Source organism: Methylomonas albis (assembly GCF_014850955.1).
GTDB classification, from domain to species: Bacteria; Pseudomonadota; Gammaproteobacteria; order Methylococcales; family Methylomonadaceae; genus Methylomonas; species Methylomonas albis.
Genome location: NZ_JACXSS010000001.1, coordinates 1,382,998 through 1,498,340, shown reverse-complemented (window position 1 = coordinate 1,498,340; position 115,343 = coordinate 1,382,998). Strand labels below are relative to the sequence as shown.

The window sequence follows — 115,343 nt, the reverse complement described above, 5'->3', positions numbered from 1 at the left end:
TTCTGCGTAGCGCTGTGACCGTACCGCAACTACCCAGCCACTGACCAATATCTTCGGCCAACGATCTTATGTAAGTACCCTTGGAGCAAAATACATCCAGCGTCAATTGCCCCACTTCGGCATCGACATTTAACAGCCGCAATTCATAGATAGTAATCGCCCTGGGTTGCCTGTCTACGGTCTTACCTTCCCTGGCCAACTCATACAATTTCTTGCCTTGATGCTTCAAGGCCGAATACATCGGCGGCACTTGCTCGATAGAACCGGTAAAATGTTGCAAGCAAGCCTCTAACCGCTCGCTATCCAAGGCCGGCACCGGCATTTCGGCGACGATTTTACCCTCACTATCGCCGGTATCGGTCATTACACCCAGCTGTATTGTCACCTGATAACGCTTATCGTCATCCAACATCAATGCCGAAACTTTAGTCGCCTCGCCAAAACATAAGGGCAATAAGCCGGTCGCCAACGGATCTAACGCCCCGGTATGGCCTGCCTTGTTGGCGTTGAACAAGCGCCTAACTTCCTGCAAAGCCTGATTGGACGATGCGCCTAAACGTTTGTCGAGTAGCACGATGCCATGCACATCGCGCCCGGACTTACGTTTTGCCATCAATCGTCCTGTTGCGGTTTATCCGCGACTGTCCCCGACGCGGCGCTAGCGTCCTCCCCTTCATTGTGATGTACATCACCAAGTAACTCGGCGACACGCATCCCGGTATCGAAGGAATGGTCGTAGTAAAAATGCAGCTCGGAGATATGCCGCAAACGCATGCGTCTGGCCAGCTCATGCCGAATAAACGGCGAGATCTCGTTCAACACCTTCACATTTGCACGCTTAGCGGCATCATCCCGAGCATCCAACACCGTCACGAATATCTTGGCGACCGCCAAATCTTTGGACAATTCGACGTCGTTGATCGTCACAAAACCCAAGCGACTGTCGTCGACATCACGCTGTAGTATCGACGCCAATTCTTTCTGCATTTCCGACGCCACCCGCTGGCTGCGGCCGAACTCTCTTGCCATGATTTAGATTTCCCGTCTGACTTCGATACGTTCAAAGACTTCGATATGATCGCCATTTTGCACATCGTTGTAATTCTTCACGCCGATACCGCACTCCATGCCCATCTTCACTTCATTGACATCGTCTTTGAAGCGACGCAAGGATTCCAGCTGTCCTTCGTAAATCACCACATTGTTCCGCAATACCCGAATCGGCAGATTGCGCTTGACGAAACCATCGATAACCATACAACCGGCAACCGCACCGAATTTCGGCGAACGGAACACATCCCGCACTTCGGCCAGACCGACGATTTTTTCCTGGATCTCCGGCGCCAGCATACCGCTGATCGCCCGTTTCACTTCGTCGATGGCTTCGTAAATAATGCTGTAGTAATGCAGATCGATGTCTTTTTCTTCGATCAATTTCCGGGCTACCGCATCGGCACGCACATTGAAACCGATCAGAATCGCACTGGAAGCCAAAGCCAAGTTGGCATCGCCTTCGTTAATGCCGCCGACACCGCCGAAAATGCATTTAACTTGCACTTCTTCGTTAGACAAGCCGACTAAGGATTCGCGCAACGCTTCCAAACTGCCTTGTACATCGGTTTTGATAACGACATTAAGCGTGGAGGTTTCGCCGGCTGCCATCCGCGAGAACACGTCGTCCAATTTGGACGCATGTTGCGCGGCGTGACGGTTGGAGCGTTTACGATCTTCCCGATGAGCCGCCAGTTCGCGAGCAACGCGTTCGTTTTGCACCACCAGAAATTCGTCGCCGGCGTCCGGTGTACCGGACAAACCAAGAATTTCCACCGGCATACTGGGTCCTGCCGATTTGATAGCGTGCGCATTCTCGTCGAACATAGCCCGAATCCGGCCATATTCGTGTCCGCAAAGCACAAATTCGCCTTTGCTCAACGTACCTTTTTGAATCAGTATGGTCGCCACTGCACCGCGGCCTCTATCGAGACGCGATTCGATACAAATACCGGAAGCGATACCGTCAATCGGCGCTTTCAACTCCAGAACTTCCGACTGTACGATCAGCGCTTCGATCAATTCATCAATACCCGTACCGACCTTAGCCGATACTTTGAGGAATTGCACATCACCGCCCCACTCTTCGGGCACCACATTCAGCGTGGCCAGTTCTTGCATCACTCTGTCAGGATTAGCTTCCGGTTTATCGATTTTGTTCAATGCCACGATGATAGGCACATTAGCCGCACGCGCGTGATCGATCGCTTCTCTGGTTTGCGGCATCACGCCGTCGTCGGCAGCGACCACTACGATAACGATATCAGTCACTTCCGCACCGCGAGCCCGCATCGCGGTAAACGCGGCATGGCCCGGTGTATCCAGAAAGGTTACCGCACCATGATCGGTTTTTACCTGATAAGCACCAATATGCTGGGTAATACCGCCCGCTTCGCCGGCAGCCACCCGCGTTTTGCGGATGTAATCCAACAAAGAGGTTTTACCATGATCGACGTGACCCATGATGGTGACGATAGGTGCTCTAAATTGCACTTTACGTTCGTCCGTTTCACCTTGTACTTCGGCCAGCATTTCCTGCTCAAAGTCATCTTCACTCTGCATGATGGCTTTGTGACCCATTTCCTCGACCAAAATCACCGCCGTTTCTTGGTCGATGGTTTGATTGATCGTAGACATAATGCCCAGCTTCATCAAATGCTTGATGACTTCCGCTGCCTTAATGTTCATTTTTGCAGCCAAATCCGAAACCACGATGGTTTCAGGAATGGTCACATCGTAGACAGTCGGTGCGAGCGGTTTTTCGAATTTATGCCGACCTTGATTAAGATCCGGTTCGAACTCCGGTTTATCCCGACGCGAAGGCCCTTTGCCTTTTTTGCCTTTGGCGCCACGACGCGCCGCATCGCCACCACCACCGATATCGCCATCGGTCGTTGGGCCACGCGTAGGTTTGAATTCGGCTTTTTTCTTATGCAGCGTAGTTTGCTGCTGTTTGGCTTCGGCTTTTTGTTTGACTTTTTCGGCGGTTCTTTGCACCGCAGCTTCCAGCCTTTCTTTCTTTTCTTTTTCCAAACGCTGCTCTTCGGTCATCTCCGGAACAGCGCTCGGCACATGAGCATCGACCTTGGCGACCACTTCAGACTGCGCTTCCGCAACCACTGGCAATTCATTAGCCTCCTGAAGCTCCGCAACTACCGGTTCCGCAGCGACCGATGCAGCCGACGCTGACACTTCAGCAGACTGGACCACATCCTGACTGACCACTTGCTCATCTTCAACAGTGGGCGCGGACTTTTGTTCGTGCAGATGTTTGCGTTTTTCTTCTTCGATGGTTTGTTGCCGCTTCTGTACTTCCAAGGCTTGCTTGGCTAATTCGGCCTGTCTCAGATCATCGTTACCCGAAGCATCGCTGCGCTTGATGTACGTTTTTTGCTTACGCACCTCAACACTGACGGTTTTAACGGCTGTACCCGGCGGGGTGGATTGTTTTAATTCGGTTTTGGTACTGCGTTTCAAGGTAATGCGCTTGGGGGCAGCAGCTTCCTGATCAGCATCCGACTTGCCATGGCGCTTACGCAAATGCGCAAGTAGTTTGACTTTCTCTTCGTCATTTATCAAATCGTCGGGCTCGCTGGCTGTCAAACCGGCTTCCTTCAATTGTTCTAAAAAACGCTCCAAAGGGATGCCAACAACCTCTGCCAATTCCTGTACTGTTTTATCGCTCATAGTATCCTCCTGCCTCAGCCCTTATCCTCTGCGAACCAAGATTCGCGGGCTTTCATGATTAGTTTACCAGCACGCTCCTCGGTCATGCCGGTAAATTCGATAATGTCGTCTATCGCCTGTTCCGCCAAGTCGTCTATGGTGACGATGCCTTTGGCTGCCATTTGATGCGCCAGTTCTTCGTCCATATCTTCCATTCCCAGCAATTCCTCGCTAGGCACGGCGGTTTCAATTTTTTCTTCGGATGCGATCGCGCTGATCAGTAAAGCGTCTTTAGCGCGGCTACGCAAAGCTTCCACCAACTCCTCGTCGAAGCCTTCGATTTCCAGCATTTCGTCAACTGGGATATAGGCAATTTCTTCGATGTTATTCAAACCCACGTCTACCAAAATACCGGCAATTTCTTCATCGACATCCAGCAACTCAATGAACTGCTGTTTGGATTTAGCCGCTGCTTCATCATGATTTTTATCGACTTGCGCGGCATCCTGAATATTCAATTCCCAACCGGTCAACTCTGTAGCCAGACGCACGTTTTGACCGCCACGACCGATGGCTTGCGACAAGCTGTCGGTAGCAACCGCCACATCCATGCTGTGCTTATCCTCATCCACCACTATCGACTGAATCTCCGCCGGCGACATGGCATTGATCACGAATTGCGCGTCATTGCCGTTCCATAAAATGATGTCGACCCGTTCGCCGGCCAATTCATTGGAGATAGCTTGCACTCTGGAACCGCGCATACCGACGCAAGCACCGATGGGATCAAGGCGCGGATCGTTGGCTCTTACCGCGATTTTAGCGCGGGAACCAGGATCACGGGCCGCAGCCAGAATATCGATCAAACCTTCGCCAACCTCCGGCACTTCCAAACGAAATAAAGCTATCAATAATTCGGGAGCAGTGCGACTGACGAACAACTGCGGACCGCGCGGCTCTGAGCGCACCGCTTTCAAATACCCGCGCACTCTATCACCCATTCTAACCGGCTCTTTCGGGATCATATCTTCACGGGCAATGTATGCCTCAACATGACCGCCCAAATCCAGATAAACACTGCCTTTTTCCAAACGCTTCACGACGCCGGTGACCAATTCGCCAACCCGATCTTGATAAGCTTCGACAATTTTCTTACGCTCGGCTTCGCGAACCTTTTGGATAATGACTTGTTTGGCGGTTTGCGCGGCGATTCGGCAAAAGTCAACCGATTCGATCTCTTCTTCCACATAATCGCCGATTTGAATATCAGCATTATCGAATTGAGCCACTTCCAACAATACCTGCCAGCCGGGATGTTCGACATCGCCGTTGACTTCCGGATTGACATCGACCACCAACCAACGCCGGTATGTCGAATAATCGCCGGTATGACGATCAATAGCCACCCGAGCTTTAATTGGATTTTCGTAACGTTTGATAGTCGCCGCTTCCAAAGCGGACTCAATGGCCTGAAAGATAATTTCCTTGTCTATTTCTTTTTCGTTAGCAAAAACGTCTGCTACTAATAAAATTTCTTTATTTGCCACTGCGACCTCCTTTATTGAGTAAGTAATCCGGCACCAAGCGTGCCTTGCTCATTGCCTGAAACGGGATGCTTAATAACAGCTCGCCATCCTGCAACAGCACAGTCTCGCCTTCGACGGCCTTAATCTGCCCGGTAATTTTGCGGCGTTTATCGATGGGCTTGAATAAACTCACCAGTACAGTGCTCCCCAAAAAGCGTTGAAATTGGCTGAGCTTGAAAAATGGCCGATCCGCGCCAGGCGAAGAAACTTCCAAATGATATTCGCCTTGAATCGGATCTTCGACATCCAGCGCTCCACTGAGCTGATGACTAACCTTGGTGCAATCTTCCAGCAAAATACCGTTTTCGCTATCAATATAGATGCGCAACATACCGTGCGTCGGATGCGGGCTGTACTCGATCCCCACGCACTCATAGCCAAGACCTTCGACAATTGGCTCGATCAAATCCACCAAATGTTCAGGAGCCTGTTTCATTAACGCCTCACCTTTTCAAACCCAAAAAAAAAGAGCCTCAGGCTCTTCCATAAACAAGCAAAACCCGTGGGCTTCGCGTTTTCGAAAGCCCACAAAAGAAAAAACCCCTTATAGGGGCTTTCTTAGCAAAACCACGCTTGAGACAGCATCGAGGAATAATCCCTCAGTTATTGAGACTTTAGATCTCGCAAACCACGCTTCCCAGGAAACAATTTTCCGCCCGGAGACTGCAGCGAAAAATTAAAAGCCGGATTATAACCAGATCTTTCAAGGATGTAAATCAACATTAGCATGTCGCTGACCAGGGTTGACTGCCGGCACCGACTCCCTTCCCTGTGAACCGTCCGCATGCAACAGTATCCGCACCGCGTAGACATTGTCAGTCAGCCAAAAAGATATTAGCCATCAAGCACGACAACATCGCTCTGAGCACAAAAAACATCTTGAGTCGGGGATCAGAAATTAACTCTTAAGCGTTCTACAACCGTAGCCGCCCGCCAAATTGGCTTGAATTGACCCATGAAAATCCGCCTGTCGCCCTTTAATGCAACACAAAAACTGTGATTTTGGATAATTTAGCCGAACAGCTAGTATTTGAAGGGAGTGCTTGCATGCAGGATGGTGCCCAGGGACAGAATCGAACTGTCGACACGAGGATTTTCAGTCCTCTGCTCTACCGACTGAGCTACCTGGGCAGCGACCTAACCTAAAACCAGAATGGTGCCCAGGGACAGAATCGAACTGTCGACACGAGGATTTTCAGTCCTCTGCTCTACCGACTGAGCTACCTGGGCGTCAAGAGCCGCGCATTAAACTAGGTTATAAACGATTAGTCAAGAAAAATACCTTTAAGCCCACCTAACTGGACAGCAAGCGGGGATTTATGCAATTCTTGCCCACCACAAATTCCTGGCATTTCTCCTATGAAATATCAGGCTTTGACCGCACATTAGCCAATTCCAAACAGCCTCAAGCAAGCGAGACAGATATGCAAGCTTTTTCCGACATCCGCGCCCTGATCATAGACATGGATGGCGTCCTTTGGCACGGCGACCAAGCTCAAGCCGGTATCGTTGAGTTTTTTCAGACCCTGCGCGATTTAAAACTGCCTTTCATCCTGGCCACCAATAACGCCAGCCTGACCGCAGAGCAGTATGTGGTCAAGCTGGCGAAAATGGGCGTAACGGTAACGTTGAACGAAATTCTGACATCGGGCATGGCCACCGCACTTTATCTGTCCGAACGCTACGACCCGCTAACTACCCGCATATTTGTAATCGGCGGGATAGGCGCCCGACAACCTCTAATGGATTTAGGCTTTACACTGACAGGGCTGAACGACACCAACCCTGATCAGCGCGCGCACCTCGTAGTGTGCGGCATGGACCGAGAGTTGAGCTGGGACAAGCTGGCCACCGCAACCCTGAATCTAAGGGCCGGCGCTCACTTCATCGGCACCAACGGCGACCTGTCCCTGCCGACCGAACGCGGCGAGACGCACGGCAACGGCGCTATTTTGGCAGCACTGACCGCATCAACCGGCGTCAAGCCGATGATTATCGGCAAACCCGAACCGATCATCTACCGGCAGGCTTTAAGCCTGCTAAACGTCGATACGGCCTACACTATTGCTATCGGCGACCGACTAGACACCGATATTTTGGGCGCAGTACGCACCGGCATCCGCAGCCTGATGGTACTTAGCGGCATATCCACCAAACAAGACGTCGCAGCAGCCGATTTCGGCCCGAACTGGATCGTACCGGACATCCGCGACGTCACTACACTATTGCGGAACAACCCACTTTAAGCTCATCCCACACCAAGACAGCGGAGGCGAATCATGAAAAAATTTATCGACAGCCCGGACACCTTATTGCAAACCAGCCTACAGGGCTTTGCCAAAGCTCATGCCGACATCGTGCAATTCAATCCAGATCCGCGTTTTGTGTATCGAAACGTCCGCAAAACCGGCAAGGTAGCGCTGATTTCCGGGGGCGGTTCCGGTCACGAACCTTTGCATAGCGGCTTTGTCGGCGTCGGCATGCTGGATGCGACCTGCCCCGGCCAGGTATTCACCTCACCGACGCCGGACCAGATGCTGGCCGCCGCGCAAGCCGTGGACGGCGGCGCTGGCGTGCTATTTATTGTTAAAAATTACGCCGGCGACGTGATGAATTTTGAAATGGCCGCCGAGATGCTGGACCTACCGAACGCCAGCATTTTGATCGACGACGATATTTCCTTACCAAAAACCCACAGCATAGGCCGTCGAGGGGTAGCCGGCACGACTATCGTCGAGAAAATCGTCGGCGCCGCCGCCGAAAATGGCGCCGACTTAGCCACTTGCAAGGCGTTGGGCGAACGCGTCAATCGAGCGACCGCTTCCATCGGGGTAGCCTTGAGCAGCTGTACAGTACCGGCCTTAGGTCATCCGACCTTCGCCATCGCCGATGACGAAATCGAATTGGGGGTTGGTATACACGGTGAACGCGGCCGAGAAACCGTGAAAATGATGAGTGCCAGCGAAATTGTCGAACAATTAGCCGGGCACATTGTCGACGAACTGAAACCGGCTGCGGGACAAGCCGTTTTGCTGCACGTGAACGGCTTCGGCGCCACACCGCTAATCGAACTACATTTGATTTACGAACTGGCCTGGCAATATTTCAGCAAACGCGGCCTGATCATCCAGCGCTCCTTAGTCGGCAATTTCACCACCTCGCTGGATATGGCCGGCTGCTCGCTAACTCTAACGCTGCTGGATGAAGACATGCAGGGTTTATGGGATGCACCAGTGAATACTGCTGCACTGCGTTGGGGCTGTTAATAGGACCCAAAGCGCAAAAGCCATTGGACCGAACAGCAAAACGGGAGCGACGACCACTCCCGCCCCCTAATCGCAGGATTTTTTCAACACCGCGGCTATAGCCGTAATCATTAACTGCGCAGTCTTGGCGCCGGCATCGATATGGCCTTTACTGCGCTCACCCAGAAACGAAGCGCGACCCTTGGTGGCCAGCATATCCCGAGTAGCTTCCACGCCATCTGCCGCCACTTGGCAAAGCCGATCCAGAATCTCCGCTAGCGATTTACCGGCAGCAGCCTCATCTCGTAAGGCCAAAGCCACCGGCACCAACACGTCCAGCATGGTCTTTTCGCCAACCTCGGCCTTGCCGCGTAGCTTCACAGCCTCGACAGCCTGTAGAAATGCGTCAGAAAATCCGGAAATATCGATGACTTTATCTCGACCGCTCTTGGCCAACGCGATAAACAAAGTCGCATACAAGGAGCCGGAAGCACCTCCCACAGCAGCCATCACCGTCATGCCGATTTTCTGCCACGCGGCAACCCAGTCGAGCGGCGCGATCTCACTCGCATGCTCATGCAAGGCCTGCAAACCACGCTGTAAATTAAATACGTGGTCGCCGTCGCCTATTGCCTGATCCAGCTCGGTTACTTCCTCGGCATGCGCCGCAATATCGTCGATAAGCGCTTGAATCAATTCCGGAAACAATGATGGGGTCAATGACATGCAGCCTCCGCGCAACAAAACAATCTAGCTGATCAGCATAGCTAAAACCCACTACTACTGCAATGATGTGGCGGGCGCCAGTGAGCCCGAAACGCTCAGGGGATGAGTGAAATAGCCTCAGATTTATCTATTTTCCAGAGCCAGCGCATCCAACAACGGCAACTCAGCATCCGCGTCATACACGCTGAAATGGTATTTTTCCTTCAAGTATTCCAATAACCAGGCATTGGTATCGGCTCGGCGTTGCCCGGCAGCTTCGTTCATTTGCTGCAAACGCTGCCGTACGGCGTGCTGCGGCAGCAACAATAGCTCTATATCCGCCATCGACACGAATTTTTCCGGATCAGGGTTCTTACCGTTAAAAATCTTGAAAAGCTGATGTTTTTTTAAGCCCAAATGGGTATTGAGCTCGTCCTTAAACTCGATAAATAAGGGCAACAAATCGCTGCCGACACAGGTGTCTTCATGCAGCTTGTGTAAACGATTTAGCAAATGATAGACCGCAAACCGGTACAATTCGGACTCGCGCACAAACAGCCGAGCAGCCATGGAACGCACGGCAATCCGGTCGGAGTTGTTCAACCGGATCGAAACGATGTGCTTTTTATCGTCTAAAAGATGTTCGTTTTCGTTCAACGCAAGTCCTTTGTGAGTATATCGCCGGCAAACTCAAACCGATCGAAACAGCTTAATTTGCACAAATCTAAAGCATTAATGTTACAGATTTATAACAAACTCCCCGACGCTCGAAAATTTCCTCCCAGCCTCGCCGATAATGCTTTACACAGATACGAAACTACCGGCTTTCCAGGAAAAACTATTTATTGCTTATGTCGGATTAAAAAAATATAATCGCGCGCTTTTTTCGAGCGAATAGCGTTTTTTCAAAACACTTTCAGAGTCTTAGCAAAATGACCAGTCACATCATGCCTACTTATGCCCGCCAGTCGGTCACTTTTGCACGCGGCGAAGGCGCGTGGCTGTGGGATACCGATGGACGTCGCTATCTCGACTCAGTCGCCGGCATTGCAGTGTGCAACCTGGGCCACGCCCATCCGGCCGTGTATGAAGCGCTCTGCCGGCAAAGCAAAACCTTGCTGCATACCTCTAATCTTTACGGCGTGGCGCTACAGTCGCAACTCGCGGATAAATTAATCGAGCTGAGCGGCATGGATAATGTGTTTTTCAGCAACTCCGGCGCGGAAGCCAACGAAGCGGCGATCAAAATCGCCCGCAAATACGGTCATCAACAAGGCATCGACAATCCCGTGGTTTTGACCATGGAAAAAAGCTTCCACGGCCGGACCATGGGCACCCTGAGTGCCACGGGCAACACCAAGATCAAACAAGGTTTCGAGCCCTTGCTGGCCGGGTTTATTCATGTACCTTACAACGACATTGCGGCTATCGAAACCGCCATCGCCGCCGATAAAAACATCGTCGCAATCCTGGTCGAACCAGTGCAAGGCGAAGGTGGCGTGAATATTCCGGCAGCGGATTATTTGAATCAAATTCGCGATCTATGCGACCGGCATAATTTGCTGATGATGCTGGACGAAATTCAAACCGGTGCCGGCCGTACCGGACTTTTTCTGGCGTATCAACATAACAGCATCCTGCCGGATGTTTGCACGATGGCCAAAGCCTTGGGCAACGGTGTGCCGATTGGCGCCTGCCTGGCCAGAGGCAAAGCTGCAGACGTATTACAGGCCGGCAATCACGGCTCGACCTTTGGCGGCAATCCGCTCGCCTGTAGTGCGGCTTTGGCTGTGCTGGAAACGTTAACATCCGGCACACTGATCGCCGATGTGCAAACCAAGGGCAAGCGAATTTGCCAACTCTTCACAGACGCACTGGCTGACAACCCGCATATCGTCGATATTCGCCATAAAGGCTTGATGATAGGCATTGAACTAGACCGGCCTTGCGGCGAACTGGTTGGCAAAGCCTTGGCACAAGGTTTGTTGATCAACGTCACCGCCGATTGCACTATCCGTTTATTGCCGCCGTTGATTATCGACGACGCGCAAATACTAACGCTGACCGAAACCCTGTTAGCGCTCATTCAGGAATTTAGCAGACAATAACCATGCAACCCAGACACTTCATCAGTCTGCTGGATTTGTCCAGCGCCGAATTACACACCCTGATCCAGCGGGCGATTCAACTCAAAACGCATCGCGACCCGAACTATCAGCCTTTTAAAGGCAAAGTACTGGCGATGATTTTCGAAAAATCCTCGACCCGTACCCGCATCTCCTTCGAATCCGGCATGGCCCAATTCGGCGGCAGCGCTCTGTTCTTGTCGCCGCGAGACACGCAACTCGGTCGCGGCGAACCTTTGGAAGATAGTGCCAAAGTAATCTCCAGCATGGTGGATTGCATCATGCTGCGTACCAACGATCACGAGACAGTAACCACGTTTGCCAAGCACTCGAGAGTGCCGGTTATCAATGGCCTGACCGATTTATTGCATCCGTGTCAATTGCTGGCAGACATGCAGACCTATTTTGAACTACGTGGTGACATCGTCGGCAAAACCGTGACCTGGGTCGGCGATGGTAACAATATGTGCCATTCCTATATCAATGCAGCGCGCCAGTTCGATTTTAAATTGAACATCGCCTGCCCTGTCGATTACCGGCCTCTACAAAATATTGTCGATGCCGCCGGGCACAGAGTGGCGTTTTTCAATACGCCGGAACAAGCCGCGCAGCAAGCCGATTTAGTGGTGACCGATGTGTGGGCCAGCATGGGCCAGGAAGACGAACAGAAAAAACGCGAATTCGTATTTAAGGATTTTCAGGTCAACGCCAAAACCATGGCTGCCGCCAAATCCGATGCGCTGTTCATGCATTGCCTGCCGGCACATCGCGGCGAAGAAGTGACCGCCGAGGTTATCGACGGCCCACAAAGCGTGATATTCCCGGAAGCCGAGAATCGCCTGCACGCTCAGAAAGCGCTACTGGAATTTCTCATCTGCCGATAATTTCGCTAGAATCGCCGCTTTATTTAAGCCGAACGAAGAGTGATACTGTGAAAAAAACTTTTGCCTACATTTTTGCCTGTCTGCTGATTAGCCCGCTTGCCATGGCAAGAACCGCGTACGTTACCGACAAAGTCGAGGTACCACTACGCAGCGGCGAAAGCGAACGCACCAAGATTGTGAAAATGTTGGAAAACGGCATTCCGGTCAGCGTGTTGCAGGAAAGTACCGAAAACGGCTACACCTACATCCAAACCAATAACGGCGCGGAAGGCTTCATTCTAAGTCGCTACTTGACCGGCGAGCCCAGCGCCCGCACCCAACTTGACGCGATCACAAAAAAACTGGAAACACTACAAGAAGAAAACAAACTGTTGAAAACCGCGCAAGCCACCGGCCAGGAAGCCGGCAAAGAGCGTGACCGCCTCAACACCGAACTCAGCGAATTACAGCAAACCGCTGCCAATGCGATACAACTTAAACAACAGCGCGACCAATTGCAGGAGCGCGTGATTGCCGTCGAACGCGAATCGCAACAACTCAAGCGCGAAAATCAGGCGCTGACCGACAGCAGTAACCAGGATTGGTTTTTATACGGTGGCGGCTTGGCTTTATTCGGCGTTTTGCTGGGCTTTATTCTGCCCAAACTCAGCTGGCGCCGTCGCTCCAGCGGCTGGGACAGTTTTTAATTTTTAACTGATTTAACCGCGGGTTTGCGCCGAGGTTAATCAAACCCTTTCCACTGCGGCAGTTTACGTGCCGCTCTTTGCTTTCAGTAGGAATCATCATGCCTGCATATCGTTCTCACACCACCACTCAAGGCCGTAACATGGCGGGCGCACGCGCGTTGTGGCGCGCCACCGGCATGAAAGACGGCGACTTCAATAAGCCGATTATTGCGGTCGCAAACTCGTTTACTCAATTCGTGCCCGGCCATGTGCATTTAAAAGACCTGGGACAACTGGTGGCGCGCGAGATCGAAAAAGCCGGCGGCGTGGCTAAAGAATTCAACACCATTGCTGTCGACGACGGTATTGCCATGGGCCACGACGGCATGCTGTACAGCTTGCCCAGTCGCGATCTGATCGCCGACAGCGTCGAGTATATGGTCAATGCCCACTGTGCCGATGCGCTGGTGTGTATTTCCAACTGCGATAAAATCACCCCCGGCATGTTGATGGCGGCTATGCGCATCAATATTCCGGTGATCTTTGTCTCCGGCGGCCCCATGGAAGCCGGTAAAGTACGGTTGGCCGAAAGCGCTGACATCAAGAGGCTGGACTTGGTCGACGCGATGGTCATGGCGGCAGACAGCAAAGTGTCGGACACCGATCTAGCAGCTGTCGAACGCTCGGCCTGCCCCACCTGCGGCTCCTGCTCAGGCATGTTCACCGCCAATTCGATGAACTGTCTGACCGAAGCCCTCGGCCTGTCGCTGCCTGGCAACGGCACCGTGTTAGCCACCCATGCCGACCGTGAACAATTGTTCAAACAGGCCGGTCGTCGTATCGTCGAACTAGCCAAACAATATTACGAGCAAAATGACGCATCGGTACTGCCCCGCGCGGTTGGCTTCAAAGCCTTCGAAAACGCCATCGCACTGGACATTGCGATGGGCGGTTCGACCAACACCATTCTGCATTTGCTGGCCGTGGCCCAAGAAGGCGGTATCGATTTCACACTGGCGGATATTGATCGCATGTCAAAAGTGGTGCCGCAGTTGTGCAAGGTGGCACCCAACACCAACAAATACCACATCGAAGACGTGCACCGCGCCGGCGGCATCATGGCGATTCTGGCGGAGCTGAACCGGGCTGGCCGCTTGCATACCGATGTACCGACCGTACACGCCAAAACTCTGGGCGATGCCCTGACGGAATGGGACATTGCCGCTAACCCGAGCGAAGCGGTAAAAAACTTTTATATGGCCGGGCCTGCCGGCATTCCGTCTCAGGTGGCTTTTAGTCAGAACACGCGCTGGCCCAGCCTGGACACTGATCGTGCCGAAGGCTGTATCCGCTCCATTGACCATGCCTTCAGCCAAGAAGGCGGGTTAGCGGTATTGCATGGCAATATCGCCGTGGATGGCTGCGTGATCAAAACAGCCGGCGTCGATGACAGCCTGCTGGTATTTGAAGGCAACGCCCATGTGGTCGAGTCGCAGGATGAAGCCGTGGAGAATATCCTCAGTGACAAAGTTAAAGCAGGTGATGTGGTAGTCGTGCGCTACGAAGGCCCGAAAGGCGGACCTGGGATGCAGGAAATGCTCTATCCAACCAGCTATATCAAATCCAAAGGTTTAGGCAAAGCTTGCGCGCTATTGACCGACGGACGTTTTTCCGGCGGCACCTCCGGCTTATCAATTGGTCACTGTTCACCGGAAGCGGCAGCAGGCGGCGCCATCGGCTTGGTGAAAAATGGCGACCGTATCCGCATCGACATTCCTAACCGCACCATCAATGTATTGCTCAGCGACGAAGAACTGGACCAACGCCGCACCGAACAGAACCAACTAGGCTGGAAACCCGCCAAGCCACGTGCGCGCAAAGTTTCGGTGGCGCTCAAAGCCTATGCCCATTTTGCCACGTCCGCCGACAAAGGCGCGGTGCGGGATTTGTCACGGCTCGAAGACCACTAAGCCGGCGAAGTGTCGAAAGATGGCTGAGATACAGTGACAGATAATTCGGATTGAGCACAGCGCGAGCGCTCAAAACCGGCTTAACTCTCTGCCCGGCTGAATCAGGCAGTCCAATCGAGCAGTTCCTTGATGTCATTCTACCCTTACCTCGCCTAAATCCACCTTGCCGATGAAACGCTTCCTGCTTCAACTTCTGCACATCTGGAAACAAAAACTAAAAATCTATGTCCTGGCCGGCTGGGTAGGCGCCGGCATGGGGATATTTTTATTAGCGCCCAGTTACGATTACATCAGTTCGCGCGAGCGCAACGCCGACCCAATTTCATCGCTCGAATTCGTGCTAGGCCAATTCACCGAGGTAATGTCCGGCCAGATCAACCAAAACAATTTGATCCTGTTTTATGCCGAAATCGGCGCTATATTGGGCCTGCTATCCTTGGGTTTTTATCAGATATTGCATAGACGGCTGGTTGACCTGGACGCGCTGAAAGCCGAACTGGAAAAGGATTTACCAACCATCATCCGTCAGGGTGAGGGGCCGCTGCTGGAGTTTAAATCATCGCTACGCTGGGACATTCAGGAGCAGCGCGTGAATAAAACACTGGAAGGCGTGATTTTGAAAACCCTGGCCGGATTCTTTAACAGCTCGGTCGGCGGTACCTTGCTGATCGGCGTGGCCGACAACGGCGAAATCCTCGGCCTGGAGTCCGATTTTCAAACCCTAAAAAAACCCGACCAGGACGGCTTCGAGCAAACCCTGATCACAAGTATTTCCACTAATCTCGGCGCAGACCTGTGTTCGCTAGTGCATGTGCTGTTTCATAAAATTGGCGATAAAGATGTGTGTCGCGTGATTGTTTTACCGTCACGTCGCCCCGTGTTTTTGACCCAAAGCAACACACCCAAATTCTTCGTGCGAACCGGCGGCGGCACACGAGACCTTAACATTCAAGAAGCATTGGACTATGTCGGCAGTCGTTGGAAAAATGCCAAGTAATCGGTCGCCGATTGGGTTTTAACGCCGGCAAGGTTAAACTTAATCAGTTAGCGACGCCGCAACCCATTTGTAAATACACCATGGAATATCAATCAACCTTCGTCAACTGGTTCAGAAACTCCTCCCCCTACATTCACGCTCATCGCAATCGCACCTTCGTGATTTTTTTCGGGGGTAATGCGGTCAGCGAGCCGGATTTCGACAATCTGATTCATGATTTTGCATTGCTTAAAAGCCTGGGCGTCAGACTCCTGCTGGTGCACGGCATCCGCGCCCAGATCGACGAGCAGGTGACCGGGCATGGCAACACGCCGCAATTTCACCGGCATTTACGCATCACCGACGCCACCACGCTGCAATACGTCAAACAAGCGGCAGGTCTAGTAAGGGTTGAAATCGAAGCCTTGTTGTCGATGGGCGTGTCCGGCTCGCCTATGGCCGGCGCGAAGATTCGCGTGGCGTCCGGCAATTTCGTCACCGCCAAACCCCTGGGCGTACTGGATGGCATCGACTATTGCCACACCGGCAAGGTCCGGCGTATCGATGCACAAGCCATTCACCAGCAGCTCGACCAAAACAACCTGGTTTTGATTTCACCTATCGGTTATTCGCCCAGCGGCGAAATCTTCAATCTGTCGGCCGAGGAAGTGGCAACCGAAGTAGCCATCGCCTTGCAAGCCGAAAAGTTGATTTTGTTGACCGAACAAAATTGCGTATCGCCTGACGGTAATCAGCCCATCCAACAGCTCACCACGGCTCAAGTTTCAGCACTATTGCAAGAGGCGCCGACAGTCCCGGATGAAGTCGCCCGTTCATTACGCGCCGCGATGCAAAGCTGCGAAAAAGGCGTTCAGCGTGCGCACCTGATCAATAGGCATGTTGATGGCGCTCTGCTACTAGAACTGTTTACTCGCGACGGTATCGGTACGCTGGTCAGCTCTAACGCCTTCGAAACCATACGGGCGGCGACATTAGACGACATCGGCGGCATTATGGAGCTGATCAAACCTTTGGAGCAGCAAGGCATCCTGGTCAAGCGTTCGCGGGAAAAGCTGGAAATGGAAATTGGCGACTATATCGTCATCGAACGTGATGGCTTGATCATCGGTTGCACGGCGTTTCATGTGATGGCCGACGACAACAGCGCGGAAATTGCTTGTCTTGCAGTGCATGCCGATTATCAAAAAGGCGCGCGCGGCAACAGCTTATTGGACTATCTAAGCAACAAAGCCAAATCCGAAACTATTCGCCGCTTGTTCGTACGTTCCACACAGACCGTGCATTGGTTTGTCGAGCGCGGTTTTGCACCGTGCGAAATCGACGATTTGCCCGAACCTATGAAAAGCGCTTACAACTATCAGCGCAATGCCAAGGTATTGTATAAAGACGTCTAATCCCACCCTCCATATACTCAGCCTTCAGGATTTAGGATGCTAGATAAACAGGATTTTCTTACAGTCGTAAAAAACACCCCCTTAGTCTCTATCGATTTGATTGTGCGTTCCAGCAGAGATGAACTATTGATGGGTTTGCGCGTAAATGAACCGGCCGCCGACTATTGGTTCGTGCCGGGCGGCAGAATTTATAAATCAGAAACGCTGGAAAATGCTTTTCAAAGAATCACCGAAACCGAACTAGGCACGGCCTATAGCATCGACAGCGCTGATTTACTCGGTGCTTTCACCCATCTGTATGAGACTAATTTTGCCAAACAACCGGGTGTAACTACCCATTACGTGGTTTTAGGCTATCAATTGCAGCTGGATCTGGATATTAATCAGCTACCGGCACAACAGCACTCTGATTACCGCTGGATTGGTAAAAACGGAGATTTGAGCGAGGTTCACCCTAACAGCCAAGCCTACTACCCCTATCTGCGCTGAACCATGCCCGCTTTAAAAGTCTTGCAGCTAACCGACCAGCATATATTGCCGCATGCCGGCGACAGTATGCTTGGTATCGATACCGAACAGTATTTCCAGCAAACCTTAGCCCACGCGCATGCCACTCACGGCCCATTCGATCTGATATTGTTGACCGGCGATTTGGGCCAAGACCCCAGCGCTGACAGCTACCGGCGAATTTGCCGGCATCTGCAAACTTATCAAACACCTTGCCTGTGTTTGCCGGGCAATCATGACGACCAGGAACTGATGGCAATCGAGCTGAATGAAGGTCTCGTCAGTTGTCGTAAACATTTGCTGCTGAAGAATTGGCAGATTCTTGCCTTAAACAGCCAAAAACCCGGCAGCCCCGCTGGGTTTTTATCTCCGGCAGAACTGACATTTTTAGAGCAAACGCTAAGCGCACATGACATGCCTGCCCTGCTGGCGGTGCACCATCATTGTGTTGCCAGCGGGAGCAGTTGGATGGATACGATGCAAATTGAGAACGGCGAGGCATTGCTGGCAATAGCGGAACAGTTTCCGCAGGTTAAAGCCATCACTTGCGGGCATTTGCATCAGGAAATGCAAACGAGACATAAACAAATAGCGATATTCGCAACGCCGGCCAGCTGCTTTCAGTTCAAACCCTTAGCGACAGAGTTTGAGTTGGATACCTTACCGCCCGGCTACAGGGTCTTTGAATTATTAGATAAGGGGGCTTTGCAATCCAGTTGCCACTATCTGCCAATCGGTATGCGCGACTTACAAACCAAGTCGCACAGCTATTAGCCGAATGCCAGCCGTCCGGACAAATAACTTTCAGTATTGACACCCACATCGTTGGCAATCAGCAAGGCCCCAAGTTCATCCATTGCTTTACGGTAAACCCGCCGCTTGAAGTAGACCACGTCTTTTAGCGGGTACCAGTACTCTACCCACTTCCAATTGTCGAACTCTTGCTTATGGCCACAATCGAACCTGACATTGGACTCATCGGTCATCAACCGCAAAATAAACCAAATCTGCTTTTGGCCTATGCACAACGGCGTGGAATTTTTGCGGATATAGCGATCCGGCAATTTATAGCGCAACCAATAACGGGTGCGCCCCAGCAACTGCACGTGCTCTGCACACAAGCCGGTTTCCTCCCACAACTCCCGATACATCGCGGTTTCCGGATCCTCATCGCCGTCAATTCCGCCCTGCGGAAACTGCCACGAATTAGCGCCCTTGCGCTTGGCCCAAAACACACGACCCTCGTCATTGCAAAGGATAATGCCGACATTAGGCCGGTATCCTTTCGAGTCTATCATGTAAAAACCTGTATTATTTGCCGCCCTGTTGCTAATGCCTGGATGTTAAAATTAACAACGGCACGGCCATTAAAATGAATGGCGCAATTGTTCCACAAATAACCGGCGGACGCCACAGGCCGCTACTTTTTTCTTTATGACGACGGATTTGCCGTGAGCTTAGCGATTTTTGATCTGGATAACACGCTGATCGCCGATGACAGCGATTTTTTATGGGGGCAATTTCTGGTCGACCGAGGTATCGTCGACAAGGACAAGTACGAACAGGCCAATAAAAAATTCTACGAGGATTACAAACAAGGCTCGCTGGATATCGTCGAATTTTTGCATTTCTCGCTAGCGCCGCTGGCGCAACACGACGCCGAACAACTGTATCGCTGGCGCGCGGAATTCGTCGAAACACTGATTAAGCCCATCATGCTGGATGCCGCGCAGGCTTTAGTGGAAAAGCATCGTTCGGCCGGCGATACCTTGCTGGTGATTACCGCCACGAATCGCTTCGTCACCGAACCCATTGTGAAACTTTACGGCATTGAAAACCTGTTGGCGACCACACCGGAATTTGTCGATGGTCGCTACACCGGCAAATTCAACGGCACGCCCTGCTTTCAGCAAGGAAAAGTAGAATTGCTGCAAGATTGGTTAGCCAATTCCACGGAAACTCTGGCAGGCAGCTGGTTCTACAGCGATTCCCATAACGATTTGCCGCTATTAAGCTTGGTCGATCAACCTGTCGCGGTCGATCCCGATGAAAAACTACTGGCAGCCGCCAAACAGGCGAATTGGCCGATTATCAGTTTGAGGCAATAGGCTCAGGGATTACGATTCAAGAGAGCGCACTATTTTGAACCTTGAACCCTGACAATATTGAATCGCTTCTATTTTTTCTGTATAAAGAAAACTTGCTTGTCGGCTTCCTTGAATATTCTCAGCGGAATATGCCCCGCCTGATCTATATAGACACCAAAATCCAGATGAGCGGCTGGATCGGTGGCAATCACTTTGACTACTCTGCCACTTTCAACTTCCATAATCGCCTTCTTCAAACGCAGTAACGGTAACGGACATTGCAATCCGCTGGCATCGACTTCCAAATCAAACTCGATCATTTTAATGCTCACTCAACTGTTCCTTAGACAACGCTTATAATAACACCAACCCCAGACCACGAAAATCAAGCACCATGGATTACTTCCCGCTTTTCTTAAAACTAAAAGACCAGCCATGCCTAGTAGTAGGGGCCGGCGAAATCGCCTCGCGTAAAATCGAGCTCTTAGCAAAGGCCGGGGCGAGGATTACGGTGGTGGCTCTGGATATTGGCACCAGCGTCGCAGAGATGGGCCGAGATAATCGCTTAGTTATCCAAGAAAAAGCCTTTGCAGCAGACGATGTGAACGGCATGCGCGTAGTCATATCTGCCACCGACCGGCGCACGATCAACGAAGCAGTTGCTCAGGCCGCCACATCTCAGAATATTCCGGTGAATGTCGTCGACAATCCCGATTTGTGCAGTTTTATCTTTCCAGCGATTGTTGATCGCTCACCACTAATCGTCGCCGTGTCGTCTGGCGGCGTGTCGCCGGTGCTGGCGCGCTTGCTACGCTCCAAGGTAGAAAGCGCCATTCCTGCCGCGTTCGGGCTGCTAGCGCAGTTTGCCGAGGATTTTCGAGCATTGGTCAAGGATAGACTAAAAGAGCCCAACCGCCGCCGGGTCTTTTGGGAGGACGCATTGCAGGGACATATCGCCGAATTAGTGTTCTCCGGCCATCGCGAACAAGCTGCAACAGAATTGCAAGCCAAACTCGATGCCGCGGAGCAGACACAGCATCGCGGCGAGGTGTATCTGATCGGCGCCGGTCCCGGAGATCCTGATTTGCTGACATTCCGAGCCCTGAGATTAATGCAGCAAGCGGATGTGATTGTCTACGATAGGCTGGTGTCCCAGGAGATATTGGAAATGGCTCGCCGTGACGCCGAAAAAATCTACGTGGGCAAACAACGCAGCAATCACAGCTTACCGCAAGAATCGATTAACGAGCTGCTGGCGAATCTGGCCCTGTCGGGCAAACGCGTCGCACGTTTGAAAGGCGGCGATCCGTTTATTTTCGGCCGTGGCGGCGAGGAAATCGAAACACTAATGCAACAAGGCATTCAATTTCAGGTCGTGCCCGGCATTACCGCCGCAGCCGGTTGCGCCAGTTACGCCGGAATTCCGTTAACCCACCGCGATCATGCCCAGTCTTGTACCTTCGTGACCGGACATTTGAAAGACGGCAATATCAATCTAAATTGGAGCCAGTTAGCTGCGCCGAATCAGACCATTGTGATTTATATGGGTCTAGTCGGCCTGGAGACTATCTGCCAATCGTTGATCGAGCACGGCTGCCCGGCCGAACAGCCGATTGCGCTGATTCAGCAAGGCACTACCCGTCATCAACGGGTAATTACCGGCACTTTGGGCGATATGCCCAAACGCGTTGAAAACGCCGACATCAAACCGCCAACCTTGATTATCGTCGGCACGGTAGTGCGTCTGCGCAAACAGTTAGAATGGTTTCAACCCAATCCCAACTAGACCTACATGAATTTTTCCCTAATTCAGGCAATATTAAGTTTTACCTGGAAAAATCAGTCCGCAAGCCCGGTAAAGACTGAAGCAAAAGAGAAAATCGATTGAATTTTTCGCTAAAGTTCCCTATCCTTTACCCGCTTAATTTCCCAATCAACTGCTTATTCAAATAACAATATGCAGTTCTTTTTTTTTAACACAACGAGAGAATCATATGAAAAAGTCATTCGGTTTATTAGTAGGCGCGACCTTAATCGCTATCAGCGGTCAAGTTGCAGCTAACGAAGCGGAAGAAATCGGCGCAAAAATTTATGAGCGTGCTTTCGGTCGTGGTTGCGGCGCTTGCCATGACATCGCTTCCAACCCACAATTATCGGCTTTGATCGGCGCCGGCAAACTGCCTAAAGACCAATTCGCCAAAGTTTTAAAAGAAGGCAAAAATGGTATGCCTAAAGCTGTTGCAGCCATCATGGAAATCGGTCCTGTGAAAAAATCAGGTTACACCGAAGACCAAGCGATCGATGCAGTTTACGAATATCTGAAAAAATAATCGTAGCCTTCCAGGCAAACAAAAAGCCGCTGCCCCTCACGGGACAGCGGCTTTTTTATGGTAACTGTAAAAGCCGGCTAGTCTTGACGACCGAGATAAGCCTGCGGGCTACGTTGCTGGGTTAAGCGATAGCGGCTGCGCAACCAAACCCCGGCAAACGCCGCGATCATCAGCCCGCAAGAGACAAAAGTCAGATATACCAAATCCTTAATGTCATTCAATTCTTTGATCAGAGCCTGATTGACAGTCGCGCCTTCAACCTTAGCCGGCGGATCGACAGAATAAGTGGTCAGTATTTTCACATCGCCTTTCAAATCCTGAATGGTATCCAAGGAATCGGCGACGCTACCTTTTTTGATATTTTCTTCCAGAGATCTTAATTTGCTGTCAATAGAACCGCTTAACAAACCGAACAACTGGCCTTTCAACGCGCTGATTTCGGCGGATAGCGCCGGATTCTGGGTAGCATAAGCCGTCGAGATAGCCTGATTTTTTTGCATTTCGGTCAACAGGTTTTGCTTAGGTAATAAGACAAAACCCAACAAAAAAACCGCTGCCATCAAGGCCAACACCAGCATCAACAAAAAGCGATTAGCCTTCATCAGCGCCTGATGCTGATGGGCGCGCAGATAGACTATCTCATGCTTATCGGTATTGACATCATCCAGATTAATCTCAGGCATATCGCTCATTATTCTTTTAGTGTTGCTAATCGGGAAGCTCTATTGATATTAACCAGAGCATGTGGCGCCTAAATGGAACCACATGCACAACGGAAATACATCGGCGCATTATACAAGCTAAATCAAAAATGTCCTGTTTTATACAAACCGCAATCAGCGACCTTTTTTAGCAGCAATCCGCATTCTCAAAGCGTTCAGTTTGATAAAGCCTTCGGCATCTTTTTGGTTGTAAGCGCCGCCATCTTCTTCAAAAGTGGCGATATTTTCATCGAACAAACTATTGGTTTCCGAAGCCCGACCAACCACAATCACATTGCCTTTATACAATTTCACCCGGACCTTACCGTTAACGTTGACCTGCGAAGCGTCGATCATGGTTTGCAGCATTGCCCGTTCCGGACTCCACCAGTAACCGTTATAAATCAAGGAGGCATAGCGCGGCATCAACTCGTCTTTCAAATGTGCCACTTCGCGGTCCAGCGTCAGCGATTCGATTGCTCGATGCGCTCTCAACATCACGGTGCCGGCCGGCGTTTCGTAGCAGCCTCTGGACTTCATGCCGACATAACGGTTCTCGACGATGTCCAAACGACCCACGCCGTTGGCACCGGCGATTTTGTTCAGTTTCTCCATTACTTGATGCGGCGTATGCGGCACATCGTCAATGGCAACGATGTCACCGTTTTGGTACGTCAGCTCGATATAAGTGGCTTTGTCAGGCGCATTTTCCGGGGATACGGTCCAGCGCCACATATCTTCTTCGGGCTCCGTCCAGGGATTTTCCAGAATCCGGCCTTCGTAAGAAATATGCAGCGAGTTGGCATCCATGGAATAAGGCGAGGTTTTACCCTTTTTCATTTCTACGGAAATGCCATGCTGTTCGGCATAGTCCAGCAGTTTCTGCCGGGAGTTCAAATCCCATTCGCGCCATGGTGCAATGATTTTAATATCCGGACGCAAGGCATAAGCGCCCAATTCAAAGCGCACTTGGTCGTTACCTTTACCGGTCGCCCCGTGCGAAACCGCCTCGGCACCGGTTTCGTTGGCAATTTCGATCAAACGCTTAGCAATTAGCGGCCGCGCAATCGACGTACCGAGCAGATACTCGCCTTCGTAAACAGTATTGGCGCGGAACATGGGAAACACGAAATCACGGGCAAACTCTTCGCGTAAATCGTCGATATAAATTTCCTTGATGCCTGCGGCGGTCGCCTTGGCTCGGGCCGGCTCCAACTCCTCGCCTTGGCCGATGTCGGCGGTAAATGTCACCACTTCGCATTGATAGACATCTTGCAGCCACTTCAAAATAACCGAGGTATCCAATCCACCGGAATAGGCCAACACCACTTTTTTAATATCGGACATAACGCGCTTCACACCTTTATACAAATTAAAAAACAGGCGAATTATAACGGAAAAAACCACGCAGTTCCCTGCAAACCACCCGCCTCTTTCGGCAAAACTTACAAGTTCTGTTCGAGCAAAGCCGCTACCTTAGCCGTTGCCCCTTGATTATTCTGCACAAACAGCCTGCCATTGCCGGCCAGGCTACTTCTAAACGGCTCATCCCGATACAAATGCATGACCGTAGCCATCAGGGACGAGCTGTCGGTGCACTGTATAGCGCCTTCAGCGGCTAAAATTCGCTCGGCAATTTCCTGAAAATTAAACATCTCAGGGCCAAATAATACCGGCACACCAATCGCTGCCGGCTCCAGCACATTGTGTCCACCCACCGCGACCAAACTGCCGCCCACGAAAGCAAGATCGGCGACGGCATACAACATTTTTAACTCGCCCATACTATCGCCGATATAGACATCGGTTTGATCGTGGCAGGCCCGCTGCTCACTACGCATCAGCACAGCCAACTCGCGCTGTTCACAAAGCTTTTTCACCGATTGAAAACGTTCGGGATGACGCGGCACGATCAACAGTAACAACTCAGGTATGCTAGCCTTCAGAGCTGGGTAGAGATCAAAAAAAACCTCCTCTTCGCCTTGATGGGTGCTGGCGATAATCAAAACCCAACGTTGGGCAAATAACTGTTGCTTCAGTGCCAGCCCTGCATTGATCGTATCGGCATCTATAGTCACGTCAAACTTGATATTCCCCAACACCTGCACTTGCGCGGATTCAGCACCGATTCCGATAAACCGCAAGCGATCTTCCCCGGTTTGCACGGCAATCGTGTTCACGCAAGCCAAAGCGGGTTTTACCAACAGCGGGATTTTTCGATAAGAACGGGCTGATCGCTCGGACAATCGCGCATTGATCACAAACAGTGGAATCGCATGCGCCGCGCAAGCGGCAAACAAATTCGGCCAGATCTCCTTTTCCATGATTACCGCCAGCCTTGGCCGAAAATGCTTAAGAAAGCGCTCGACTATAAATGGTAAATCATAAGGCAGATAGACATGTTCGACTTGGTCGGCCAGCACTGCTTGCACTCGTGCCGAACCGGTGGGCGTGGTGGTGGTAACCAATATCGGCATATCCGGATATTTAGCCTGCAACAGCTTAATCAATGGAAAAGCCGCTTCCGCTTCCCCCACCGAAACAGCGTGCAACCAGATGACATTGCGCTTGGACTTAGTGGAATAGATACCCAAGCGCTCACGCCAGCGCTGCCGATAGGCGGGTGCTTTGCGTCCACGCCGGTAAAGCCGAAGCAATACGACAGGTAAAATCAGACCGAAGACCAGGGTATAGAGCTGACGCATCTGCTTTTAAAACCAGTCGGGCAGCAAGAACACAGAGCGTTTTGCAACCATCATTGCGACATTGAGCACGAACATCCCCCCTCAAAAATAATGAGAGTATAGCAAAAGGGTATGCTTAGAATTTAATGGCTATTACAGCAGTAGCCCGAGACATGGTGGTGTCAAGCCTACTGAATGAAATAGGTCCACCAAGTCCTTGGCAGACCTATCTACAAAGACGCCGTCCGTGGCGAATCTTCCTGATTAATCCTGAACCTACAATCCCTTACACTACAAAACCTCAGATTTGCAGCAACCTTTCCGACTTTAAGCGGTTACCGCCGCTTTACGACGACCGCCAAAGCCGATCAGGCCAGCCATTGCACTACCGAACAACCAAACAGCGCCGGGCACTGGAACCGCTTGAACGTTTAAGACATAGCCGTCACCAGTATTACCCCAGGCGCCATTGCGATAGCCACCCAAAACGATGGTATAAACTTGGCCGGCATCCGCATGGAAGATAATATCGTTGATATTGCTAGGCGTTGCTCCACCCACACTGTAGGCAACGATATCCGCAGTGGTAAACGAAGTCGCAGCAGAAAACAATGAGGTAGACGTTACACCTGCTGAATTGTTACCGTTGTTCCAACTCCCATGATGCCCATAATCGCCCTGCAAGGTATCCAATCCTTTAAAAATGGTAAAACCGAAGTTGGTGCCTGCTTGGGTCAAACCAGCAGCGCTTAATTTCACGTCGGTAGCAACATCCGCCTTGAACAAACCGATATCGATATTATGCCTCCAACCGGAAGCGCCGCTGAGAGAAGCGTCGCTCCATGCACCCTTGGCAGTATCAATATCCGCAAAGATGCCGTACTTGGTCGAATCAGCCTGGGAAATTACGCCGCTATCGGAAGCAGAGCCCAGTTGAATTGCCCAGTTTAGAGGAGCAGACCCAGTGTACCCAAATGGTTGAGCGCCGCCTGTAGTGCCTACCCAAGGCACAACCGTACCCAAATGCCCTTTACTTTCCACACCAGTGGCTACAGTATTAACATCAGCCCCATCATATAAATGTGTCCAACCATCTGTAGTGGGTTGTGTGCCAGTCGAATTAGCATCGGTTGCTTGAGCAGAGCCAAATGCATTGAAAGTGTTATACATCGTGGTTGACGCCAATGCGCTGGTCGAACCCGCTGACAGCGCCACGCCGGCAACAGCTAAAGAAACAGCCTTAGCCAATTTTGTGTTGATCATACGTTTTTACCTTACATCTAAAGTTAGGGGAGAAAGCACCTTAGGCTACATACACGGCAAACAAACCTGTAAGCCATAACCGACAGACGCCTGTCTCGATAAGGCAATCCTTATGCCACTTATAAAACGTATAAATTACAAACAATTAGAGTTTACTTATTCTAGGCACCCAGTAAAAACCGGTGATTTAGCTCAGAAAAAATAAGTGAAATAACATAATTACGATTCCCCTGACCATCTGTCGACCCGTACTCTGCTGGCAGGCTGATGCCCTGCATAGGCCCACACCCTGATTTGAATGCTCCTTCAACTTCACGAAGCCAGCTCAATTGGCGGGGCCCGATATTGACGGTGGTAAGGAATAAACGCATAGGTCAAGCTGCCAAGTGGAAGCCCGGTTAAACCGATACACAAATGCAGCCAAGTAGCGAATGTCGTACTTGACAAAGTCGAAGCTGGTTTTGAGATTATCCGAAGCGGTGTTGATCCAACCGAATTCGGCTAAAGCCTTGGGTGTGCGCCCGCCAACGACGATAGACTGACAGTGACACCCCGCCGCTGTTGGCGCTGATTGCATGCTCTAGCTACGCCTAGTCTTGAGCAGACTTATCAATAAAACGCCATCCGTGGCGAATCTTCCTGACTAATCCTAAAACTATATTCCTTGCGCTACAAACCATCAGTTTTACAACTAACAGCCTTCTTTAGACAGCTACTGCAGCTTTACGACGACCGCCAAAACCGATCAGGCCAGCCATTGCACTGCCGAACAGCCAGACTGCGCCAGGGACTGGCACTTGAGAGACAGTCAAAGAATAGCCGTCAGTCGTTGTTTGCCAAGCTCCGCCCATATAGCCACCCAGGAAGATGGTGTAATATTCGCCGGCGACAGCATTAAACGTAATGGTGTTCATGTTGGTAGTGCCGGTGAAAGGGTCTGTCGTACTCAGAACCCCAACGCTGGCAGCAACAATTTCGGCCGTTGTTAAGCCGGTTCCGGAGTTTGTGCCATTGTTAAGCGGGTTTGTACCGCCGATGTAAGGATTGGAGAGATCAGTTATGCCAGTGGTATTGTTGTTGGCATTCCAGGAAACGTGGTGCATATAGCCGGTGGTGTGATCCATGCCATGAAATACAGTGAAGCCAAATTGGGCATTAGGATTCAGAATGCCTTGCGCAGTAAGAGTCACAGTACCGGAAGTATCGGACTTGAACAATCCGACGTCTAGGTCGTGGCGCCAACCAGCTTGCGCACCGCCCGTATTGGTAGCTGCCCAAGCACCTTTAGCGGTATCGAGATCCGCATAAATGCCGTAGTTTGCAAAGGAATCCGCCGCCGAAATGGTACCGGTACCGCCGTTACCGCCGGTTATGTTGATACCCCAGTTCATGTGCGCACCGTCATAACCAAACGCTGCCGTACTTGGACTACCGGTTCCCACCCAATTTTGAGTAGCATAGTAACCAACCGGTACTCGTGCTCCGGCGGCATAGGTGACGCCTGTGGTCGGATTGGTCCAGCCGGATACCGCTGGCGTCGTAGCGCCCCCTAATGTCTGCTCACCGGCACCGTTGCTCCAACCATCCGTCTGGCCGAGATATGAGGGGTCCCGAATCGTAATCGGATTGTTATTTGCATCAACCGACTGATACGCATTCGGATTCGTCGTGCCGGCAGCGACAGATCCGTCGACACCAGTCGTCGCGTTGTACATGGTTGTGACGGTCGCCGACGCAGTAGCTGATAGAGCCATACCTGCAACCGCCAGCGAAATCGCTTTTGCTAGTTTTGTTTTGATCATACGTTTTACCTTACGTCTTAAATTAGGGGAGAAAGCGCCTTAGACCCAGGACTCAACAACAATCTTGTAAGCAATCACTGACAGGCGCTTGCCTGCAAAATGCAATCCTTATGCCATCTATAAAACGTATTAATTACAAGCAATTAGAGTTTACTTATTCTTGACTCTCAGGAAAAACTCGTGATTCAGCTTAGAAAAAATAAGTGAAATAACATAATTTTGATTCCCCTGACCACCTGTTCACCCGTGCTCAACTGGCAGACTGATGCCCTTCATAAACCTACCTTCCGGTTAGAAAGCTCCTTCAGCTTGACGGGCAGCCGATTTGGCGGGGCGATATTGACTGCGGTAACGTGTAAACGCAAGGCTAAAGCGTCCAGGTGAAAACACGGTCAAAGCGATACACAAATGCCGCGAAGTAGCGAATGCCATACTTGGCACAGTCGAAGGCACGGCAAGCGCCGCCGAAGCGGGTCTCGAGATTACCCAATACGATGTTAATCCAACCGAATTCGGCTAAAGCCTTGGGGGGGGTACGCCCGCCAAGTCCTTAGCAGACCAATCTACAAATACGCCATCCGTGGCGAATCTTCCTGATTAATCCTGATACTACAATTCCTTGCGCTACAAACATTCAGACTTGCAGCGGCATTTCCGACCTTAAGCAGTGACCGCCGCTTTACGACGACCACCGAAGCCGATCAGGCCAGCCATAGCACTACCGAATAGCCAAACCGCACCGGGAACGGGCACCGGCGAAGTACTAAGAGTGGCGACATAGGTTTGACCACCAGTGGTTGAAGTACCTAGGCCTGCACCACCAATCCACAAGCTGTAATTGCCTGCTGCCAGATTGGTAAAAGTATAGGTAGCTGTGCCGCCACCTACAGCAGAGGATGCTTGGCCTAGATAAGTTAAACCGGTTGTGCCTCTAGGATTAACCGGCACTGCGGGTAAGGCTACGTTCCATGAGCCATGCTTATTGCTAGTAGCAGACGTATCCCAGCCGCTAAACAAGGTAAAACCTGGTTTAAAATTTGAGCTAAGGGACGCATCAGCCGCAACCGTAATGGTTAAATTACTTACGGAGCTTAAGGTGATTAGGCCAAAATCCAGCGCATTACCCCAGCTATTGGCAGGATTCCATCGGTTGGACAGAGACTCAACCTTGAGAGTGGTGGAGGGAGCTGCGGCTAGCAGACCAGCAGTGGAAACAGTGTCCGTTTGATTGTTGGTTTGGATATTATCCAGCCAAGTTGCTGGCAAATGGCCGGTATAACCCGTTGGACTGGTGTTTGTGCCATCGGACCATGGACCTACCGCATCGCCGTTGGCGAGACCAGTGTTGAGGTTGTAAACCACTGAAGCTTCCGCTGAAGGCGCGCCCATCATTGCCGCTGAGATAGCGCCTGCGATAGCCAGTTTTTTAAATTGCGTCATTGTTCCTTCCTGATTGAATATAGTGTTACAGATACACAGCATTGGATTGAAGTGCCATATTGCAAGCGCCACCTCATAGCTGCAACCAATGATAAGCAACATTAATGCCGCATTTATAATTCAATATATTCAAATAGTTAAGAAGATAAAGTTTAACTTTACAGATAAAACAGGTTATATGCCTCACCCACCAACGGGGGATCGCCTATTTCTCACAGCTTATTCAAAAGCTTGTTAGCCAAGCTCAAATTATTCAGCCAATGTCTTCGCCGAATACTAACGAATAAATCCGCTCATACATTTTGTCGCAGAACCAAGCAGTCTGATCTCAGCTACTTAGAAGCGAGGTAAAATTGGCGGAGTCCCACCAACTCCTTCTCTAAGTGGGCGTTAACATCCACAAATTCAACGACCTAGTCTTTTTTCCAGCGCCAGTACGAGTTGAGTGGTCTGCAACACGGTATCCGGATTCAAACTCATCGAATCGATGCCGATTTCTACCAGATATTCGGCCATTTCCGGGTAATCGGATGGCGCTTGACCACACAAACCGGAATGCCGACCATTGCGGCGCGCACCTTCCACAGCCCATTTGATCATGGTCTTCACGCCGGCATCGCGCTCGTCAAAGTCGTTGGCGACGATTTCCGAATCCCGGTCTACACCCAGGGTCAATTGGGTCAAGTCGTTGGAGCCAATCGAAAAACCGTCGAACAGCTTGGCGAACTCGTCGATCAGAATGACGTTATTCGGTATCTCGCACATTACGTAAATGTCCAGGCCGTCATCGCCACGTTTTAAACCCAGCTCCGCCATGTAAGCTAATACCCGCTCGGCTTCGTCTATTCGCCGGCAAAAAGGGATCATCAACACCACATTCTTCAGCCCCATTTGCTCGCGCACGCGCTTCATTGCCGCGCATTCCAAGGCAAAACCTTCGGCATAGGCCGGATGTACATAGCGGGAGGCACCGCGAAACCCGATCATCGGATTGGCTTCATCGCGCTCGAACCAACGCCCGCCCAGCAAGGTGGCGTATTCGTTGGTTTTAAAGTCCGACATCCGCACCACCACCGGCTTCGGATAAAACGCCGCGCCGATGGTACCAACACCTTCCGCCAAACGTTGAATAAAGAACTCTTCCGGCAGGGTATAGCCTTCGGTCAACTGCTTTAGTTGCTCCAGTTCGCCGGCGTCTGCGACTTTTTCCGGGTGAATCAAAGCCATCGGATGGGCCTTGATATATTCGGTGATGATGAACTCCATCCGCGCCAGGCCGACGCCGTCATTGGGCAGAAAGCTAAGTTTAAACGCCAACTCCGGATTACCCAGATTGAGCATGATCTTGGTTTTTGGCCGCTGCAGTTGCGACAAATCCGTCTGCGTCACGTCAAAATCCAGCCGGCCGGCATAGACTTTGCCGACATCGCCTTCCGCGCACGACACCGTGACCAGGCTGCCGCTCGCTATCGCGGCCGTCGCGTTCTCGCAACCGATTACGGCCGGCACGCCCAACTCGCGGGCAATGATCGCTGCGTGGCAAGTACGCCCGCCGCGGTTGGTGACGATGGCGGCGGCGGTTTTCATCACCGGCTCCCAATCCGGCGTGGTCATATCGGCCACCAAGACTTCGCCCGGTTTGAAACTACCCAGTTTAGCGACGTTGTCTATCACCCGCGCCTGACCCACCGCGATCTTACTGCCTACGGCATGACCTTTGACGATGGCGTCGCCTGCTTGTTTGAGCTGGTATTGTTCCAACACGTTACCCAACTTTTGGGAAGCCACGGTTTCCGGGCGGGCCTGCACGATATATAGCTTCCCGTCCAAACCGTCCTTGGCCCATTCCATGTCCATAGACCGGCCGTAGTGGCGTTCAATTTTCAGCGCGTAATCGGCCAATTGCAGCACTTCCGCATCGTCGATACAAAACTGCCGACGCTCCTGATTTGAGGTGGCGACGTTGCGAATCGGTTCGCGGGTGCGGCCATCGCTATAGATCATCTTGATTTTTTTGGCACCCAGCGTGCGTCGCAATACCGCCCGATAGCCTTGTGTGAATGTGGGTTTATGCACGTAAAACTCGTCCGGATCGACCGCGCCTTGTACGACGTTTTCACCCAAGCCATAAGCCCCGGTGATAAACACGGCATCGCTGAAGCCCGACTCGGTATCCAGCGAAAACATCACGCCGCTGGCCGCCAAGTCGGAACGCACCATTTTCATCACGCCAATCGACAAACCGATTTTGAAATGATCGAAGCCTTGATCCAGCCGATAATGAATCGCCCGGTCGGTAAACAGACTGGCAAAACAACGCTTGCAGGCATCCAGCAAAGCTTGGCCGCCGCGAATATTCAGATACGTATCTTGCTGACCGGCAAAGCTAGCGGTGGGCAAATCCTCGGCGGTGGCGGAGCTGCGCACCGCGACGGTTAAGTCTTCTGGATACTGCTGCTGTAATTCATGAAAAGCATCCAGAATTTGTTGCTGCAAATCGGCCGGCAACGGCGCCGCATATACCAAATCACGCACCTGTTGCGCACGGCGCGCCAAGTCTGCAACATCGTCGGCATCGACGTCGTCGAGTAAGGCATGCAAACGAGGCCAAGCATTGGCCTGATCCAGCATATAACGATAAGCTTCGGCGGTAATCGCAAAACCATTGGGGACAATCACGCCCTCCGAGGCCAACTCGCGATACATCTCGCCGAGCGAGGCATTTTTACCGCCGACCAGCGGAATATCGTGGATGGTAAGTTCTGCAAACCAGCGGATGTATTGATTGTGCGTGGACATGTTGCGCTCCTTGGCTGTAGTTATGCTTATCCTTATAAGCATACGCCGTTGGCGGTAATCGGCAAGGGTCTGGAACTGTCACCTGGGGCGGGTGTAATCCCGGCACACAAGGCTTTAGCGGAATTTTAAAGCGGGTTAATTGTTAAGGTCGGGGTTAACTCCCTGCCCCGCCAAGAAACGGTGAATTATTTACGCAACAGATAACCGATTATCCCGCCTGTCGCCGCGGATAAGACCGACATCGCCCACTTTTTCTCTTCCGCGCTGGTGGTAGTTGCCACCAAGGTGGCGTAGCACAACCAGACGATTAAAACCACAAAACCGAGTGCAACAATGAAGAGCGCTAAATCCTTGAATAAGCGGACATTCCGTTCGGCGTCGGTTTCCTGCCGGTCAACCGAAACGCTGAATGTATGATTGGGCGGCGGATTATTGAGATCGATATGGCTCATAAGCCGATAATTTCGGTTTCCAGCTTTTGGGTTTCAGGTTCGACCAAACCGATTTTCAGCCCGCGCCGACGTCCATCCTTGGCCGCCAGATACAGGGTGATCGCTTTACGCAAAATTTCGCTTTTATTGGTTTCGCCTTCCTCCGCGGCCTTATCCAGTTCCCGATTCAGGTCATCGGACAACACAACATTGAAACGTACGGACATGAGCAGCTCCTCTTGGTTAAATGATGTGTTTTTTATACAGATATTTTGCACATCAGGCAAGCAGAATGCATGGGCTCCAGTCTGTTGAGTTTAATCAATTCAAAACCTGCTTGGCTGTTGCACACATAGCTACCCCAAGCCGGTTCCGGACAGTATGAGCCAAGCATCAATCTCACTGGCCTAAACCCCGCCCGTAAGGTTTCGGGCGGGGTTTGCAACGGGTTTTAAACCATCAGGCCGGTAGCCAATCCGTTGCGCTTAGGGACTAAAACCAATCGTGCGGGCACGGTAATTTCGTGCCGTAGCGCGGCGGAGTTTAGAATTCCCGCGCAGCGCGTGGGAACGAGTAATGTACGCGATTTAATACTCCAACCGAACCGAACCCAAAAAGGTTCTAGGCGTACCAAAGAAATGTTGGTTAAAACCATTGGCCGACGCGAAATAGGATTTATCCAACAAATTATCGACGTTGAATTGGACGGTAAACTTTGAATTCCCTATTCTCTGTTGATAACTCGTCATTAGATTCAGCGTAACGTAACCTGGCATTTGCACAAGATTTTCGTTATCCGCTTGCCGCTTGCCAACGACTACCGCTCCGGCACCAAACTTTAAGCCTTGCATATCGCCATCCTGGAATTCGTAAACATTCCAAAGACTGCCTGAATTACGTGCCGAGTTGTATAGCCTATTCCCTTGGTTACCGTTTCCGCCGCTGGAGTCAAAATCCTTAGTGATATTGGCCACCGGAATATGCGCATAAGAGCCGATAATATTCCATCCAGGAATAACTTCGCCTTTTGCGTCTATTTCAATACCTTGGCTCTTGGCTTCGCCTATTGATTTCGACAAGGTGAAATTAGTTGGATCGGTCACTCGAATATTTTGTTTAGTTAGTTCAAAATAGGCCAAGGAAGCGGAAAAACGGCCATCCCACCATTCGGTTTTTACACCGGTCTCCCATTGCTGGGCGGTTTCGGGTTTTAGTAATTGCCCGTTTCGGTTCGCTCCGTTATTCGCGCCGAAATTCTCTGTGTAACTGCCATAGAGCGATAACTCCGGAATCGGCCGCCACAATAGTCCGCCTCTCGGGCTAACTCTATCCTCGTCAATAGTGACGGCCCCGGCGTTTAATTCGTCATTACCCTGGGCATTGTCGTAACGCATGCCGCCAAGCGCAAAGAAATTATGCGGTAACTCCAACTGATCCTGCAGGTATAGGCCGAACCAATCCGAACTGGTTTTTACAACCAGTGCCACGTCGAAATTCGGCAAGCCGGTGGGGATCGGATTGAAAACGTTGATAGGTGTGCTGGGACTTGGGCAGCAACCTTCCTTAACATTAAGATCCTCTCGAAAGTAATCGCCGCCCATTAATAATTTGTGTTTTACCACGCCGGTATTGAATTTACCGGTCAAATTGACATTGGTGTAGTATTTTTCCCAGGGAGATTCGGTTTTAAAAAAGCCTCTGTCAACATTTCCAGACGTAGACGCCTGACCGAAAAAAAAGCTGCCTATTTGGTCGTATTGGGTGAATTCCGCATTAAACCTCTGTGAGATTTCCCAATCGTCATTGAACTGGTGAGACCAGTTTAATCCGACCAGTACCTTATCCGTAGTGATCTTGGCATTGGGTTCGCTCAAAAACGAATTTCGGGGCGCCGGTGCTGGACGATTACCTAATCCCGGAACACCTGGATCGTTGATGCTTTCGTCATGAAGATATTCCAATTCAAATGTTGCTTTGGTTTTGGCATCGATATTCCAAGTTAGAACAGGCGCTACAAACACACGTTCATTACCGACATAGTCTCGAAAACTATTGTTGTCTTGGTAAGCCAAATTGAATCGATAGAGTAGTGAGTTATCCGATGTTATCGGCCCTGTGGCGTCTACGGTGGTGCGGTATAAGTCGTAAGAACCGAATTGCTGCTGCAACAAGTAATAGGCATGGGACAATGGCTGCTTCGTCGTGACGTTGACTATGCCACCCGGTTCGGTGCGCCCATACAACAGTGAAGCCGGCCCTTTTAACACGTCTATGCTCTCAATATTGGCGGTTTCACGGCGGTTGGTTGGTATGCCTGCTGCGATCGGAAAGGGCGATCCGTCCCGATAAACCATCGTCGTATCGAAACCACGGATATTAAAATGGTCGGAACCCGTCGCATCTCCACCTTGTACTACACCACTGATATTTCTCAGCGCGTCTTTCAAACGTATTACTTGCTGATCTTCGATGACCTGTTTGGAAACCACTTGCACCGAAAACGGCGTCTCCATAATAGGGGTATCCGTTTTGGTTGCAGTTTTAGTGTTGGTCAAGTTGTAATCTTGATTATAAGGATCAGTCGAATCATAAACAGCCTTCCCCATCACCGTCACCGCCGGCATCGTTGCCGCCGCGCGCGGCTCGGCATTCGCTGCTGGTTCCACCGTAAACGTACCATCCGCCGTTTTTCGCACAGTCAAGCCGGAATCCTGCAACATCCGCTGCATGGCCTGCTCCGGGGTGTATTGGCCGGACACCGGGCTGGAGTGGAGTTTGCCGACCAGTTCCGCCGGATAGAGCAGGCGCAGGTTGGTCTGGTAGGCGAGTTCGGTGAGGGCGCTGTCCAGGGCTTGCGCCGGGATGTTAAAGGCTTGCGCAGCATCGCCGGCCATCGCGGTCAGGCTGATAGTGCCGAGCGGTAATAATGCGGCAATAGGCTTGGGTTTAAACATACGGGCCCGGCCGGGATGGACGCTGCCGGTATCGAGTGATTTTTTCATCTGTAGTCCTTAACGTGGCGGCGGCACCATTGCCGCGTACCGGTTAAGACGGACGGCTGGAAAAATCTTGTAATGGCGGTGGACTTTTTTTTGCGCTAACCGTGCAACACGGTCAACCACGGCGTGATTTGACTGATTTTTACCGCGAGGATTTGTTGCAGCATCGCCAGTGTGGCAGCGCGGTCCGCCAGGGGGAAGACGCCGCTGACCCTTAGCGCCGCCAGCTTGGCGTCGCTGATAACGATCTTTCCGGGGAAATAGCGGTCCAGTTCCGCAACCACGTCGGCCAGGGCTTGATTTTTAAAGACCAGTTTACCGCGCTGCCAGGCGGCGCTTTGCTGCGGATCGGCGGCCACTGCGGCTTGCAAGCCGTTGGCGGCACTGTAAACCGCTTGTTGGCCTTCTTGAATGCGGGCGTCGGGCGGGTAATCCGGAGCGTGCAGACCTTTTACGCCAACCGCGTGTTCCTGCACCGTGATGCGGGCGGCGTGGTCTTGCTGCAGCACTTCAAAGACCGTCCCCAACGCTTTGACCACTGCGGTATCGGTGGCTACCTCAAACGGCCGGTTGCGGTCGGCGGCGACCTTGAATAAGGCCTGGCCGTGTTTCAATGTCAGTTTGCGGCCGGTATCCGAATAGGCAACCGTCAATGCGGTATCGGTATTCAACAGCACTTGGCTGCCGTCGGCCAAAGTCACGGTTTTTTGTTCGCCGACAGCGGTGTAATAGTCGCTGAACCAGCGGTCGCCAAGGCCGGAAAACGGCAAAACCAGAGCCAAAGCCAGAGCGGCCGCTGCCAAGCCGCGCCAGACCGGCCGGCTAAATCGGCGGCCCATGGCTTGCGTCGGTCTCGGCAGCTCCGTTACCGACCAGACCTCGCCCATGTCCAGCCATAGTTGTTCGGCCTCGGCAAAGGCGCGACGGTGCGAGGGGCTGCGATTTTGCCATTCGGCGGCCGCGCGCCGCTCCTGCGCGCCGGCGTTTCCGGCGCGCAGCCGTATCACCCAATCAATGGCCTGATCGGACAAGGTGGTGATTTCGGAAACGGGTGCGTTACTCATCGGCATAAGGTGTGGACGGTTGAAACTATTATGACGGATGACGCGGCGGTTCTTGCTGATATTTTCCGGGCGGCCGGCATGTGCCTTAATGTTGCTTGAGCCGGTCCCGGCAATGCCGCATGGCCCGCGCCAAATGCTTGGCGACCATGCTGTCCGAAATGCGCAGGCGGGCCGCAACTTCGGTATGGCTAAGACCTTCGACCCGGTTCCAATAAAAAGCCAGACGGCAGTCTTCGGGCAATTCCGCCAAGGCCTGATGAATGGCTTGCAAGCGCTGGTTCTGCTGATAACGCTGCTCGGGACCGGGCGACTGTTCGGGAACGGCGTTGAAGGTGTCGTCGTCGACATCCTGCTTGAGCCGATTGGCACTAAGGCGTTGGTAGTCGATCACCAGATTGCCGACAACCCGAAACACGAAAGCCCGCGGATTATCGATGGTTTCCTGGGTTTGCTGGCGGCTCAGTCGCAAATAAGCATCCTGTAGTATGTCCGCGGACATATCCTCCGAACCCAGTTTACGCACGATAAAACGACTAAGTTCATCACGATGTTTATCGATGAATGCCGCAATTTGTTCTGCGCTTGGTTCGGCTTGCGCGCCGCTGTCGGAAGATTTTGCGGAAAATACTTGGTCGGACATGTGCCATCGCTGCGTTATTGTCCGGATGTTACCAGCACGATACGCGCCCAAGCGCACAAGCAAATAGAAATCAGGCGATTAAGCTTTTTCGCCGGCGCATACCGGGAATGGCGGGTGGAAAAAATACGTGATATGCCGCAGCGCTTTGCGGCATATCCCTGATTGGCAGTTTAGCGGTTAAGCCATTCCATATAAAGTTGCACGCCCTGCTCGACTGTTTTGAAGTGATGGCTGCAGCCGGTGGCGCGTAATTTGTCCAGATTGGCTTCGGTGAAGCTTTGGTAGCAACCTTTAAGCTGCTCGGGGAAAGGGATGTACTTGATCTCGCCACGCTGATGGAACTTGATCACCGCATTGGCTACGTCGTTAAAGGTTTGGCTGCGACCCGTGCCGCAGTTGTAGATGCCGGACACTTGCGGGTTATCCAGAAACCAGAGATTAATATCGACCACATCGCCGACATATACGAAATCGCGGCGTTGCTCACCGTTGCCATAGCCATCACAACCTTCGAACAATTTTAACTCGTCGCCTTGCTTGATCTGGTTGTTGAGATGAAACGCAACGCTGGCCATACTGCCTTTGTGCGCTTCACGCGGACCGTAGACATTGAAATAGCGCAGACCCACTACTTGCGCGGTCAGTTTGCTGTGCCTGCGCAAATATTGGTCGAACTGAAACTTGGAATAACCGTAGACATTCAGCGGGCCTTCATAAGCCAATTCTTCCTTAAAGCTTAAATCGGCACCGTAGGTCGCGGCGCTGGAGGCGTAAATAAACGGGATTTTATGGCTTTGGCAATAATGAAACAGGGTTTTGCTGTATTCATAATTGTTGTCCATCATATAGCGGCCGTCCCACTCGGTAGTGCTGGAGCAGGCGCCCTGATGAAATATGGCTTCTATCGTTTCTGCTTGGAAAGCACCTTGTTGCAGTCGTTCCAAAAAGGTGCTTCTATCCAGATAATCCGCTATCTTGCAGTCGACCAAGTTGCGGTATTTGATACCGTTGCTTAAATGATCGACGACTAAAATATCATCATAACCGCGCGCATTCAGGCCCAAAACCAGATTGCTGCCGATGAAGCCGGCGCCACCGGTTACGATGATCACGGACTTACTCGGCTACTACTTTAACCGGCAGCGAGATAACAATATCGGTATGCAGATTGATAGCAATGTCGTACGAGCCAATGTTACGGATTACGCCATTTGGCAAACGCACTTCGTGTTTCTCGACTTTAATGCCGGCAGCGCTAATTGCATCCGCAATGTTTTGTGTACCGACCGAGCCAAACAAACGACCTTCGTCGCCGGTTTTGTGAGCAATCGACACGTTCAATTTACTGATCGCTTCGCCACGAGCCGTTGCGGCAGCCAGTTTTTCAGCCGCTTGTTTTTCCAGCTCGGCGCGACGCTCTTCAAACTCTCTGATTTTCTTGGGCGTAGCAGGAACTGCTTTGCCTTGCGGGATCAGATAGTTTCTGCCGTAACCTGCTTTGATGGTTACTTTGTCGCCCAGGTTACCCAGGTTCGCCGTTTTTTCCAGAAGAATGACTTCCATCGTTTTCTACCTCTTAAATCGACTTGATTGTCGAAAAATCGGGGGCTTACGCTCCCTTTGGTTTTAGTTTATTTCGTAAGTCCAGCCAGGTATCAGTCAGTCCGCATAACACAATCACCACCATCACATGCGGGATCAACATCAATGTGACGTATAAAAAAGGCACCATGAAACGGCTACCCTTCATGACCGAGAACGCGGAGTGCAATACTGCGGTGCCTATCATCGTATAGGTCACCAACAGCACCAACAATACGTTCCAGCTCAGCTCTGCAGTCTTGCCGGAAGTCAGCATCGCCACCCCGGCCACAAGCAAGGTAATTAATGTCAGATGCACATGCCCTTTCAATCCCAAAAACTCAGCTCTGAAGCCACCTGGGTTGTATAACGCCGCTTGCCACCATCTGGCCAAAAACAAACCGAACAACAGGCCGTAAACACTGCCGGCTGCGGCAACTCCGGTCATAAAATGCGCCAAGAGTTCTGCGGACTGCTTGATTTGATCCAATGGCACGTCGGTTTTGCCTTCAAGCATAGGCTGTAGCATGAAGCTCAACACTTCGCGCCAAAGCTGAACCGGCTGATCTTGAATCATATAAATACCTAGCACAACCGCGACGCCCAACAACACGGCAATTTCAATTGCCAGCGTCAGATAACGCCCCTCGCGCAGCACTATCGAAATCAGCCAAACCGGCAGCCAAAAAGCCAGACCATAAAGCAATGCGTACTGGTAATTACCTATCAATAAGGTACTTAACGCGGCAGCCGCCAGGCATGAGCAAATCAGCACATACAAGCCTTCACCAGCCCCTCGCCTCAATGTTACCAACGAGACCGCAGCTGAACTTACAATACTGACAGGAGGAAAAAGCAGCGACAGCAAGGCCAAAGTGGATGCGACCGTCATGGCCTGCATCCGTCCTTTCATAATGAAAGTGGCCAAAAATTGCACGCGCTACGCCCTCCCGCTAAATCACTTGTGTGCGTCGCAGAACGGCAACAAAGCCAGGAACCGCGCTTGTTTAATCGCTGACGTCAACTGTCTTTGATATTTCGCACTGGTACCGGTAATACGGCTAGGAATGATTTTGCCGGTTTCGGAGACGTACTCGCCCAATAAATCCAGATCTTTATAATCGATTACGATTGCGTCGTCACCGCTAAAACGGCAACCCTTTTTGCGTCTAATGTTATTACGTGCCATCACAATTCTCTTGGTTCAATGTTGATTATTCGGAATCCGCTACGACTACTGCAGCCTCTTCGACGACTTCTACTTCAGCTTCTTCGACTTCTTCTTCGACTTCTTCCTTAACGCGGTTACCGGCTTTTTGGCCGTCGTTACCGCTGACAGCAATCGCGGAAGGCTCGGTTACGGCCGCTTTTTGCGCCAAGGTCTGGCTGCGCAAGATAGCGTCATTGAATCGAAAACCGCTTTCCAGTTCTTCAAGAGTGGCTTGGTCGCATTCAATGTTCATCAACACGTAATGTGCTTTATGAATTTTTTTGATAGGGTAGGCCAAATGTCTACGGCCCCAATCTTCCAATCGATGAATTTTGCCAGCGGCTTCTTCAACAGTGGATTTATAACGTTCTATCATAGCCGGCACCTGAGCACTTTGGTCAGGGTGGACTAAGAAGACAATTTCATAATGTCGCATGATTTCTCCTTACGGGTTTAAAAGCCTCCCATCCGCTTGGACGGTGAAGCAAGGGGTGGGGATAAATTCCCCAAAAAGCTGGGCATTATAGAAACAGGCGCTGTTTTTGCAAAGCAATTTTTCAACGCACCTGAGGAAGCTAGGCAAACAGGCTCAACAAACCATTGCTGGCGATGGCACGGCCTGCTTCAATTTCGTCGAGAATAGTGTTGGAGGTATCTGTTGCCGCGCTATCGGCATGGCCTTGGCCTTGACTATTGCCGCCGCGATTTTGCTCGCCCGCCATTTGGAAGGACTCGCGCCCCGATCTTTGTTCGGATTGTTGCTGGGAAACATTAACATCCGCCAAATTCAAGTTTTGCCCACCCAACATTTCCCGCAATTTGGGGATAGCCGCCTCTATTGCATCCCTGACCGCCGCATGCTGTGCGGTAAAGACCACGCTGGCCTGATCCTGACTGACGTCGATCTTGATCGAAATGGGGCCAAGATGTTCCGGATTCAGCCGAATTTCGGCGGAAGGCACCGCTTGCTTATGCATCCACAGCAGCTTTTCACCCAACTCGGCGTTCCATTCCGGATGCGTTAAATGTTTTTCGATCACCGGCGCCGGTGTTTGCCCGGCACTATCTACCGATTTATTCAGCTGCGCGATGTCAGCCGTCATTCTCGACAAACCAGCGTCAGTGTCGCTACCGGTAATTTGATTTTTCGCCACATCGCCCGGTTCATTTTGAAAAGCGTTAGCACCGTTGTCTTGCGCGAATTGCTGAGACGCACCGCTCTCGGTGGCGAGAGCTTTGGTAAAGCCACCCTCTGCCGCCAAACCATTCCTTCCGTCATCCGCGCCATTCAATACAGCCAGCGCCTCTTTTTTGGCATCCATACCCAATAGTTCCGGACTGTTTTTAATGGCTGCCATCGCCCCACTGGTTGCTACCGCGGACTTTAACGCCTCGTTGACGCTATTGCTATTATCCACAATCGGCAAAGACTGAGTCTGCATCCCTGCCGTTACCGCTGCATTCGCTGCCTGCTCATTTGCCGTCTCGGCATGTTCCGTCGTTATATCGGCGGAATTATCTTGATTTGCGGTCGCAGCCGGCAACGCTGGAGTTTGTTGTCCGACACCTGCAGACTCCAAGCCTTGCAGATATTGCATAACATCCGCCAAGGCTTGTAGGGTATCGTCCAGATTAATATCCTGATCAAGCTTGGTTGCCGTCGGCAAACTTTTGCCGAACAATGCGGTAAAGTCCTGCATACTTTGACCAGTCAAAGCGTCCGCCCCCAAACCGCCCAACTGCTGCAAATTCGCTAAGCCGGCGTTATTCGCCGCGCCTTTACTCAACAAACTATTCTGCAATTGCGCCAGTTGTTCAAGCAGGGTCGCCGAAAACATACCTGCACCGCCGCCTTCGCCCAAAAGAGCTGCGGAGGGCACTCCGGCACTATCGGCGGAAGACAATAGAGACAGCGGATTGAAACCTTGGATATTCATGGCATTTCTCCTGACATTTATATTTGATCAAGCACTTCCTGTGCCATCCTTACGTCCTGATCGTGCCGCCCGGTCATCTTGCTCGGCTTGTTCACGCTTTTGCTCAACTTTCATTTCTTCGACTAGCGCCAAATCGCTGACTTTTTGCAGACTTTTGGTACGCTGATGCGCATCTTCCCAGCGCTTACGCGCCCGCTGCACTTCACGCTCATGGTTGTTTACCGTCTGCTGCTGACTTTCGATAGCCTGATCGAGCTTATCGGCAAAGGCTCTGAATTCCATCAACTGGCCAATGTTAATTCCAGCCTGCTGCCTGACAGCAAATTTAGCTAAATAATCCAGGCGATAGCTTTGTAAGCTTTCGAGTTGAGCTTGCTGCTCTTGCAGCTTTTGCTGACAGACACCCATCGCCTCCAAAGCGTCACGCTCCTGACGCGCGTGCAGATCGATAATGACTTTTAGCCGCTGCGACTTTTTCATCAACTAGCCAATAATTGCGCTAACTCGCTCAGACTCCGGCTAAAATCCACCGACTCGTCCATGCTTTGTTGCAGAAAATCCATGATCGCCGGATTTTTTTCTATCGCCTTGTCGATGCGTGGATCGGCTCCCGGCCGATAAGCGCCGACACTGATCAAATCTTTATTCTGTTGATAGATCGAATACAAACGCCGTAAATCGCGGGCCATTTGCAGATGTTCCGGCTCGATAATATCCGGCATCACCCGGCTGATCGACGCTTCAATATCGATGGCCGGATAATGACCGGATTCGGCCAAGGAACGCGACAGCACCACATGGCCGTCCAGAACACCTCGCGCGGCGTCGGCAATCGGATCGTTGGTGTCGTCGCCTTCCGTCAAAACCGTGTAAAACGCGGTAATGGAACCACCACCTTCATCGCCGTTGCCGGCGCGCTCCACCAGTTGCGGCAATTTCGCAAATACCGACGGCGGATAACCCTTGGTGGCCGGCGGCTCGTCTATCGCCAAGGCGATTTCTCGATACGCCTGAGCGTAACGAGTCAAGGAGTCCATCAGCAGCAACACATCCAGGCCTTGATCGCGGAAATACTCGGCGATACTGGTCGCCAGCAATGCACCATGCACCCGCATCAATGGCGAGTCGTCAGCCGGCGAGGCTATTACTACCGCTCTGCGCAAGCCTTCTTCACCGAGGATCTTGAGTACAAATTCGTTGACCTCCCTGCCCCGTTCGCCGACCAGGCCCACCACCACCACATCGGCATTGGTAAATTTAGTCATCATCCCCAACAATACGCTTTTGCCGACGCCGGTACCGGCAAACAAGCCCATACGCTGACCGCGACCAACGCTGAGAATGGAATTGATCGCCCGAACCCCGACATCCAAGGCCTCGCGGATCGGTTTACGGCTGAGCGGATTGATGGTGGCGCCGGATAAGGAAACCTTGGCATCGGTATCCAGCGGACCCTTGCTATCCAGGGGTCTGCCCGCGCCGTCGAGCACCCTACCCAACAGACCAAAACCGACGTTGGCCAAGCTATTCTTACCCATCGGAATCACCCGGCAACCGGGTTCCAGACCATGCGTATCGCCGGTCGGCATCAAAAATAAACGGGATCCGCCAAAACCGACGACCTCAGCCGTAATGATCTTGCCGGATTTGGTAATCACTTGGCACAGCGAACCAATCGCGGCTCTGCAGCCTTCCGCCTCCAAGGTCAAACCCACCATGCGCGATAACTTACCTTCGACTACCAACTCCAGGGGATCGGCAACCAGTCTTTCCCGATAAGGCAACAAGCGCGCCAACCATATATCAGAACGATCGACGCTAGGGATCATCGCCCCATATCCTCGCGGCGCTCGCCGCCCAATACCGTGGCAACAACGGCGGCCACACGGCTTTCGACACTAGCATCGATTCTGGAAATTTCGGTCTCGACGGTGCATCCGCCACGGCTCAACAACGGATTTTCCTGTAAGCGCCAGGCCGGCATGTTTTCATCGAGTTTTAAGGCGGTGCGCACCAAGGCCGCATCTTCAGGATGTAAATTCACGGTGACTTTCTGCGACGCCAGCGGCAAGGCATTGATCGCTTCTCTAACCACACCAACGATCTCGCCGGGTTCCAATTTCAATTCCCGGCGGATTAATTGGCTGGCGATCGCGATGGTCAACCTCACCAACTCCTGCTCGACCGATTCATCGAGTTGCTTGAACGGTTCGCTAAGCGCCTCCAGCAAACTGGCGAACTCTGCCGCCTGCTTTTGCAACAAATGCAGATTTTCTTCATAACCCTGCTTGCGTCCGGTTTCGAGCCCTTCCTTTTGTCCTTCCGCATAGCCTTGCTGCTTACCTTGTTCGAAAGCTTCGGCATAGGCCTGTTTCTGAATGTCTTCAATTTGCTCGGCAGTCAGAACTTCGGTCACGTCCTCCAATTCGACCGCTTCGGAACGCGGGTTGCTAAAATCCTGCAGATTGGTCCAACGATCCAGAGCCTGCAACTCCGAATCTGAAAACTTATTGCTCTTAGACGAACTCATCGCCACCACCACCACCGCCCAAGGCTATTTCACCCGAATCGGACAAGCGTTTGGCTATCGCCAGAATATCTTTTTGCGCGGATTCCACTTCGCTCAAGCGCGCAGGAGGCGCCGCGTCCAAGTCGTCCCGCAACATTTCCGCCGCACGTCTGGACATATTGGCGAAGACTTTATCCCGTAATCCGGCTTCCACACCACGCAGCGCCAACAACAACTGGTCGGTGGATACTTCGCGCAATAGCGTTTGAATACCGCGATCATCGACGTTGATCAAATCGCCGAACACGAACATTTTGTCCTGGATACGTTGACCCAAATCGGCGTTGGCTTCGTTAATGTCTTGCATCATCGGATCGCTGACGCCGCTTTCGATGAAGTTGAGGATGTTGGCTGCCGCATCAATACCGCCGATTTGCGATGATTTGACACCGTCGCTGCCAGTCAACTGTTTCTCCATAATGTCATCCAACTCACGCAAAGCGGCCGGCTGCACCCCTTCCAGGGTGGCGATACGCATCAAAATATCGGAACGCATATTTTGCGGCAACAGCGTCAAAACATCGGCTGCCTGATCGGCGTCCAACAACGACAAGATAATGGAGATAATCTGCGGATGTTCCAGGCGAATCAAATCGGCAATCGAGCGGGTATCCATCCACTTCAATTGTTCAATACCCTTGCTGTTGGCACCCAGCAGAATTCGGTCGATGATGCTGCCGGCTTTGTCGGCACCTAGAGCGTTGGTCAGCATGTTGCGAATGTATTCGTCGGAATCCAGACCCAAACCGGTTTCGTTTTTGATTTCGATGATGAATTCTTCCAACACTTCATCCACCATGGTGGAGGTGATCGGACCGAGCTGCGCCATGTTAGAGCCCACCAACTGCACTTCCTTAGGCCCCATGTGCCGCAACACAGAGGCGGCTCTATCCTGGCCGACCGCCAGCAACAACAGTGAAGCCCGTTGCGCGTGATTTAATTTCTCTTGATCAGCCATCGTCTCTTAACCAGGTTTTAATCACTTGCGCGACCAGTTTAGGATCTTCGTCTATCAGCTTTTGGATGTATTCCAGACGTTTTTCATAGCTTTGTGGGGCTTCGAGCAATAACAAGTCTTCCACGCCCGCAGTAATGGTGCGAACCTCGCCGGTTTGCTCGTCAACCGATACCGCTACTGCGACCGGCTTGCCGCTCTCATCGAAGCGCACGATCCCACCGGTAGCTTCCGCGATCGCTTTAGCCTGCTCAAGTGCTTCAAGCTGTTCTTCCTTGGCAATCAAGGTTCTCAGCCCTGGGCGTAATACGCCCATAATGAGCAGCAAGACTACGGCAACTGCGGCCAATTGTTTCAACGCCCCGGCGAACCAAGGTTGTTGCCAGAAAGGTTCGGCAGGTACTTCTTCCATTGCGTCAGGCAACCTGAATGCCACGTTGGTAACAGTCACTTGATCGCCCCGGCTATTATCATAACCCACCGCCTGTTTGACCAAATCGCGCAGTTGATTGAGGTCTTCTTGCGAGTAAGCAACCAGCGTGGCTTTACCATCGGCTTGCACCACTTTTTTATCGTCAACTACGACAGCCACCGATAAGCGCCGTAGCGCACCAGTGGCCAGTCGGGTATGCGTAATGGTTTTATCAAGTTCGTAATTGCGGGTCGCGGTTTTGTTAGACGCACCGCCACCTGCTTCCGCAGCAGCTTGTTTTTCCTGGCCGCTGGCCACTTCCGGCGCCGTTCCGGTTGGAGGCGGCTGGTTGGACAAGGCGCCGGGCACGCCCTGCACTTTGGACAGCGAGTTATTTTCTTCTTGGGTTTGTTCGCTGCGCAAGGCAGGCAAATCCGGGTTAAACATTTCTTGAGTTTTTTCGGTAACAGTAAAGTCAAGATCTGCGGAAATTTGCGCCCGCATACCGTCGCCGCCGACCAATGGCGTCAGGATATTTTCAATGCGTTCACGCAGGTGTTCTTCTATGTTTTTCTTGTATTCGAACTGCTTGCTGGACAAAGACATATCTTCGCCGCTTTCCTTGCTGTTCAACAAGCGACCTTTCTGATCCACGACCGTCACTTGACCGGATTCCATCAGCGGTACGCTGGAGGCAACCAAATGGATAATGGATTCGATTTGCTCTTTTTCGAGGGTCCTACCTTGATATAGCTCCACCACCACCGAGGCACTGGGCTTTTTGCGTTCGCGGACAAATACCGACTGAACCGGAATGGCCAGCAGTACTTTCGCGGATTTGACGTTTTGAATGGTTTGAATAGTCAGCGCGATTTCACCCTCTAAAGCTCGTTGAAAACGCATTTGCTCGACATTCTTGCTGGCCCCGAAACCGTTGTCTTTGTCCAATAGCTCGTAACCCAGGCTGGTACTGCGCGGCAAACCTTGCGCAGCCAATTGCAGCTTCAGTTCCCGGACATTACCCGCCGGCACCATTATTGCGCCTGAGCCGGTTTCGACCTTATAGTCCACATTTAACTTGGTCAACGCGTCGAGAATTTCCGCAGAATCTTTTTCCGCCACGCCGGAAAACAGCAAATCGTAAGACGGGGCCTGCGACCACATCACCACGGCCACGCCCATCGCAACGCTGAATGCCAAGCCCAACATTAGAACAAGCTGACGAAGCATCGGCATTTTGCTCAGGCTTTTCAGGGCTGGATGCATTTTGTCGGCGTTTGCCGTACTTAATTGGCTTTGGGCCTCCATCGGTAGATTTCTGTCTAGTTCGCTCATGGCTTATCTTCCGCTAGCCTACATTGACATGCCCATCACGTCCTTGTATGCATCCACCAGTTTGTTACGCACCTGGAGCATGGCCTGAAAGGAAACGCTGGCTTTTTGCGAGGCAATCATTACTTCCGCCAAACTGACGTCACCCTGACCCATCTCAAAGGATTTAGCCAACCCACTGGCGTTTTGCTGAGTATTATTTACTGCGTCGATGGATTGTTTCAACATGGCGGCGAAATCGCCCGACGTGTCGCTAGGCTGCGGCTTCGCGCCAGCCTCTATGGACATAGCTCGCATCTGCGCGAGCACTTGGTTAACATTCATATCTGACATGATAATGACTCTTTTCGGTTGCCTTGCCTATAACAAGCACTTTTTAAGCCAAGATATTAACCTGGCACCCTCACACCCGCTTCCTTCATCCGCGCGATTTTGTAACGCAAAGTGCGCGGACTGATGCCAAGCTTGGCGGCTGTGGTTTTCCGGCTGCCGCTAACGTCGTGCAACATTTGCAATATAATTTTTTCTTCGGCGGAACGCACACCATCACCCAAGCTGGCGAGCTCGGCACGGCTACTGTCGCTGTAGTCTTGCCAAGATTCTACGGCAAGACTTTGCACAGCGATGGGCAAACTCGGCAAAACCAGCATATCTTCTTCAAATATCAGGTCGTCGGCACCGATTTGACCCCGACTTTGCAGAATCAACGCGCGCTGGACCACATTTTCCAACTCTCTGACATTACCCGGCCAGCTGTATTGAGACAATTTGGCCAATGCCGCATCGTCGAAGCTGCAAGCGGCTTTCCCGGCCGGGCTGTGCTTGTTCAATAATTCCAGTGCTAACGGCAAAATATCGCCGACCCGCTCCCGAAGCGGCGGAATTCTGAGCGGAAATACACTTAATCGAAAATACAGATCTTCGCGAAACCGGCCATCCTGCACATATTCTTTTAATTTACGATTGGTAGTCGCCAAAATTCTGACGTTCAGCGCTATCTTGCGATGGCTACCCAAGCGCTCGACTTCTTTTTCCTGCAACACCCGTAGCAGTTTAGCTTGCAGCGATATATCCATCTCGGAAATCTCGTCCAGCAATAAGGTGCCGCCTTGTGCCTGCTCGAATTTGCCGGGCGCCGATTGAATGGCGCCGGTAAATGCGCCTTTCTCGTAGCCGAACAACATTGCTTCCAGCATGTTTTCCGGAATCGCCGCGCAATTGATGGCCTCGAACGGCCCCGCATGATAATGCGAGTTCCGGTGAACATAACGGGCCAGCACTTCTTTACCGGTACCGCTCTCGCCTTCCAGCAACATGGTTACATCGGTTTTGGCCACTTTGCTGGCCAATGCGTACAGTTTTTTCATCCGCTCGTCAGCCACTACTCGCTCGTTAACGACTGGCGGTTGCCGCGGAATCAATGACGCCACCTTATCCACTAACATGACCGCCTCAAACGGTTTAATCAGATAGTCGGCCGCGCCGGACTGCATGGCTTCCACCGCTTTGGGGATTGTGCCGTAAGCCGTCATCAGCAACACCGGCAACTGCTCGAATTTTTGCTGAATATTCTTCAACAGCTGAAAGCCATCCATCACCGGCATTTGTACATCACTGACCACCAGCCTGACGGGATATTTTGCCAACTGACTCAGCGCTTCTATACCGTTTTTAGCGGAGACGACCCGATAGCCTTCAATTTCCAGGGTATCGCATAGCGCTTCGCATAAAGCCATGTCGTCTTCGACGATTAGCACATCATACTGTTTCATAATCTTGCTCCATTTTGGCAATACCGGCGGACAATCCCAGGGTATATTGGCTGATACAAGGCAAACTCAGGGTAAACCTCGTGCCTTGTCCTGGCGTCGAATGACACTTGACGCCGCCGCCATGGGCACGCGCCACGCTGTCGACTACCGCCAGCCCCAAACCTGTGCCATTGGACTTGGTGGTGTAGAACGGTTCGAATAATTTGCTCTGTTGTTCTTGAGTTATACCGGGGCCGTCATCGGTAACCACGATGTTGATACCACCCGAATCCCCACGTTGGACAGTTAAAGAAATTTTGCCGGCACCAGCCTCGGCAGCGTTATTAATTAAATTCAACAACGCCCCGCGCAGCGCGTCTTCATTGCCCAACAATTGATCGGTACTGATTCGGTTTTGGATACTAAATTCGCCGATAAAACTGTCTGCCGCTTCCGCAAGATGCGCCAGAAGCCGTTGCAGCGAAACACTTTGCATCGCCATTCGGCCCTGTTTGGCGAAAATCAGCATGTCGTTAACTTGGCGCTCCAGGTAATGCAGACGTTCTAAAATTTTCTCAGAGAACTGTTGGCGTTTTTCCTCGGCTACCGTGGGCTTACTCATTTGCGAAGCGTACAGAATCGCAGTTGCCAGCGGCGTGCGGACCTGATGCGCCAGACCGGCCACCATTTCCCCCATCGCGCTCAACTGCTTATGCTGGGCCAGCGTATCCTGCAAGGAACGCAATTCACTGACGTCCGACAACAGAATGATTTGTTCGGCACTATTACCCAATGAATTGTGGGTGATATTGACTTTACGACCGTCTCGCAGCTGGCGCTCGTGCGGCGATTCGAAGACCGGTTGCAGACTGCGCGCTGCCACACTCGACCACAATTGACCCAGTAAAGGTTCGCCCAAAAAATCCACGGAATGGATATTGCAATCGATGATCGAACCCTGCGCATTCAGCACAATGACCGCCGCCGGCAAGGCTGCCAAAATTTGTTGCAAGCGGCTGGCAAGCTTTTCCTTCTCGATCAGCGTGTTCAAGCGCTCGCTACGCGCTGCCTGCAACTCGCGATTAAGCTTGGCTACCTGCTCTTCCAAACCTTGGTACGAATGAGCGAGATTTTCGGAAAGTTCGTTAAAAATCCGAAATGCGTCGGTTAAGCGCTCGGTTTTTTGTTGTTGATGCAGCTCTAAAGCACCCATATTTAGTCGCCTAATTAATTGTCTAAGCGCTAACAGCAAAATTTAGACCATTTAATTTTTTGTTTTTAAACATCAACTTAAACAAGCCAAGTCAAGTTTTTGACGACAAGAAGCCGGCTATCAGTTCCAAACTGGTGGCGAGTTGGCTTTACGACTATGCTATGTGCATAACTTGAGCAACCCCATTTCCGTTATGCGCAAAAATCCGATGAAATCCTATTTCCCGTTAAATAAACTGCTGCTGATTCTGGCGCTCAACCCAATCCAGATAAGCTTTGCCGATGATATCCAGGCCGGAAAGTTTTACGAGGAGGCGTTACAGTCTTACCGAAGCCAAAATAACGCCGAAGCCATCATCCAGCTAAAGAATGCGTTGCAACAAAATCAAAACTATGTCGCCGCGCATATCCTGTTGGGGGAAATTTATCTAAAACAAAAATCGCTTTCCGAAGCCGAAGTACAAATCAATTTGGCGAATCAACTGGGTGCCGACCGCTCTCTGACAGTCAAACCCCTGGCCCAACTCTATCTGTATCAGATTAAATACAACCAGCTGATAAAAGAAATCGAGCCTAGCAACTACGGCAGAGAGTTGCGACCGGAACTGCATATCTTCCGCGGACATGCGTATTTGCAACTCAATCTACTCAGTGAAGCGCTCAACGAATACGAGATGGCTGCTCAGATCGATGCAAATCAGATAGACGCCATAATCGGTAAAGCCAATACGCTGTTGCGGCGCGGCGATATGGAAGGCGCGAGCCAAGCAGCGGAAAAGGCTATGCAAATGCAGCCGGAAAATGCCGACACTTGGTTCGCCAGAGCATCCATTAAACACGCCAAGTTTGCAATGGAAGAAGCGCTGAAAGACTATGACAAAGCGTTGGAACTGCTACCTGACCATCTCGATGCCAGAATCGCGCGCGCCGGTATTTTGATGGATTTGAAACAAGACGAACGCGCCGAGCAAGATCTTGAGTTTTTACGTAAGACCTACCCATTCGAACCCAAAGCAGCTTATCTGCACTCCGTGCTATTACAACGCATGGGCCAAACCGACGCATCGGTTAAGGAATTGGAAGCGGCAGCCGACATTTTAGCCGGCATCAAACCGGAATATCTTGGCGCGCACGGCCCCACATTAATGCTGTCCGGTCTCGTCAATTACGGCTTGCAACGCCTGGACATCGCGGCGGATTATTTGCGGCAATACGTCAAGCAATATCCGGAGCAACCCGGCCCTTACAAGTTACTCGCCGCGATATTGTTATCCAAACACGAGCCGGAACAGGTCATAGATTTGCTGAGGCCGGTGCAACTGCGCAATCCCAACGATCACCGCTTGTTATTTCTGCTGGGAAGCGCTTATATGCAAGTCGGAAAACATGATATGGCCAATAGCCTTTTGGACAAGGCCTCGGCAATGAACACCGAAGGGGAAAACATCCATTCGGAAATCGGCTTGAATCGCCTCTCTATGGGACAGGAGCAGCCAGCTATTAACGAACTTGAGGCCGGCTTTAAAGACAACCCCGGCAATACTCAAGCCGGCATCCCGTTAGTGGCTCTCTACATCTCGCGCGGCGAATCCGAGAAGGCGTTGCGTGTCGCTAAAGCCATGCATGAAAAAGCGTCGAAAAATCTTACACTACTTAATTTATTGGGTACTGCCCAAGTTAGCGCCCAACAATTACAACAGGCGCGACGCAGCTTCGAAAATGCTGTAGAACTTGATCCCAACTTCATCACCGCTCATCTAAACCTCAGCAAACTGGATGTCGCCGAGAAGAAACTAGATCAAGCCAGAAAACGCCTTGCGGCTCTCAATCAAAAAACACCTAACAACGTGCCAATACTGCTGGAACTGGCAACTGTCGAGCAAGCCGCCGGTAACTACGACAGCGCAAACACCTGGCTGGAAAACGCCAGAAAACTCGATCAAAAATCTCTGCCAGTCCTGCTGTCACTGGTGAATCTAAAACTAAAAATAGGTAGACCCTCCGAAGCATTAGCAATAGCTCAAGCCGCTGAATTGATCGAGAAAAACAATATCGAAGTGATGGATGCGTTAGCAAAAAGCTATTTAGCTACCAATAGCAGAGAAAAAGCATTGGGTGTTTTCATCCGAATGGCAGAACAGGCACGCTTTAATGTCAAACAACTTTACAAGGCAGCGCGCTACCAAATAGAAAACGGCGATAACTTTGAAGCAATCAAAACTTTAAAAAAAGCAGTCTTAGCTGACGAAAACCATATTCCATCGCAAATAGCATTGGTGGAAATGGAATTGAATTATGGTAAACCGGTATTTGCGTTGAGCCGGGCGGAAAACCTGCTGAAACAATACCCCAAACGGTCGTTTCCACATCGGTTATTGGGTGATATTGCCGTTCACGAAAAAAACATCAGTTTAGCGAACACTCATTATCAAGCCGCTTTCGATCTGGAACCCAATGCCGGCGCTCTGATGCAATTGCATGACATCCTGAAAAAAACCTCTCAAGCCGACAAAGCTTTTGATCTTCTGGATCAATGGGTTAAAAAGCACCCCAAGGACAGCGTGCCTATGGCTGCACTCGCCGACGAGCTATTGCAAGCCGGAAAACTTAATGAAGCGGAGAAGTACTACGACACATTGTTAAAGCAATTTCCTCAAGAGCCGCAATTTCTCAACAACTTAGCTTATATATTTTTAACTACCGGCAATGAAAAAGCCTTGTCCTATGCCGAACAAGCCCAAAAACTTGCTCCGGACCAGGCGTCTACTAACGATACTTTAGGCTGGATTCTCGTCAATCAGGGACAAGCCGAGCAGGGATTAAACTATTTACGCAATGCCCATTCACGACTATCACAAGACCCCGAGATCCGCTACCACATAGCAGTAGCCCTGCATCAACTGCAACGCAAGGACGAAGCCAGACAAGAACTGGAAAGCATTTTAAAATCCGGCGAGTCTTTTAACGGCATAGAACAAGCCAAAGCGCTGTTACAAAAACTCAAGCCTTAGACGATTTTTTAGAAATGTCGACTTTTTTTACATTATATTTTTTTACCTGTCTTTCTTACCTCATCCTAATCCCTTATCTATATGATTAAATTACCAACAGCATAATTGGCCTCAATATTGCTGAATGAAAAGAGCGAGCGTTATTAGTTTGATGCCCGGAAGTACAATGACTTTAACCAACCCAGCGTCGACAATAGCGAAAAGCAAAATCGAAAAAGTGAGGACATAAAAATGATCAAACATTATCTAGCCATTTCAGCACTGCTGTTGGCGCCACTATCGGCGCACGCCACTGTATATTTATCAGGCTCCACAACAAGCGGGATCACAAGCACTACTGCTTACACAACAGGTCAAGCTGCTGGCGCCGCATTCGGCTCAGCAAATATTGGTACCTATAGCTCTGCTGGGTTGGGTGTAAACTCCACCGCCGATTTAAATGCGTCAGGCGTTCTTGCAGCCCCCGATCACGGATTCGACAATGACGGTCGCGGGGGCACGGGAACCACAAGCGGCGTGAATTACGACCAAGACTTTGGACCAGATGGCGCTGTCGATGCTGCCCTTTTCCAGTTTAACGCCGGAGTCTCTCTCAATAGCCTTACGGTAGGCTATGTATCTGGCGACGCTGATATTACCGTATTAGCGTATATTGGGTCTCCGAGTAACGTTGCACTGCCAACTAACGCAAATGTTTCCGGCGAAAGTTTTGCAGACCTGCTTAGCAGAGGCTGGGCATTCATCGGCAGTTACAACATGGCTCTGAATACCGCCAAAACCATCAATACAGGCAACGTATATTCCAGCTACTGGCTAATTAGCGCTTACACCAGCGTAGCAGGTACTGGTGGCGATAACTCAAGCCTCCTGGACTTCGGGAATGACTACTTCAAATTGTCTGGCATATCCGGAACTGCTTGCGCCACAACTACCAATGGCGGCGTTTGTGGCGGTGGCGGTGGTGCTGGTAGCGTTCCAGAGCCAACCAGCTTGTTGTTATTGGCTAGCGGCATGTTAGGCTGGAGAATGAATCGCAAAAATAAAGCCCTAGCAGCCTAAAATCAAGCTTACGTCCTCACAGCAAAAACCGCCTCTCGAAAAAGAAGGGAGGCGGTTTTTTTTGCGCCAAACTTTGATAAATTTAAGGATAAAGAGCCACTGCCTCCAAACCTTGCGACTCGGGTAATCTGAACATCAAATTCATATTCTGCACCGCCTGCCCGGAAGCACCTTTGACCAAGTTGTCGATCACCGACAAAATCACCACCGTATCACCGCCTTGCGGTTGATATAACGCTATCTGACAACGATTGCTGCCGCGCACATTGCGAGTATCGGCGTGGCTACCAGGCGGTAACACATCGACAAATCTCTCTTCGCTATACCTCTGTTCAAACACAAATTGCAAATCCAGCTTCCTATTTAAACGCGCATACAGAGTAGCGTGAATACCGCGGATCATCGGCGTCAAATGCGGCACGAAAGTCAAACCAACCACCTGCTTGGCGACATTTTGCAAACCCTGCCTGATTTCCGGCAAATGCCTGTGCCCGGCGACCGCATAAGCCTTAAAACTCTCGCCCGCTTCGCTCATTAACGACGATATTTCCGCCTTACGCCCCGCGCCGCTAACGCCGGACTTCACATCGGCAATCAACTGCTGCTCATCAATCGCGCCAGCTTCCAATAATGGCAAAAAACCTAGCTGAACCGCGGTGGGGTAACACCCAGGACACGCAATCAAACGTGCCAACTTGATCTGCTCCCGATTGACTTCCGGCAAACCGTAGACCGCTTCCGAGATCAGATCGGGACTGGCGTGCTGCATGCCGTACCACTTTTCCCATTCCTGCCGGTCTTTAATCCGAAAATCGGCAGACAAATCGATGACTTTGATACCAAGTTCCAACAGTGCCTCAGCCATCAGCATGGCGGTACCATTTGGCGTTGCGAAAAACACCACATCGCAATCTTTTAGATTATCCAACTCCGGCAGGCTAAATTTCACATCGCAGTAGCCGCGTAGATTTGGATACAACTGATCCACTCGCACTCCGGCATCGGCCCGGGAAGTCACTACGCTGACTTCGACCTGAGGATGCAATACCAAAATTCTTAACAATTCGACGCCGGTGTACCCGGTGCCGCCGACAATACCTGCACGTATCATGAATGCTCTCGTTGAAAAAATACTGTTAGTCAAATACGGCGAATATAATACGACACTCTCCCCGCAAAGCTTAACATCATGCGCGCCATTGAGATTTATCGCACCGCCGAGCTCACCGATTTAATTGTTACTGATCAGCTGCCACCCACACCAGGCCCACATCAAGTGCTGATAAAAGTTCTTGCTGCCGGGATAAACCGACCCGACCTGATGCAACGCAAAGGCTTGTATCCGCCGCCACCGGACGCATCCAGAGTTCTCGGCTTGGAAGTGGCTGGCACTATCGCCTCACTCGGCAGCGAAGTAACTGAATTTAAAATTGGCGACGCGGTTTGCGCTCTACTAACTGGCGGCGGTTATGCGGAATATTGTCTGGCCAGCGCCTGTTGCTGCCTGCCTATACCCAAAAGTTTGAGCTTCATCCAGGCCGCTGCGTTACCCGAAACTTTTTTTACTGTCTGGAGCAATATTTTCGACCTCGCGAAACTGCAGGCTGGCGAAATATTATTGGTGCATGGCGGCACAAGCGGCATCGGCACTAACGCGATTCAACTCGGCAAAGCCTTCGGCAGCCAGGTAATAGTGACGGCCGGCAGCGATGACAAATGCCAATTTTGTCGCGAACTGGGCGCTGATCTGGCCATAAATTATCGACAGCAGGATTTTGTCGAAGCGGTGATGCATCATACCGATGGCAAGGGCGTGAATGTAATTTTGGACATAATCGGTGGCGACTACTTACCCCGCAACTTGAAATGCCTCACTATCGATGGCCGACTACAACAGATAGCCATCCAAAACGGCAGCAAGAGCGAAATCAACCTGGCTGCGTTACTAATGAAACGGTTAACCATTGCCGGTACGACCTTGCGTCCCCGCAACGACAATTTCAAGGCTAAAATAGCTGGGCAACTTCTTGAAAAAGTCTGGCCGCTACTGGAATCCGGCCAACTCGAACCCATAATCGATTCGGTTTTTCCGCTAGCCCTGGCCGCTCAAGCCCACGAACGAATGGAAAGCAGCCAACATATCGGTAAAATTATTTTGGAGGTATAAGCATGTCCCACACCGCACTGGTTTCCGCAAGAACTTTAGCCGCCAATCTCGACAACCCGGATTGGCGCATATTTGATTGCCGCTTCTCGCTCGCCGATGTCACAGCGGGGCACCAATCCTATAGACAAGGCCATATTCCTGGCGCTCGCTATGCCGATTTAAACCAGGATTTGTCTGCACCAGTACAATCCTATACCGGCCGCCATCCATTGCCGGACTTTAGATTACTAGCCGAAAAGTTGGGAGCGTGGGGCGTTACCAATCGCAATCAAATCGTGGTGTACGACGATGCCGGCGGCGCGTTTGCCGGGCGAATGTGGTGGTTATTACGCACAATGGGCCATACTCAGATTGCTGTATTGGACGGCGGTTTTGGACACTGGCGAAAACAGGGTTTGCCGGTCACTACCACGCTACCGAAAATTGCCGCCAGCCAATTCCGCGCCTATCTAGACAATCAACAATGGCTGGATGCTGCGCAAGTTGCTGATGGCTTGGCGGCACGAAAAATCACGCTGATAGACGCCAGAACGCCGGAGCGTTTCCATGGCCGACAAGAACCGATAGACCCTATCGCAGGCCATGTGCCCAAAGCTTTAAACAGGCCATTGCAATCTAATCTGGATAAATCTGGACTATTTTTACCCGCCGACCAACTGCGCCAGCAATTTAGCAAGCTAATAGCACCTTACCGTGCCGAGCAAGTGGCTCATATGTGCGGCTCCGGGGTGACGGCCTGCCACAACCTGTTGGCAATGGAAATTGCAGGTTTAAGCGGTTCTAGGCTTTACGCCGGCTCATGGAGCGAATGGATAAGCAACCGAAATCGGCCTGTCGCAACAGATTGAATGCCTGATGCTCAAGCAAAGCGCCATCTCCAGAATCCGATAGCTAAATGCTAGCGAGGACTTTGAAAGAACGCTGAATATATTCAATGAATCTATTCAGCGCTTTTAAAGAGCTTTAAAGCTTAAGCCCGAAAGGGGTTTTCCAAAACGATAGTTTCGTTCCGATCCGGACCCGTAGACAAAATCGTTACTTTTACACCGATCAACTGCTCGATCCGGGCGATATAGGCTTTGGCATTTTCCGGCAATTGCGCAAAATCGGTAACGCCGGCAGTCGTGCCTGTCCAACCGGGCATTTCCTCGACAACAGCTTCACAGGCGGCGTATTGATCAGCACCCAGAGGCGCGGTTTCAGTCACTTGACCGTTAATCTTATACGCGGTACAGATCCCGATTTTATCCAGGCCGTCCAGCACATCAAGCTTGGTCAGACAGATTCCGCTTAGGCTATTTAATTGCGCTGATTTACGCATGGATACCGCATCGAACCAGCCACAGCGGCGCTTACGACCCGTAGTCGCACCAAACTCATGGCCTTTCACGCCCAAATGCTCGCCGTAGTTATCCAACAATTCGGTCGGGAACGGGCCGTTACCCACTCGGGTGGAATAGGCTTTGGTAATACCCAGTACATAATCCAATGCCAAAGGCCCAACGCCGGTGCCCGTAGCCGCGCCTCCAGCCGTAGTATTGGACGAGGTCACATACGGATAAGTACCGTGATCAATGTCCAGCAACGCGCCTTGCGCGCCTTCGAACAGCACGTTCTCACCTTGATTTTGATAGCTATAGATAGCCTCGCCAACATCGGTCAGCATCGGCTCGATGATCTCACCCAAGCGCAAGGTATTGGTCAACACCTCGTCATAATTGACCGGCTCGGCGTGATAATAGTTGACCAACATGAAATTGTGATATTCGACCAGCTCTTTTAAGCGAGCGGCGAATTCTTCGGTATTGCGCAAATCGCCGGCGCGCAAGCCGCGTCTGGCTACCTTATCTTCATAAGCAGGCCCAATGCCGCGACCGGTAGTGCCGATGGCTTTGCTGCCTCTGGCTTTTTCACGGGCCTGATCGATAGCGACATGGATGGGTAAAATCAATGCGCAGGCTTCGCTGATCTGCAACCTATGCCGAACCGGAACGCCGGACTTTTCCAGAATCTCGATTTCCTTCAATAAAGCTTCCGGACACAGCACTACTCCGTTGCCTATCATGCATTGCACCCCTTCCCGTAATACCCCGGAAGGAATCAGATGCAAGACGGTTTTTTCGCCGTTAATCACCAAAGTGTGACCAGCATTGTGACCGCCTTGAAAGCGCACCACCGCAGCGGCCTGTTCGGTTAAAAGATCAACCAGCTTTCCTTTACCTTCATCGCCCCATTGCGTGCCGATAACAACAACATTCTTTCCCATATTATCTAACCCTAAACTAGTGGTTTAACGACAGCTTATTGATCTAACGACCCACTGTTGATTGTGTTTTTCTAAAATAGCGTTGCAGCCCTGTTGTTCAGGGCCGCCCTGTTGTTCCGGCAGATGTTGAATTACGACCACGCCTTGTGCGCGTAAATCTCTGACAGCTCCCAGCAAATCGGCGTCTTCCGCGAAGGGTGCAGACACGATTTGTGCCGCTTCGCCATCGGCTTTAAACATGGCTGCCAGTACTTTTAAATCCGCACTGAAACCGGTAGCGGCTCTAGCTCGGCCAAATACTTCGCCGATATTATCGTAGCGACCGCCGCGGGCGATTTCTTTCCCCAGATTGGGCACAAAAGCGGCGAATACCATGCCAGTATGGTAGTGATAACCGCGTAACTCGGCCAAATCGAAACTAACGGTCAATGCCGGAAAATCACGACGCAATTTAGCGGATATGCCGTGTAAATCGGCCAAGGCACCGGCAATCTCATCGGCGCCGGCAAAACCGGTTAACAATGCTTTGGCCTTATCGAGCATGTCCCGACCGCCATTCAGTTTCGGTAAGGCATTGAATATGTCTTTATAACGCGCGTCAATCTCAAACTCTGCAAGCAATTCCGCCAGTTCGGTTCTGGCCTTGCGTTGCAGAACATCGAACAATTCGGCCTCTTGTTGCGGATTAAGACCGGCATGTTCGGCCAAGGCTCGATAAATACCGACGTGCCCCAAATCCAGATGCACATTTTGCAAACCGCTAATGGCCAACATTTCCAGCATCAGTTGGATGACTTCGTAATCGCTTTCCAGGCCGGCATGGCCGTATAGTTCAGCGCCAATTTGCATAGGGCTGCGGCTTTTTTCCAAGGGATCGCCCAGGGTATGCAGCACAGTCCCTGCATAGCACAAGCGAGTTGGGCCTTCGTGTTGAAAGTGATGCGCGTCGATTCTGGCAACCTGCGGCGTCATATCCGCGCGCACGCCCAACATTTCTCCGCTCAACTGATCTGTCAGCTTAAAAGTCTGCAGGTCCAGGTCATGCCCGGAGCCGATGAGCAATGAATGCAGAAAGTCTACAAACGGCGGAATGACCAACTGGTAACCCCAGCAGGCAAAAGTATCCAGCAGCTTTCTACGCAAGGTTTCGAGATGTGCGGCCTGTTCCGGCAATACTTCGGTAATACCTTCCGGTAATAGCCAGGTGTCTTTTCTTTGCATTTTGTCTATCTCAAACACAGCAAACGCCCCGCATTGCGGGGCGTTTGACTATCTATAATTCAAATGGAGGTTATTTCTGATTCTTGAAATATTTGAAGAAATCGGAATTCGGTTCCAACACCATAATGTTACCGGATTTTCCCAAACTTTCCTTATAAGCAATCAGACTGCGGTAGAAAGCAAAGAAATCGCTGTCCTCGCTGTAAGCTTTCGCGAATATATCGGCAGCTTTAGCATCACCTTCGCCTCGCATTACTTCTGAATCACGGTAAGCATTCGCTAAAATGATCTCGCGTTGTTTATCGGCATCGGCGCGAATTCGCTCAGCCGCTTCAGAACCTTGCGAACGGAACTCCCGAGCAACTCGCGCCCGCTCAGCTTCCATCCGTTGATATACCGAGGTACTGACTTCCGCAGGCAAATCGATGCGTTTTACTTGCACATCAACAATAGTGATACCCAGCTTAGCCGCGTGCGGCGAGACATTGGTAATCAAAGCATCACGGATTGCGCTGCGATCAGTGGATACCAATTGTTTGATCTCGCGTTTACTGAACTCGCTACGCGCGGAATCTTTGATGATTTGATCGAGACGAATATTAGCCTGATTCACATCGCCGGCAACGGTGGTGTAAAAAGTTTTAACATCGCCAATCCGCCATTTCACAAAAGAATCGACGATAACGTTTTTCTTTTCCGCTGTTAAAAAGCGCTCCGGCGTTGAATCCATGGTCAGAATCCGCGCGTCGAACTTTTTGACATTATTGATAAAAGGCAGTTTAAGATGCATGCCGGGCTGAAAATCGGCCCCTACAATCTCACCCAACTGAAATTTGATGACCCGCTCGGTTTCGGCCACGGTAAATACCGACATCGAGAGCAAGACCACTACTGCGCCAATGGCGACTAAAATCTTATTTCCCATCTTAGCGTCCTCTCACATCGCGTTCACGGCTTGACGCACGCACATCGGTTTTAATGTCTTTCACCGGCGGGGAAGTCAAAGAAACCGGCTCATGACTGGCTACCGGCGCTGGCGTGGCATCCTCGACCGTTTTGTTAGCCAACTTCTCCAGCGGCAGATACATGATGTTGTTACCGCCCTTAACATCAACTAATACGTTGTTGGAGCGACCTAAAACCAATTCCATCGCTTCGATGTACATACGCTGCTTGGTTACCGCAGGCGCTTTTTTGTATTCGGTCAACAATTGCGAGAAGCGGCTGACATCACCATTGGCACGGGCAATCACTTTCTCTTTATAACCTTCGGATTCTTGCACGATACGCGAAGCCGCACCGCGGGCTTTAGGCACTACATCGTTGGAATAAGCTTCTGCTTCGTTAATCAGGCGCTGCTTGTCCTCCCGCGCCTTGATGGCATCCTCGAAGGAACCTTGCACTTGTTCGGGCGGCTGAGCATCTTGCAAGTTGACGCTGGTGATCAAAATACCGGTTTTGTAAGCATCCATGACCGCTTGAATTTCGGATTTAATCGCCAGAACGATGTCGCTACGACCTTCGGTCAGCACAAAATCCATATCGCTGCGGCCGATTACGCCACGCTGCACACTTTCGGTAACTTGTTTTAAAGTTGAGGCTGGATCCAGCACATTAAATGCGTAATCTTTGGCATCTTTGACTTGGTATTGGACAGCCAAACGTACATCGACGATATTTTCGTCTTTAGTCAGCATCATGGCTTCCTTAGGCACGGAGCCCATACCCTGACCGCCGCCGGAACGATAACCGACTTCGATAAAGCGTTGCTGCTCGACATTAATAACCGACACCTGCTCTACAGGAGATGGAATATGCCAGTTCAGACCCGGCTGGGTGGTGTTTACGTAGGCGCCGAAACGAGTTACCACGCCACGAGTACCCTCGTCGACGGTATAAAACCCGCTCAAGCCCCATAGAATGACTGCTCCAGCAGCGAGAAAACCGACACCTTTCATCGAAGGCCCGTTACCGAGGCCTCCTTTGGAACCGCCGCCAAAAATACCGCCCAGTTTGTCCTGTAGCGAACGAATCACCTCCTCCAAATCGGGTGGATCATTCTTATCATTACGACCACTCCAGGGGTCTTTTTTACCACCGCCGGGTTCATTCCAAGACATACCAAACACTCCAATAATTGGATTTGAAAACTCTAAAGCTATATCTCGTACGGACAGCCTACTCGATAATTCGAAGCCTTGGCTTGTCTATCCGAAAAACCGCCATTCTATCGTAAATTAGCCATTTCCGAGCAAATAACTAGGTGATTGTTCCGGCGATTGACCGATTAAACCTGCTCGTAAACCTCAATGTCCTTCAACAAGCCCAAATGCTTCCTGTCGATTTCTATCGTCATTTCGCAATCGCCGTTATCGTTATTTACTTCCTTGATTATCTTTACAAAAGTAAACAATTTCGCCTTTAAACCGGCTTGACTGGCTGGCAAATAGCATTTTCGAATGACTTTGCTACTCGCAAATAACTCGGATAAGGCCTGTTGTAACAAATCACAGCCTACCCCATTTTGCGCGGAAATCCAGACACTGACGGGTTTGCCGTCGGCATCGTAGTCGATATGCGGCGCAACATCCTCGAGCAAGTCGATTTTATTGAAAACCATCAACTGCGGGATTTTAGCGGCATCAATATCGTTTAAGACCTGGTTTACCTGATAAATCGTATCTTCACGATCTTCAGCGGCCGCATCGATCACATGCAACAGCAAATCCGCCTCGCTGGCTTCCTGCAAAGTGGAACGGAATGCCGCTACCAATTCGTGGGGCAAATGCCGGATAAACCCAACGGTGTCCGCCAAAATGATCTCCCCGCCATTGCTGAGAGACAATTGCCGCAAAGTAGGATCCAACGTAGCAAACAACTGATCAGCGGCATAAATACCGGCACCGGTTAAGGTGTTGAAGAGCGTCGACTTACCGGCATTGGTATAACCAACCAGGGACACAGCAGGGATTTCGGCCTTTTTCCGTTTACTTCGGCCTTGATGACGCTGCTTCTCAACCTTACCCAAGCGCTGTTGAATCTGCTTGATACGCACAGCCAACAAGCGCCTGTCGGTCTCCAGCTGGGTTTCGCCAGGACCGCGTAAACCGATACCGCCCTTTTGCCGCTCCAAGTGCGTCCAACCGCGAATTAGTCGGGTAGACAAATGCTTGAGCTGCGCCAGTTCCACCTGCAATTTACCTTCGAAGGTTTGCGCCCGCTGCGCAAAAATATCCAGGATCAGACCATTACGATCCACCACCCTGACTTCCAGGGCTTTTTCCAGATTGCGCTCTTGGCTAGGTGTTAGCGGATGATTAACGATAACGATATTGGCTTCGTGCTCTATGATCGCCGACCTGATTTCTTCAACCTTGCCCGTGCCAACGAAATATTTCGGATCAGGCCGATGACGGCTTCCGGTGACTACATGTGTGGGTTGGGCACCTGCGGATTTGGTTAGTTCTTTCAGCTCGTCGAGGTCTTCTTGACCAACTTGCAAATTGAGGTGAACGAGAATGGCTCGTTCACCCGCATCGGGACGTTCAAACAAAAAATAACCTCTTAGCTTTCATCGCTAACGTCGGGTTCACGGTGCATCGTGACATTTTTGCCAGGAACGATAGTGGATATGGCGTGCTTGTAAACCATCTGATTCACGGTGTTTTTCAGCATCACCACGTATTGGTCGAAAGAATCGACGCGGCCTTGCAGTTTGATACCGTTAACCAAAAAAATCGACACGGGAGTGTGCTCTTTTCTGAGGGCATTCAAAAAGTTGTCCTGCAAGTTTTGTGCTTTCGACATCCTATTTCTCCTTATTATTGTTCGGTGCGCTATTAATACATTACCCGCTACACCCGCCAATTTCAACACGCGGGCTACGGATCAATAAAAAACTGTTGATAACTTTGGGACTGGCTTGCGCTATTTCAAGTTCAATTAGAGCTTTATTCGCAAAGCCGTTGCCAAAATAACAACGGCTGCTTAAGTTCAGCTTAGCCGATTTTTTTATATTTGAGACGATGTGGGTTATCGGCATCGGTTCCCAAGCGGCGATGCCTATCGGCTTCGTAGTCGGCATAGTTACCTTCAAACCAGAGCACTTCGCTATTACCCTCGAATGCCAGCATGTGCGTGGCGATACGATCCAGAAACCAGCGATCATGCGAGATCACCACCGCGCAACCGGGGAAAGCCAACAAGGCTTCTTCCAGGGCCCGCAAGGTTTCCACGTCCAAATCGTTGGTCGGTTCGTCGAGCAGCAACACGTTACCACCGCTTTTCAGCAGCTTGGCCAAATGCACGCGATTGCGCTCGCCGCCGGACAATTCGCCGATGCGTTTTTGCTGATCCCCGCCCTTGAAGTTGAAACGACCAATATACGCCCGCGACGGCGTTTCGTATTTGCCGACCGTAATCATGTCCAAGCCATCGGAAATTTCTTCCCAAACCGTCTTGTTGTTGTCCATGTCGTCGCGCATCTGATCGACATAGGCCATCTGCACGGTTTGGCCGAATTTGATGTCGCCGGCATCCGGTTTTTCAAATCCCGCCATCATCCGGAACAAGGTGGTTTTACCGGCGCCGTTAGGACCGATGATGCCGACAATCCCGCCGGGCGGCAATTTGAAGCTAAGATTGTTGATCAGCAATCTGTCGCCAAAACCTTTGTTGACATTGTCGACTTCGATCACCACATCGCCCAGACGCGGACCGGGTGGAATGTAAATTTCCTGGGTCTCGTTACGTTTTTGGGTTTCAACCGACGACAACTCTTCAAAACGCGCCAGACGCGCCTTGCTCTTCGCATGCCGACCTTTCTGATTGGAGCGCACCCACTCCAGTTCGGCTTTCATGGCTTTTTGCCGAGACGACTCCTGCTTCTCCTCCAGCTCCAAACGCTTCTCTTTTTGCTCCAGCCAGGACGAATAATTGCCTTCCCATGGAATGCCCATGCCTCGGTCCAGCTCCAAAATCCAGCCGGCCACATTGTCGAGGAAGTACCTGTCATGGGTCACCGCCACCACGGTACCGGGATAATCGTGGAGAAAGCGCTCCAACCAAGCCACCGATTCGGCATCCAAATGGTTGGTAGGCTCGTCCAGCAAGAGCATATCTGGCTTGGACAGCAACAAACGACACAAGGCGACACGGCGTTTTTCACCACCGGACAATTTGGTGACATCGGCATCCCAATCCGGCAGACGTAAGGCGTCGGCTGCGACTTCCAGTGTGCGATCCAGATTATGCCCGTCACAGGCATTGATAATATCTTCCAACTTGGCTTGCTCGACGGCCAGCGCATCGAAATCAGCATCAGCATCGGCGTAAGCCGCGTAGACTGCATCCAATCTGGCCAGCACATCTTTTATTTCCGCAACCGCTTCCTCGATATTGCCGCGCACGGTTTTATTCGGATCCAGTTGCGGTTCTTGCGACAGATAGCCGATCTTGGTGCCTTTCAGCGGAATCGCCTCGCCTTCAATTTCCTTGTCGATGCCGGCCATAATCCGCAACAGAGTGGATTTGCCGGAACCGTTCAGACCCAGTACGCCGATTTTGGCGCCCGGAAAAAACGAGAGGGAAATGTCCTTAAGAATATGCTTTTTGGGCGGCACGATCTTGCCAACCCGGTTCATCGAAAATATGTATTGCGCCATTGCTTTCTAGGAAACAAAAGAAAACGCCATTATACCGTGACCCGGCGAAATGCAAGGCTGTAAATTTGCCGGCGGCAGCACCCGTGTCAGCAATCCTGTGTATAAGTCCGAGCCGGAGCAGTCCTGTGCAAGGACATCAAAGCCGAGAAATGAAGACTATCAATCCCTGAAATTCGCCACACTTCATCCAGACTACCGGCTATTAATTATGCCGCTTGCTCCCGAACCAAATTATCAGATTAGAATGATGTATGTCTCATCATCTTTTGACGCATTCCTACCCTATCGATATCCACTGCCACCAGCGCCGGAACGACGAAGCCTTGCAAATTTTAAGTTTCGACACCTCGGATTTAGCCTTGGCCAAACAGAGCGGCGCAGAGGCATCGCCTAACCCTATCAGTGTCGGCATTCATCCCTGGTTTATTGCCAAGCAGGATATTTACGCCGCTTTTGAGTTGCTCGAAAACGTATGCCGGCTGACTAATGTGCTAGCCATTGGCGAATGCGGGCTGGACAAGTGCATAAAAACACCGCTGGAAACGCAAACTGCGGTGTTCCGCCGACAAATCGAGCTTGCCGAACAAATCCGCAAACCGCTGATCATCCATTGTGTCAGGGCCTTTAACGAGCTGCTTGCATTGCGCAAAGCGCTAAAGCCCAGCCAAGTCTGGATTATTCACGGCTTCACCGGTAAACCGGCGCTGGCGGCACAATTGCTGGAACACGGTTGCTACCTGTCGCTTGGTAAAGCCTTGCTAAAACCCAAGCACCCGGTAACTGTTACGCTACCCAACATAGCGCTGCACCGGCTATTCCTGGAAACCGACGCCGCCGAAGAGGTTTCGATTGGCGCGATCTATAGCCAAGCGGCTAAAATCCTCGGTTTGGATCTCCCCACCCTGCAACGGCAGATCGTTGCCAATTTTGAAAGAGTATTCACGCATGACTGATTTAAGCTGGCTTTCCCGTACCGAATTGCTGATCGGCAAGCCCAAACTCGACAAACTACAGCAAGCGCATGTGCTGGTGGTGGGGATGGGCGGTGTGGGCTCGTTTGCCGCCGAGTTTATCTGCCGGGCCGGAGTTGGCGAGATGACTATCGTTGACGGCGACGTAGTCGACCCGAGCAACCGCAACCGGCAATTGCCGGCGCTGGCCACCACCCATGGCTTATCCAAAGCCGACATCATGGGCGAGCGTCTATTGGCTATCAATCCCGATTTAAAGCTGCATATCCGGCACGAGTTCATCACCCCGGATACCGCCGCCGAATTGCTGAGCACACATTACGATTATGTCGTCGACGCAATCGACAGCCTGACGCCAAAGATTCATCTAATCTGTGCCGCCAAAACCAACAATATGAAAATCGTCAGCTCCATGGGTGCCGGCGGCAAGATGGACCCCACGCATTTAAAAGTGGTGGACATCTCCAAAACCTATAACTGCCCGTTCGCCCAGTTCATTCGGACTCGTTTGCGTAAACAAGGTATCAGCCGTGGCTTGAAGGTGGTATTTTCACCGGAAGTGGTCAACAAGGATTCCTTGATGTATACCGACGGCAGCAATTATAAGAAATCGGCTTACGGCACCATTTCCTATTTGCCTGCCGCTTTTGGCGGCGTGTGTGCCTCGGTAGTAATCCGACATTTGATTCATGATCCCGCGCATTCAACCCACAATAAACATCATGGATAAATCACCCGACAGCCCAGCCGATACCCTGTTGGTCAATCCCGGCAAAAGCACGCGCTTGCAGGAGATGCGACAACGCGCCGCTGCGGCCAACCAACCAGCGCCAGCAGTGGCGCCAGCCGACAAAATGCTGCAAACCAAGGACACAGGATTTAGCCCGGAAATGCTTCTGGCTAGGCAACTGATCGACGAACGCTTAACTCAAATTCTGGCCACTCTACCGGTTGGCAAGCAGCGGCGCTTGTTTAAGATTCGTTTTGGTATGGAACCGGATCAAATAAAAGCCTTAGCAATCAAACAAATATTTGCACTGCTGAACATCAATCACCCGCAATTTAATAATCACTGCACTAACATGAAGCAAGTAGCCGATCTGAATTATAATGGCCGCCAAGCAAACTAATCCGGCCGTTTACATTGTCTTTTGCACCGCCGTCCCGTTCCTCAATTTCCGCTACGATGTACACCCTAGAACCCAATCAAGATTACCGCGACCAAAGCCTGCGCGATAACGCCGAATTATCCAGCACCGAACTGCAAGCCGACGCCGCCAAACACTACGACGATTGCTATAACGACTATCTCGTCGCCTGGTGTAACCGCGACAATCTGGCTTTACATTACGGTTATTGGGACGAGGCCAAGCCCTATGATCAACATCAAGCCCTACTGAACAAAAACCAGATTCTTTACGACACCGCCCGGATTCAGGCCGGCGATAAAGTGCTGGACGCCGGCTGTGGTATTGGCGGCAGCACGATCTGGATGGCCAAACAGCATGGCAACCGGGTAACCGGCATCACCATCAGCGCCAAACAAGCCGACTACGCCCGTCAGCATGCCAAACGCCACGGCGTAGCGGAATTGGTTGATTTTGAAGTGGCCGATTTTTGCGCCACGCCCTTTCCGGATGCGTCGTTCGATGTGGTTTGGGCCTTGGAAAGCTCTTGCCACGCCTTAAACAAAGCTGACTTTTTACGCGAAGCCTGGCGGGTGTTAAAGCCCGGCGGCCGCATTGTGGTTTGCGATGGCTTTGTGTTGCAACGGCAATTTACCGAACAGCAATGGCGAGCGGTTGTAACCTGCTTAAACGGTTGGGCCGTGCCGAATCTTTGCGCTCGAAACGAATTTACCGGCTTGTTGGCGCAGCAAGGTTTTCAAGCCATCGTTTGCCACGACATCACCGCCCAAACCCAAGCCTCGGTTGAGCATATGTACCAAGTAGCCAAACGCCTGAAACCGGTCCAAACTATCAGCCAATGGCTAGGGCTGCGTTCCAAAGCTCAAACCGCCAACTATTTGGTCGGTCTGGCACAACACCAGTTATTCACTGAAAAACTGACTGAATATTGTATTTTTACTGCGCAAAAGGCTTAGCAAGATGCCGATGGTTTTACCCCGTTTGAAATTTTTAACCCTGTTGACGATGCTGAGCGGCTTAATCGGTTGCGCCAGCGTGCCGCCAAATAGCCAGCACGACAGTTTTTCCGACTATGCCGAATCGGTATTCCGTCACCAGAGCACGGTATTAAGTCGACTCATGATGCTCAGTGAAGCAGAGCAATTGCCGGATAACGAGACCTTCGAAAAGACCGAACAAGCCATGCACGACGCCTGTCAGCTGTTGAACGAATATGCGGAACGGGAAAGCGATGGCGAAAGCATGAGCCTGCGTTTTAAAGCCAAAGTGCAAGCCAGCATCGAAGGCTGCGATGCCAGCATTCAGAAGATGGAAGCGCTAATGGCCGGCCTGGACCAAGATCAAGCACCGCCGCACGCCCACCCTTAAACGTAAAGCCGGCTACTAAACGCTAGTCGCCGCTATTCGTCCATTGCCGGCGATAATCGGCATAACTATAACGCTTTTGCAGCACCAAGCGGGCAGGATTGGCGCTATAAACATCCGGCAGGTTATAACCGTTAAACCGGTTGGCCTTGATCAGGGAATACGCGCCGACATCGGCAAACACTAGTCGTTCGCCAACCTCGGGAATCCGCCCAAACCGATATTCGCCGAACACATCGCCGGCCAAGCAGGTAGAACCCGCCAGAATTGCCGACTGTTCGCCGGCAGTATCTTCCTCCAGCAAACGCGGTTTCATCTGATATTCGAACACTTCCGGATGATGATTCACCGAGGTGTCCAGAATCAACACCTGCTTGCCGTCGCTGGCGAATCTATCCAACACGGTGGTCAATAAATAACCGGCATTACCAACTACGGCTTTACCCGGTTCCAGATAAACCTCCACGTCAAACTCGGCACGCAGACCACTGATTAAGTCGACAATAGGCGCGTGATTAGCAATACCGTTATACAAATAGCCGCCACCCAAATTCAGCCATTTAAGCGGGCTGCGTTTTAGAATCGGCCGCAGCTTTTCCAGGGTTTGTTGCAAGGGCATAAAGTCCCGGCAAGCAAACACCGTATGAAAATGCAAACCCTCGATACCTGTCGCCAAACCGTCTTGTAAAAGCGCAATATCGACACCCAACTTGGAGTGCGGCCGGCACGGGTCGTAGCGCGGATCGTTAGCAAATGACAGTTTGGGATTGACGCGCAAACCTGTCGAATAGCCATCAGCCAGCGCCTGCAACCCTTGATACTGCGACAGCGAATTGAAACTGATATGACTGCAAAGTCTGCCAAGTTCGGAAAATTCGTCGGGACGGATGCCCGGCGTCGTCAGATGTAGACTACCGGCCGTTTCCTGTAAAACCTCTTTCGCCAGCCGCGCCTCAAACAAGGAACTAACCGACATGCCGTCGACTTGATCTTTTATCAGCGCCAGTAAAGACGCCAAAGGTAAAGCCTTCATCGCATACAACAGCTTGCAGCCCGTCGCCCGCCGCAAAGCCAGCAAGGGTTGTAGGTTAGTAAGTACTTGGTCTTCGTCCAGCACAAAGGCCGGGCTGGTTTGAATTTGTTGCTTTAGGTCGGTCCAATTCATCGGCAAGCACGGCCCTTGCCTGAATAAATCGCTTGCTCGGTGATCACATAGTCCATGAACACATCGTTCGCCTCCATCGCTATCACAGGTAATAGTTGCGCTTCGTAGCACACCGCCGCCAACACCGTATCGGCACGCACTTTTTGCAACAGCCGGTCATAATAGCCGGCGCCGTTACCCAAGCGCCCACCTTGCGTATCAAACGCCACGCCCGGCACGATGATCGCGTCCAGTTCATCCGGGCGAATTTGCTTGGCAGGCTCAAGCCAGCGCTGGCGCGGCGGCTCAAGAATATTCCACATGCCCGGCTGCAACTCGTCGATAGACTGCAAATGCCACAAACCCAGTTGCTTCTGACCCTCGATATCGACCGTGCAATATGGCACAACAATGCGCTTGCCGGTGCTCAGTTCAGTGGCTACGGTGGACAGTGTCTGCACTTCCGAGCGGCAATGCAGATACCACATTACCGTCCTCGCGCCTTGATACCAGGGTTGCTCGACGACGCGCCGGCAGATTTCCGCGCTGACGGCGTCCTTATCCAACTGCGCATTTCGAGCCGCATAGGCAATTTGGCGCTGCCGGGCTTTATCCATGTTCGCGGCAATAACTCAAGGCCTGCTCAAGCAGATCGGCAGCGCCGCTGATTAAATACCGGGCATCCTGTTCCTTGCGCAACCAGGTAAATTGGCGCTTGGCCAGTTGCCGGGTGGCGATGATGGCTTTTTCGCGCATCGTCTCCAAATCATATTCACCGTTCAGATAGGACCAGGCTTGCCGATAGCCGACGCAGCGTATCGACGGCAGGCTTTCGTCGAGATCGCCGCGTTGCAACAACCCCTGGACCTCGTCGAGAAAACCCTGCGCCAGCATCTGATCGAAACGCTGAGCAATCTTGTCGTGCAGGGTTTTGCGCTGCTCCGGCGCGATAATCAGTTTAATGAATCGGTAAGGCTGTTCGGTTTGCTGATCGGCTGCAAAAAAACTCGACAGCGGCCGACCGCTGATTTCATACACTTCCAGGGCCCGCTGAATGCGCTGCGGATCGTTGACATGTATCCGCGCTGCGGCGAGAGGATCGACTTGCGCCAAGCGGGCGTGCAAAACCTCTTTGCCCATTTGCTGTAACTCATCGTCCAGTCGTTGCCGTATGTCCGGATCGGCTTCCGGCAATTGCGCCAGGCCCTGCGTCAAGGCGCTGAAATACAGCATGGTGCCGCCCACCAACAACGGCAGCTTGCCGCGCGCCGTAATTTCCGCCATCAATTCCAACGCCCGATTGCGGAACTGACCGGTGGAAAACGCTTCGTCGGGATCGAGAATATCGATTAAATGATGCGGCACGCCGCCGCGCTCGGCCAGGGTTGGCTTGGCGGTGCCGATGTCCATGCCTCTATACACCAAGGCCGAATCGACGCTGATGATCTCGGCATTCAAGGCTTGCGCCAGCGCCACGCCGAGCGCAGTCTTGCCGGACGCAGTCGGACCCATCAACAGGATGGCCGACGGTTTTTGCAATTCGCTCATTTATTGGCCGCGCATGAAAAACCGGTCCAAGTCCTGATGGCTCAGCGCCACCCAGGTCGGTCTGCCGTGATTGCATTGACCGATGCGCTCGGTTTGTTCCATGTCCCGCAGTAAGGCGTTCATTTCCTCAATACTGAGTTTACGCCGCGCCCGCACCGAGCCGTGGCAGGCCATGGTCGCCAAAATCGCGTTGATACTTTCCTGGACTTTATGGCTGACGCCATGAGTGGCCAAGTCGGCCAGGATGTCGCGCACCAATCGATCGACATCGGTTTTGGCCAGCAAGGCCGGCGTGGCTCTGAGTACCACGGTTTCCGGGCCGGAACGGTTAATTTCAAAACCCAAATTCATAAAAAATTCGTGCTCTTGCTCCGCCAGATCGGCCTCGGCGGCGGTGACTTGCAATTTGATCGGCAACAGCAAGGGCTGGGAGACGATGGCACGATTGTGATAATGCTGTTTCAGTCGTTCGTAAGTCACCCGTTCATGGGCGGCATGGGCATCGACCAAAATAATGCCCGAAGCCGTTTCGGCCAGGATGTAAATATTGTGGATATGCGCCAGCGCAAAACCCAAGGGCGGCAGCGCCGATTCGGTCGCGGGTTGCGCCGGAATTTCGCTAGCGTTTAGCGGATAAAGTTTGCCATAGGCTTTGATTTGCTCGGACACGTCCGACAAATTCGCCCGCTCCGGCGGATAGCGATAAGCGCCGAAAGCCTGTGGCGCAGGCGTCGCGCGCGGCGCAATACTGTCCAAACTTTGTTCCGGCAAAGTCAGCGGTAAGGAGGTTTGTTGATTTAATGGTGTCGGTAGCGTCACTGCAGGAGTTTGCAATTCCGCAAGTTCCGCGACAGTTTCGATCTGTTGCGGCAGAGGCTGCGCGCCGGGCCGCTGATCGGCCAAGCTGCAATGCAAAGCCTGATACAGAAAATCGTGCACCATCCGGCCTTCCCGAAAGCGCACTTCCAGCTTGGTGGGATGGGCGTTGACATCGACCAAGGCCGGATTGAGTTCCAGATACAACACAAACACCGAATGCCGGCCGTGGTACAGCACATCCTGATAGGCTTGCTTCACCGCGTGCGCGACCAGCCGGTCTTTGATCAAGCGGCCATTGACGTAGAAAAACTGCATGTCCTGCTGGCTGCGGGAAAAAGTCGGCAAGCCGACCCAACCGTGTAAATGCAAACCGGACGCGGCAAAATCGATCTTCACGCTATTGTCCACAAACGCCGAGCCGCAAATCGCAGCGATACGTTTCTCCTGGGCCTGCTGCGTCGCGGCGGGCTTGAGATTCAGTACTTCGCGCTGATTGTGATTGAGGATGAAGCCCACATCGAAACGCGCCAAGGCCAGTTTTTGGATCAGGCTCTCGATGTGGGTAAACTCGGTTTTCTCGGCTTTTAAAAATTTGCGGCGAGCCGGGGTGTTGTAAAACAGGTCGCGAACATCAACAGTAGTGCCAGGCGGATGCGGATCGGGTTGCGGATCGAAGTTTCGTTCGCTGCCATCGGCGCTGACTTGCCAGGCGCATTCGGCATCGGCAGTACGGGAAATCAGCGTCAAACGAGCTACCGAACTAATACTGGGCAAGGCCTCGCCGCGAAAACCCATGCTGACCACATGCTCCAAGTCGTCCAAGGAGGCAATCTTGCTGGTGGCGTGCCTTGACAAAGCCAGCGCCAAATCGTCTTTGACTATACCGCAGCCGTTATCGCGTATCTTGATTTGCCGCGCCCCGCCCTGCTCCACATCAATCTGAATCTGGGTCGCGCCGGCATCGAAACAGTTTTCCACCAGCTCTTTCACCACCGACGCCGGGCGTTCGACCACCTCGCCGGCGGCGATTTGATTGACTAATTGAGTGGGTAAGGCTTGAATCCGCATCGGCTGCGCTCGGCAAAAAGCGCGTATTTTAGCGGATGAAAATGAAACGGGGCGAAATGATTCGCCCCGTTTTAAGATTGCTTAATTAGCTGTCTCGCGGAATCTGCAATACTTGGCCGATATGCACATTGCCGTCGTTCATTGCATTAGCCATGCGCAAGGCCCGCATGCTTATCCCGTATTGCTGGGCTATGCCCGAAAGCGTTTCGCCGCGATTGATCACATGGTGAGTGCCGGCGGCATTGCTCGCCAACACTGTCGGACTGGCATCTTGCTCTCTAGCCGCCAACACCGGTTTTGATTCTACTCTGGACTTAGCGGCCGGAGCACCTTCGCCTATATCAGCACTCGCCAATTGCACGGCTTTAGATTTACCAGAGCGATTGAGCTGCGCCATCATGGTGTCGGCCGGCGCATATTGTTTAAAGTGGCCGACAATCCCGCTAAACACCGCAGAAGCCATTTTGTTTTGATAGGCCTTAGTGTTCAGACGGCGCTCTTCTTCCGGATTGGAGATAAAGGCGGTTTCCACCAGAATCGACGGAATTTCCGCCGACTTCAACACCACAAACGCGGCTTTTTGCACCCCGCTTCTGTGTAAATGTCCGACGCTTTTCACGCTTTTCAAAACCTTGTTACCAACGTTTTGGCTGGCTTCTTTCGCCGCTTTGTTGGATAAATCCATCAACACCGAGGTCAAGGTATCATCCCGATCTTCGCCTGCACCGCCATCCACTGCATTTTCGCTGGCGGCCAACCAACCCGCGCCGGCGCTGGAAGCACCGTTACTAGCCAAGGTGTAGACGGATGCGCCATGAGCTTGGCTGTCGCTAAATGCGTCGGCGTGGATGGACACGAACAAATCGGCTTTCGCAGCACGCGCAATGCGGCGGCGTTCGTTTAATTTTACAAAATAATCACCGTCGCGAATCATCACCGCCTTCATGCCCGGCTGGCTATTGACCATGCCCTGCAGGCTCTTGGCAATCGCAAACACCACATCTTTTTCCTGCGTGCCGTTCGCACCCTGCGCGCCAATATCCTTGCCGCCATGCCCGGCATCGATAGCGACCACTATATGACGGCCCTTGGCTTTTATCGCCGTTTTAACCACGGCCGGTTTGATAGCAGCTTCCTGCTTTTTAAGGGGTGCCGTGGGTTTTTCAGGCGCGGCTACGGCCGCTACCGCAAGCATTTTTTCAGGTTTGACAGCAGCGGCTACGGGTTCCGGCTGCACTGTCTTAGCGGCTAAACTAATTTGCAAAGACTTACCAACCATCGCCATTTTGGCGTCGGCATCGGCTTTTAACTCCACAACCACACGCAAATCACCGGTATTGCGCACCGCGCTACGGGCAAAACCGAATAAGGGATGATCCGCGGACGGTTGATCAATCGCTTGCGGCATTTTGGCGTCGATAAAATCAATCACCAAACGGCTAGGACTTTTGAGCACGAAGGCCTTGTGACGTACCGCGCCGGGTAAATTAAACACCAGCTGATTAGACGCCGAATAGCTCACGGAACCCAGTTCAGCCTGGGCCGCAAACACCGAGAACGAAGGCAATAACATGCCCCATATCCAGAAAATTCGATAAATTTGCTGCATGACCCACTCGACCGCTAGTGACAATATTGTCGAGATTATAGCAGTATGTCTTTGTTTTTCCAGTTTAGTTTTATGCCAGCCTGATGGTTTTCAGCTAACATATTGATTTCAGCGGTACGTTGCTGCTGAAAATAATTCAACCTTACTTCCAAATCGGCCACCGGCAGAAATCCCGCGCCCATTTGCGGCCATTCGACGCAGCACAAAGCGTTTTGATTGAGATAATCGTCCATCCCCATCCATTCCAGTTCTTCTGGATCTTTGAGCCGATACAAATCAAAATGAAACAAGCGCCGGCCGCTAATCTCGTATTCCTCGACCAGAGTGTAAGTTGGGCTTTTCACCGCTCCTTGATGGCCGGCGGCGCGCAATAAACCGCGTACCAGCGTGGTTTTGCCGGCACCCAGATCGCCGTACAAAAACAACAGGCATTTTTCCGGCAAAGCTTGCCACAGCGCAGCCCCCAGCGCTTCGGTGTCTTCGGGGGTTTCCAGCGTGATGTTCATTAATTCAATAATTTCCTAATTCGTTCCGGCAAATCGCCGGCCAGCAAGCCGCGCTCGCCAAATTCCAAAGCCAGACTATCGGCCGCTTCGCCATGCACATATACCCCCAACCGGGTTGCCTGCTCCAAACTCAAACCTTGCGCCAGCAAGCCGCCGATCAAGCCGGACAACACATCGCCCATGCCGCCGCTGGCCATACCAGGGTTGCCGGTGGTGCCGACATACACCGTTTCACCGCTGCCGATTAAGGTACCGGCGCCTTTTAATAAACAGCTACCGCCATATTGGCTGTGCAAATCCACCAATGCCGCATAGCGGTCTGCGGATATTTGCCGGGTGTTACAAGCCAGCAAGCGCGCGGCCTCGCCGGGATGCGGCGTTAATATCCAGTTATCACGTCGCGTCGGCTGCTCTGCGAGCAAATTCAAGGCATCGGCATCTAACACGCACGGTTTATCACTGGCCAATACGGTATTAAACATCTCTCTGCCCCAATCATCCTGACCCAGACCCGGCCCGATTACCACCACGCTGACTTTATGCAACAAGGCTTGCAAGGCTTCCCCGCATTCCACGCCATGGCACATCAATTCCGGCCTACCAATATTGATCAAGCCGCTATGCGCGGTGCGGGTGACGATGCTAACCAGACCGGCTCCGGAACGCAAGGCCGCTTCGCCCGCCAAGCGTATCGCCCCGCTATAACCATAATTGCCGCCAATTAACAGCACATGCCCGAAATTGCCTTTATGGGCAATGCGCGCCCGACGCGGCAAGTCGAGTTTATCCAGCAATAGCGCGAACGGCGGCATTGCCGCTAACACCGCGTCGTCAATATCCAATGTACTGCAAACGATCTCGCCGCAATACTCAGGCGCTTCGCCGGTAAACAAGCCGCATTTCAAACCGATGAAGGTCACCGTTACATCAGCCTTCACCGCACAAGCCAATACCAAGCCGGTATAAGCATGTAAACCGGACGGCACATCCACGGCAAGCACCGGACAGCAGGAATCATTGATTGCGGCGATGGCTAAGGCATAAGCATCCCCCACCTCTCGACTCAAACCGATCCCGAATAAGGCGTCGACAATTACGCCTTGCAGCTTGGAGTGCCCGGCTTCGAAGCCGGTAACACTGCCACCGACCAGTATAAAATCTTGATAGGCACTGAGCGCATCGCCGGGCAAACCATGCGGATCAGTCAGGGCATAAACGGTTACCCGGCAATTAGCCTGCAAGGCCAGCGTCGCCACCTCATAACCATCGCCGCCATTATTGCCGCCACCGCAAAACACCGTGATCGCGGCGTGTTCCGGCCAACGCCGCCGTATCTGCTCGAACAGCGCGTATCCGGCCCGACGCATCAATTCCCGGCCCGGAATCCCTAGTTCGTCAATCGCATAACGCTCGGCTTCGCGAATTTGGGCGGTGCAGTAGAGTTTGTTTGAGGGTGTTTGCATGGCTTAGCCTTGAGGATTTTTGTCGCTGATTCTAACGCGAATGCTTATAGGGTTTGGTATCTGCTGACCAAAAGCAGCCTGTTAAACTTACTTTCTATCTATATGTCTGGTTCGGAGCCTATAACACTCGATCAAATGCTAATTGCATTTCACATGTAGGGTACGCACCGCGTACCCTTGGAGCTATCATAGTGGCAAAAGCCAGAAGGTACGCGGTGCGTACCCTACCAATCTTCAAAGCGTTGCAGATAATCCAGCACAAAGCGCTGCGACAAATTTTGCCGATAAAGATAGTCGGCTATTTCAGCCAAGCGCTGTCCGGCGCGCGGCGAAAAGACAATGCGGTACTCACTCATATTTCCGGCGAATGTCCTGCATCACCTGTTGTAACGGCAAACCTTCACCAGCAGTCAGTTGCGTAACCGACACGCCGACGTCCTGCTTGATCTTGCGATGCTGCACAAACTCGGCGAAGGCACTGGCAATGGACTGCTGATTATTGCCAAACAACTGCTGCAAGCTGGCTTCCAGCTCAGGGTTATCGATTTCGATGTTTAACATGATGAATTCCAAAGATTTAGTTGCGGCATAATTTTCTAGGCTCATTGTGCCCCACCCGGCCAAGCAAGCTTGCAAAGCATAACGCCAAATCATTTCATGGCCAATTTTGTATATAGGCGGGGCAGGTTGTTCGACTCGCTCCAAACGCGCTGCCAAACTTTCACACATTCTTGAAACGTTCAGAAAGCCCCCTGTGACCGGATTTCTAGGCTAGAGTCCCTGCAAGGCCGTATACAAAGCTTGAGTATCCTCAAATTCTCCAAATGCAAATTGTAATAGCGCTCTTATAACTTGAGCTTGTTTAGCTATTGTAGCGTTTCCTGACTCCCTAGCACCCACAATCCAGACGGCTAAAAGATTATCGCTAACTTTCATAGCCACCGGACAAAGGCTAAGTGGTTTTCCTTGTTTGTCAACGTCACAGAAAAGTGAAGGAGTCTCATCAAGAGACATTTTCTTTACCATTTGCCCTGTAGATTCAGTAGCGCCGTCAATATAGGATATAGTGCCAAGATCGTCTGCTTTAACCAATGTGAATCTCCGTAGATATAACGCATAGTCAATTATCCGACCCTTTTGGCAAATTTTTTGAGCCCATTGTTGCGATAACAGTTTGCAAAGCTCAGGCATTGGTATCGTACCGTCGATTCGGGTGTCATAAAAAGAACTGTAGTTCTCAAGCTCGATTTCTAAACTATCAAGAGTAATTGGCTCATGACTATTAGCAATAGACTCAAGTGGCATCTCACATTTCCACTGTTTGCCTTCTTTGCATGCCATATGCACGTTAGTTCTAAATCCACTTGAAACCGCTATTAATGGCAATTGAAAAACTCTGCCTGAAATAGAAAAACTAGCTTTATGAGCCAGAAGTTCAATTGGGGGGGGTAATTGGTGGAGGGTCTGAGCAAGCAACTAACAGATGAATCAATAGAGCCATGAAAATGAGCTTACAATTTTGGCGTTTCATCGTAATGCCCAGCAAGTTAATAAACTGTTAACCATAGATCCACCGGAAAATAATTATCAACATAATAACCGATTGATTATAAAAGAATTTATTATTCTAACCATCATAAGCGACAGTTGGCTACGACAGGCAACAAACAAGCTGCCGCCATTGAATCAGATTGAACGATAGTCCACAACCGGTCACCTTTTGTCGATTGCTAGAAGATCCAGAGATCCCATCACAGAAAAAACTACCGAAAAATACTCTGTCAAGCCGCGCCGAACATCATTTTACGGACAATCCATCAGGCCGGGTATGTCACAATTGCCCCACTAAATCGATGCGGAGCAAAACCATGCGCCAATTTCTATTAATCATCATGACACTGCTTGCGCTAGGCGGCTGCGCGTCGGAATCCTGCGATAAGGATGTCGTCGGCATCCTCAACCCCAATCAAACCAGCGCGAAGTTGCTGATGGATTACGCCAAGACCGCCGTGTGTAAAACCGATTCAACCGGCACAGCAAAGCCTACGACAGTTGACGAGGAGCGTAAGCTGGTGTTGATTTACGATCTGTACGTTAAAGCCAGAAGTTATGCGATTTTAAACAAAGTGTTTTTCTGGTTGTCGCTGGTTTCGGCGGTGGCGGTGTTTTTGTGGCCATCGTTGGGCGTGTTATTAAAAGACCGCCTGGGCGAGCGCGAATGGTATAAATCCGCGATTGTGCAAACTACGGTGACCGGCATAGCCGCGTTGATGTTTGCGTTTTACAGCCAATACAAAGACAAGCAAACCTACACGGAAAACCTGATGCGCTATGCGGTGTTTTCCGACAAACCGGTGGACGAATTAAGCCAAAAAGTGATCGAGGAAATCGGCAAAATTGATATTGGCTTTAGTTTTAGCGGGGTGTTTGACAAGAAGGAAGACAAATAATCGTGCGCCCTTATGTCTCCGCGAGACACACTAACGGATAGGGTCAACGACCTTTGCCATTGTTAGCGTCTGGGTTTCGGCAAGCCATGCCGGAAATACACACGTTAATTTGTAATCGACTTCTCCAACTGTTTGAGGTTGCGTAAATTTGAACATAAGCGCTATTCCCGTCGATGACCGTATACAACTGGCCCAACACATCAAACGCTGGGGCGAGGAATTGGGGTTTCAGCAGATCGGCATCAGCGACACGGATTTAAGCGCCGCCGAACAGCATCTGCAGCAGTGGCTGGATAAGGGCTTTAACGGCGAGATGCAATACATGGCCGCACACGGTTTAAAGCGTAGCCGACCGGCATTATTGCAGGCAGGCACCCGCAGCATTATCTCGGCGCGGATGGATTATTTGCCGGAACCGTCGGCAGCCAGCAAACAATTATTGGATGACCCGGCCGCAGCGTTCGTATCTCGCTATGCCTTGGGTCGTGATTATCACAAGCTGCTGCGCAATAGATTGCAAAAACTGGCGGACAAAATCGCCGAGGAGATTGGCCCGTTCGGCTACCGTGCGTTTGTCGATAGCGCTCCGGTACTGGAAAAAGCTATTGCGGAAAAAGCCGGTCTGGGCTGGATAGGCAAACACAGCAATTTGATCAACCGCCGCGCCGGCTCCTGGTTTTTTTGGGCGAAATCTATACCGATCTGGCCTTACCCAGCGATGAAGCGGCCAGCAATCATTGCGGACAATGCCGCGCCTGCCTGGATGTTTGCCCCACGCAAGCCATCGTCGGCCCGTACCAGGTCGATGCCCGGCGTTGCATATCGTATTTAACCATCGAACTGCACGGCAGCATTCCCGTGGAATTACGGCCCTTGCTGGGTAATCGCATCTACGGTTGCGACGATTGCCAGTTAGTTTGCCCGTGGAACCGCTTCGCCAAACTCAGTGCGGAAAGCGATTTCAAACCCCGGCATCGATTGGATCAGTCGACTTTAATCGAATTGTTTCATTGGACCGAAGCTGAATTTCTGCAAAAAACCGAAGGCTCGGCGATCCGCCGCATCGGCCATCTGCGCTGGCTGCGCAATATTGCCGTGGCGCTGGGCAACGGTCAGCCCACACCTACGGCCAAAGCGGCTTTGACAGATAAATCCAGTCACGATTCGCAGATGCTGCGCGAGCATATACAGTGGGCTTTAGAGAAACTGGACAATCTGAACATTTAGCGACGGGGACGAGACTGTAGCAAAAACCCAGGCTAAATGGACGCCAAACACTTGAACTGGCATGAAGTCAAGGTGTATTCTAGGAACCAGTTAAAAAAAATCCGCTCGAGGCCAAACATGCTGGTCACCGCATCTTCCAATCAAACCCCGCTATATCGGCTAACCGGCCGCAGCCTTGCCACGCCCACCGCCCAAACGCCTGTCGAACCCATTGCACAAACCGCAAAAAGCGGAAGCGCCGAATCCGACCAATATAGCCCGGAACAGCTAAGCCAAATTGCCGAGCTCAAAGCCCGCGACCAGGAAGTGCGTACTCACGAACAAGCTCATCTTAGTGCCGCCGGCAGTCTAGCGCGTGGCGGGGCACATTTTAGTTATGTGACCGGCCCGGATGGACTACGTTACGCCGCCGGCGGCGACGTTAGCATAGATGTTTCGGAAGAACCGGGCGACCCGCAAGCCACCATACGCAAAGCGGAAACCATCCGCCGTGCAGCATTAGCGCCGGCCAATCCATCAGGCCCGGATCAAAGCATCGCCGCCAAGGCTGCCGCAATGGCAAATAAGGCCCGCGGGGAATTGTTAAATTCGCAAAAACAACCCAGCGCTAACGGCAAGCTCATCGACGTTACAGCCTGATCAACGCGATGCAAACTCCAAGCCAAATCCGACATCGGGCTCCACTCTCACCACAATAGCCGTTTGTATCGGCGCATCGTCGAATTCGGTGGTCTGTACCTCCACGACCGCGCCAATCGGTGGAATTAAGTCGTTGGCGCACAGTAAAAACAAGCCAGTCTCGGAAAAATCCCGCATATCTACAACCATGGCCACTGCTGAAGCCGGCACCGTCACTCTGATTTTGGCACGATGCTTTAGGCGCGGGTGCCTGCGCTTGTTATCAATCACGAATTCTCCTAGATCGTTTCGGTTTTAAGGCAAGTGCTAGTATGAAAGCATGCTGCGTTCAAACGGCAGGCCGCCGGCAACCCCCGTCTACCCGACAAAATCCCGCAAAAATAAATATAGCCCCAAACCCACCATCACCAAGCCGCTAAGCAATTTCAGCCAACGGCCTTCTTTTTCCTGCAAGCGATGTTGACTTAAAGTGACGATACCCACACCCAACACTATAATGTCATCCAACATGTAAGCCAGATTGTACAGCAATAAGTAGCCGTAATAGTCCAACCCACGCAATTCCCTCAGGGTGAGGATACGTGTATATAAGGCGGGAAACCCCGACGTACACAGCAGCTCTACAATCTGCACCAGCAAGGCCAGCACCACAGCGCCCAGCATCGCGCCCAGCAGATTTTCAGCTTGCAAAATCCGCCGCATCCGGTTGTAGATGCCGGGTTTGGCCGAGGCAGGAATCGACAAAGAAACACCCACGCCAAATGCCCAAAAATCTTTCAGATTAATAGCACCGGCCAACAACGCGATGCCGGCAATAGCCAACTCCGAGGCCCGCGATAAGCCGATCAATAAAAACAGATTCAACCAGGCGGCCATGAACACGAAATAAGCCAATCCCTCAACCACCACGAAAGTGCCGGCCACCGCGATCATCCTCGGTCGATTATGCATAGGCGCCAACATCGAAATCATCAGGATCAACACCCACATCGAGCAAGGATTAAAACCATCCAACAAACCCATGGCTAGGGTAAACGCCGGTAAACCGACTTCTTCAAGATCAATGCGCTGACCAAACAGATGCACGGCAAACACTTCGGCCTTGGTTGACACCGATTGGCTAACCGGCACATCGCAAGATTCACTGGTCTGCACTTCGCAGCTACCAGCCTCCGCGTTGGCCGTCTGAGTTCGCCGAACACCAGCGCCAGCGCGTAAAGCATTGCGTATCAAATCGCTGCTGCCGGCCTCTTCCGAGTAACCGACGATATACTCGCCCCGCACTAAAAATGTCGGCAATCTGACGGGCCCGGCTTGCCGGGATTCTGCAAGCCGCTGCAAACGTTCCAGGGCTGCCGGCATTTGGGAAATATTGCTAAGGACTATCCGCAAATCGGGTTGCTCGCCTTGCAAAACCGCCAAAAACAGTTCGGCTTGCTGACAATGCGGACAACCATCACGCACAAAAGCCTCAATATCCACCGGGCTTTCGGCGGTATTGTCGGCGCCGAAAGCCGGCATTGTCGCCAGCGATAGTAACAGCGCCAAACCAAAACCCATCAGTATCGACGATAACTGGGCCGGCCATTCCGGAAAGCTTTTCAGTGTTAGCACTCGTCTATCCTCCTCAATAGTTCCAGCAATATGTACGGAAGCGCTCATTTTATTAGATAATAACAAGTTAAATGAATCCACCGACCCAGCAGGTGCGATTTCCGCTCCATTCACACTGCCTGCCGCTAAATGCCGGTGGCGAGATCAAATACCGACTTAATGCCTAGACGACCCAGAAGCAGTAAATCGACCGTTAGACGCAGAAAATCGAAGCCCCAAGCATCATGGCTGAAACGCTCGCTTGTTTCGCTAGTGTTAATAGCGGTTTTCGTACTAGCGGCATATGTCAGTTACCTCGATTACACGGTACGCGAACAATTCGAAGGCAAGCGTTGGTCCATTCCAGCCCGGGTTTATGCCAGCCCTGTCGAGCTGTACGCCGGTTACGAAATCTCCAGTAAAAATCTGGAAGACCTGTTGCTGGAATTGCATTATCGCCAGGATTATCAACTGGCCGGAGAAGGCTCTTACTACGGCAAAGGCGGCCAGATCAACATCCGCACCCGCGCTTTCAATTTTGGCAACACGCCCCAGGAAAGCCGCAAAATCAGCGTTAGTTTCACTAGCGGCGGCATCGCCGGCATAAGCGACTCCGGTACTGGCGAAAGCTTGGCCATCGTCCGCATGGACCCGGTGCAAATCGGCAGTTTTTACCCAACCCGCAAAGAAGACCGCATTCTGATTAAGTTGGACGAAGCGCCGCAAACCCTGGTGCAAGGCCTGCTGTCCACGGAGGATAAGGATTTCTACAACCATTTCGGCATCTCGCCCAAGGGCATCGTCCGGGCCATGTGGTCCAACGTCAAAGCCGGCGGCATGGTGCAAGGTGGTAGCACCATCACCCAGCAATTGGTGAAAAACTTTTTCCTGAATCCTAAGCGGACGCTACGCCGCAAGCTGAAAGAAGCCTTGATGTCTTTTATTCTGGAATATCGGTATAGCAAGGACGAAATTCTGGAGGCTTATCTAAACGAAATCTTCCTGGGCCAAGACGGCGCCAGCGCGGTGCATGGCTTTGGCTTAGCCAGCGAATTTTATTTTGGTCAATCCTTGAAAACCCTGAACCTGCAGCAAGTCGCCACTTTGGTTGCGCTGGTGCGTGGGCCTTCGGAATACGATCCACGCCGCAATCCGGAACATACGCTGGAGCGCCGCAACATCGTGCTGGATGCGATGCACACTGAAGGCTTTATCGACGAACAGCAAGCGAGCGAAGCAAAGAAACAACCGTTAGGGGTGGCCACGGTAATTCATCGCTCCGCCAACCGCTATCCGGGTTTTATCGATTTGGTCAAACGGCAACTCAAGCAGGAATATAAAGAAGACGACCTGACCTCGGAAGGCTTACGCATCGTCACAACGCTTGACACCCGCATTCAGGACACGCTGGAAAAATCCATCGCCAGCAAGCTGAAACACCTAGAGAAAAGTCCGAAAAGTAACGATTTGGAAACCGCCGCCATTGTTACCCGCCGTGACAGTGGTGAAATTGTCGCCCTCGCCGGCGGCCGCGACGCCGAGGACACCGGCTTCAATCGCGCTTTGGACGCGGTGCGGCCGATCGGTTCGCTGATTAAACCGGTCGTTTATTTGACCGCACTGGAATACCCGGACCGCTACACCATCGCCACGCCGATCAGCGATACCCGCCTGGAAATTCCAGCCGAAAGAGGCAAAACCTGGTCGCCGGACAACTACGACAATCAGGAACACGGCGTCGTGCCGCTGCATAGTGCCCTGGCCCACTCCTACAATATGGCTACGGTGCGGATTGGCATGGACATCGGCTTGGCCAAAGTCGCCAATACCTTAAAAAGCATGGGCGTCAGCCGGCCGGTGGATTTGTTCCCGTCCTTCTTGCTGGGCGCACAACCGCTGACACCGCTGGAAGTTACCCAGTTGTATCAAACCCTGGCCGGGGACGGTTATGCAACGCCGCTCCGTTCGATCCGCGCGGTCAATGCCGCCGACGGCAAGGCGCTGCAAAGTTATCCGTTTACCGTGCGGCAAGCAGTCGATCCGGCTGCCAGCTTTATCACCAACACCATTTTGCAGGAAGTGATGTACGCCGGCACCGGCCATTCTGCTTATAACTATCTACCGCAAAACATGGCTTTGGTCGGCAAAACCGGCACTACCAACCAGTTGCGCGACAGCTGGTTTGCCGGCTTTAGCGGCGATTTTCTCTCCGTAGTCTGGGTTGGCCGGGACGACAACAAACCCACCGGGTTGACCGGTGGAACCGGTGCCTTACAAATCTGGTCCGAGCTGATGCGCCAAGTGTCGAAGAAGCCGGTCAGCCTGGTACCACCCGACAATGTGCAAATGACCTGGATCGACGCGACCAGCGGCTTGCTCAGCAATGAGGGCTGCCCCGGCGCAAAACTAATGCCTTTCGTGGATGGCTCGGCACCCAGCCAGTTTGCCGACTGCGGAGCAAGTCCGGAATCCGGCGAAAGCTGGCTTAATAACCTGAACCCTTTTTAACTATGTTTCTTAAACACATTTTTGCTCTGGTTTTCCTGATCGCCACCGCTCATTCAGTCCAGGCCGACGATGCGCCGATTACCCGACTGAAAAGCTTTTTAGCCAGCAGTTCTTCCTTGGCGGCGGATTTCAAACAAATCAGTTTCGATAAAAGCGGCCGTCCCGCGCAAAATAGCTTTGGCAAGTTTTATCTGAGCCGGCCCGGTAAATTTCGTTGGAATTACCAAAAACCCTTTGTACAAGAGATTGTGTCCAATACCGGTAAAGTCTGGTTTTACGATGCCGATCTGGAGCAAGTGACGGTAAAGCAGCTCGACGACTCGCTAGGTTCGACCCCGGCCTTACTGTTGACCGGCGAAGTAAATATTGAGGAAAAGTTCATCCTGCAAGAACAAGGCAAAGAGGACGACGGGATGAATTGGGTGAAACTATCACCCAAGAACGAAGAAAGCGGGTTTAAATACATCCTGATCGGCTTGAACGGCAACCAGTTGGGCGGTATGGAGTTAAGCGACAATTTCGGCCAACTAACCCGCATTTATTTTTCCAACATCCAGCTCAATCCCAAGCTGGACGACGCCTTGTTTAATTTCAAAGCGCCGAAAGGCGTGGATGTATTTGAAAACTAGTCTGTATCAGGCCGGTTTACTAATCCCCAGCTTTTCCATCCGCGAGCGCAGAGTAGTGGAAGGTACGCCCAAAATCTTCGCGGCGCCCTGATTGCCGGCAATCCTCCAGGAGGTCGCGTCCAACGCTTTCAGAATATGGGCGCGTTCGGCTTCGTCCAGGGTGACAATCGGCGCAGCGGTGGGCGCACCGACCCCTATCACATTCACGCAATCGACAGCGGCCAGTTGACTGCCTTTGGTTAAAATCACCGCGCGCTCGATGATATGTTGCAGCTCGCGAATATTGCCGGGCCAGAAATAGCTTTGCAGATCGGCCATCATCCGTTCCGGAATCGATTGTATTTTCTTGCCGAATTTCGCCGCGTACTTATCGATGAAATGTTTCACCAAAAACGGCACGTCTTCCTTGCGCTCACGTAGCGGCGGCAGATTGATGGGAAAGACATTCAGACGGTAATACAAGTCGGCCCGAAATTTACCCTGCTGCGAAAACTGCGCCAAATCCCGGTGAGTGGCGGCGATTACCCGCACATCACAGGTCAGCGTTTGGGTACCACCTACCCGCTCGAACTCGCCTTCCTGTAAAACTCGCAACAGTTTGGCCTGCATTTCCAGCGGCAATTCGCCGATTTCGTCCAGAAACAAGCTGCCGCCGTTCGCCAATTCAAAACGGCCCAATTTACGAGCAATCGCACCGGTAAACGAGCCTTTTTCGTGACCGAACAATTCGCTTTCGGCCAAGTTTTCCGGGATCGTCGCGCAATTCAATTTCACCAAGGTTTTGTCTTTGCGAGCACTGAGATTATGAATCGCCCGTGCAATCAATTCCTTACCGGTGCCAGTCTCGCCGGTGATCAACACTGTCGCGTCGGTACTCGCTACCTGTCTCACCAGATCCATGGCTTGATGCAATGCCGGGGAGTTGCCGATCAATTCTTCGCCATCCCGACTGGCCAAGACTTCTTCTTGCAAATAAAGATTAATCCCCCGCAAGGTGTTGCATTCCGCTTCCGCCTGCTGCCGGGCTTTGCGTTCGTTGATGTCGCGCAGAATCAGAATAAAAAGCTTCTGGCCGATGGCTTCCACTCTGGAAATCGTCGCTTCGATGGGGAAACTGCTCTCGTCGGCCCGCACCGCATTCATACCTTCAGAGACCCAGATGGCCTGATCCGCCGGCACGCCATTACGAAAATTAGTCAGGGTTTTGTAAAGCTCGGGTGACAAAAACCGATCTACCGCCCGGCCGATGTTATCGACTGCTTTACAACGAAACATCTGTTCGGCAGCCGTGTTGAACAAGGTAATCCGCCCTGCTTCGTCCAGCGTCAGAATCGCATCCATCGCGTTTTCGAAAATCCGCGACAGGCGCTGCTCTTTTTCTTGCAACTCCAGCTTCAACTTTTGCAGAGTGAGGTGGGTTTGCACGCGGGCAATCACCTCTTCGTATTGAAACGGCTTGGTGATGTAATCCACCGCGCCCACTTGAAAACCCTTCAACTTATCGGCGGTATCCGCCAAGGCCGTCATGAATAACACCGGAATATCGCGGGTCGTCGGAATGGTTTTCAAGGTCTGACAAACGGTAAAGCCATCCATACCCGGCATCAGTACATCCAGCAAAATCAAGTCCGGCAACTGCGCCACGGCTTGCACTAAAGCCACTTCCCCGGATTCCGCACGTAACACGTCAAACCCGGCTTCATCGACCAAGCCGGCCAACTCTTCTAAATTAACCGGGTTGTCATCCAGCATCAAAATTAACGGTTTATCGCGCTGCCGCTTATGAGTCACGCATTTCTCCTTAACCTATCCGAACAACTGACAGTATCATTCCTGAAATTCATGTAAATAATCCTGAATGGCCGGCTCCAGCCGGATACTCGCTTGCTGCAGTAGCTCGTAGCTGGCGGCGGCATCGATAAAGGCGGCCTCGTGGCCCATCGTTTCCAGTTGCTGGGCGACCTTGCCGAACGGAAAGGCGCCGATGCTGTTGGCGGAGCTTTTTAGGGTATGCGCGGAAAGTCGTAATAAATCCGCATCCTGGCGTTGTATCGCGTCGGCCATGTCATTCAACAACGGCGTGGACTGTTCCTGGAACAAGGTCATCATTTTGCATAACATTTGTTGTCGGCCGCGCACTCGATTTAAAGCTTGTTGCCAATCGAGCGCCGGCTCGGCCAGTATCACCGACGCCAGGCTATTGTTATTCGCTTGCTCTGTTCCCGCCATATTCCAGCACTCCACCATTGCCAACAAATCCTGCTCTTGCACCGGCTTGGCGATATAGTCGTCCATACCGGCGGCCAAGCAGCGTTCCTTATCGCCTTTCAAGGCATGTGCGGTCATCGCGATGATGCGCATGTGTTCGCCGGTAAGGCGCTCCTTATCCCGGATGGCTTCGGTAGCCTGAAAGCCATCCATTACCGGCATCTGTACGTCCATTAAGATCAGATCGAATAAGCTATCCATAGCCAATAAATCCAGCACTTCTTGACCGTTGTTGGCCACCTTCACGATATGGCCGCGTTCTTCCAGCAACACCACCGCCATGTATTGGTTAACCGGATTATCTTCCGCCAACAAAATCCGCAATTTGCGTGGCGGCTCGGCCAATGCTGTTGGCGACGCTTCAGAGGCTTTGGCCGATTTACCCAGTGCCGACTGGATGGCATTCCATAATTCGGAATGTTTGACCGGTTTGCGCACGTACAAATTAATCCCTAAATCGTGGCAGCGTTCGCAATCATCAGGCCGGTCGGCCGACGATAGCATCATGATGGTTACCGGCTCGAAGCGTTGATCTTCTCTGATGGCTTGCGCCACCATAAAGCCGTCCATGATAGGCATCATCGCATCGAGTAGAATCAGCGCATAGGCTTCGCCCGACTCCGCCATATTCTGCAGCGCAATGATAGCAGCCTCACCACTATCGACCGTGGTCGGCCGCATACCCCAATGATTCAGGATTTCCGAAAAAACCCGCAAATTGATGAGATTGTCATCCACGATCAGCACCGGCAAATTTTTGACATCTATCAGGGGTTGAAAAGGGGCATCGAGCTCGCTTTTAGTGTGCCTGTCAAACACCGCGGTAAAGAAAAAAGTGCTGCCTTTATGCTCCTCGCTTTCCAGCGACAAATGCCCACCCATCAATTCCACTAAGCGTGAAGAAATCGACAAACCCAAACCGGTGCCGCCGAATTTTCGCGTCGACGACGCATCGATTTGCGCGAACGCTTCGAAAATAAGCTGTTGTTTATCCGACGAAATGCCAATACCTGTGTCGCTAACCGCAATCTGTAAGCAGACTTTATTTTCGTCGACCGTTTCAGGTTTGACTTGCACCACGATTTCGCCGTGCTGAGTAAATTTGATGGCATTGCCCACCAAATTGATAATCACTTGATTCAAGCGGCCAATATCGCCGATCAAATCGTCCGGGGTTTCCGGATCGATGCGCAGCATCAACTCCAGGTTTTTTTCGTGGGCGTGGCCGCCCAACAGTTTTAAGGTGTCGCCAAGACTCTCCCGCACTTTAAAAGGCGCATGGTCAAGCTCGAGTTTGCGGGCCTCGATTTTAGAAAAGTCCAGAATATCGTTAACAATACGCAGCAAGGCATCCGCCGAGCTGTTCGCCATTCCCAGAAACTCGCGCTGCTGCGGGGTAAGCTCGGTGCGCAAGGCCAAGCCTATCATGCCGATGATGCCATTCATCGGCGTGCGGATCTCGTGGCTCATATTTGCTAGAAATTCGCTCTTGGCACCGGCCGCTTGCAGCGCCGCATCGCGGGCGGAAAGCAAAGCTTGGCGCATTTTTTCCAAATGCTCGGCCAGCGCCGCCACTTCGGTGATCTTTGTGCCTGAATTAAATTGCCCGGTGTGATTGCCGGCGGCGATTTGTTCGGCTTCGTCGCGTAAACGTTCCAGCGGCTTAACCAGTTTGCGCCCAAACAAACCCACTACCAACAGGGTCAAGCCCATGTAAATGGCCACAAAATAGGCACTGCGCTGGTAGATGGTGGTAATGTCGCGTTGAATTTGCCGCTCGTCGTAACCCAGTCTTAACATCGCCAGCGAGCCGTCTTCAGGATTCAGAATCGGCACAGCCAGAAAATAAATATCGTCGTCGTGCTCGCCGAAGAAAAAATCTTCTTGAAACTGCTGCTGAGCGTTGAGTTCAATGTCCGCGCGAATATTACCGCGCTCCGTGGCGATTTCCGCAAACGCCAAACGGCCGTTCAATAGAAACTCACCTAGCAGACCTTGTAATTCGCCGGTTTTGGTATGCTCCAGCCGCGGCGTGACTAGGTTGCTGAACAGTAAGGCATCAGACCTGACGTAATTGACAAACTGCGCTTCCAAACTGGGTTTAATCACCCGATAAATGCCGAATAACAACACCGGCACCAGCACCAAATGAATACCGACCACCGCCAGAATCATTCGGCCATTAAAACTATGAAAAAACCGACTCATTCCAGCGCTCCTTGCCATAACACATTAACCGCTTTAAGGCCTTGATTTGCACTGACTTGATCCTCCCACAAATATGTCACCGTGCCGGGATTCTGCTGCAAGGTGTCAACCAAGCTCTTTAGGTCGTTAAAACTTGCCGGACGTTTACCGCCTAGGCGAAAAACCACCGAAATTGTCTGACTTTCATAAGCATTGGCCGACATAAACGCCACTTTTTGCAGAAATACTTCGAAAATTAACGGATCGCTGATGTTCAATAACGGCACGGGGTGCTCGCCGTCCTTCTCCAGCGGCACACCCAGAAACAATTTTCTAGCCTCCTGCACGGTTAAAGGCGGCATTGATGAGTTTGCGCTGGTGGCCAATACCAGGGAGTGGCGGGTGATGGCAGATAGACTCTGCGCACCGAGCAGTAATATCAAACCAACCATACCAAGGCCACGGAGCATTTTCATGGAAACACCGCGCTCCATTGAAACATCACTTGCCCGAAATGATCGTCGCGCAGATGATCCCGCGAGGCTTCAATCTTTAAGGCGTTGGTGTGATTAAGTTTGTAGCGTACGCCACCGAGAAACCTATCTTCCACAAATTTGGGAAACATTGCCAAGTACGGGTCATGACTAGCGCCAAAGCTACCCTCTACCCTACCCACCAAGGTCCAAGTCTGATCGACCGCCCACTCGACTTGCCCGTAAGCACTGAGAAAGTCGTCCTGAGTTCTGGCGCCCAACGGACTTTCCAAGGTATTGTTCACATAGACAATTTCGCCTAATAGGCGTACCGATTGGATTTGCTTATTGGCGTAGGCACTGGCGACAAATTGATTAACGTTTTTAACCGCCAGTTCGTCGGAGTGAATTTGGTTATACGCCCCGGAAATGCCAAATTCGTCGACACCGTAGCTGATAGGCTGATAGCCCAATCGAAACGTCACGCCGGGCCGACGCGATCCGCCCGGCTCAATCAAATTGAAGGCTTCCAAGCCTTTATTGATTTGCGGGCCTGCACCAGCACCAACCGAGTAATATAAACCGCCCTCGCTCAGATCATGAACACCTTCCCATAAAAACCCGGTCAAATGGTTGGGTATCACGCCACCGGCCGTTTCGAAAGCCATAATGCCGGGGCGGGAAATAGTGGTCTGTAGAAAACCGCCGTGGTGGAACTGCATGTTCCAGTAACCGATCGGGTTGTGAAAACGACCCAGCCAAAGAGTGGCTTCTTCGCCCACATGCATGCCTAACTGGAATCTCTCCAGATTATGGGTTTTGGTGCTGACCAGCCATTCGCCGAGAAACCGAAAGCGCTGATAGTCGGTGGTGTAAAACACGTTAATCTCGGGAATAACGTCGCTATCGCTAAGTTTTTTCCGAGGCTCTTGATCAAAACGCACGATACTGGTCAAAGCGGGAAACAACAGAAAATCGCCCGGCAAGCCACTGGCACTCTTGCTGGACATATGATCCATGTGACCGGCAGCAGCAGCCATGGCGGGGATAATAATCGCGAATCCGCAGAGCAAATAAACGATAGCGCCGCTTAGCGTTTTAAGTTTGGCTGGATAGTATCGTTGCCGCATGCTTGCTCTCTAGCATTTAATCGGTAGGATACGGACACTACCTAGTTAAGTGAGGATCTCGTCCCGATAGAATTAAAGTGAAAGGTATCACATATTATTGAACAGTTGACGATATTTCGTCAAAATTTAATCGCAAAAACGCCTGCACTATGTCGCCCCAAAACAAAGCGGAGCGGCAACCCAGATTAACTACGATTTGCCCAACAACCTGTTAATCCCGCCCTTGCATATCACCGCTCCCGTGCTGCGGTGATGACCATACCGACACCCAAAAACTCACCGCTGGGTACCGACGTTAAATTCAGGGTATGTCATCAATGACCAACTAAAGCCTCTAACGCCGTAGGATCATCGACCCGCTTTAGATAACTTATACGGCATTTCGTAACCGATACGATATTTAGTGCTGAAATCAACAATTAACTGTGTATTTTTTCACTACTTCTCACCATTGCTAGGCCATAAAATATCACGTAAACAACTAGTTACAATACTTTTGGCATAAGCGTATCTGCAGTGGCATTTATTTTGCGTTTGATAGCACATCTCTCCCAGTGAAGGAGGGCTGGACGCCAAGCAAAACCATAGTCCGTTATTTCCAATTATTCCGATTACGAGGCGATCACCATGAAAATTCTCCAGCAGCTTACTCGTTGTAAAAGATGCGGCGACTTATTGTCAGCCCATGAAAAATCAGATACCGACAACGCAGGCCTTTGTGCCTTCTGCAGCCAGATGCACAGTGAAGCACTGGAAATTTACCAAGAAATGCATGCAAAAAATCACGTAGAGAAAATTCGCTTCAGATTGGTTTAAGCATGGTCTTGTTATAAATCTGGCGGCTCATCAATGGACTGCGGCCAATAACTATCGTTAGGCATGACATTTTGTGAATTGGATCGGTGTCCTCTGTTACCGGCGTTCAGAGCGAAATCCTTGGCACCGTTTACCCAACCGCCCATAGCTGTATGAGCATTAAAAACTTGGAATACGCTGCTTGAAAATATTTTATAAGCTCAACCTTAGGAGACAAATTATGAATTCTCAAGAAATCCTGAAAACCTGTGTACGTGAACTGAAACGTTGCGGCATAAGCTTTGTGCTGATCGTTATTGGCGTATTTCTGGCCACCCATAACGCCCCTGCCGCCTCTATGCCAAAGCAGAACCAATGCGTGGGCAGTATGGAAATAATTAACGCTCTTGCCTCGCGGCCAATCAAATCGGGGGCTCGCTCTATGGTCCAGCCCGTCGGCAATTCGCTCCATCGGTTTTATACCAAGCAATCGAACAGCAAATGTGTTGGCAACCCGATCCAGAGCAAAGCCAGCAAACAATATAAATAAGCACTTATTGGCAATCTACATAATATTGCAACGTCCACAAGGACAAACCGGATAGCCAATCCGAACCCACAATAGCTCGACAACAATATTTCAATTCGGAAACGAAGATTTTCGCGCCCCCTCCTAGCGCTATTTACCGACTACACGTTAGCTTTTGGCATGACCTAACATCCGCAGGGCAATATGAATCCGACAAGCCTGACCAGAATTAAGTGCGCGATAGTTTTTATCGTATTTATATTGTTCAGTATCGGCCCGGTCCCGATTACCAGCAGCATCGGTTTGTACGTGGTAATTTTTCGACCACGCTGGTTTAAAGAGTTGGTCAACAAGATTTACACCGACAAAGCCGACTAATTATTTCCCCATCCTTTCAAAACCGTTCTTTCCGCCGTCATCACAGGCTTCTTTCACACAGCCATTTTTATTCAGTCCGACGCAGTATAGAATTTAAAGCGTACTTCCCAACTAGCAAAACAATCGATGACCGCTGACCGCGACCATGTTCGACCCAAAGCCGACACAAATTTAGCCTGTAGATTCTCCGTAGCTCCCATGTTGGATTGGACTGACCGGCATTGTCGGTTTTTCCATAGAACCCTATCGCAACATGCCTTGCTATACACCGAGATGGTCACCAGCGGCGCCATTTTACATGGCAATCGCGACCGGCATTTACAGTTCGATAAGGCAGAACAAGCCGTTGCTTTGCAACTGGGCGGTAGCTGCCCGGCTGATCTCGCCGAGTGCGCGAAGATTGCACAAGACTATGGCTACGACGAAATCAATCTAAATGTCGGCTGCCCCAGCGACCGAGTACAGAACGGTCGCTTCGGTGCCTGCCTGATGGCGGAACCACAGCTGGTGGCAGAATGCGTGGCGGCAATGCGGCAAGCGGTATCCACGCCGATAACGGTGAAATCGCGGATTGGTATCGACGATCGCGACTCTTATGAAGAGCTGACACATTTCATAAGTACGGTAGCTGCAGCCGGTTGCGAAACATTTATCGTGCATGCGCGTAAAGCCTGGTTGTCCGGGCTGTCTCCCAAGCAAAATCGTGATGTACCGCCGCTACGTTACGATCTGGTGTTTCAACTGAAGCAAGATTTTCCTGAGCTCAAGATCGTCATCAACGGCGGCATCAATTCCTTGGATAGTTCGCTGGAATTATTGGAGCAAGTCGATGGCGTAATGCTGGGCCGAGAGGTGTATCACAACCCGTATTTATTGGCCGAGGTGGATCAGCGCCTATTCAACGACGCGCATCCGATCAAGTCGCGGCAAGAGACAGTATTGGCCTTATTACCGTATATCGAACAACAATTACAGCAAGGCGTGAGACTACATTGCATGGCCCGCCACATTCTGGGCCTGTTTCACGGCGTCGATGGCGCACGGGCTTGGCGGCGCCATCTCAGCGAAAATGCCACGCGTTTTGGAGCCGATAGCCAGGTGATTTTGGACGCCTTAGAATTTACAGTTTGATGCTGTATACTCACGACATTTTTTTACTCGGGGGCGGCAATGGAAGAATATTTCTCCAAAATCATTCAGGCGATAGGCGAAGACGTGAATCGGGAAGGTTTGCGCGACACGCCAAAACGTGCCGCAAAAGCCTTTAAATTCCTAAATAACGGTTACGAAAAAACCCTGGAAGAAGTACTGAACGGCGCGATATTTCAAGCAGACACCGAAGACATGGTGATCGTGAAAGACATCGAGCTTTACTCCTTATGCGAGCATCATCTGCTGCCCTTCATAGGTAAATGCCATATTGGTTATCTACCGCAAGGCAAAGTCTTAGGCTTATCCAAACTCGCGCGTATCGTTGATATGTACGGTCGCCGGCTGCAAATCCAAGAACAATTGACCCGGCAAATCGCCAAGGCGGTGGAAACGGCCATAGACGCCCGCGGCGTGGCGGTGGTCATCGAAGCCAAGCATTTGTGCATGATGATGCGCGGGGTGGAAAAACAAAACTCCGTAATGACCACTTCAGTAATGCTGGGGATTTTCAGGGAGGAAATCAGTACCCGCTCCGAATTTTTAAACCTGATCAACCGTAAATAATCATGACCGAAACCGGCGCAAAAATGACCGGGGTGTTACTGGTCAATCTGGGCTCTCCCGCCACCCCCAAAACCGGCGATGTGCGCCGTTTTCTGCGCGAGTTTCTCGGCGACCCGCGGGTAGTTAATCTGCCCAGACCGTTATGGTGGCTGATTCTGAATCTGTTTGTGCTGCCGTTTCGGCCCAAAAAATCGGCGCATGCCTATCAATCGATCTGGACCGAGCAAGGCTCGCCCTTAATCGCATTCACCGAAAAGCTAACCGCCAAGTTGCAAGGTTTTACGGGTGTAGACGGCACCAATTTAGTCATCGACTGCGCGATGCGCTACGGCAAGCCGGCCTTGAGGGAGAAACTGCAAAATTTTCATAAACAAGGCGTCCACGAAATCGTCATCCTGCCGCTATACCCACAGTATTCATCCACCACCACCGCCTCGATTTTCGACGTGGTTGCCGAGGAATTCATCAGCTGGCGGCACATGCCCGGCCTGCACTTTATCAGCGACTTTCATCAACACCCCAGTTACATCGAAGCCTTGGCGCAATCGGTGCGCCAACATTGGCAAGCCAATGGTCAGGCTGAATTGCTGCTGCTGTCGTTTCACGGTTTACCGGTTAAACTGAGCGAATGGGGCGACCCGTATTTCCATCAATGCCAAACCACCGGCCGCCTGCTCGCCGAGCAATTGGGATTGGACGCTCAACAATGGCAACTGGTATTTCAATCGCGTTTCGGCAAGGCCGAATGGCTGAAACCTTATTGTGTGGAAGTGTTGCAAAACCTGCCGAAGCAAGGTGTCAAAAACGTGGACGTGATTTGTCCGGGATTCTCGGTAGACTGTCTGGAAACGTTGGAAGAGATAGCCATTGCCAACCAGGATATTTTTCTGGAAGCCGGCGGCGAGACTTATCGCTATATTCCGTGTTTAAACGACAGCGACGCTCATGTCGAGGTGATGCTAGATTTAATCAAAACCGTGCACTGAATAAAGCGCGGCTAATAAAAACCGGGGGCAACATGCAACAAAACATTTTACAAAGCTGGAATGACGAATGGCCGGCGGTGCGCACCAGCAAGCCCTTAGCTACCGGTGACGGCGTGATTGATCAGGGTGCGTTTAACACCATAGAAGTTGACGAGCTATTCGATTACGTCAACTATGCCACTACCACCGCGGGTAAAACCGTGCTGTATCGTTCGCTGAGCCGACCCTTGGACGATCTCGAGGCGATAGCCGCGAAACAAGCCGCGGTTCGGGAAATTCAAGACAATCCCGATGTGCGCGCCAATGTCGAAAACATTATCGCCAATGCCACCGCCTCGGAGAATAGACTCTATTTATTGCTATTCGGCGAGTTTCTGGGCGGCTTCGGCACCGCTCGCGAAGACCATCAAATCGAAGGTTATGGCTACAAACAATATAAGCGCGGCGTGCGCGTGGTATTGAATCTGGTCGGCGCGATCTACAACTCCGGCAAGCCACAAAGCCCTTACCTGCAAAGCGTATTCGAGAAAATCGGCAATTTTTCGCACAGCAACGAATATTCGCTGATGGTCGGCCCGGTTTATAACAGTGAAAAAGGCCTGCAGAGCAAGGAAGAGCGCAAAAATTCCTTCTCGCCAGCAACGATCTTCCGGCCCACTCTATTCAAACCCATGTTAATCGGTTTGTTGATCGCCGCGATCTGGGGCCTGACGCAAATCTTCCCCACCGATATTTTTCAGGTCACGCGCGACGGTTTATCGGTGGCTTCGGTGTTTTTCCTGCCCTTGGCACTGGCCTATATTCCGGTAATCGGCGGCTACGATAGAGATAACTGCATTATTCCGCTAAGGAATATTTATAAAAACTCGCAAGCGCTGGGCGACATGCTGGACGGCCTGGGCCAACTTGACGAATTGCTGGCCTTCATCAAATACGCCGAAGATTACGGTAGCGAAATGGTGCTGCCGGACATGAACGGTAGCGAACGCCACCAGCTCAAACTAGTTGCCGCGAAAAATCCGGTACTGGGCCAAAAAAATCCAAGCTATGTCGGCAACGATTTCAGCATGGACGACGAGCGCCTGGTGTGCGTAACCGGCCCCAACAGCGGCGGCAAAACCGCATTTTGCAAAACCGTCACGCAGATTCAATTGCTGGCGCAGATCGGCTGTTTCGTACCGGCCCAAGCTGCCAGCTTGAGTGTCGCAGACCGGATTTTCTATCAATGCCCGGAGATCAGTCACCTCGACGACGGCGAAGGCCGCTTCGGCACCGAACTGAAACGCACCCGCGATATTTTCCTGGCCAGCACGGCTAAAAGCTTGGTCGTGCTTGACGAAATGGCGGAAGGCACTACCTTTGAAGAGAAAATGCAGTCATCTATCGACGTGCTGGACGGTTTTTACCGCAAAGGCAATAGCACCATTTTAATTACCCACAATCATCAATTGGTGGATGAATTCGTGAAGAGAAAGATCGCAGTACCCAAACAAGTGGAATTCGCCGACGACTTGCCGACATTTAAATTGGTAGCCGGCATTTCCAGAGTCAGCCATGCTGACCGGGTCGCAAAGAAAATCGGCTTTTCCAAACAAGACATCGATAACTATTTAGCAAAATCATGAAAATAGGTACGCCGGACAGCGCCAGCGCCACCAAAGCTCTATTACTGGGCAGCGGCGAATTGGGAAAAGAAATAGCCATCTCCTTGCAACGCTTCGGCGTGGAAGTGATTGCAGTTGATCGCTATGCCGGTGCGCCCGCCATGCAAGTGGCGCACCGCCACCATGTGATCGATATGACCGATGCTGCAGCGGTAAAACAGTTGATTGCCGCCGAGCAGCCGAATTACATCATCCCCGAAATCGAAGCCATCGCTACCGAGGCGCTGGCGGAGATAGAAGCTCAAGGCCAAACCACCATAGTGCCCAATGCCAGAGCCATTCAATTAACGATGAACCGCGAGGGTATCCGCCAACTGGCCGCTGCGGAACTCGGGCTACCGACCTCGAAATACGCGTTCGCCGACACATTCGAACAACTCAAAGCCGCCGTCGATAACGGCATTGGCTACCCTTGCTTTATCAAGCCGACGATGTCCTCGTCCGGCAAGGGCCAATCCATGGTGAAAAGTGCCGACCAACTGCAAACCGCGTGGAATTATGCCAAAGCCGGCGGCCGGGCAGATACCGGCAAAGTCATCGTCGAAGCCAAGATAGACTTTGATTTTGAAATTACCTTGCTGACGGTACGCGCGCTGGATAGCGACGGCCAGGTGCAAACCTATTTCTGCGAACCTATCGGCCATCGTCAGGAAAACGGCGATTACCGGGAAAGCTGGCAGCCGCAGGTGATGAGTGACAAGGCTATCGAACTGTCTCAGCAAATTGCCGCCAAAGTGACCACAGCCTTGGGCGGTTTGGGTTTATTCGGTGTGGAATTGTTTATCGACGGCGATCAAGTCTGGTTTAGCGAAGTCAGCCCCCGTCCGCACGACACCGGCATGGTGACCATGGCCAGCCAGCGGCAAAGCGAGTTTGATTTACATGCCCGCGCCATACTGGGCTTGCCGGTGCATACTGAGTTGGACAAAACCGCCGCCAGCGCAGTCATTTTGGGCGGCATAGACGCTAAATCGATTAGCTATCAAGGCCTGGACAAAGCCTTGGCGATTACCGACACCGACATCCGCCTATTCGGCAAACCGGAAGCTTTTGTGACAAGACGCATGGGCGTGGCGCTCGCCACCGCTGATACTGTCAGCAATGCCCGCGCCAAAGCAGTTCAGGCGGCCAGCCTGATTAACGTTACTCAATGAGTTGAGTCCGTTAAAGGTGACTGCGATGAAACCCCTCCTGATCACCATTTTATCCCTAGGATTAATCGCGGATGTGGCGGCGGATATTTTTAAATATACCGATCCCAGCGGCCGAGTGTATTACACCGACGAGCCCAAAAAAGGCTTCGATTACCGCTTGATCATCCGCACCCGGCCGCGTACTTACAGCCGTGACCTAAAGTTCATGTCGGGCAATAAGCTTAAATTCAATGACTTGGTTGCCAAGGCGGCGGCCAAGCACCAAATGGACCCAAAACTGCTGCACGCGGTGATTCAAGCCGAATCAGCCTATAACCCCAACGCCGTATCGTCAGCCGGCGCGGTGGGCTTGATGCAATTAATGCCTGATACCGCGCGCCGTTACGGTGTTACCGACCGGCGCGATGCCGAGCAGAATGTCGACGGCGGCACCCGTTATTTGAAAGACTTGCTGGCCATGTTCAACTCCAATTTAACCCTGGCGGTGGCCGGTTACAATGCCGGCGAAGGCGCGGTGATGAAATACAATAACAGCGTGCCGCCCTATCCCGAAACCCGCAATTATGTGCAGCACGTCATGTCGCTGTATCGGAAAAGTTAATTGAAAGCGGCTGCTATTAAGCAATTGATTGCCGGCTCGATCGAACTATTCTCCCTGCCCGACATTTATTTCCAACTCAGCGAGATGATCCGCGACCCGCGTTTCTCGCTGGCCGACATTGGCAAGGTTATCGCCAAAGACCCGGCCCTGAGTGCGCGCTTGTTACGCGTGGTAAATAGCCCTTTCTACGGTTTTCAAGCCAAGATCGACACCATTTCCCGCGCCGTTACCGTTATCGGCATAGACGACTTAAGTAATCTGGTACTTGCAACCAGCGTAGTTGACCGCTTCGGGAAAATTCCCGACGAGCTGATTGACATGACATCCTTCTGGATGCGTAGCATACATTGCGCAGTAATAGCGCGCCTGCTGGCAAAATCCAGCGCAGTACTGCAAACCGAAAGACTGTTTTTGGCCGGCTTGCTGCACGACATAGGCTCGCTGCTGCTGAGTCAAAAAATGCCCGAGCAATATCTGCGCGTATTGCTTGCCGCAGACCACAATCGCGCCTTGCTGGCCGGCTTCGAACAAGAACTGATTGGTTTCACTCACGCCGAGGTCGGCGGGGAATTGCTAAAAACCTGGGGCTTACCGGCGTCCCTTTACGAAACAATAGGCTGCTATCTTAACCCTGCCGATGCTCACGCACACAAATTGGACACGCATTTACTGCATATGGCAGCCCGTCTGGTCGATAGTGACCAACAAGCCGATGGCCTGGAAATAGCTATTGCGGAGTTTTCCAATCATTCCTTAACGCTTGTGCGTCTGACTCGAGAGCAAATCATAGTGATAATGGCGCAGGTGGAGGACGAGTTTTTGCAGATGTTTGAATTACTCGGCCCGAACAAGAAGTTTCATTAAATGCCGCCGGCTTAAGCAAACGCTTGCCTGAACCACATTAGAGAATATTGACGCCGAACTTTTCCAATAATCCCACCAGTTTTATCAACGGCAAACCGACCAAAGCATTCGGATCCTCGCCGACAACTCTATTAAACAGCGCGATGCCCAAGCCCTCGGACTTAAAGCTGCCGGCACAATCGAAGGGCTGATCCCGATCAATATAGTTTTGAATTTGGGATGACCCCAGCGTTTTGAAATACACGCTACAAACATCCAGATCGCTTAAGCGGCGACCCGTTGCGCTATTCAAAACACAGATGCCGGTATAAAATTGCACCACTCGGCCGGATTGCTTGGCAAGTTGTTGAAACGCTGCGTCGCGCCCACCGGGTTTTCCCAATATGTCTTGGTCCAGTGCCGCAACCTGATCGGAACCGATGATTAAATGATTAGGATGTGTTTTGCCGACTTCTTCAGCTTTGGCCATCGATAACCTGCTTACCAAAGCTGCCGGGGATTCGCCCGCTTGCGGGCTCTCATCGATGTCACTGCTGCAACTTAGAAAATCTAGACCCAGTTTTTCCAATAACTGGCGACGATATTTCGAACTAGAGGCAAGGACAATGGTGTTCATCGGCTAGTAGTGGGTTTGACGCAACAGTTAGTTATCTGTATGATTGTACAGTTATGTCAGACAAGTTTCCCGACCTTATTGATCCCGTACTCTTCGCCGAAAGACGAAGCGCTGTGTCCGGAGAATTAAAAATCGCTACTCTCGAGCGCTTGTCTGATAGCGTGATTGATCATGACGGCAGTGTTAACGTCAGGATCGAATTTGGTAAGGAAGGCAAACGCATAGTCGTTGCCGGCCATATCGAGGGTGTTGTGGAAGTACAGTGTCAATCTTGTTTACAAGCACTGACCTGGCCACTGGATATCGATTTTAAATTGGCTGTTGTCGCTTCGCTACAAGAAGAAAAGCAACTGAACGATTGCGAACCGTTATTGCTGGACGGCGACACCCTTTCGTTAAACGCGCTGGTCGAAGACGAAATCCTGCTGGCATTGCCCGACTACCCTCGGCATGAACACAATTGTCTCGCGCACAACCATTCGGAAGATGCCGATTACAGCGCAACAGATAGTCAGACTAAGGCTAACAACCCTTTTTCTGTTTTAGCAAAACTTAAAAAAACTGGAGATTGAAATGGCAGTACAAAAGAGCAAAGTATCGCGTTCCAGACGCGGTCAACGTCGTTCACACGATGCATTAGTCGGCAAAACCCTGGCTCAGGATCCGTTGACCGGCGAAACCCATCTGCGTCACCACATGACGCCGGACGGTTTCTTCAAAGGCCGTCAAATCATTGCCGGCAACAACGAAGATTAATCGTTTTAAACTGCCCTATGCCGACTCGCTGCCTATTCGCAAGACGAGTCGAGCAGCCCTCAGTCCAAGACCGGCCGCAAGCATCGCGTTTTCCAGCGCAATCGTCTGCACGACAGGCAGTAATATTTGATTTATCGATAGTCTCTGGGTAAGCCAACGCGTCACTGGACAGCTGTTGGCTCCTTTCAACTACTGGAGTTAGTCCTAAGCGTGAGCTCAACTCTCTCAATTGATGCCATGGGTGGGGATTTCGGTCCTCAAGTGACCGTTCCCGCCTCACTGGCCTGTTTAAGAAAAAATCCGGGTTTAAATTTAATCATGGTTGGCGATGAAGCGGTTCTTGGTAACCTGCTATCCCAAGCGCTGGTCGAGTTTGAAGGCCGGATCAGTATTCAACACGCCTCGCAAGTCGTCGAAATGGACGAAGCGCCGCAAAAAGCCTTGAAGAACAAAAAAGATTCTTCCATGCGGGTGGCCATCAACTTAGTCCAGGAAGGCAAGGCCGATGCTTGCGTCAGCGCCGGTAATACCGGTGCATTGATGGCTACGGCCCGTTTTGTGTTGAAAATGATTCCCGGCATCGAACGCCCGGCGATTATTTCCACCTTACCATCGGTTTTCGGCCACACCCACATGCTGGATTTGGGCGCCAACGTCGATTCCAGCGCCGAACATCTCTACCAATTTGCGGTAATGGGTGAAGAAGTAGTCAAGGCCGTCGAGAAAATCGAGCGTCCGCGTATCGGCTTGCTGAACATCGGCGAAGAAGACATGAAAGGCAACGAGCAAGTTAAAGCCGCCGCCAAATTGCTGGAAAATTCCGGGCTGAATTATATCGGCTACGTGGAAGGCAACTCGATCAACGCCGGCAACGTCAAAGTCGATTTGATCGTCGCCGACGGTTTCGTGGGTAACGTGGCCCTGAAATCGATTGAAGGCGCGGCAAAAATGATAGGCGGCAAACTGAAAGACAGTTTTTCGCAAAACTGGCTGACAAAAGTAGCCGGACTGATTGCCTACCCGGTTCTCAAGCGCTTCAAAAACAGCATAGACCCGCGCCTGTATAACGGCGCCAGTTTCATCGGCCTGCGCGGTCTGGTGATCAAAAGCCACGGCGGCGCCGACGCACTGGCTTTCGAAACCGCCATCCATTTGGCGGAAGTCGAAGTTGCGCAGGGCGTTATTCGTAAAATCAGCGAAAAACTAGAACTCGCGCTGACCCAAAAGGTTGATGAATGACACGCTGGACTCATGTTATCGGTACGGGCGGCTACCTGCCCGAAACCATACGCACCAATGACGAAATTTCCGCCACGGTGGATACATCGGACAGCTGGATCTACGAAAGAACCGGCATCAAAAGTCGCCGCATAGCCGGCCCCGAAGAAACCGCCTCCAGCATGGCGGAAATTGCCGCCCGACAAGCCATAGAGATGGCCGGCATCGCCGCCGCAGACATCGACATGATCATCGTCGCCACCGGCACGCCGGATCGCGTCTATCCCAGCACCGCCTGCCTGTTGCAGGAACGCCTGGGCATCAAGCAATGCGTCGGGTTCGATATTCAGGCCGCCTGCTCGGGTTCGGTTTACGGGCTAAGCATCGCCGATCAATACCTGAAAACCGGTTTTGCCAAAAACGTATTGGTAGTAGGTACGGAGATTTGCTCCCGTATCGTCGATTGGACCGACCGTGGCACCTGCATTTTGTTCGGCGACGGCGCCGGCGCGATTTTGCTGACCGCTGGCGATAAACCGGGCATCTTGTCCACGCATATACATTCCGACGGCGGTTACGAAGATTTATTGTATTGCCCTAATCCGCAGGCAGCTGCAGTCGCCAAACAAAACGAATTGGCTTACATCAGCATGCGCGGCAATGAAGTATTCAAAGTCGCTGTTAATACCCTGGGCCGCATCGTCGATGAAACCCTGGAAGCCAACGGCATGCAACAAAGCGATATCGATTGGCTGGTGCCGCATCAGGCCAATACCCGCATCATCGCCGCCACTGCCAAAAAGCTGGGCATGTCCATGGATCAAGTGATTCTGACCCTGGAAAGCCAAGGCAACACCTCCTCTGCCTCCGTGTTATTGGCGTTTAACGAAGGTGTGCGCGACGGCCGCATTCAACGCGGACAAACCGTATTAATGGAAGCTTTTGGAGCCGGTTTTACCTGGGGTTCCGCATTAATCAGGTACTAAACATGACGACGATAGAACAAAGTTACAATGTGGCATTCGTATTTCCCGGACAAGGCTCGCAAGCCGTCGGTATGCTGGGCACGCTGGCCACCGCCAACCCACTGGTCAAGCAAACGTTCGAACAAGCCTCCGACGTACTGGGGTTTGATTTGTGGAATCTGGTCGCAAACGGCCCTGACACCGACTTAAATCAAACCCATAACACCCAGCCGGCGATGCTGGCAGCCGGCGTTGCAGTATGGCGGGCCTGGTGCGAAACAACCAACATCAAACCCGCCTGGATGGCTGGCCATAGCTTGGGCGAATACACTGCCCTGGTTTGCGCCGGTGCGCTAGGCTATGAAGACGCCATTCGTCTGGTGGCCGAACGCGGCCGACTGATGCAGGAAGCCGTACCGGCCGGAAAAGGCGCGATGGCGGCCATTCTGGGCTTGGAAGATCATCAAGTCGTTAATACCTGCGCCGAAGTGGCCAATGGCGAAATCGTCGCCGCCGCCAATTTCAACGCCCCTGGTCAGGTTGTGATTGCCGGCGAAACCGCCGCAGTGGAACGCGCGATGGCAGCCTTGAAAACGCTGGGCGCCAAACGCACATTAAAACTGCCGGTCAGTGTGCCTTCGCACTGTGCGTTGATGGAAGCCGCTTCCGACAAGCTAAACGACATATTGCAAGGCATTACGCTGGAGATGCCAAATAGCACGCTGATCCACAACGCCGACGTTAAATCGCACGGCTCGCCCGAAGTGATTCGTTACGCGTTGAAAGAACAATTGTTCAAACCAGTGCGTTGGGTGGAAAGCGTCAAATTCATGCACGAACAAGGCGTTACCGCCTTCGTCGAATGCGGACCCGGCAAAGTATTAGTCGGTCTAAACAAACGCATTGCGCCGGACGCCGCACATCTGACCATGTTCGACCCCGAAACCATCAACAACGTTGTGGAGCAACTCCGTGGATAAAAAACTCGCCATTGTTACCGGCGCCAGTCGCGGCATAGGCCGGGCCATTGCTGAAAAATTAGTCGCCGATGGCTTTTTTGTGGTCGGCACTGCCACCTCCGATAACGGCGCCGAGGCTATTTCCGCTTATCTGGGCGAGAACGGCCAAGGCTACAAATTAAATGTCGCCGATTCCGCCGACATCGACAGCTTTATCAAAACCACCGGCGACGCCTACGGCACTCCGGCAGTCTTGGTCAACAACGCCGGCATCACCCGCGACAACCTGTTGATGCGGATGAAAGACGAGGAATGGGACGACATCATCAATACCAACCTGACCTCGATTTTTCGCATGAGCAAAGCTGTGCTGCGCGCCATGATGAAAGTCCGTTACGGCCGCATCATCAATATTTCCTCAGTGGTGGGTTCCACCGGCAACGCCGGCCAAGCCAACTATGCAGCTGCCAAAGCCGGCATGATAGGCTTTGCCAAATCGATGGCCAAAGAAGTCGGTTCGCGCGGCATCACCGTCAACACTGTCTCTCCCGGCTTTATCGATACCGACATGACCAAAGAACTGTCGGAAGACATCAAAAACGCCCTACTCGGTTCGATTGCTTTGGGCCGCCTCGGCCAGCCGCAAGAAATTGCCCATGCGGTGTCCTTCCTGGCCTCCGAGCAAGCGTCTTACATCACCGGCGAAACCTTGCATGTGAATGGCGGCATGTACATGCCTTAAAGCCAGGCACATTGCTTCAAACAAAAAAGGCCGGCAACCCATTGAGTTACCGGCCTTTTTTATTACTTGATCACCCCCGCTGCAACACCATCGCCACCGCCGCCGCCCGGGTGGAAACCCCCAATTTCTCGAAGATATGTTCCAGATGTTTGTTCACGGTTCTGGGGCTGGTGGTCAGAATAATCCCGATCTCTTTATTAGTCTTGCCGCGAGCAATCCACATCAAAATCTCGGCTTCGCGAAAAGTCAGTTTCAGTTTGTCGCGCAAGGTTTCCGGGGTCCATTGCGCGTCTTCCCGTTGCAACAACAGCAAATATTCATCCGGATTCTGACAGGCGCTGACCCGCAACGCAAAGCCTGGCGCCAAACGATGCGCTTCCGATTCGGCTTCTACCTCGCTGCGCCCGCTTTGCCGCAACCATCTTTGAAACCAGCCGCGCACGATTTCCGGCAATAGCTTATCCGCAGTCTGCTGCCCCCTCCTTCTTGTAATTCGGCAAAATCGTCCAACCATTCGCGAGCAGCCGGCGTCAGCCAGACAATACCGCCCGCCGCATCCACCGCCACCGCAGCAAAATCGTGATGATCCAGTAAACTCTCGGCGCGGCGTAAATTACGGGATTGGGTCAGATGCACTTCGATACGCGCCAACACCTCGGCGGGGCGAATCGGCTTGACGATGTAATCCAACGCACCCTCGCCAAAGCCGCGCAACAAATCGTCCAACTCGCTGAGTCCCGTCATGAACAACACCGGGATCGGCGCGGTGGCCGGATCGGCTTTAAGACGGCTACAGGTCTCGAAACCGTCTATGCCCGGCATCATCACGTCCAGTAAAATGATGTCCGGCTTGACGTATTGAATTTGCTCGATGGCGGAACAACCGTCGGTCGCCACCAGAACCCGGTAATTGGCCTCGGAAAGCGTATCGGATAGCAAGGCCAGATTACCGGGCGTATCGTCGACTATCAACACTGTGCCATTGCTGGCTGATACTTCCATCATCGGGACACCTCCTGTTTGTGCATCTGCAGTAGTTTTCTGATTTCGCCTACCCTAAATTGATTCGCCAACGCCGTCAGCTTGGCAAAAAAAGCGCCGTAACGCGGCTCGGCTTGACTGAGCTGTTCCAACACTTTCTTCAAACCCAATAAGTCGCCGATCCGCACGCACTCCACACAGGCGTGCAAGAGTTCCGGTGGCGGTACCAACATCGGTTGAGCGGCTTTTTCGGGAACCGCTTGCCCAGGGTCATCCTGATATAACCAGACAAGCGACAAATATAATTTCAGCTTACTGATCAACTGCGTTACCTGAATCGGCTTGGACAGAAAGTCGTTACACCCGGCATTTAATACCGCCAGCCGATCACCGGGGTAGGCATTGGCGCTCAGCACCAAAATCGGCATCTGCAGCCCGCGCTCGCGCAAACGCATCGCGGTTTCGATACCATCTATACCGCTCATCGAAATATCCAACAAGATCAAATCGGGAGTTTGCGCCGCCGCCTTATCCAAACAAGTCTCGCCGGAATCGGCCTCCTCCAGATAAAACCCCAGCGGCTCCAGCAAAGATAACAACAACTCGCGATGTTCGCGCTGGTCGTCCACCACCATGATCCGTCGGCGCGTGCCTTGATAGCCGATGATGGGTGCATGCGGCTCGGTGTCACTTTCCACTCCCACACTCGGCAACAACAGCCTTACGCTAAACGTGGAGCCTTCACCAACGCGGCTTTGTACCGTCAATTCACCGCCCATCACTTCGGTAAGGACTTTACAAATCGTCAGTCCCAAACCACTGCCGGATACCGCATTGCCGGTCGGCGTATCCAGCCGGGTGAAGGGTTGAAAGATGTTTTGCAATTGTTGTTCGTCGATGCCGCTACCGGTATCGGATACCTGAAAACTGGCCACACCGCTGCTGTAACCGATCCGAAAACCGATACTGCCCTGGCTGGTAAATTTGATGGCGTTGCCGAGCAAATTCATCAAGATCTGCCCTACCCGCTTTTCATCGCCGCGGATGCGCTGCGGCAGCACGGTGGTCAACTGGCAATTAAAACTCAAACCTTTATCTTCGGCTTGGGCTTTATAGACGCACACCAAATGCTCGATAAAGCCGGGAAAATCGATAGGCTGGTATTTAAAATCGAATTTGCGCGCCTCTATGCGGGCGATGTCCAAAATGTCTTCGATCAGCGCACTCAAGTGCTCGCCGCTACGCTTTAAAGTATCCACTGCTTGCCGCCGGTTTTCCGGGATATTCGGGTCCTGGTGCAAAATATGGGCGTAGCCGACAATGCTGTTCAACGGCGAACGAATCTCGTGGCTCATATTACTTAAAAACCGACTCTTGGCCTGATTCGCGGCATCCGCCATCCGTCGCGCCTGCTGCAACTTCAGATCGGTTTGCTTGTGTTGCTCGATTTCCTGCAACAGCAACTGGGTTTGCTTGGCTGTTTCCTCATGCGCCACCCGCCGGCTCTCGGCATTCAGAATCAGCCACCAGGTACACAAACCGATAAACACCAGCAAAGACGCGTATATCTTTAGGAAGTTATTGACCAATAAGCCAAAGGCCGGCTGATTATGCTGAATACTCAGCAAATCCTGATAATAAATGATACTGATAAAGATCCCAGTCAGGATGGTCAGAAAGCCGAACAACAGCCCAAAGCGCAACAGGCGCAAACGCGCGGTTATGCCGATAAAATCCGGCATCAGGCTCTTGGCCAGGCTTTCCAGATAATCGTCGAAGCGAAAGCCCGGCTTGCAGGCATCCAGACAGCGGGCGTCCAGCGTGCAGCACAAAGAACAAATACTGCCGGCGTAAGCCGGGCAATACGCCATGTCATCGTGTTCGAATTCGTTCTCGCAAATCGAGCATTTGCCGTGCGCTTGACGATTGTGTTTTTTCCGGTCGCGGGCCAGGTAATGTTTACCACCGCAGCAATACGCCATCACCGGTACCAGGACAAAAGCCAGACTCAGAGCGATAAACGCCGAGAACGCCTTAGGCCATTCACCGAACAGGCCCACATAAGCCAGAATCGACACCACCGACGCCACAAACGTGGCGACCATCCCCACCGGATTGAGATCCGACAAATAGGCGCGCTTGAATTCGATTTCCTTCGGACTCAGTCCCAAGGGCTTGTTAATCATCAATTCCGCCGCCACCGCGCTGATCCAGGCGATAGACATATTCGAAAACAGACCCAACACTTTTTCCAGCGCGCCAAACACGCCAAACTCCATCAGCAACAGGGCGATGAGCACGTTAAACAGCAACCACACCACCCGCCCCGGATGGCTATGCGTCAACCTTGAGAAAAAATTGGACCAGGCCAGCGATCCGGCATAAGCATTGGTGACGTTGATTTTTAGCTGGCTGAGCACCACGAATAAGGTCGTGGTCGCCAAAGCCCATTGCGGATTTTCGAACAGTTCGTTGTACGCCACCAGATACATCTGCGTCGGCTCGTGAGCATGCTGCGGACTAATACCGTGCCGAATCGCCAGATGCGCCAACAACGCACCGGCAATTTGTCGAACTACCCCAAACACGATCCAGCCCGGCCCGGCCGCCAGCATCGCCGCCCACCACTTGAATTTATTGGCCTTGGTTTTATCCGGCATGAAGCGCAGAAAGTCCACCTGCTCGCCAATTTGCGCCACCATCGAAAATGCCACGGTGGTGGCAGTGCCGAATAACAGCCAATCGAAGCCTTCCCCGCTGCCGGCGATCCAGAAATACGCCTGCAATGTCATCAGCGCTTCCGGCTCGGCATTGGCCACCGCAATATAAGGCGCAATTAACAGTAGCAGCCAGATCGGCTGGGTCCATAACTGCATGCGGCTGATGGTGGTAATCCCAAAAGTCACCAGCGGCACCACAATTACCGCACTGACCACATGCGCAAGAGCCAGCGGAATCTGGAAATATAATTCAATCGCCAGCGACATAATCGAGGCTTCCAGCGCAAACAGCGTGAAGGTAAACGAGGCGTAAATTAGCGAGGTGACAGTAGAGCCGATGTAGCCAAAACCGGCGGCGCGGGTCAATAGATCGATGTCGATATGGTAGCGGGCCGCGTAATAACTAATCGGCAAGCTGGTGATAAAAATCACGATGCCGACGATCAATATCGCCCAGCAGGCATTGGTAAAGCCGTAGTTGATAGACAAAAAACCGCCGATGGCTTCCAGCACCAGAAACGAGGTCGAGCCGAACGCGGTGTTGGCGACCTGGAATTCGCTCCATTTCCGAAAACTGCGCGGTGCATAGCGTAGCGCGTAGTCTTCCAGGGTTTCGTTAGCGACCAAGGCGTTGTAGTCGCGGCGGATTTTGGTGATGTTTTGGTGAATTGGCTTCATAGTTGTGTCGCTAACGCGACGGGTTTTGTTGAAGTCGGGTCTCGGCCCGACGGCCGAAATACTTTCTTTTGTTTGGCCAAAAGAAAGTATTCAAAGAAAAAGCCACCCGACATTCCGCCTTAATCCTGCGCTTCTCGCTTTTGGCGAGGGCTACGGGCTAATCTCGCCAAATACCCACAGGGCACAAGAGCTGCGATGCTCGGGGCAGAATAACGGGACGAAACCAGCCGATTTTCGTAGGGTGGGCACGGCTTTTTGTGCCCACGCGGACAAACCTCTCATTCCCCCGCAACCAAATCGTCAACACCAACACAACCCCAATCAAACGGATAAACACCGTCCTTAACATAACGATGAAACGTCGAATAAGGCCATTCGCTGACTTGCCGGCAATATCCATGTTTCACCGGGTTGTAATGGATGTAATCCATATGCCGGGCAAAATCGGTTTCATCGCGAATTTGATGCTCCCAAAACCGGCGTTGCCACAATGTCGATTCCCGATGCTTTTGTTTCGACGCATTGATCCATTCGGCTCGCCGATACGTTTCGCCACATGCCACGCTCACCTGCCGTTTGATCACGCTCCAACGGGTCGCAAAATCTCCGTCGTCCACCGGCAATGTCCAAATACAATGCAAATGATCAGGTAACAACACCCAGGCGTCGATGATAAACGGCCATTTGGCGCGGGTGCTTGCAATCGCCCTTCGCAAAGCCGCCCGCACCGGTTCATCACATAAAATCGCTTGCCGCCGATACGTCACCACCGTGAAGAAATAAGTAGCACCGGGGTTTTGCGGGCGGCGGTAACGGGACATTATTTTTTGGTCGTTAATTTTCGGCGGTTAATGCGGGGGTTGCGGTTTCCCCGCGTGGGCACAAAAAGCCGTGCCCACCCTACGTTGCTATATACAAAAGCTGTAGCGAATAAAAAAATGTGAATGGATTTTTCGTGCGGCATCTAAACAATCATTGTCATAATATTTATCTTCCCCAGTTATTGACCACCACTCTTGGCTTCGCTTCTCAGGAATTAAAAGAACTTGTTCACTTTCGTCATAAATAACCCAGCGAACACGCCCCATAACTTGTCCAAAATAAAATTTATGGAATTTAAAGGCCGGATTATGTAGGCCATCTAACTTTTGCATTAGTATCGGCTCTACTATTCGAACAATTGCAGATGTGCACACAAAATCAATAACCCAACGATTGGGAAAAACCAGCACAATAGCTAACAATTGAAATATAACTGCAAATATTGTATGCGTAGCTAGCGTTAGTGTTCGATTTTTTGTTTTTCCGGCAACTGATAAAGCAATATACGCTATAGAAACAACAGTATTTATTAGAACAAACAGCAACACAAATAAAGCGCTCAACAAATAATTGCTGTATAGCAATATAAGAAACATCAATATCAGCATTGCTAGCGATTTATAAGAATAAAAATACCAATTTAAATATTTTTCTCTTGAAAACTCACTTATATACTTTTTATTTGCATGCATCACTTTAACTTCGATGATTTACTCATTAGTTTTTTGTTATTTCAGGTTGGGTACCATCGCCTTTATGTACAATTCTTTGTTACTTTGCAAAATAATAGGGAATGAAATTGCTAACACTACAAAAGCCCAAGAAAATCCAAATATTGACAAGCCTAAGTCTTATCGGATGTGCTGAACGGCGTGAAGCGCATCGGTCGCGAACAATGCGCCTCCTATCGTCATCATCCTACAACACAATCAAAATCCTAGCTTTCAAAATCATCTAATAACCCTTCATCTCGCGACGGGATTACTCCCGTTATTCCGCCCCGAGCATCGCAGTTTTTGGTGAGATCAGCCCGCAGGGGAGCGGCAGGGATGCCGCTCGTTTTCGGAGGGCCAGGGATGGCCCTTCCGAAAACCCTCGACAAAAGCGAGAAGCGCAGGATTAAGGCGGAATGTCGGGTGGCCTTTTCTTTGGATACTTTCTTTTGGCCAAACAAAAGAAAGTATCTCGGCTGTCGGGCCGAGACCCGACATTCAAACCAGCCGTCGCGCCAGCGACACCTTATTCCCAAATCCAAAAAACCGGTTTCAAACCAAGCAAAACAACATCACTTCCTCTCATGCCCAAACTGAAATATCACCGGCGTCCCCTGATTATGAATAATAATCTCCTTCTTCGGCTCGTCACCGACAGCGGCAGGCTGTGCAACGCCGTTCGCATCAACGGCACCCTTAACCTCCCTAACCTCCACCCGTACATCCGGCATCCACTTGGGTTTGAATAACTCGGTTTTCACTCGACCAGCTTGCTTCGGCAGCGGCGCATATTCCAACACATCCAGACAAGCCGTGCCGATCTGATCCACCAGCTTATCAACGATGCGCGCCGGCAAAACATCCTTATCCAAAGCATGCGCGCTAAACGTCGATTCGCGTTCCACCAACACCGCTTGATTGCCGGCATCGCGCAAGGTACAAGTAATCGGCAAGACATCAGCCTTTTGAAAGTCAGAGGCACGCGGATCAGAATTGCCAGACGAAAACGAAAAACCCACCGGCGTTTCCCGGTGGGCAATCTTGCCAAGTTTGGCCTGCAAGCGATGGCTGTAAGGGCCTTTGGCGGCGAGCGGAAACTCCCACTCGGTTAGATTGGCACGGACGCGTTCGGCGATTGCCGCAACGTCAAGTGGCGTCGCAAACTGCTGCAAATTATCTTGCGCCAATCCAAATTCGATAGCCTGCAACGGTTTGACGCTGTCGACTGCCGTCTCGGCCAGCGCCGGCCGGAATGGGCCAATGCCTAATAAACACAGTAGTAAAAACAGACCTCTAGCGGATGTTATTTTCATCATCTTAAATCTCCCAAGTTAAGCCGCACTCTACGCAAGCCCCTATTTCCCGGCCATACGTCAAATGACTGATGAGTCATTTACCCGATTGTGGCGGTCTCTGCAAAATTCAACAATCTCCCCGACGTTTTCAATCGCCATCGCTATCGGCAATGGCTTGTTTAATCCAGATAAAGGGGAATACAAATGACTGGTTTTAACCCACAAAAATTAAGCAGCCGGGCCATCGGTTTGCTGAGCGGGGTGGCCTTGGGCGCTATCGGCTTGGCACAGGCACCCGAAGCGCAGGCCGGCGCGACATTTAAAATCGACGACACCAAATGGGTCAGTGTCGGCGCGGGCTTAAGGACCAGTTTCCGCGCCCAGGAAAGCGGTGCCGGAGCCAATGGCGAAAAATGGAACAACGACTTCAATCTGGACAACATTCGTTTATACATTAACGGTCAGATTCATAAATATCTGAAAGTGGAATTTAACACCGACTGCCAAACCTGCGGCAACGGCGGCGAAGTAAGGGTGCTGGACGCCATCGGCAAATTCGAAGTCACGCCTTACGCCAATTTGTGGGTAGGCCGGATGCTGGTACCCGCCGAACGCCGCGAAATGAACGGTCCGTTTTACAGCGCGGTTTACAACATCTTCTCGGCCGGCACGCCGTTTGAGCCTGCTGATTACAACACTGTAATCAAGCCAGGTGGCGTCTCAGCCGGCTCCTTTGGCCGTGACGACGGTGCCACCTTCTGGGGGGCAGTATTCGATGGCCGTTTACAATATGCGGCCGGTTTCTTCCGGGGCCTCCGCGGCGGTGCCAATGTCAACGACAACATTTTGTACGGCCAACGCGTTGCTTACAACTTTTGGGACGTTGAGAAAAATCCCGGTTATTACACATCCGGCACTTACTACGGCAAGGGCGGCGACATCCTGACCGTCGGTGTTTCTAATCAATATCAAGAAGGCGGCGCCGGCACAGCCAACGATCCGGGCAACTTTCGCGGCACAACTGCGGATGTGTTGATGGAAAAAGTCTTGCCGGGCGGCGGTGT

The 115,343-nt window shown here is 51.7% G+C and carries 108 protein-coding genes, 2 tRNA genes and 3 pseudogenes (2 of these 113 only partly in view); 45 read left to right on the top strand and 68 right to left on the bottom strand.

Going from position 1 to position 115,343, the window contains the following annotated elements; genetic code table 11:
• The 7 genes from truB to EBA_RS06930 form a co-directional block, all read right to left on the bottom strand.
• Positions 1-613, bottom strand: partial view of a tRNA pseudouridine(55) synthase TruB gene (gene truB, locus EBA_RS06960; protein ID WP_192373976.1) — the 5' portion only. 305 nt of this gene lie to the left of the window's left edge; the window shows 613 of its 918 coding nt (coding positions 1-613); the start codon lies at positions 611-613; its stop codon lies off the left edge, out of view.
• Positions 613-1,029 carry a 30S ribosome-binding factor RbfA gene (gene rbfA / locus EBA_RS06955; protein ID WP_192373975.1) on the bottom strand — a complete coding sequence of 139 codons (417 nt, stop codon included), beginning with the start codon at positions 1,027-1,029 and terminating at the stop codon, positions 613-615. The genes truB and rbfA overlap by 1 nt, the downstream gene beginning before the upstream one ends.
• A 3-nt stretch (positions 1,030-1,032) precedes the next feature.
• Positions 1,033-3,738 carry a translation initiation factor IF-2 gene (gene infB, locus EBA_RS06950; RefSeq protein WP_192373974.1) on the bottom strand — a complete coding sequence of 902 codons (2,706 nt, stop codon included), beginning with the start codon at positions 3,736-3,738 and terminating at the stop codon, positions 1,033-1,035.
• Positions 3,739-3,752: 14 nt separating this feature from the next.
• Entirely contained in the window at positions 3,753-5,264 is a 1,512-nt protein-coding gene (nusA, locus tag EBA_RS06945) for a transcription termination factor NusA (protein ID WP_192373973.1), read from the bottom strand.
• Positions 5,254-5,739, bottom strand: coding sequence for a ribosome maturation factor RimP (gene rimP, locus EBA_RS06940; protein WP_192373972.1), 486 nt, complete (start codon positions 5,737-5,739; stop codon positions 5,254-5,256). The genes nusA and rimP overlap by 11 nt, the downstream gene beginning before the upstream one ends.
• A gap of 619 nt (positions 5,740-6,358) precedes the next feature.
• Positions 6,359-6,434, bottom strand: a tRNA-Phe gene (locus EBA_RS06935).
• A 23-nt stretch (positions 6,435-6,457) separates the two neighbouring features.
• Positions 6,458-6,533: transfer RNA gene (locus EBA_RS06930), tRNA-Phe, on the bottom strand.
• A gap of 194 nt (positions 6,534-6,727) precedes the next feature.
• On the opposite strand from EBA_RS06930, the gene EBA_RS06925 reads away from it, so the two are divergent.
• Both EBA_RS06925 and dhaK read left to right on the top strand, forming a co-directional pair.
• Positions 6,728-7,549, top strand: coding sequence for an HAD-IIA family hydrolase (locus tag EBA_RS06925; protein ID WP_192373971.1), 822 nt, complete (start codon positions 6,728-6,730; stop codon positions 7,547-7,549).
• A gap of 33 nt (positions 7,550-7,582) precedes the next feature.
• Positions 7,583-8,569: a dihydroxyacetone kinase subunit DhaK gene (dhaK, locus tag EBA_RS06920; RefSeq protein WP_192373970.1), complete on the top strand. Its 987-nt coding sequence runs from the start codon at positions 7,583-7,585 to the stop codon at positions 8,567-8,569.
• A 66-nt stretch (positions 8,570-8,635) separates the two neighbouring features.
• Here dhaK and dhaL read toward each other — a convergent pair whose 3' ends face one another.
• Both dhaL and EBA_RS06910 read right to left on the bottom strand, forming a co-directional pair.
• A complete protein-coding gene (gene dhaL / locus EBA_RS06915) occupies positions 8,636-9,274 on the bottom strand; it encodes a dihydroxyacetone kinase subunit DhaL (protein ID WP_192373969.1) in 639 nt (212 codons plus the stop codon).
• 123 nt (positions 9,275-9,397) lie between these two features.
• A complete protein-coding gene (locus tag EBA_RS06910; RefSeq protein WP_192373968.1) occupies positions 9,398-9,910 on the bottom strand; it encodes a hypothetical protein in 513 nt (170 codons plus the stop codon).
• Positions 9,911-10,185: 275 nt separating this feature from the next.
• On the opposite strand from EBA_RS06910, the gene EBA_RS06905 reads away from it, so the two are divergent.
• The 8 genes from EBA_RS06905 (at position 10,186) to cpdA (ending at position 18,570) form a co-directional block, all read left to right on the top strand.
• Positions 10,186-11,361 carry an acetylornithine transaminase gene (locus EBA_RS06905; RefSeq protein ID WP_192373967.1) on the top strand — a complete coding sequence of 392 codons (1,176 nt, stop codon included), beginning with the start codon at positions 10,186-10,188 and terminating at the stop codon, positions 11,359-11,361.
• Between the two features lie 2 nt (positions 11,362-11,363).
• Positions 11,364-12,263, top strand: coding sequence for an ornithine carbamoyltransferase (gene argF, locus EBA_RS06900; RefSeq protein ID WP_192373966.1), 900 nt, complete (start codon positions 11,364-11,366; stop codon positions 12,261-12,263).
• Positions 12,264-12,310: 47 nt separating this feature from the next.
• Positions 12,311-12,949, top strand: a complete 639-nt coding sequence (locus EBA_RS06895; RefSeq protein ID WP_192373965.1) for a TIGR04211 family SH3 domain-containing protein — start codon at positions 12,311-12,313, stop codon at positions 12,947-12,949.
• A gap of 98 nt (positions 12,950-13,047) precedes the next feature.
• Positions 13,048-14,898, top strand: coding sequence for a dihydroxy-acid dehydratase (ilvD, locus tag EBA_RS06890; protein ID WP_192373964.1), 1,851 nt, complete (start codon positions 13,048-13,050; stop codon positions 14,896-14,898).
• A gap of 169 nt (positions 14,899-15,067) precedes the next feature.
• On the top strand, positions 15,068-15,895 hold the full coding sequence (locus tag EBA_RS06885) for an AlbA family DNA-binding domain-containing protein (RefSeq protein ID WP_192373963.1): 828 nt from the start codon (positions 15,068-15,070) through the stop codon (positions 15,893-15,895).
• An 80-nt stretch (positions 15,896-15,975) separates the two neighbouring features.
• Positions 15,976-17,289, top strand: a complete 1,314-nt coding sequence (argA, locus tag EBA_RS06880; protein ID WP_192373962.1) for an amino-acid N-acetyltransferase — start codon at positions 15,976-15,978, stop codon at positions 17,287-17,289.
• A gap of 36 nt (positions 17,290-17,325) precedes the next feature.
• A complete protein-coding gene (locus tag EBA_RS06875; protein ID WP_192373961.1) occupies positions 17,326-17,778 on the top strand; it encodes a GDP-mannose mannosyl hydrolase in 453 nt (150 codons plus the stop codon).
• Positions 17,779-17,781: 3 nt separating this feature from the next.
• Entirely contained in the window at positions 17,782-18,570 is a 789-nt protein-coding gene (gene cpdA / locus EBA_RS06870; RefSeq protein ID WP_192373960.1) for a 3',5'-cyclic-AMP phosphodiesterase, read from the top strand.
• Here cpdA and rppH read toward each other — a convergent pair.
• A complete protein-coding gene (rppH, locus tag EBA_RS06865) occupies positions 18,567-19,094 on the bottom strand; it encodes an RNA pyrophosphohydrolase (protein ID WP_192373959.1) in 528 nt (175 codons plus the stop codon). The two genes, cpdA and rppH, sit on opposite strands and share 4 nt — an antisense overlap.
• A gap of 153 nt (positions 19,095-19,247) precedes the next feature.
• On the opposite strand from rppH, the gene EBA_RS06860 reads away from it, so the two are divergent.
• A complete protein-coding gene (locus EBA_RS06860; protein ID WP_192373958.1) occupies positions 19,248-19,904 on the top strand; it encodes a histidinol-phosphatase in 657 nt (218 codons plus the stop codon).
• Positions 19,905-19,972: 68 nt separating this feature from the next.
• Here the strand turns inward: EBA_RS06860 and EBA_RS06855 are convergent, their stop codons facing one another.
• Positions 19,973-20,203, bottom strand: a complete 231-nt coding sequence (locus EBA_RS06855; protein ID WP_192377194.1) for a sulfurtransferase TusA family protein — start codon at positions 20,201-20,203, stop codon at positions 19,973-19,975.
• 74 nt (positions 20,204-20,277) lie between these two features.
• Here EBA_RS06855 and cysG point away from each other — a divergent pair, with 74 nt between their 5' ends.
• Both cysG and EBA_RS06845 read left to right on the top strand, forming a co-directional pair.
• On the top strand, positions 20,278-21,669 hold the full coding sequence (gene cysG / locus EBA_RS06850) for a siroheme synthase CysG (RefSeq protein WP_192373957.1): 1,392 nt from the start codon (positions 20,278-20,280) through the stop codon (positions 21,667-21,669).
• A 208-nt stretch (positions 21,670-21,877) separates the two neighbouring features.
• Entirely contained in the window at positions 21,878-22,213 is a 336-nt protein-coding gene (locus tag EBA_RS06845) for a c-type cytochrome (RefSeq protein ID WP_192373956.1), read from the top strand.
• Positions 22,214-22,290: 77 nt separating this feature from the next.
• Here EBA_RS06845 and EBA_RS06840 read toward each other — a convergent pair whose 3' ends face one another.
• The 13 genes and pseudogenes from EBA_RS06840 to EBA_RS06780 all read right to left on the bottom strand — a co-directional run bounded on the left by EBA_RS06840 (position 22,291) and on the right by EBA_RS06780 (position 38,036).
• A complete protein-coding gene (locus tag EBA_RS06840) occupies positions 22,291-22,905 on the bottom strand; it encodes a hypothetical protein (protein WP_192373955.1) in 615 nt (204 codons plus the stop codon).
• A 144-nt stretch (positions 22,906-23,049) separates the two neighbouring features.
• On the bottom strand, positions 23,050-24,261 hold the full coding sequence (locus tag EBA_RS06835) for an argininosuccinate synthase (RefSeq protein ID WP_192373954.1): 1,212 nt from the start codon (positions 24,259-24,261) through the stop codon (positions 23,050-23,052).
• Between the two features lie 98 nt (positions 24,262-24,359).
• Positions 24,360-25,619 carry a lipid IV(A) 3-deoxy-D-manno-octulosonic acid transferase gene (gene waaA, locus EBA_RS06830; RefSeq protein WP_192373953.1) on the bottom strand — a complete coding sequence of 420 codons (1,260 nt, stop codon included), beginning with the start codon at positions 25,617-25,619 and terminating at the stop codon, positions 24,360-24,362.
• 306 nt (positions 25,620-25,925) lie between these two features.
• Entirely contained in the window at positions 25,926-26,861 is a 936-nt protein-coding gene (locus tag EBA_RS06825) for a PEP-CTERM sorting domain-containing protein (RefSeq protein ID WP_192373952.1), read from the bottom strand.
• Between the two features lie 394 nt (positions 26,862-27,255).
• Positions 27,256-27,432: pseudogene (locus EBA_RS06820) on the bottom strand (IS1595 family transposase); the annotation flags it as partial.
• Positions 27,433-27,565: 133 nt separating this feature from the next.
• Positions 27,566-28,663, bottom strand: a complete 1,098-nt coding sequence (locus EBA_RS06815) for a PEP-CTERM sorting domain-containing protein (protein WP_192373951.1) — start codon at positions 28,661-28,663, stop codon at positions 27,566-27,568.
• 660 nt (positions 28,664-29,323) lie between these two features.
• On the bottom strand, positions 29,324-30,103 hold the full coding sequence (locus EBA_RS06810) for a hypothetical protein (RefSeq protein WP_192373950.1): 780 nt from the start codon (positions 30,101-30,103) through the stop codon (positions 29,324-29,326).
• Between the two features lie 405 nt (positions 30,104-30,508).
• Positions 30,509-32,902 carry a phosphoenolpyruvate synthase gene (ppsA, locus tag EBA_RS06805; protein ID WP_192373949.1) on the bottom strand — a complete coding sequence of 798 codons (2,394 nt, stop codon included), beginning with the start codon at positions 32,900-32,902 and terminating at the stop codon, positions 30,509-30,511.
• A gap of 185 nt (positions 32,903-33,087) precedes the next feature.
• Positions 33,088-33,354: a hypothetical protein gene (locus EBA_RS06800; protein ID WP_192373948.1), complete on the bottom strand. Its 267-nt coding sequence runs from the start codon at positions 33,352-33,354 to the stop codon at positions 33,088-33,090.
• Complete coding sequence (locus EBA_RS06795; protein WP_020482455.1) at positions 33,351-33,560, bottom strand: ribbon-helix-helix domain-containing protein; 210 nt, start codon at positions 33,558-33,560, stop codon at positions 33,351-33,353. The genes EBA_RS06800 and EBA_RS06795 overlap by 4 nt, the downstream gene beginning before the upstream one ends.
• A 360-nt stretch (positions 33,561-33,920) precedes the next feature.
• Positions 33,921-36,335, bottom strand: coding sequence for a TonB-dependent siderophore receptor (locus EBA_RS06790; protein ID WP_192373947.1), 2,415 nt, complete (start codon positions 36,333-36,335; stop codon positions 33,921-33,923).
• Between the two features lie 95 nt (positions 36,336-36,430).
• Complete coding sequence (locus EBA_RS06785) at positions 36,431-37,396, bottom strand: FecR family protein (protein ID WP_225615986.1); 966 nt, start codon at positions 37,394-37,396, stop codon at positions 36,431-36,433.
• A gap of 85 nt (positions 37,397-37,481) precedes the next feature.
• Entirely contained in the window at positions 37,482-38,036 is a 555-nt protein-coding gene (locus EBA_RS06780; RefSeq protein ID WP_192373946.1) for a sigma-70 family RNA polymerase sigma factor, read from the bottom strand.
• Here EBA_RS06780 and EBA_RS06775 point away from each other — a divergent pair, their 5' ends adjacent.
• A complete protein-coding gene (locus EBA_RS06775; protein ID WP_192373945.1) occupies positions 38,037-38,198 on the top strand; it encodes a hypothetical protein in 162 nt (53 codons plus the stop codon).
• An 8-nt stretch (positions 38,199-38,206) separates the two neighbouring features.
• On the opposite strand, the gene rfaD is transcribed toward EBA_RS06775, so the two are convergent.
• From rfaD to EBA_RS06705, 14 genes are all read right to left on the bottom strand, one after another.
• Complete coding sequence (rfaD, locus tag EBA_RS06770; protein WP_192373944.1) at positions 38,207-39,148, bottom strand: ADP-glyceromanno-heptose 6-epimerase; 942 nt, start codon at positions 39,146-39,148, stop codon at positions 38,207-38,209.
• A gap of 4 nt (positions 39,149-39,152) precedes the next feature.
• Positions 39,153-39,599 carry a 50S ribosomal protein L9 gene (gene rplI, locus EBA_RS06765; protein WP_192373943.1) on the bottom strand — a complete coding sequence of 149 codons (447 nt, stop codon included), beginning with the start codon at positions 39,597-39,599 and terminating at the stop codon, positions 39,153-39,155.
• A gap of 46 nt (positions 39,600-39,645) precedes the next feature.
• Positions 39,646-40,509, bottom strand: a complete 864-nt coding sequence (locus EBA_RS06760) for a YybS family protein (protein WP_225615984.1) — start codon at positions 40,507-40,509, stop codon at positions 39,646-39,648.
• Positions 40,510-40,575: 66 nt separating this feature from the next.
• Positions 40,576-40,806, bottom strand: coding sequence for a 30S ribosomal protein S18 (gene rpsR / locus EBA_RS06755; RefSeq protein WP_192373941.1), 231 nt, complete (start codon positions 40,804-40,806; stop codon positions 40,576-40,578).
• Between the two features lie 25 nt (positions 40,807-40,831).
• Positions 40,832-41,263 carry a 30S ribosomal protein S6 gene (rpsF, locus tag EBA_RS06750; RefSeq protein WP_192373940.1) on the bottom strand — a complete coding sequence of 144 codons (432 nt, stop codon included), beginning with the start codon at positions 41,261-41,263 and terminating at the stop codon, positions 40,832-40,834.
• A gap of 139 nt (positions 41,264-41,402) precedes the next feature.
• On the bottom strand, positions 41,403-42,764 hold the full coding sequence (locus EBA_RS06745; protein ID WP_223146651.1) for a flagellar hook-length control protein FliK: 1,362 nt from the start codon (positions 42,762-42,764) through the stop codon (positions 41,403-41,405).
• 27 nt (positions 42,765-42,791) lie between these two features.
• Positions 42,792-43,244, bottom strand: a complete 453-nt coding sequence (gene fliJ / locus EBA_RS06740) for a flagellar export protein FliJ (protein ID WP_192373939.1) — start codon at positions 43,242-43,244, stop codon at positions 42,792-42,794.
• Positions 43,244-44,593: a flagellar protein export ATPase FliI gene (gene fliI, locus EBA_RS06735; RefSeq protein ID WP_192373938.1), complete on the bottom strand. Its 1,350-nt coding sequence runs from the start codon at positions 44,591-44,593 to the stop codon at positions 43,244-43,246. The genes fliJ and fliI overlap by 1 nt, the downstream gene beginning before the upstream one ends.
• Positions 44,590-45,294, bottom strand: a complete 705-nt coding sequence (locus EBA_RS06730; protein WP_192373937.1) for a flagellar assembly protein FliH — start codon at positions 45,292-45,294, stop codon at positions 44,590-44,592. Before EBA_RS06730 ends, fliI begins: the two co-directional genes overlap by 4 nt.
• Positions 45,281-46,291 carry a flagellar motor switch protein FliG gene (fliG, locus tag EBA_RS06725; protein ID WP_192373936.1) on the bottom strand — a complete coding sequence of 337 codons (1,011 nt, stop codon included), beginning with the start codon at positions 46,289-46,291 and terminating at the stop codon, positions 45,281-45,283. The genes EBA_RS06730 and fliG overlap by 14 nt, the downstream gene beginning before the upstream one ends.
• Complete coding sequence (gene fliF, locus EBA_RS06720; protein WP_192373935.1) at positions 46,284-48,035, bottom strand: flagellar basal-body MS-ring/collar protein FliF; 1,752 nt, start codon at positions 48,033-48,035, stop codon at positions 46,284-46,286. The genes fliG and fliF overlap by 8 nt, the downstream gene beginning before the upstream one ends.
• Positions 48,036-48,053: 18 nt before the next feature.
• Complete coding sequence (fliE, locus tag EBA_RS06715) at positions 48,054-48,365, bottom strand: flagellar hook-basal body complex protein FliE (protein ID WP_192373934.1); 312 nt, start codon at positions 48,363-48,365, stop codon at positions 48,054-48,056.
• A gap of 56 nt (positions 48,366-48,421) precedes the next feature.
• Complete coding sequence (locus EBA_RS06710) at positions 48,422-49,804, bottom strand: sigma-54-dependent transcriptional regulator (RefSeq protein ID WP_192373933.1); 1,383 nt, start codon at positions 49,802-49,804, stop codon at positions 48,422-48,424.
• Entirely contained in the window at positions 49,791-50,996 is a 1,206-nt protein-coding gene (locus tag EBA_RS06705) for a sensor histidine kinase (RefSeq protein ID WP_192373932.1), read from the bottom strand. The genes EBA_RS06710 and EBA_RS06705 overlap by 14 nt, the downstream gene beginning before the upstream one ends.
• 208 nt (positions 50,997-51,204) lie before the next feature.
• Between EBA_RS06705 and prsT the strand changes: the two genes are divergently transcribed.
• Both prsT and xdp1 read left to right on the top strand, forming a co-directional pair.
• Positions 51,205-54,006, top strand: a complete 2,802-nt coding sequence (prsT, locus tag EBA_RS06700; protein ID WP_192373931.1) for an XrtA/PEP-CTERM system TPR-repeat protein PrsT — start codon at positions 51,205-51,207, stop codon at positions 54,004-54,006.
• Between the two features lie 231 nt (positions 54,007-54,237).
• Entirely contained in the window at positions 54,238-55,065 is an 828-nt protein-coding gene (gene xdp1 / locus EBA_RS06695) for an exosortase-dependent surface protein XDP1 (RefSeq protein ID WP_192373930.1), read from the top strand.
• A gap of 82 nt (positions 55,066-55,147) precedes the next feature.
• Here the strand turns inward: xdp1 and argC are convergent, their stop codons facing one another.
• Entirely contained in the window at positions 55,148-56,176 is a 1,029-nt protein-coding gene (argC, locus tag EBA_RS06690; RefSeq protein WP_192373929.1) for an N-acetyl-gamma-glutamyl-phosphate reductase, read from the bottom strand.
• A 78-nt stretch (positions 56,177-56,254) separates the two neighbouring features.
• Between argC and EBA_RS06685 the strand changes: the two genes are divergently transcribed.
• Together EBA_RS06685 and EBA_RS06680 are read left to right on the top strand one after the other, a co-directional pair.
• On the top strand, positions 56,255-57,232 hold the full coding sequence (locus EBA_RS06685; protein WP_192373928.1) for an NAD(P)H-quinone oxidoreductase: 978 nt from the start codon (positions 56,255-56,257) through the stop codon (positions 57,230-57,232).
• A gap of 2 nt (positions 57,233-57,234) precedes the next feature.
• Positions 57,235-58,080, top strand: coding sequence for a sulfurtransferase (locus EBA_RS06680; protein WP_192373927.1), 846 nt, complete (start codon positions 57,235-57,237; stop codon positions 58,078-58,080).
• A gap of 122 nt (positions 58,081-58,202) precedes the next feature.
• On the opposite strand, the gene EBA_RS06675 is transcribed toward EBA_RS06680, so the two are convergent.
• The 7 genes from EBA_RS06675 to ettA form a co-directional block, all read right to left on the bottom strand.
• A complete protein-coding gene (locus tag EBA_RS06675) occupies positions 58,203-59,498 on the bottom strand; it encodes an adenylosuccinate synthase (RefSeq protein ID WP_192373926.1) in 1,296 nt (431 codons plus the stop codon).
• A gap of 24 nt (positions 59,499-59,522) precedes the next feature.
• Positions 59,523-60,719, bottom strand: a complete 1,197-nt coding sequence (locus tag EBA_RS06670; protein WP_192373925.1) for an ATP phosphoribosyltransferase regulatory subunit — start codon at positions 60,717-60,719, stop codon at positions 59,523-59,525.
• 70 nt (positions 60,720-60,789) lie between these two features.
• Positions 60,790-61,644, bottom strand: a complete 855-nt coding sequence (gene hflC / locus EBA_RS06665; RefSeq protein WP_192373924.1) for a protease modulator HflC — start codon at positions 61,642-61,644, stop codon at positions 60,790-60,792.
• Position 61,645: 1 nt separating this feature from the next.
• Positions 61,646-62,839, bottom strand: coding sequence for an FtsH protease activity modulator HflK (gene hflK, locus EBA_RS06660; RefSeq protein ID WP_192373923.1), 1,194 nt, complete (start codon positions 62,837-62,839; stop codon positions 61,646-61,648).
• A gap of 167 nt (positions 62,840-63,006) precedes the next feature.
• A complete protein-coding gene (gene hflX / locus EBA_RS06655) occupies positions 63,007-64,272 on the bottom strand; it encodes a ribosome rescue GTPase HflX (RefSeq protein ID WP_192373922.1) in 1,266 nt (421 codons plus the stop codon).
• Between the two features lie 11 nt (positions 64,273-64,283).
• Positions 64,284-64,526, bottom strand: a complete 243-nt coding sequence (gene hfq / locus EBA_RS06650; RefSeq protein ID WP_192373921.1) for an RNA chaperone Hfq — start codon at positions 64,524-64,526, stop codon at positions 64,284-64,286.
• Positions 64,527-64,717: 191 nt separating this feature from the next.
• Positions 64,718-66,382 carry an energy-dependent translational throttle protein EttA gene (gene ettA, locus EBA_RS06645; RefSeq protein ID WP_192373920.1) on the bottom strand — a complete coding sequence of 555 codons (1,665 nt, stop codon included), beginning with the start codon at positions 66,380-66,382 and terminating at the stop codon, positions 64,718-64,720.
• A 251-nt stretch (positions 66,383-66,633) separates the two neighbouring features.
• Here ettA and EBA_RS06640 point away from each other — a divergent pair, with 251 nt between their 5' ends.
• The 5 genes from EBA_RS06640 to EBA_RS06620 are packed head-to-tail and all read left to right on the top strand — an operon-like array spanning position 66,634 to position 69,869.
• Positions 66,634-67,335, top strand: coding sequence for a TatD family hydrolase (locus tag EBA_RS06640; protein WP_192373919.1), 702 nt, complete (start codon positions 66,634-66,636; stop codon positions 67,333-67,335).
• Positions 67,328-68,083, top strand: coding sequence for a tRNA threonylcarbamoyladenosine dehydratase (locus EBA_RS06635; RefSeq protein WP_192373918.1), 756 nt, complete (start codon positions 67,328-67,330; stop codon positions 68,081-68,083). Before EBA_RS06640 ends, EBA_RS06635 begins: the two co-directional genes overlap by 8 nt.
• Positions 68,076-68,483 carry a hypothetical protein gene (locus tag EBA_RS06630; protein ID WP_192373917.1) on the top strand — a complete coding sequence of 136 codons (408 nt, stop codon included), beginning with the start codon at positions 68,076-68,078 and terminating at the stop codon, positions 68,481-68,483. Before EBA_RS06635 ends, EBA_RS06630 begins: the two co-directional genes overlap by 8 nt.
• Before the next feature lie 56 nt (positions 68,484-68,539).
• Positions 68,540-69,457, top strand: a complete 918-nt coding sequence (locus tag EBA_RS06625) for a methyltransferase domain-containing protein (RefSeq protein WP_192373916.1) — start codon at positions 68,540-68,542, stop codon at positions 69,455-69,457.
• Between the two features lie 10 nt (positions 69,458-69,467).
• The gene (locus EBA_RS06620; RefSeq protein ID WP_225615982.1) at positions 69,468-69,869 is read left to right on the top strand and encodes a hypothetical protein; all 402 of its coding nucleotides are present in this window, start codon (positions 69,468-69,470) and stop codon (positions 69,867-69,869) included.
• Positions 69,870-69,891: 22 nt separating this feature from the next.
• Here the strand turns inward: EBA_RS06620 and EBA_RS06615 are convergent, their stop codons facing one another.
• The 10 genes from EBA_RS06615 to EBA_RS06575 form a co-directional block, all read right to left on the bottom strand.
• Positions 69,892-71,031 carry a type III PLP-dependent enzyme domain-containing protein gene (locus tag EBA_RS06615; RefSeq protein ID WP_192373914.1) on the bottom strand — a complete coding sequence of 380 codons (1,140 nt, stop codon included), beginning with the start codon at positions 71,029-71,031 and terminating at the stop codon, positions 69,892-69,894.
• Positions 71,028-71,627: a 5-formyltetrahydrofolate cyclo-ligase gene (locus EBA_RS06610; RefSeq protein WP_192373913.1), complete on the bottom strand. Its 600-nt coding sequence runs from the start codon at positions 71,625-71,627 to the stop codon at positions 71,028-71,030. Before EBA_RS06610 ends, EBA_RS06615 begins: the two co-directional genes overlap by 4 nt.
• The gene (miaA, locus tag EBA_RS06605; RefSeq protein WP_192373912.1) at positions 71,620-72,558 is read right to left on the bottom strand and encodes a tRNA (adenosine(37)-N6)-dimethylallyltransferase MiaA; all 939 of its coding nucleotides are present in this window, start codon (positions 72,556-72,558) and stop codon (positions 71,620-71,622) included. The genes EBA_RS06610 and miaA overlap by 8 nt, the downstream gene beginning before the upstream one ends.
• On the bottom strand, positions 72,559-74,445 hold the full coding sequence (mutL, locus tag EBA_RS06600; protein ID WP_192373911.1) for a DNA mismatch repair endonuclease MutL: 1,887 nt from the start codon (positions 74,443-74,445) through the stop codon (positions 72,559-72,561).
• 85 nt (positions 74,446-74,530) lie between these two features.
• The gene (locus tag EBA_RS06595; protein ID WP_192373910.1) at positions 74,531-76,054 is read right to left on the bottom strand and encodes an N-acetylmuramoyl-L-alanine amidase; all 1,524 of its coding nucleotides are present in this window, start codon (positions 76,052-76,054) and stop codon (positions 74,531-74,533) included.
• A 35-nt stretch (positions 76,055-76,089) separates the two neighbouring features.
• Positions 76,090-76,560, bottom strand: a complete 471-nt coding sequence (gene tsaE, locus EBA_RS06590; RefSeq protein WP_192373909.1) for a tRNA (adenosine(37)-N6)-threonylcarbamoyltransferase complex ATPase subunit type 1 TsaE — start codon at positions 76,558-76,560, stop codon at positions 76,090-76,092.
• On the bottom strand, positions 76,560-78,023 hold the full coding sequence (locus EBA_RS06585) for an NAD(P)H-hydrate dehydratase (RefSeq protein ID WP_192373908.1): 1,464 nt from the start codon (positions 78,021-78,023) through the stop codon (positions 76,560-76,562). Before EBA_RS06585 ends, tsaE begins: the two co-directional genes overlap by 1 nt.
• Before the next feature lie 224 nt (positions 78,024-78,247).
• Positions 78,248-78,379 carry a hypothetical protein gene (locus EBA_RS24540; protein ID WP_267873572.1) on the bottom strand — a complete coding sequence of 44 codons (132 nt, stop codon included), beginning with the start codon at positions 78,377-78,379 and terminating at the stop codon, positions 78,248-78,250.
• Positions 78,372-78,584 carry a hypothetical protein gene (locus EBA_RS06580; RefSeq protein WP_192373907.1) on the bottom strand — a complete coding sequence of 71 codons (213 nt, stop codon included), beginning with the start codon at positions 78,582-78,584 and terminating at the stop codon, positions 78,372-78,374. The genes EBA_RS24540 and EBA_RS06580 overlap by 8 nt, the downstream gene beginning before the upstream one ends.
• A gap of 210 nt (positions 78,585-78,794) precedes the next feature.
• Positions 78,795-79,328, bottom strand: coding sequence for a hypothetical protein (locus tag EBA_RS06575; protein WP_192373906.1), 534 nt, complete (start codon positions 79,326-79,328; stop codon positions 78,795-78,797).
• Between the two features lie 563 nt (positions 79,329-79,891).
• On the opposite strand from EBA_RS06575, the gene EBA_RS06570 reads away from it, so the two are divergent.
• The 3 genes and pseudogenes from EBA_RS06570 (at position 79,892) to EBA_RS06560 (ending at position 82,339) form a co-directional block, all read left to right on the top strand.
• Positions 79,892-80,473 carry a hypothetical protein gene (locus EBA_RS06570; protein ID WP_192373905.1) on the top strand — a complete coding sequence of 194 codons (582 nt, stop codon included), beginning with the start codon at positions 79,892-79,894 and terminating at the stop codon, positions 80,471-80,473.
• Between the two features lie 154 nt (positions 80,474-80,627).
• A pseudogene (gene queG / locus EBA_RS06565) lies at positions 80,628-81,700 on the top strand (tRNA epoxyqueuosine(34) reductase QueG).
• 117 nt (positions 81,701-81,817) lie between these two features.
• Entirely contained in the window at positions 81,818-82,339 is a 522-nt protein-coding gene (locus EBA_RS06560) for a putative metalloprotease CJM1_0395 family protein (protein ID WP_192373904.1), read from the top strand.
• On the opposite strand, the gene EBA_RS06555 is transcribed toward EBA_RS06560, so the two are convergent.
• Both EBA_RS06555 and EBA_RS06550 read right to left on the bottom strand, forming a co-directional pair.
• On the bottom strand, positions 82,340-82,609 hold the full coding sequence (locus EBA_RS06555) for a PilZ domain-containing protein (RefSeq protein WP_192373903.1): 270 nt from the start codon (positions 82,607-82,609) through the stop codon (positions 82,340-82,342).
• Positions 82,610-82,696: 87 nt separating this feature from the next.
• Complete coding sequence (locus tag EBA_RS06550; protein WP_192373902.1) at positions 82,697-83,953, bottom strand: glutaredoxin family protein; 1,257 nt, start codon at positions 83,951-83,953, stop codon at positions 82,697-82,699.
• 159 nt (positions 83,954-84,112) lie between these two features.
• Here EBA_RS06550 and mrcB point away from each other — a divergent pair, with 159 nt between their 5' ends.
• On the top strand, positions 84,113-86,440 hold the full coding sequence (gene mrcB, locus EBA_RS06545; RefSeq protein ID WP_192373901.1) for a penicillin-binding protein 1B: 2,328 nt from the start codon (positions 84,113-84,115) through the stop codon (positions 86,438-86,440).
• A 2-nt stretch (positions 86,441-86,442) separates the two neighbouring features.
• Positions 86,443-87,069 (top strand): outer membrane lipoprotein chaperone LolA, encoded by a 627-nt coding sequence (gene lolA / locus EBA_RS06540; protein WP_192373900.1) that lies wholly within the window; start codon positions 86,443-86,445, stop codon positions 87,067-87,069.
• A 6-nt stretch (positions 87,070-87,075) separates the two neighbouring features.
• On the opposite strand, the gene EBA_RS06535 is transcribed toward lolA, so the two are convergent.
• From EBA_RS06535 to EBA_RS06520, 4 genes are read right to left on the bottom strand one after another with little or no spacing between them, the layout of a single operon-like run.
• Positions 87,076-88,860, bottom strand: coding sequence for a sigma-54-dependent Fis family transcriptional regulator (locus EBA_RS06535; protein ID WP_192373899.1), 1,785 nt, complete (start codon positions 88,858-88,860; stop codon positions 87,076-87,078).
• Between the two features lie 36 nt (positions 88,861-88,896).
• A complete protein-coding gene (locus tag EBA_RS06530) occupies positions 88,897-91,545 on the bottom strand; it encodes a response regulator (RefSeq protein ID WP_192373898.1) in 2,649 nt (882 codons plus the stop codon).
• Positions 91,542-92,000 (bottom strand): hypothetical protein, encoded by a 459-nt coding sequence (locus EBA_RS06525; protein ID WP_192373897.1) that lies wholly within the window; start codon positions 91,998-92,000, stop codon positions 91,542-91,544. The genes EBA_RS06530 and EBA_RS06525 overlap by 4 nt, the downstream gene beginning before the upstream one ends.
• Entirely contained in the window at positions 91,997-93,127 is a 1,131-nt protein-coding gene (locus tag EBA_RS06520) for a hypothetical protein (protein WP_192373896.1), read from the bottom strand. Before EBA_RS06520 ends, EBA_RS06525 begins: the two co-directional genes overlap by 4 nt.
• 627 nt (positions 93,128-93,754) lie before the next feature.
• Here EBA_RS06520 and EBA_RS06515 point away from each other — a divergent pair.
• The 10 genes from EBA_RS06515 (at position 93,755) to EBA_RS06470 (ending at position 101,814) form a co-directional block, all read left to right on the top strand.
• The gene (locus tag EBA_RS06515; RefSeq protein ID WP_192373895.1) at positions 93,755-93,943 is read left to right on the top strand and encodes a hypothetical protein; all 189 of its coding nucleotides are present in this window, start codon (positions 93,755-93,757) and stop codon (positions 93,941-93,943) included.
• Positions 93,944-94,163: 220 nt separating this feature from the next.
• A complete protein-coding gene (locus tag EBA_RS06510; protein WP_192373894.1) occupies positions 94,164-94,472 on the top strand; it encodes a hypothetical protein in 309 nt (102 codons plus the stop codon).
• A 183-nt stretch (positions 94,473-94,655) separates the two neighbouring features.
• Positions 94,656-94,829: a hypothetical protein gene (locus EBA_RS06505; RefSeq protein ID WP_192373893.1), complete on the top strand. Its 174-nt coding sequence runs from the start codon at positions 94,656-94,658 to the stop codon at positions 94,827-94,829.
• Between the two features lie 126 nt (positions 94,830-94,955).
• Entirely contained in the window at positions 94,956-95,960 is a 1,005-nt protein-coding gene (gene dusA / locus EBA_RS06500; RefSeq protein WP_192373892.1) for a tRNA dihydrouridine(20/20a) synthase DusA, read from the top strand.
• Positions 95,961-95,999: 39 nt separating this feature from the next.
• A complete protein-coding gene (gene folE, locus EBA_RS06495) occupies positions 96,000-96,545 on the top strand; it encodes a GTP cyclohydrolase I FolE (RefSeq protein WP_192373891.1) in 546 nt (181 codons plus the stop codon).
• A 2-nt stretch (positions 96,546-96,547) separates the two neighbouring features.
• Positions 96,548-97,531, top strand: a complete 984-nt coding sequence (hemH, locus tag EBA_RS06490) for a ferrochelatase (RefSeq protein WP_192373890.1) — start codon at positions 96,548-96,550, stop codon at positions 97,529-97,531.
• Positions 97,532-97,563: 32 nt separating this feature from the next.
• Positions 97,564-99,156 carry a MutS-related protein gene (locus EBA_RS06485; protein WP_192373889.1) on the top strand — a complete coding sequence of 531 codons (1,593 nt, stop codon included), beginning with the start codon at positions 97,564-97,566 and terminating at the stop codon, positions 99,154-99,156.
• Positions 99,153-100,349, top strand: coding sequence for a formate-dependent phosphoribosylglycinamide formyltransferase (gene purT / locus EBA_RS06480; RefSeq protein WP_192373888.1), 1,197 nt, complete (start codon positions 99,153-99,155; stop codon positions 100,347-100,349). The genes EBA_RS06485 and purT overlap by 4 nt, the downstream gene beginning before the upstream one ends.
• A gap of 25 nt (positions 100,350-100,374) precedes the next feature.
• Positions 100,375-100,950 carry a lytic transglycosylase domain-containing protein gene (locus tag EBA_RS06475; RefSeq protein WP_192373887.1) on the top strand — a complete coding sequence of 192 codons (576 nt, stop codon included), beginning with the start codon at positions 100,375-100,377 and terminating at the stop codon, positions 100,948-100,950.
• Entirely contained in the window at positions 100,951-101,814 is an 864-nt protein-coding gene (locus EBA_RS06470) for an HDOD domain-containing protein (RefSeq protein ID WP_192373886.1), read from the top strand.
• Between the two features lie 37 nt (positions 101,815-101,851).
• Here EBA_RS06470 and EBA_RS06465 read toward each other — a convergent pair whose 3' ends face one another.
• Positions 101,852-102,430, bottom strand: a complete 579-nt coding sequence (locus EBA_RS06465; protein WP_192373885.1) for a Maf family protein — start codon at positions 102,428-102,430, stop codon at positions 101,852-101,854.
• Between the two features lie 53 nt (positions 102,431-102,483).
• On the opposite strand from EBA_RS06465, the gene EBA_RS06460 reads away from it, so the two are divergent.
• The 6 genes from EBA_RS06460 (at position 102,484) to fabG (ending at position 107,070) form a co-directional block, all read left to right on the top strand.
• Positions 102,484-103,002: a YceD family protein gene (locus EBA_RS06460; protein ID WP_192373884.1), complete on the top strand. Its 519-nt coding sequence runs from the start codon at positions 102,484-102,486 to the stop codon at positions 103,000-103,002.
• A gap of 1 nt (position 103,003) precedes the next feature.
• On the top strand, positions 103,004-103,186 hold the full coding sequence (gene rpmF, locus EBA_RS06455) for a 50S ribosomal protein L32 (protein WP_192373883.1): 183 nt from the start codon (positions 103,004-103,006) through the stop codon (positions 103,184-103,186).
• Positions 103,187-103,396: 210 nt separating this feature from the next.
• Positions 103,397-104,425, top strand: coding sequence for a phosphate acyltransferase PlsX (gene plsX / locus EBA_RS06450; protein ID WP_192373882.1), 1,029 nt, complete (start codon positions 103,397-103,399; stop codon positions 104,423-104,425).
• Positions 104,422-105,390 carry a beta-ketoacyl-ACP synthase III gene (locus tag EBA_RS06445; RefSeq protein ID WP_192373881.1) on the top strand — a complete coding sequence of 323 codons (969 nt, stop codon included), beginning with the start codon at positions 104,422-104,424 and terminating at the stop codon, positions 105,388-105,390. The genes plsX and EBA_RS06445 overlap by 4 nt, the downstream gene beginning before the upstream one ends.
• Positions 105,391-105,392: 2 nt before the next feature.
• The gene (fabD, locus tag EBA_RS06440; RefSeq protein ID WP_192373880.1) at positions 105,393-106,349 is read left to right on the top strand and encodes an ACP S-malonyltransferase; all 957 of its coding nucleotides are present in this window, start codon (positions 105,393-105,395) and stop codon (positions 106,347-106,349) included.
• The gene (gene fabG, locus EBA_RS06435; protein WP_192373879.1) at positions 106,342-107,070 is read left to right on the top strand and encodes a 3-oxoacyl-ACP reductase FabG; all 729 of its coding nucleotides are present in this window, start codon (positions 106,342-106,344) and stop codon (positions 107,068-107,070) included. The genes fabD and fabG overlap by 8 nt, the downstream gene beginning before the upstream one ends.
• A gap of 70 nt (positions 107,071-107,140) precedes the next feature.
• Here fabG and EBA_RS06430 read toward each other — a convergent pair.
• From EBA_RS06430 to EBA_RS06410, 5 genes and pseudogenes are all read right to left on the bottom strand, one after another.
• Positions 107,141-108,075: pseudogene (locus EBA_RS06430) on the bottom strand (response regulator transcription factor).
• A complete protein-coding gene (locus EBA_RS06425) occupies positions 108,072-111,449 on the bottom strand; it encodes a hybrid sensor histidine kinase/response regulator (protein ID WP_192373878.1) in 3,378 nt (1,125 codons plus the stop codon). The pseudogene EBA_RS06430 and the gene EBA_RS06425 overlap by 4 nt, the downstream one beginning before the upstream one ends.
• Before the next feature lie 278 nt (positions 111,450-111,727).
• Positions 111,728-112,270, bottom strand: coding sequence for an REP-associated tyrosine transposase (locus EBA_RS06420; RefSeq protein ID WP_192373877.1), 543 nt, complete (start codon positions 112,268-112,270; stop codon positions 111,728-111,730).
• 87 nt (positions 112,271-112,357) lie between these two features.
• Entirely contained in the window at positions 112,358-112,963 is a 606-nt protein-coding gene (locus EBA_RS06415; protein WP_192373876.1) for a hypothetical protein, read from the bottom strand.
• A gap of 593 nt (positions 112,964-113,556) precedes the next feature.
• Positions 113,557-114,300 carry a hypothetical protein gene (locus EBA_RS06410; protein WP_192373875.1) on the bottom strand — a complete coding sequence of 248 codons (744 nt, stop codon included), beginning with the start codon at positions 114,298-114,300 and terminating at the stop codon, positions 113,557-113,559.
• 183 nt (positions 114,301-114,483) lie between these two features.
• Here EBA_RS06410 and EBA_RS06405 point away from each other — a divergent pair, with 183 nt between their 5' ends.
• Positions 114,484-115,343: the 5' portion of a hypothetical protein gene (locus tag EBA_RS06405; protein WP_225615977.1), read on the top strand. It continues 373 nt past the right edge of the window; the window shows 860 of its 1,233 coding nt (coding positions 1-860); its start codon is at positions 114,484-114,486; its stop codon lies off the right edge, out of view.

Excerpts from the sequence above, each read along its gene's own strand:
- rbfA (WP_192373975.1), bottom strand. The coding sequence starts at position 1,029 with ATGGCAAGAGAGTTCGGCCGCAGCCAGCGGGTGGCGTCGGAAATGCAG.
- infB (WP_192373974.1), bottom strand. The coding sequence starts at position 3,738 with ATGAGCGATAAAACAGTACAGGAATTGGCAGAGGTTGTTGGCATCCCT.
- rimP (WP_192373972.1), bottom strand. The coding sequence starts at position 5,739 with ATGAAACAGGCTCCTGAACATTTGGTGGATTTGATCGAGCCAATTGTC.
- EBA_RS06925 (WP_192373971.1), top strand. The coding sequence starts at position 6,728 with ATGCAAGCTTTTTCCGACATCCGCGCCCTGATCATAGACATGGATGGC.
- dhaK (WP_192373970.1), top strand. The coding sequence starts at position 7,583 with ATGAAAAAATTTATCGACAGCCCGGACACCTTATTGCAAACCAGCCTA.
- dhaL (WP_192373969.1), bottom strand. The coding sequence starts at position 9,274 with ATGTCATTGACCCCATCATTGTTTCCGGAATTGATTCAAGCGCTTATC.
- EBA_RS06905 (WP_192373967.1), top strand. The coding sequence starts at position 10,186 with ATGACCAGTCACATCATGCCTACTTATGCCCGCCAGTCGGTCACTTTT.
- argF (WP_192373966.1), top strand. The coding sequence starts at position 11,364 with ATGCAACCCAGACACTTCATCAGTCTGCTGGATTTGTCCAGCGCCGAA.
- ilvD (WP_192373964.1), top strand. The coding sequence starts at position 13,048 with ATGCCTGCATATCGTTCTCACACCACCACTCAAGGCCGTAACATGGCG.
- EBA_RS06885 (WP_192373963.1), top strand. The coding sequence starts at position 15,068 with ATGAAACGCTTCCTGCTTCAACTTCTGCACATCTGGAAACAAAAACTA.
- argA (WP_192373962.1), top strand. The coding sequence starts at position 15,976 with ATGGAATATCAATCAACCTTCGTCAACTGGTTCAGAAACTCCTCCCCC.
- EBA_RS06875 (WP_192373961.1), top strand. The coding sequence starts at position 17,326 with ATGCTAGATAAACAGGATTTTCTTACAGTCGTAAAAAACACCCCCTTA.
- cpdA (WP_192373960.1), top strand. The coding sequence starts at position 17,782 with ATGCCCGCTTTAAAAGTCTTGCAGCTAACCGACCAGCATATATTGCCG.
- rppH (WP_192373959.1), bottom strand. The coding sequence starts at position 19,094 with ATGATAGACTCGAAAGGATACCGGCCTAATGTCGGCATTATCCTTTGC.
- EBA_RS06855 (WP_192377194.1), bottom strand. The coding sequence starts at position 20,203 with ATGATCGAGTTTGATTTGGAAGTCGATGCCAGCGGATTGCAATGTCCG.
- cysG (WP_192373957.1), top strand. The coding sequence starts at position 20,278 with ATGGATTACTTCCCGCTTTTCTTAAAACTAAAAGACCAGCCATGCCTA.
- EBA_RS06845 (WP_192373956.1), top strand. The coding sequence starts at position 21,878 with ATGAAAAAGTCATTCGGTTTATTAGTAGGCGCGACCTTAATCGCTATC.
- EBA_RS06840 (WP_192373955.1), bottom strand. The coding sequence starts at position 22,905 with ATGAGCGATATGCCTGAGATTAATCTGGATGATGTCAATACCGATAAG.
- EBA_RS06835 (WP_192373954.1), bottom strand. The coding sequence starts at position 24,261 with ATGTCCGATATTAAAAAAGTGGTGTTGGCCTATTCCGGTGGATTGGAT.
- waaA (WP_192373953.1), bottom strand. The coding sequence starts at position 25,619 with ATGCGTCAGCTCTATACCCTGGTCTTCGGTCTGATTTTACCTGTCGTA.
- EBA_RS06825 (WP_192373952.1), bottom strand. The coding sequence starts at position 26,861 with ATGATCAACACAAAATTGGCTAAGGCTGTTTCTTTAGCTGTTGCCGGC.
- EBA_RS06815 (WP_192373951.1), bottom strand. The coding sequence starts at position 28,663 with ATGATCAAAACAAAACTAGCAAAAGCGATTTCGCTGGCGGTTGCAGGT.
- EBA_RS06810 (WP_192373950.1), bottom strand. The coding sequence starts at position 30,103 with ATGACGCAATTTAAAAAACTGGCTATCGCAGGCGCTATCTCAGCGGCA.
- ppsA (WP_192373949.1), bottom strand. The coding sequence starts at position 32,902 with ATGTCCACGCACAATCAATACATCCGCTGGTTTGCAGAACTTACCATC.
- EBA_RS06800 (WP_192373948.1), bottom strand. The coding sequence starts at position 33,354 with ATGAGCCATATCGATCTCAATAATCCGCCGCCCAATCATACATTCAGC.
- EBA_RS06795 (WP_020482455.1), bottom strand. The coding sequence starts at position 33,560 with ATGTCCGTACGTTTCAATGTTGTGTTGTCCGATGACCTGAATCGGGAA.
- EBA_RS06790 (WP_192373947.1), bottom strand. The coding sequence starts at position 36,335 with ATGAAAAAATCACTCGATACCGGCAGCGTCCATCCCGGCCGGGCCCGT.
- EBA_RS06785 (WP_225615986.1), bottom strand. The coding sequence starts at position 37,396 with ATGAGTAACGCACCCGTTTCCGAAATCACCACCTTGTCCGATCAGGCC.
- EBA_RS06780 (WP_192373946.1), bottom strand. The coding sequence starts at position 38,036 with ATGTCCGACCAAGTATTTTCCGCAAAATCTTCCGACAGCGGCGCGCAA.
- rplI (WP_192373943.1), bottom strand. The coding sequence starts at position 39,599 with ATGGAAGTCATTCTTCTGGAAAAAACGGCGAACCTGGGTAACCTGGGC.
- EBA_RS06760 (WP_225615984.1), bottom strand. The coding sequence starts at position 40,509 with ATGACGGTCGCATCCACTTTGGCCTTGCTGTCGCTGCTTTTTCCTCCT.
- rpsR (WP_192373941.1), bottom strand. The coding sequence starts at position 40,806 with ATGGCACGTAATAACATTAGACGCAAAAAGGGTTGCCGTTTTAGCGGT.
- rpsF (WP_192373940.1), bottom strand. The coding sequence starts at position 41,263 with ATGCGACATTATGAAATTGTCTTCTTAGTCCACCCTGACCAAAGTGCT.
- EBA_RS06745 (WP_223146651.1), bottom strand. The coding sequence starts at position 42,764 with ATGAATATCCAAGGTTTCAATCCGCTGTCTCTATTGTCTTCCGCCGAT.
- fliJ (WP_192373939.1), bottom strand. The coding sequence starts at position 43,244 with ATGAAAAAGTCGCAGCGGCTAAAAGTCATTATCGATCTGCACGCGCGT.
- fliI (WP_192373938.1), bottom strand. The coding sequence starts at position 44,593 with ATGATCCCTAGCGTCGATCGTTCTGATATATGGTTGGCGCGCTTGTTG.
- EBA_RS06730 (WP_192373937.1), bottom strand. The coding sequence starts at position 45,294 with ATGAGTTCGTCTAAGAGCAATAAGTTTTCAGATTCGGAGTTGCAGGCT.
- fliG (WP_192373936.1), bottom strand. The coding sequence starts at position 46,291 with ATGGCTGATCAAGAGAAATTAAATCACGCGCAACGGGCTTCACTGTTG.
- fliF (WP_192373935.1), bottom strand. The coding sequence starts at position 48,035 with ATGAGCGAACTAGACAGAAATCTACCGATGGAGGCCCAAAGCCAATTA.
- fliE (WP_192373934.1), bottom strand. The coding sequence starts at position 48,365 with ATGTCAGATATGAATGTTAACCAAGTGCTCGCGCAGATGCGAGCTATG.
- EBA_RS06710 (WP_192373933.1), bottom strand. The coding sequence starts at position 49,804 with ATGAAACAGTATGATGTGCTAATCGTCGAAGACGACATGGCTTTATGC.
- EBA_RS06705 (WP_192373932.1), bottom strand. The coding sequence starts at position 50,996 with ATGGGTGCTTTAGAGCTGCATCAACAACAAAAAACCGAGCGCTTAACC.
- prsT (WP_192373931.1), top strand. The coding sequence starts at position 51,205 with ATGAAATCCTATTTCCCGTTAAATAAACTGCTGCTGATTCTGGCGCTC.
- xdp1 (WP_192373930.1), top strand. The coding sequence starts at position 54,238 with ATGATCAAACATTATCTAGCCATTTCAGCACTGCTGTTGGCGCCACTA.
- argC (WP_192373929.1), bottom strand. The coding sequence starts at position 56,176 with ATGATACGTGCAGGTATTGTCGGCGGCACCGGGTACACCGGCGTCGAA.
- EBA_RS06685 (WP_192373928.1), top strand. The coding sequence starts at position 56,255 with ATGCGCGCCATTGAGATTTATCGCACCGCCGAGCTCACCGATTTAATT.
- EBA_RS06680 (WP_192373927.1), top strand. The coding sequence starts at position 57,235 with ATGTCCCACACCGCACTGGTTTCCGCAAGAACTTTAGCCGCCAATCTC.
- EBA_RS06675 (WP_192373926.1), bottom strand. The coding sequence starts at position 59,498 with ATGGGAAAGAATGTTGTTGTTATCGGCACGCAATGGGGCGATGAAGGT.
- EBA_RS06670 (WP_192373925.1), bottom strand. The coding sequence starts at position 60,719 with ATGCAAAGAAAAGACACCTGGCTATTACCGGAAGGTATTACCGAAGTA.
- hflC (WP_192373924.1), bottom strand. The coding sequence starts at position 61,644 with ATGGGAAATAAGATTTTAGTCGCCATTGGCGCAGTAGTGGTCTTGCTC.
- hflK (WP_192373923.1), bottom strand. The coding sequence starts at position 62,839 with ATGTCTTGGAATGAACCCGGCGGTGGTAAAAAAGACCCCTGGAGTGGT.
- hfq (WP_192373921.1), bottom strand. The coding sequence starts at position 64,526 with ATGTCGAAAGCACAAAACTTGCAGGACAACTTTTTGAATGCCCTCAGA.
- ettA (WP_192373920.1), bottom strand. The coding sequence starts at position 66,382 with ATGGCGCAATACATATTTTCGATGAACCGGGTTGGCAAGATCGTGCCG.
- EBA_RS06640 (WP_192373919.1), top strand. The coding sequence starts at position 66,634 with ATGTCTCATCATCTTTTGACGCATTCCTACCCTATCGATATCCACTGC.
- EBA_RS06635 (WP_192373918.1), top strand. The coding sequence starts at position 67,328 with ATGACTGATTTAAGCTGGCTTTCCCGTACCGAATTGCTGATCGGCAAG.
- EBA_RS06630 (WP_192373917.1), top strand. The coding sequence starts at position 68,076 with ATGGATAAATCACCCGACAGCCCAGCCGATACCCTGTTGGTCAATCCC.
- EBA_RS06625 (WP_192373916.1), top strand. The coding sequence starts at position 68,540 with ATGTACACCCTAGAACCCAATCAAGATTACCGCGACCAAAGCCTGCGC.
- EBA_RS06620 (WP_225615982.1), top strand. The coding sequence starts at position 69,468 with ATGGTTTTACCCCGTTTGAAATTTTTAACCCTGTTGACGATGCTGAGC.
- EBA_RS06615 (WP_192373914.1), bottom strand. The coding sequence starts at position 71,031 with ATGAATTGGACCGACCTAAAGCAACAAATTCAAACCAGCCCGGCCTTT.
- EBA_RS06610 (WP_192373913.1), bottom strand. The coding sequence starts at position 71,627 with ATGGATAAAGCCCGGCAGCGCCAAATTGCCTATGCGGCTCGAAATGCG.
- miaA (WP_192373912.1), bottom strand. The coding sequence starts at position 72,558 with ATGAGCGAATTGCAAAAACCGTCGGCCATCCTGTTGATGGGTCCGACT.
- mutL (WP_192373911.1), bottom strand. The coding sequence starts at position 74,445 with ATGCGGATTCAAGCCTTACCCACTCAATTAGTCAATCAAATCGCCGCC.
- EBA_RS06595 (WP_192373910.1), bottom strand. The coding sequence starts at position 76,054 with ATGCAGCAAATTTATCGAATTTTCTGGATATGGGGCATGTTATTGCCT.
- tsaE (WP_192373909.1), bottom strand. The coding sequence starts at position 76,560 with ATGAACATCACGCTGGAAACCCCCGAAGACACCGAAGCGCTGGGGGCT.
- EBA_RS06585 (WP_192373908.1), bottom strand. The coding sequence starts at position 78,023 with ATGCAAACACCCTCAAACAAACTCTACTGCACCGCCCAAATTCGCGAA.
- EBA_RS24540 (WP_267873572.1), bottom strand. The coding sequence starts at position 78,379 with ATGAGTGAGTACCGCATTGTCTTTTCGCCGCGCGCCGGACAGCGCTTG.
- EBA_RS06580 (WP_192373907.1), bottom strand. The coding sequence starts at position 78,584 with ATGTTAAACATCGAAATCGATAACCCTGAGCTGGAAGCCAGCTTGCAG.
- EBA_RS06575 (WP_192373906.1), bottom strand. The coding sequence starts at position 79,328 with ATGCCACTTGAGTCTATTGCTAATAGTCATGAGCCAATTACTCTTGAT.
- EBA_RS06570 (WP_192373905.1), top strand. The coding sequence starts at position 79,892 with ATGCGCCAATTTCTATTAATCATCATGACACTGCTTGCGCTAGGCGGC.
- EBA_RS06560 (WP_192373904.1), top strand. The coding sequence starts at position 81,818 with ATGCTGGTCACCGCATCTTCCAATCAAACCCCGCTATATCGGCTAACC.
- mrcB (WP_192373901.1), top strand. The coding sequence starts at position 84,113 with ATGCCTAGACGACCCAGAAGCAGTAAATCGACCGTTAGACGCAGAAAA.
- lolA (WP_192373900.1), top strand. The coding sequence starts at position 86,443 with ATGTTTCTTAAACACATTTTTGCTCTGGTTTTCCTGATCGCCACCGCT.
- EBA_RS06530 (WP_192373898.1), bottom strand. The coding sequence starts at position 91,545 with ATGAGTCGGTTTTTTCATAGTTTTAATGGCCGAATGATTCTGGCGGTG.
- EBA_RS06525 (WP_192373897.1), bottom strand. The coding sequence starts at position 92,000 with ATGAAAATGCTCCGTGGCCTTGGTATGGTTGGTTTGATATTACTGCTC.
- EBA_RS06520 (WP_192373896.1), bottom strand. The coding sequence starts at position 93,127 with ATGCGGCAACGATACTATCCAGCCAAACTTAAAACGCTAAGCGGCGCT.
- EBA_RS06515 (WP_192373895.1), top strand. The coding sequence starts at position 93,755 with ATGAAAATTCTCCAGCAGCTTACTCGTTGTAAAAGATGCGGCGACTTA.
- EBA_RS06510 (WP_192373894.1), top strand. The coding sequence starts at position 94,164 with ATGAATTCTCAAGAAATCCTGAAAACCTGTGTACGTGAACTGAAACGT.
- EBA_RS06505 (WP_192373893.1), top strand. The coding sequence starts at position 94,656 with ATGAATCCGACAAGCCTGACCAGAATTAAGTGCGCGATAGTTTTTATC.
- dusA (WP_192373892.1), top strand. The coding sequence starts at position 94,956 with ATGACCGCTGACCGCGACCATGTTCGACCCAAAGCCGACACAAATTTA.
- folE (WP_192373891.1), top strand. The coding sequence starts at position 96,000 with ATGGAAGAATATTTCTCCAAAATCATTCAGGCGATAGGCGAAGACGTG.
- hemH (WP_192373890.1), top strand. The coding sequence starts at position 96,548 with ATGACCGAAACCGGCGCAAAAATGACCGGGGTGTTACTGGTCAATCTG.
- EBA_RS06485 (WP_192373889.1), top strand. The coding sequence starts at position 97,564 with ATGCAACAAAACATTTTACAAAGCTGGAATGACGAATGGCCGGCGGTG.
- purT (WP_192373888.1), top strand. The coding sequence starts at position 99,153 with ATGAAAATAGGTACGCCGGACAGCGCCAGCGCCACCAAAGCTCTATTA.
- EBA_RS06475 (WP_192373887.1), top strand. The coding sequence starts at position 100,375 with ATGAAACCCCTCCTGATCACCATTTTATCCCTAGGATTAATCGCGGAT.
- EBA_RS06465 (WP_192373885.1), bottom strand. The coding sequence starts at position 102,430 with ATGAACACCATTGTCCTTGCCTCTAGTTCGAAATATCGTCGCCAGTTA.
- EBA_RS06460 (WP_192373884.1), top strand. The coding sequence starts at position 102,484 with ATGTCAGACAAGTTTCCCGACCTTATTGATCCCGTACTCTTCGCCGAA.
- rpmF (WP_192373883.1), top strand. The coding sequence starts at position 103,004 with ATGGCAGTACAAAAGAGCAAAGTATCGCGTTCCAGACGCGGTCAACGT.
- EBA_RS06445 (WP_192373881.1), top strand. The coding sequence starts at position 104,422 with ATGACACGCTGGACTCATGTTATCGGTACGGGCGGCTACCTGCCCGAA.
- fabD (WP_192373880.1), top strand. The coding sequence starts at position 105,393 with ATGACGACGATAGAACAAAGTTACAATGTGGCATTCGTATTTCCCGGA.
- EBA_RS06425 (WP_192373878.1), bottom strand. The coding sequence starts at position 111,449 with ATGAAGCCAATTCACCAAAACATCACCAAAATCCGCCGCGACTACAAC.
- EBA_RS06420 (WP_192373877.1), bottom strand. The coding sequence starts at position 112,270 with ATGTCCCGTTACCGCCGCCCGCAAAACCCCGGTGCTACTTATTTCTTC.
- EBA_RS06415 (WP_192373876.1), bottom strand. The coding sequence starts at position 112,963 with ATGCATGCAAATAAAAAGTATATAAGTGAGTTTTCAAGAGAAAAATAT.
- EBA_RS06410 (WP_192373875.1), bottom strand. The coding sequence starts at position 114,300 with ATGATGAAAATAACATCCGCTAGAGGTCTGTTTTTACTACTGTGTTTA.